A 95,835-nucleotide genomic window follows, 5' to 3' on the forward strand; every position below is an offset into this window, starting at 1 on the left:
ACCTTCCTTTTCCACCCAAAACACTTTGCACTAGCTTTTCGGCTTTATCAACCTTAGTCGACGACCACCGAAACAACGATTTCTCTAGAAGGAAAAAATCTAACTCAAAGAGGTCCAAATCAACGACCGCATTGTAATCAGAATAATATTCCGGATCTATGTCGTCCTTGGTCTTAGCCAAGTGCATATCGATATTTTTTTGAGCAAAAGGGCCATACGATACCCGATAATTTACGCTGTCTTCCGCCTTACCCTCGACAATAACGGCCGCATCCTTGATGTCACCCAGGATATCGCGAATCGATTTTGAAGCCCCTTCATCAAACATATGGTCGACACTTCCAAAGCGCAGCGGAAGCTTGGCACTCTTGATCAGCACGATAAAACGTATCCCAAACCGCTTAACCTTGGCTACTTCGGCTATGGCCATCAACTCGGATGCAACCTTATTGACGTTGCGGAATGCCGTGTGTTGCAAGACTCCAACGAGGGCGGTTCCGAATGGCCATTCGATAGCCCCGGAAATTGAATTTGGATCAATTGAAATGTTTATGGCTGGTGCACTGTCCTCTGTCTCTCCGCTAACCCGATTTTCAGCTCGAGCCTCTCCAACTTTGGTCAGAAAATCCGGAACTGTGTCTAGCAGAGTTCGAATGCACGCTCCCCTCTTATCGTAGACGGCATAACTTAGATCGTAGTCCAAGCGCCAAAGGATTTTTATCAGCTTCACGGATGTCTCGTCGGACATTATTAGCCCCTAAAAATCCAGCCACCCGGCCCGGCCGCCGTCGAACGAGCGCATAGTGCTTCAATTTCTGTCAAAGTCCATACTTGTGGGATGTGCCGAATGAGCACGGGCGGGGTGATCGCTTGAGCACCGGTCAAATGGTCAGTCGATGGGTTTCGGGGACGTCGACCACGAATCTGTGGGCGGAAAGCCGGCCCAAATCCATGCAAGAACACGGTTCCAGGCTAGCTGGCCCTCTTTAAGCGTTCGATCATCGCGGCGAACTCCCCGGCCGATTTCTTCGCCGGCGCATACGCCCTGCCCTCGTCGCTTGCCAGCCAGGCATCCACTGCGGCCTCAACCCTCCGGAGGCCAAAGCTGCCGCGGACAAGCGCGACACGCGATTTCTCAGCCGCATCGCAGCCACTCGCAAAATGCCTTTCTTACGACGTCATGCTGCCGTGCCGCTCGATGAAAGGCTCGATGGGGCCCGTGAGAAAAGCAGCCTCCTGCTTGATCTTCTCGTCGCTCCATTCCCACCACCGGATCGCCAGCAATTTCGCGATGACGTCCTGTGAAAAGCGATAGCGGATAAGCTTGGCCGGGACCCCGCCGACGATCGCGTATGGCGGCACATCCTTGGTGACAACGGCGCCGGCCGCAACGATGACGCCATCGGCAATGTGGACGCCCGGCATGATCATCGCATGGCGGCCGATCCAGACATCGTTGGCGATGGTAATGCCGACGGGTTTGCCGCTATTCTGAGTAAGATCGACTGAGTCCATCATGCGGCTGTAGATCGGGAATGTGGTTGCGGCCCAAGGGGAATGAGCCCCCCCGGAACACATAAAGCTGACGTTGCCGGCGATCGAACAAAACGCCCCGACGGTCAGCGGAGCGAGTTCGGAAGTTGCAAGGACTTTCTTTCGGCTCACGCCATAGGTATTGCGCCCAACGGTCACGCTTGATGGCAGCTTGGACCGAAACGGGCTTTTCACGCGTAGCCATTTGCCAACAGTCAAAATGATCACCTATGCTTCTGGTGCCAAAGACCCACGGGGTTTCGCCATAGACGATATCGAGCAGCCTTAGCAACCTGCTGCCCAGCCGTTAGCTCGAATCCGCCACTCCGACCAATCTAAAACATGGACTTGCCTCCAAATCTCCTCTTCTCAAGTCACCTCAACAGTTTACTGGCACACATCCACCCATTCGGCGTTGACGATCTCGGCCATGCGCTGCGGGCTGAGCCGTATGGCGGCGTTGGTGGCGCCGGCGGCGGGAAGGACTTCATCGAAGGCACGCAGCGAGACGTCGCAATAGACCGGCAGCGGCGCCGGCAGGCCGAACGGACAGACGCCGCCGACAGGATGACTTGTGGCGGCGACAACCTCATCCGCGTCAAGCATGCGCGGCTTGCCGCCGAAGCGGTCCTTGAATTTGCGGTTGTCGAGCCTCGATAGGCCGCCGGCCACGATCAGCATGGTCTGCTCGCCGACACGCAGGCAGATGGTCTTCGCGATCTGCGCCAGCTCCACGCCGTGCGCCGCCGCCGCCAGCGCTACTGTCGCAGAACTCGCTTCCGTCACCAGGACTTCGACATCGGGCGCATGGACAGCCAGGAAGGCGCGCACGGATTCAAGGCTCATCTCGGCATCGTCCCATTCGAAAATGCGGTTAGCGTTCACACTGGATAGCTTCACGCTCGATCGCCGGCAACCTCGCCACCCCTCGACGGCTCCAGCGATGCCAAGCCTGGCGGGTCGCGCCGCATGTCAGCAACGGAAGGCGCATCCCCCGTGCGGGAGATGTGTTCGGGCTGCTGCCTTGGTAGGTCGCAATGGATCAGGGCCGGCGCTGATGCTGAGCTCCTACGATCCACTGGAGAGATCATCATGCTCAAACTCGCCTCGGCTCTGGCGCTGCTGCTTATCGGAACGACGGCGGTGCTTGCCGACGATATGCCGATAAACGTGGGCGATATCAAATGGGGTCCCGCTCCCGCTGTCCTTCCTGCTGGCGCGGACCTGGCTGTCATCGCCGGAGATCCTTCAAAGAATGGCATTTACGTACTGCGGCTGAAGCTGCCGGCCGGCTACAAGATTGCCGCGCACAATCATCCCACCTCGGAATATGTGACGGTGATTTCCGGCAATTTTCATATCGGAATGGGTGACAAACTCGACGAGACCAAAGGCATCGAACTGACCTCCGGCGGCTTCGGCGTTGCCCCGCAGGGAATGAACCATTACGCTTGGACGACAAGCGATACGATTGTCCAGGTTCATGGCGAGGGGCCGTTCGCGATCACCTACGTCAACCCGGCGGACGATCCGAGCAAAAAGTGACATTTTGTCGTGCATAAAAAAGCTCGCCAGGGCAAACCATGGCGAGCTTGTCGAGAGACGCCTTGGCGTCGTTGTTATGAAACGGACCGATTCTCCACAGGCGTCGTCGGCGCCGGGGTATCGATCAGGGCCGTTTCCGGCAATTGCAATGCTGCGGCGATCCGGCGAAGTTTCGATGGATCGGTGTCCTTGCCGCTCTCTATGTCGGCAATCTCGCTGGTCGACAGACCGCAGGTCAGGGAAAGCTCTTCAATACTGTATCCCTTTGTTTCCCGGATGGCTTTAAGGCCGGGGTGCTCAAGCGCAACATCGGCCGCCAGCCTGGAGAAGGGTTCGTGTTTTGCATTTTGGGGCATTGGCAACTCCATGGGCTAAAGAGTTTTGGATCAAATGATAGGGTGTTGCCTGAGAGCCGGGACAATGCCCGCTCAAGGGCGATTTGCCAAGACCCAAACCGACCGTCACGGCATCGTGAACCGGCGTCAAAAACCGCCTGCCATCGGGCACGTCGCGATCAAGTTCTTTTGAAGGACCGCACGCCGAAGTGTTCAGCGGTTTCGGGCCGCTCGCGCGTTAGCCTGATGTCGCTGGCAACCGCATTAGGCCAGCTTTCCCCAAGAGGATCAGACCCATGACATTGAAGACATCAGCCATCGTGCTCGCAACGATCTCAGGCCTCGCCGGCGCCAGCCTGGTCGCGGCGCAAGCCGCCGACGCCGTGCGCATTCGCGGCACCGTGACCGCCTTTGCCGGATCGACGCTGACGGTGAAGACCCGCGAAGGCGCCACCGACGCCATCGCGCTGGGTCAGGGGTGGAAGATTTCCGGCGTCGCCAAGGCGGACGCCGGGGATATCAAGCAAGGCGATTTCCTCGGCATTGCCTCGGTTTCGAAGGCCGATGGCGGCAGCGGTGCGCTGGAGGTGGTGATCTTCCCGGCGGCGCTCAAAGGCGCCGGCGAAGGCGACCGCCCGTGGGATCTCGAGCCCAACAGCCGGATGACCAACGGCACGGTTGCCGATGTCACCGAGATTGCGGGCCGTACGGTGACGCTGACCTACGACAATGGCCAGAAAAAGCAGATCGCGATCCCGCAGACGACACCGGTGGTAACCTTCGCGCCGGCGACGCCGGCCGACCTCCGGCCTGGTGCTGTGGTGTTCGTCAACGCCGAGCGTGGCAGCGACAGCACGCTGACCGCCGGCCGGGTCGTGGTCGGCAACAACGGCGTCGTTCCGCCGATGTGAAAGCGGTTGCTGCGCCTGCGAAGGCGCCAGACACAATCCAGAAACAAAATTCTACAGTCGGGAAAAACTGTCGAAAAGTTCGGAGGCGATAGTCATGGCTGCGGGGTTCACGTCACCGATCTTGCTCGGTGGCGGTCAAATTCAGCCCGCGCAGAAAAGGAAACGAAGTCATGAAGAAGTCCCTCCTGTCGGCTCTCGGGCTGGCTTTCGCCCTTGCTGTCTCGCTGCCGATCATCGGCGCCAGCAGCGCGGACGCAGCTCCGATGGCGAAGAAGCATCACCACCACCATCATCATCACCACAAGCACCACAAGAAGCATCACCGCCATCACCACCACCATCACCACAAGAAGGTGGAAGCCAAGAAGGCCTGAGCCGGCTGACTTGCCCCGACGGGAAGGCTGGCCCTGGAGTCCTCGCCAGGGCCGCCTTCCCGTTGGTTTTTGCCAGGCGAGACGTGGTGAGATGAAGACAGGATTCGATGGCGCCCATGCGCCAGAAGGCGAGCAACCAACGAACGTATCAGGCGCAAGGCCGAGGCAGCACAGCGGTTGCGAGGCATGCTGCAGGACACCGCCAGTGTCTCAGTGTGTTGCCGAAAACCCGCTAGGATGGCGCCGCGAAGGCGAGCACTATCGCGATCAGAATCAACAGCGGTCCCATCCATTTGAAATGCTTCGCGACCTGCAACAACCACGGCTGCTGACCTGACCGAGCCTGAAAAGGACTTTGGAGCAGCCCAAAGCCAACGGCTGTCACCCACAGCCCAACGCAGAACATGATGAACTCGTCGATGTAATTTGCGACCACGCCCCGCCTCCTCCGCCGGTATCTTTGGATTGGCGTTATAGCCGCAGCCGGGCGGGGCAGAAAGCGCGGTGCCAAGATGGCGACAATGACTGCTGCCGCCACCTGACATGAGCCGGGGCGGACTCGGTCTTGGCCGGCTATTTTCGGCACACCACCGTGGACCTTCGCATGGCATGGCGCGCGTCTATGCCAGCGCGTTTCACGCCAAATGCATGATCGATGCCAGCCGTTCCCGCCAGGTGCCGGCTGTTGGCGGAGGCTAAAAATCGACGCCGCGAAAAAACGCGAAGAAAATTCGAACCACGCATGAACCTTTGTTCTGGGAGCCGCACTAACCCGGCATGGACGCCAAGAAGGCGATCCCAACCCAGAAGGACGCCATGACGGCGATCCCATCCAGAGAAGGAAATGCTCAAATGACCAACTTCAAGCGCATCACGCTGGCCGCGGCCTTCGTCGTCTCGGCTTTCGGTTCGGCCTCGGTTTCGACCTCGGCTTTCGCCAACGGCACGCATCCCACCGGCGACGGCGGCGCGGTTTGCAAGGGCTCCGGCCATTGCCTGGTGCTGTCGATCGAGTGCAAGGGCACCTATACCGACGCCACTGACAAGAATGGCACGGTCTATGGCAAGTGCAGCCAGACCGCGCAGGTTTCGCCGCAGGGCAAGATCAAGCTCGCCAAGTAATCGGCCCCTGATCAAGGAAATGGCGGCCGTCCACGGGGCGGCCGCCATTTCCTTTGCGCGAAGTCTCTTTGTTTTTACGCAATTCCCTAGGGAAAGCGCTACGGGCTTTTCCCGGGAAAACCGTTCACACTTTCCTGGAATTGCTCTAGCGCCGGCTGAGCAACAGGCTGGCGACGAGACCGACCACCACCAGGCCCACGGCAGCCGCCGTCGCCGGATGATCGCGCGCCGTCTTTTCAATCGCCCTGCCCTGCTTCCTGATTGCGGGCATGGCATCACTGATGCGGTCGGCAAGCTGCGCATAGTAGTCGGAGGCAGCATCGCGCCCGTCCTCGTAGTAAGGGCCGCTGCGTTTGGCCACGACTTTGCGCAAGGCGGCAAGCTCCTTGGAAAGGGTCGCGACCTGCTTTTCGAGATCGACATCGGAGAGGGTCGAAAACGATACCATGATTGTTTTCCTTCTTCACAGAGAAGGCCAAACGCATGGCCGCAGAACCGGTTCCGATTTTGCTGCCTAAGGCAGTGGTCGAAGATCTAGCGCACCTGGTCGAGCAGGCGCTTGCACTCCAAGAGGTCGAACAGCGCCTCCTGCAGCAAGGCGCGATTGTCGCGCGACAGTTTCGACGCGCCGGGCTGGACCGGACCTTCCTCCTCGGTCTTGCCCAGGCCGAAAAAGCGGCGGCTGGGTTTTACCTTGGGCTGGCCAACCAGCATCTCGTCATCCATGCCGCGCGGCTGGGCGGCCGGCGTCAGCGGCACCTGATCGGCCTGCTTGCGCTGCGAGATCGCCTCGACGGCCGCCATGTCGCCATTGCCGATGGCGACCAGGAAATGGTTGCCGTTCTCGCGCAGCAGTTTCTGCACGCCCTTGATCGTGTAACCCTGGTCGTAGAGCATGTGGCGGATGCCCTTGATCAGTTCGACATCCTGCGGCCGGTAGTAGCGGCGGCCGCCGCCGCGCTTCATCGGCTTGATCTGGTTAAAACGGGTTTCCCAGAAGCGCAGCACGTGCTGCGGCAGATCGAGATCCTCAGCAACCTCGCTGATGGTGCGGAAAGCGTCGGGGCTCTTGTCCATGGGCGAAATCCTCACGCTGGACGGAGATCCGGCCTAGTCTGCCGAATCGAGTATTATTTCAGCGGTTTATGAAACAACATTCAAGCCCGGCGTCAAACCGGCGGCCGTTTTCAACCGAAGCTTGTGTGTCCTTGACGCAATTCCCTAGGGAAGCGCTACGCGCTTTCCCGGGAAAACCGCTTCACACTTTTCCTGGAATTGCTGCAGAAGACTTATTTGCCGCCCTTGGCCTTGCTGTTCTGATGCGAGCGCAGGATGCGGCTCTTCAGCACGTTCGACGACTTGAAGGTCATCACCCGGCGCGGCAGGATCGGCACTTCCTCGCCGGTCTTGGGATTGCGGCCGATGCGCTCGTTCTTGGAACGGACATGGAAGGTGGCGAAGGATGACAGCTTCACCGTCTCGCCGCGTACGATGGCTTCGCAGATTTCGTCCAGCACCGCTTCGACGAGTTCCGCCGATTCAGTGCGCGACAGGCCGACCTTACGGTAAACAGCTTCGGCAAGGTCGGCGCGCGTAAGTGTCTTTCCCCCCATGCGACCGTCCCATCAGCTCTAAAAACATAAATCGATACAGGTAAAGGCAGAGCCTAAGTAATTGATCCGGCAAGGTCAAGGACCGAAACCGGACCGTTTGGCACTTACCAGCGAACGAGAACCGCGCCCCAGGTGAAGCCGCCGCCCATCGCTTCCAGGAGCACGAGGTCGCCCTTCTTGATACGGCCGTCGGCGACGGCCACCGAAAGCGCCAGCGGCACGGAAGCAGCCGAGGTGTTACCGTGCAAATCGACGGTGACCACCACCTTTTGTTCGGCAATCCCGAGCTTCTTGGCCGAAGCGTCAATAATCCGTTTATTGGCCTGATGCGGCACGAACCAGTCGAGGTCGTCGGCGGTGATACCGGCCTGCGAGAACGTCGCCTCGATGACGTCGGTGATCATACCGACGGCGTGCTTGAACACTTCGCGGCCTTCCATCCTGAGGTGCCCGACCGTGCCGGTGGTCGAGGGGCCGCCGTCGACGAAAAGCTTGTCCTTGTGGGCGCCGTCGGAGCGCAGGCTCATCGCCAGCACGCCACGGTCGGCAATGCCGCCGGCGCCCTCGTCCGCTTCCAGCACCAAGGCGCCGGCGCCGTCGCCGAACAAGACGCAGGTCGAGCGATCACTCCAGTCGAGGATGCGCGAAAAGGTTTCGGCGCCGATCACCAGCACGCGTTTGGCGAGACCGCCTCTGATGTAGAGGTCGGCGGTGGTCACCGCATAGACGAAGCCCGAGCACACCGCCTGCATGTCGAAGGCAAAGCCGTGATGCATGCCGAGCCGGTTCTGAATCTCGACGGCGGTCGCCGGAAAGGTGTTGTTGGGCGTCGAGGTCGCCAGCACGATAACGTCGATGTCGGCGGGCGTCAGGCCGGCGCTGTCGAGTGCCGCGCGCGCCGCGGCCTCGCCGAGCGATGCCGTCGTTTCGTCATCGGCGGCGATATGGCGCTGGCGGATGCCGGTGCGCTGGGCGATCCACTCGTCGGAGGTCTCGACCATGCCTTCGAAATCGGCATTCTTCATGATGCGGCGGGGCAGCGCGGCACCGGTGCCGCGCACGACTGATCTGATCAAGGTTCTTTCCCTATTCCTTTGCGTCGACGGCGGCGTCGGCTTTCCTGTTTGCCTGGGCATGCGGATTGCGCGCATGGAACAGATCGAGATCGGCTTCGATGCGGTCGATCAGATTGTTGCGCACCATATCGTAGCCAAGCTCGATCGCTGCCGCAAAACCGTCCGAATCGGCGCCGCCATGGCTTTTCACCACGATGCCGTTCAGACCCAGGAAGACACCGCCATTGGAGCGGCCCGGATCGAGCTTTTCACGCAAGCGGTCAAAGGCGCCCTTGGCAAAGACATAGCCAATCCTGGCCATCAGCGTGCGGTTCATCGCGGCACGCAGATAGCCTGAGATCTGGCGCACCGTGCCTTCCGCCGTCTTGAGCGCGATGTTGCCGGCAAATCCTTCAGTGACGACCACATCGACCGTACCCTTGCCGATGTCGTCACCCTCGACGAAGCCGTGATAATTCATCGAAGCCATATTGGCCTCGCGCAGCATGCGCCCGGCTTCCTTGACCTCTTCCTGGCCCTTGATCTCCTCGACGCCGACATTGAGCAGGCCGACTTTCGGCCGGTCGATGCCGAACACCGAACGCGCCATGCCGGTGCCGAGAATGGCGAAATCGATCAACTGGTGCGCATCGGCCCCGATCGTGGCGCCGACGTCCAGCACAACGCTCTCGCCGCGCATCGTCGGCCAGATCGCCGCGATCGCCGGGCGATCGATGGTGGCCATGGTGCGCAGGCAGAATTTCGACATCGCCATCAGCGCGCCGGTATTGCCGGCCGAAATACAGGCTTGCGCCGTGCCTGATTTGACCGCTTCGACCGCCTTCCACATCGACGACTTCCAGCGGCCATGGCGTAGCGCCTGGCTCGGCTTGTCGTCCATCCTGACCGCGATCTCGCAATGGTGGAACTCGCTGACCTCGGCCAGTTTGGGGAATTTGGCGAGCTCGGGGCGCACCATCTCCTCGCGGCCATAGATGATGAAGCGAATGTCGGGACGCCTGACAGCGACCGTCATGAGTGCCGGGATGACCACGTTTGGCCCGTGATCGCCACCCATGGCATCGATGGAAATCCTGATCACGCGGTCTTTATCTCACTAGCTTGGGCCAGGGCTCGTGGCCCGCGAAATACGAACTCGCGAAATTCGGGGGCTCGCGAAGGTTCGGCGAAAATAGCGGTTTTGGGCTGCCGCACAACCGACTTTTCTCCGATCGCGTCGTGTTTTAGGATTTTCTAAGCAAGGATCGCAGCTTTTGCTGGAATTCGTTCTCTACCGGCTCGTCCGGGCCAGCCGCCTCCAGCGAGGCGCCTGCCTTGCGTGGATAGGGATCGATCGCCAGCCCGAAGAACTGTTCGGCGAGCGCGCCGACATCGATCGTGTCGCCGGAGAATGTTTCAGGGCTGTCCGGCCCTTCGGCGTCGATCAGGATCTCGCCGCCGCCTTCAAAACCTTGCCGTCCGAGCTTGGATTGCTCCGGCAGGAACAGCGCCTCGACCTCCTCGTCGATATGGGCCGCGACCGGCTCAAGGGTGACGATGCAGGCCTGGGTGATATCGGCCTCGACGCGGCCGCTGACCTTGACGCCGTTGCGCTTCCACGGCGCCACCAGCAACTCGGCGCGGTAGTTTTCGACCGAGAGCAGCTCGTGCTCTGCGGCAAGGGCGGCGCGCTGCGCTGGGTCGGCATCGATCACCACCGGGAGGCCTTTTTGCGGCAGGCGACCGACATTGGCCTTGAATGACACCGGGCTCGGCGTGTCCGCATGTTTCATCTCAGCCTCCCTCTTGATTTCCTTCATTGCGCCTTGCCGTCATTGTATCTTGGCGACGGGAAACGCCACCGTGCCGGAGAGGATCGATTCGGACGGCTGTGCCTCAAGCTGCCTTGCGGCATCGATCACATAGGACGCCAGCGGCAGGGCCTGCGGCCAGGCGCCGGCGTCGGGCCTGACATTGCGCGCCAGGGCGGCAGCAAGCGCATCGCCGTCACGGCGTTCCAGCGCGTCGTCATAGGCGGCGGTACGGCCGTAGAACATTTTCGCCAGCCTCTTCATGCGCTTCGGCACGCCGACATCGCCAACGCCCAGCTCCCGCAGCGAATGCTCGACATCGAGAAAGAACTCGTCGATCAGCACCTGTGCGACCTCTTGCGCGACGCCCTCTTCGCCGCGCAGCCTGTGCTGAAACAGGAACATGTGCAGCGACAGCATCTCGAAACGGCCGAGCGGCGTGTCCGGCACATTCCAGTCGGAATAAAACACAGTCTGCCGCGCCGCTGCCACGATTTGTGCGTAAAGCGCCTCGGTGATAGCGCGGTTGGCGTTGCGTTCGCGGCCAAAAAGGCGCTGGAACATTGAGGGTGGTCTCCTGGGGACCTTTTGTTTGAATTGGCCTTGTTGCATCGGCAAGCAAGCTGGTTTACCGGTTTTGCCGCCCAGCGCAAGTTGCGGTCAGCTAATGGAGTTGTTGTTGCGCGCGCTGAAATTCAAGTCGACTTTGCTGCCCGGGGCTACCGCGGCGGTTTCGCTGGTGTTGGTGGCTTCCGCGCTGTCAGGCTGCAATTCGTCCAAAATGTTCGGCGACCTTACCCCGGGCGAGACGCTGACGCAGGGCTATGTCATCGACCAGCAGGCTGTTGACTCGGTGCCGGTAGGCTCCAGCCGCGAACAGGTGCTTCTGGCGCTCGGCACGCCGTCGACGACGGCAACTTTCGACAATGAAGCCTTCTATTACATCTCGCAGACGCGCAAGCGCTATGTCGCCTTCGACAAGCCGCACCTGGTCGACCAGAAAGTGCTGGCGGTCTATTTCGGCGAAGACGGGCGCGTCACCCAGATCGCCAATTACGGCCTGAAGGACGGCAAGATCTTCGACTTCGTCTCGCGCACCACGCCGACCGGCGGCAAGGACCAGAACTTCCTCAGCCAGATCATCAACGGCGCCAGCAAGCTCGCGCCCGGCATCCCCGGTGGTGGCGGCGCCTAAGAAGAAGCGGCCGCTTCCTCCAAGATTTTCTCGCTTTTTGCTTCCCTCGAAGCAACATCATCTCAGGCGACCAAAAGCCCGCGGGAGCGATCCTGCGGGCTTTTGTTTTGAGGTCACGTCGCCGCCTCGCCCGTCGCGCTTCGCCGCGCTTCCGATGGTGTCATGCCGAAATGCCTGCGAAAAGCATGGTTGAAGGTCGACAGATCGCCGAACCCTACATCGAAGGCGATGGCGCCGATGGTGCGATGGGCAAGGCGGGGGTCGCGCAGGACGCGGTGAACCAGCGCCAGCCGGCGGCCAAGCACGAACTGCGACAGTGAAGTCCCCTCACCCTCGAACAGCTTTCTGATATAGCGCGGGCTGACGCGGTGGCGCCCGGCCAGCGCGTCGGAGCCGACGTCGCCGGAAGCCAGATTGCTTTCGATATCGGCTTTGATGGCGCGCAGCCGCGCGGCACGTATACCGCGCCCTGCGGCGACCTCGGTGGCTTCCTGCGTTGCCCCGATGGTGACCGCAACGAGGTCCTGTATGTGATTGGCGGCAAGCCAGCACAGTTCGGATGCGGCAAGGTCCGGCTCCTGCATCAGCAGGCGCACATAGCTGGCCAGCAACCCGAACTTCTCGCCCACGCACGACATCGGCGTCATCAGGACGGCATCCGCGTTCGCAGCCATGGGCCCGAGGGCCGCCTTCGGAATGGTGATGAAGAGATGACGCGACATTGCCCTCTCGATCACATGCGGGTCGGAAGAGGACAGAAGGATGGCCTGGCCGGCCTCGATGCTGGCCTCGCGGCCTAGATGCGAGAAACTGGCAGCACCCTCGAGACACATGAAGAAAATGTAATCATCCGTCCCCTTGGCCATTGCCCGGGAACGGGTGGTGCGGAAGGCGGTGGTCCTGGAATCGGCGACGCCGACCCCCGGCAGCCGTAGGATGGTCGCGTCGACGGAGAGTTTTTCCTCGGTGACGTTGAAATCCATGTCGGTCACCATCCGACGCAACAGGTCGCAATAGACACCACGCCATTCAGTTCGCGGCCACATGGCTGTTGAAAAGCGTGCATAAGCAAACTCAGGTGGTCGAATGGTCATGGGGTACTCCCAAGCGATTGTCATCGTTTCACAGTCGTTCGTGGTCGAGGCTCGTTCCATGAACGGGCCTCTCATTCCGACGGCGGCAATCCGGGGGGCAGTGGATGGCTACAGTGATTTGCGCATCTGGACAAAAGACTATTTACGACGCTATGAATGAGGAATGCTCATCCATGCCCATGGAATGGATGGACGGATCGGGTCGCGCCAAATGACGAAACGACTTCCACAGCTGGAATCCATTCGGGCTTTCGAGGTCATCGCCCGGCTGGGCAGCTTCAAACGCGCCAGCGAGGAGTTGAATGTCACGGCGAGTGCGCTCAGCCATCGGATTGCCGACCTTGAGGCCGATCTCGGCGTGCTCCTGTTCACCCGCCATGTCCGCCGCGTCGAGTTGACGCTTGAAGGCGAAAGACTGGCGGCGGGGGTGCGGCGGGCTCTGCTCGAGATCCAGAGCACGATCGCCAGTGTGGCGCGCAGTGAACGCACGAGGCTGAGGGTCACCGCCATTCCTTCGCATGCTGTGCGCTGGCTGGCGCCGCGCCTGCACAGGTTTCGCAAAAAGCATCCCGAAACAGAGATCGACATCAACGCCGATCTTGCAGTTGTCGACCTTTCGCAGCGAACCGTCGACATCGCCTTGCGCTTCGGCGGTGGACACTATCCGGCCGTCGAGACCGAATGGCTGATGGGCGACGCGATCTTTCCAGTCGTCAGTCCCGACTATCTCGCCGCCAACGGCCCTGTCAGAGACCAGCACGATGTGCTGCCACTGTTTCGCATCCTCGACACAACAGCCGAAAATGACGAGAGCGGCGCCAATTGGCGCCACTGGTTCGAGAGAAACAATCTGCCGCTGGATACGGTTGGCGACGGCATGAATCTCAACGGCACTTTGCTGGCCGTCGAAGCGGCGGCAAGCGGACTGGGCGTCGCCATCGCGAGGAAATCACTGGTCGAGAACGATTTGCGCACCGGCCGGCTCGTCCGTCTCCTGACAACGGACATACCGACGAACTGGAACCACTATGTCGTCATCCACCCGTCCATCTCGGCCTGGGAGCCTGCCAGATCGTTCATCAACTGGCTGAAGGCGGAAGCCAGCGACAATTGATCTCAGAGACGGTTGGGAACTCTACTCTGGTGCGCATCTGAAGGTGTTTCTGAGCTTCCGGTGTTCACCGACTTATGGCGTCGGCCAGCTCATCCTTGCGACCCGACTGGCTCGCGGCTTTGGCCGCAAGGGCTGCCGCCATCTGGCTTTCCAACTCGCGCAGCTTGATGTTGAGGCTCGCCATGCCGCCCCAGCCGAATGTCGTGCGGTAGAGCGGTGCGATCTCGGGCGTCAGGAATTCGACAAGGGTTTCGTCCTCGACCCAGACCTTGAGCACCTTGAACAGGCGCGCGTCGACCAGCTCGCTGTGCCAACCCGTGCGGGCGGCAATGCCCTGGATGGTTTCGGTCGAATTGGGCGTGCTGAGCAGCACATGCGAGCCGGAGCGCAGGCGCATGTGCGGATCAAAGCCAATGCCGAGCGGCGCCTTCTGGTCCAGAACCGTGCCGCAAGGCAGGATTTCGATCAGCGAGCCGAAATCATCGCCAAGGCAGACGAACCATGCGCCCTGCGGGAATGGCGGCGACGGCGCGCGAACCGCTGTGGCGACAAGCATTTCGGCAAGAACGGTGGCGACGGCCTGGGGATCGCGGGCGTTGAATGAAGCGTGGTGCAGCATGGCAATAGTCCTGTCTTTCAATACGGCCCGTCACAGCCACCTTGTCAGTGAGGTGTTTTCTGGACCCGGGATGTAACCATCGCGTGGCGCCGCGGCGGAACTGCCAGGTTACCTGGCGGTCTCAGCAACTCGATCAGGCGGTAGCTGTTGATCGGCAGCAGGATCAATTCCATGACCATAATCGGCCCGGAAGAGGTCAGAACGGCATAGACAAGAAGCGCGACGCTGCTCAGCACCGCGGCCACGCGCAGCTGCAACATGCGCCTCATCAAATAGGCCATGATGGTGAAGCCGGTTCCGGCATAGCCGACCACGTCGCTCCAGCTGATGAGATCGATCCAGTTCACGGGTCTATTCGCCTCCCGCATCTGCCCGATCGATCGGCGACCGAGCTCTGTCGTTGGTTACCGCCGGTCTAGGGCCTGACCAGATTGTGCAACTGGTGGAACGAAATCTTCGGCCTGATGCCCTTGGGCAGGTTCGGTGCGACATGGGCGGAGAAGAAAAGGGTCGCGGCCTCCTTCGACTGCCAGATCTCGACCACGCGCCAGCCCTGCTCGGTGGGGTGGGAGGCGTGCAGGACAAAACCATGCGACTGCCTGACGGCATCGCCGACCTTGACCAGCACGCTCTCGTAACCCGCCTGGGTCTGTCCTTCGATCTCGGTAACCAGCAGAACCGGCATCGTCTGTTTCTCCTTCAAAAGCGGGCACGAGCGGCCAGCGCCGGCCCATGCCGCAGCGTTTCGCAAAAACGGAATCACCGGCTGAGCGTCAGGATGACCGCGGCAAACAGGCAGGCGTACTCAGCCAGCCCGAGTACAAGGCGCAGATTGTGGTTGGCCGCCCAGCGGTCGCGCGTTTGCGCCCAATCATCGGGAATGGTCACCGGCGTCCAGCTCTGGACCTGTTTGTTGAGCGGCACCTGGCGGCTGACGGTGAAGCCAATGTCGATCACCACCAGCGCCGCGGCGACGATGGTCAGGATGCGCGGCAGGCCGGTATCGACCGCAAACATCGCCATCGCCGCGATCAGCACCAGCGTCGTCAGCCTGACGACCGGCATCACCCGGGTAAACGTCCTGTCACGCATCTGATGCATGGCCATGTACTGGCCGGCGGTGAGATCATCGATGCGAAAGTCGTGGATTACGCCCGAGACGTAGATGCCGGCAATAATTCCAGCCAGCGCAAGCGAAGACGTCATCAAAAAAATGTCCATGTCTTTTCCCTGCCCGAAATGTCTTTTCCCTGCTCGTAGTCGCCGCGAGGGCCAGCCGGACACCGCGTCAATCGCAACGCCCTGGCCAATGGTCGGGTATTAAAGGAGGCTGATGGCTCGGGCTTGGGCAGGACGGAACGATGTTTTGGGCAATGCGGCCCTTCGGCCGTATCAGAAACATCAAGCGCAGCGAGGTCGAAACCCGTCTGCAGACGTTGAGGCATACTTGCCAGCGACCGGTCGAATTCGTATCAGACCGTGCTGGCCAATGGGGGCATCACGCTGAATTGGGAGCACCCGTGCAGGACAAAAACCAGACAAAACCGACCGGCTGGATGGCGACCGGAACGGCCGACGGCCAAGTGGTCACGCCTGACTGGATGCCCATCGAGCCGGTGGCGATCGATGGCGTGAGGGTCAAGGAGATCAGGCCGGTCGCAACCTCCACCGGCTATCTGACCGAGATTTTTCGCGAGGAGTGGGAGCTCGATGCGGAGCCAGTCGGTCAGGTCTTCCAACGCACCTTGTATCCCGGTGCGGTGACAGGCTGGCATGCCCATGCGGTGACAACCGATCGGCTGTTCTGCTGCGTCGGCAGCGTTCGCATTTCGCTGTTTGACGGACGCAAGGCCTCGCCGACTTTCGGCGCCGTCTGGCACAAGATTATCGGCCCGTTGCGCCCGGCGGTCATCATCATTCCGCCCGGCATATGGCACGGCGTCGTCTCAATTGGGCCGGAAACGGCAGTGCTGCTCAATCTCGTCGACAAGGCCTATGCCTATGACCAGCCCGATCACTGGCGCCTGCCGCCGGATACCGACCACATTCCCTACAAACTGGTGTAGCGTGGAAGCATCCGGGCAGCGCGATCAGGTCGGCGGCGAACCGCTGGTCTCGGTCGTGATCGCAACCCACAACCGCCCGGCGGCACTGCGGCAGGCGCTGACCAGCCTCATGCGCCAGACGCAGCAAGACTGGGAAGCCCTGGTCATCGGCGATGATTGCAGGTCGGATACGGCGGCCGTCGTCGCTGAATTTCGCGATGCCCGCATCGTCTACATCGATCTTCCAGTCAATTTCGGCGAACAGTCCGGCCCTAACAATATCGGCTTTGCCAGGGCGCGTGGCCGCTTCGTCGCCTTGCTCAACCACGACGATCTGTGGTTTCCCGACCATCTGGCGGCGATGACCGGCTGGATCGATGCGACGGGCGCCGACGTGGTGCTGGCGCGCGGCGCCGTCATTCAACCGCCATCGGCGGCCGGCGATCCCATCAATTCGATCTTCGGGTTCGGCAAGGACGGCTTTTACGACCCGGTCACGACGGAAGGATTTGGCTCGGCGCAAATGTTCCGCCGCGCTTCGTTCGGCCTGCTCGGACCCTGGCGGCCGGCTAGCCAATGCTTTTGCGAAAGTTCGCAGGACTGGCTGTTTCGGGCGTGGCGCAAGCGGGCGGTGATCGCGACGATGCCGCATCTTACGGTGATCAAACTGCATTCCGGAATCCGCAAAGGTTCTTATCTCGACGACAGTGCGCAGGAACAGATGGACCTTTTGAACGCTATGCAGGCGCCGGACGCCTTGCGCGTGAACATCCTTGGTCGCGCACGCGAACCCGCCCGCCTGGCGGCTTCAAGCTATCTCAGGCGCAGGTTGATGGCGGCTCTTGGCATCCATCCCCGCGCCCGCGCCTTCCGCCGCAAGTATGAGCGAGGTGCCTTCGTCGCCAAACTGCGCCGGCTGCGTGGCCTGGCACCGATGCCTGAGCGCGAGCCCGGCGTAAGCGAATTGCTCGATCGCTACAGCAAGCGCGGCGATGCCGGCACCGAGCCGGATGCGGTCTAAGAAAGCCTTCCCGCGTCCGTCCAGCACTCTCAAACAAAAACCCGCGGGATCGCTCCCGCGGGTTTTTTCCCGAAGCAGTGGCGTTGCCCTAGCCGTGCGCGAGCACGGCCAGCAGCAGGAGCGCGACGATGTTGGTGATCTTGATCGCCGGGTTGACCGCAGGACCTGCGGTGTCCTTGTAGGGATCACCGACCGTGTCGCCGGTCACCGAAGCCTTGTGCGCTTCGGAACCCTTGAGGTGCTTGACGCCGTCCTTGTCGACAAAACCGTCTTCGAACGACTTCTTGGCGTTGTCCCAGGCGCCGCCACCGGACGTCATCGAGATGGCGACGAACAGGCCGTTGACGATGACGCCGAGCAGCGAAGCGCCGAGGGCTGCAAAGGCGGACGCCTTCGAGCCCGAGATCAACAGCACGCCGAAATAGACGACGAGCGGCGCCAGAACCGGCAGCAGCGAGGGGATGATCATTTCCCGGATCGCAGCCTTGGTCAGAAGGTCGACGGCGCGCGCATAGTTCGGCTTGGAGGTGCCGGCCATGATGCCCGGATCCTCGCGGAACTGCTTGCGCACCTCCTCGACGATGGCGCCGGCCGCGCGGCCGACGGCCGTCATGGCGATGCCGCCGAACAGATACGGGATGAGGCCGCCAAAGATCAGACCGGCGACGACATAGGGGTTGGAGAGATCGAAGGAGACATCGCCCATGCCCTGGAAGTAAGGATATTTGTCGCCATTGGCGGCAAAGAACTTCAAATCGTTCGAATAGGCAGCAAACAGCACCAGCGCGCCGAGCCCGGCCGAACCGATGGCATAGCCCTTGGTCACCGCCTTGGTGGTGTTGCCGACCGCGTCGAGCGCGTCGGTGAAGTGGCGCACTTCCTTGGGCAGGCCGGCCATTTCGGCAATACCGCCGGCATTGTCGGTGACCGGGCCGAAGGCGTCGAGGGCGACGATCATGCCGGCAAGGCCGAGCATGGTGGTAACCGCGATCGCCGTCCCGAACAGGCCGGCAAGCTGGTAGGTCGAGATGATGCCGCCGACGATGACGATTGCCGGCAGTGCTGTCGATTCCAGCGAGACCGCAAGACCCTGGATGACGTTGGTGCCGTGACCGGTCACCGAAGCCTGGGCGATGGAGTTCACCGGGCGCTTGCCGGTACCGGTGTAGTATTCGGTGATCACCACGATGAGACCGGTCACCACGAGGCCGATCAGGCCGCAGATGAACAGGTTCTTGCCGATGATGGTCATGCCGGCAACGGTGCCGACCTCGCCCCAGCCGACGGTTGCCGAGGTGGCGACGCCGAGGCCGACGATCGACAACAAGCCAGTGACGATCAGACCTTTGTAGAGGGCGCCCATGATCGAGCCGTTGGAACCGAGCTTGACGAAGAAGGTGCCGACGATCGAGGTCAGGATGCAGGCGCCGCAGATGGCGAGCGGATAGAGCATCGCCGCACCCAGAGCGGCGGTGCCGCCGAAGAAGATGGCGGCCAGAACCATGGTGGCGACGACGGTCACCGCATAGGTTTCGAAGAGGTCGGCGGCCATGCCGGCGCAGTCGCCGACATTGTCGCCGACATTGTCGGCGATGGTGGCCGGGTTGCGCGGATCATCTTCGGGAATACCGGCTTCGACCTTGCCGACGAGGTCGCCGCCGACGTCGGCGCCCTTGGTAAAGATGCCGCCGCCGAGACGGGCGAAGATCGAGATCAGCGAAGCGCCGAAGCCGAGCGAAACCAGCGAGTCGATGACGATGCGGTCATTGGGCTGCAGGCCCATCGGGCCGGTCAGGATATAGTAGTAAATCGACACGCCGAGCAGCGCGAGGCCAGCCACCAGCATGCCGGTGATGGCGCCCGATTTGAAGGCGATGTCGAGGCCGGCGGCGAGGCTGTTCGACGCTGCCTGCGCGGTGCGCACATTGGCCCGCACCGAGACGTGCATGCCGATGAAGCCGGCGGCGCCCGAGAGCACGGCGCCGATCAGGAAGCCGACCGCGGCGGTGATCGAGAGCAGCCACCAGGCGAGAATGAGCACGACCACGCCGACAATGGCGATGGTGGTGTACTGGCGCGCCAGATAGGCCTGCGCGCCTTCGCGGATGGCGGCGGAGATTTCCTGCATGCGTGCATTGCCCTGATCGGCTGCAAGGACCGATCGTGTCGCCCAGATGGCGTAAAGGATTGAAAGCAAGCCGCAGGCGATGACGGCAGAAATGATGGTCATTGCCGAATTTTCCTCGATTGATGGCCCAAAAGAACCCCTCCCTGGGCCGTTGAGACGGGGAGCGGATGCCGGCAGGCGGAATCCGTCCTTCGCAGCGGTGTATGCGAAACAGGGCTCGGAACGTCAAGATATTGTTCGGTTTTTGCCCGGCTTTCAGCCAAAAGGTTTGGGCCAGAACATTTCCGTCGCCGATGCCTCGCTATTAGATCGATTGAAATGACGCGGCGTCAGTCAATCGTGGCGGCAGTCCAGCGGAAGATCAGTCGCCGGTCGCCTGCCCCATCCGGCGCGCGGTGTAGCGCTCAATGGCCGACAGGCCGTCATAGATCAGCACGGCAAGGGCAGCGACAATGAGGCCGCCTTGCAGGACGAAGGCAAGGTTGTTCGACAGCAGGCCAGCGATGATCACCTCGCCCAGCGTCTTGGCGGCAACCGTCGAGCCGATCGTTGCGGTGGCCAGGCTGATCACCACCGACAGCCTTATGCCGCCCAGAATGACCGGGGCGCTGAGCGGCAATTCGACCCTGATCAGCCTTTGCCACCCGGTCATGCCGGCACCGCGCGCGGCCTCCATGACATTGCCGGGCAGCGTCGTCAGCCCGGTCAGCGCGTTCTCGAAGATCGGCAGCAGGCCGTAGAGGAACAGCGCAATCAGCGTCGGCTTCTCGCCGAAACCGACGGCGGGCACCGCGAGCGCCAGCACCGCCACCGGCGGAAAGGTCTGGCCGATATTGACCAGGCTTCGCGACAGCGGCAGGAATTCGGCCCCCGCCGGCCGGGTGACGAGGATGGCGAGTGCCACGGCAACGATGGTGGCGGCCACGGTGGCGATCAACACGGTCCTGAGATGCAGCAGCGTCAGCGTCAGCAGGCTGCCCTGATTGTAGATCGCCGGCGCGTTGTTTTCGGTCAGCGGCTTCAACAGCGGCTCGAACCAGCCGGGATTGGTGACGAAGGCGACGAGCAACACCACCAAGGCCAGCCTGAGCAGCGAAGGCAGCCAGGCTTTCATGCCGGCCTCGCCGCGCGCTTCACCAGCCCGTCGACGGTGACGCGGCCGAGCGGCTTGCCGTCTTCGTCTTTGACCGGCAGCGCCGGCCGGCCTGACCACAGAAGCTCCGCCAATGCATCGCGCTGACTGGCATCGCCGGGAATCGCCTCGCCTTCGGCGGTGCCCTTTTCCACGGCGTCGCGCACGCGGCCGAGCGACAAAAGCCGGAACGGCTTTTCGCTGGCGCCGACCAGGGTTTCGACGAAGGCACTAGCAGGCCGCGCCAGGATCTCTTCCGGCTTGGCATATTGCACCAGCTTGCCAGAATCCATGACGGCGATCTTGTCGCCCATATGCACCGCCTCCTCCATGTCGTGGGTGACGAGGATGATGGTGGTGCCGAAGCGCTTCTGGATCGCCAGCAGATCCTCCTGCGCCTTGGTGCGGATGATCGGGTCGAGCGCGCCGAACGGCTCGTCCATCAGAAGCACGTTGGGCTCGGCGGCGAGCGCACGGGCGACGCCGACGCGCTGCTGCTGCCCCCCGGACAGTTCGTGCGGATAGCGCGGGCCATAGGCCTCGGGGTCGAGCTGATAGAGTGTCATCAGCTCTTCGACGCGGGACTTGATGCGGTCCTTGTCCCAGCCGAGCAGCACCGGCACGGTGGCGATGTTCTGCGCCACGGTGCGGTGTGGGAACAGGCCGTGGCCCTGGATGGCGTAGCCGATGCTGCGGCGCAGCTCGTAGCCCGGCAGCGATCGGTTGTCGTTGCCGTCGAGTTTGATCACACCAGCGGTCGGCTCGACCAACCGGTTGATCATCCGCAGCAGCGTCGTCTTGCCGGAACCGGAGGTGCCGACGATGACGCAGACCGTGCGGGGCTCGATGACCATCGACACGTCGTCGACCACGGTCGTCGCATCGTAGCGCTTGGTAATGCCTTCGATCTCGATCATGCCGTTTCAACCCTGCGCTTGGTGGCGGTCATTTCGATGACTGCGTCGAGGATGATGGCGGCGGCGAAGGCCAGTGCCACCGTCGGCACGGCGCCGAGCAACACCAGGTCCATCGCCGTCTGGCCGACGCCCTGGAACACGAACACGCCAAAGCCGCCGCCACCGATGAGTGCTGCGATGGTGGCCAGGCCGATGTTTTGCACCAGGACGATGCGGATGCCGGTGAGAATGACCGGAAAGGCCAGCGGAAACTCGACGCCAAACAGGCGCTGGCGATCGGTCATGCCCATGCCGCGCGCGGCATCGTTGGCCGCGCGGGGTACCCCGGCAAGCCCAACCACCGTGTTGGCCACCACAGGCAGCAGCGAATAGAGAAACAAAGCGACGAAGGCAGGCGCGGTGCCGATGCCACGGATACCGAGCGCTGCAGCACCCGGCACATGGGTTGCCACCCAGCCGAGCGGCGCGATCAACAGGCCGAACAGCGCGATCGAGGGAATGGTCTGGACGATGTTGAGCACATTGAGCACGCCGGCGCGCAACCGTTCGACGCGATGGCACAGAATGCCGAGCGGCAGGCCGACGATCACCGCCGCCGCCAGCGATCCCAGCGCCAGCGTGATGTGCTTGGAGCCTTCGGCCCAGAAGCTGTCGGCGCGGTTGGCATATTCCTTGAGGATCGACAGGCTGTCCCACTGACCCGATACCAACAGCAGGCCGATGGCAAGAGCAGCGACGACAAGCACGCCGACGCGGGCCAAAGGCGACAGGTTGAGCCTGGTCAGCACATCGGCGAGTAGCAGCGTGAAAGCGAAGATCAGCAGCCAGAAGCCGGAGGCCGGTGAGATGCGGGCGAAGGTGTTGCCCGCCGGCGTCAGGAAGGTGCCGGCGACACCGATCAAAATGGCAAGGGCTGCAAGCGCCACCACGCTTGCCACAAGGCGCAGGACCAGCGGGGTTTTCAGCAGGGCAATCATCGCGGCCACGACGACGATCGCCAGCAGCAGCGGCCCGACAGCCGCGGGCAACGCCTCTAGTATCGAACGCGCCTCACCGGGCACGATGCGGTTGGCGCGGAAGGTGGCGAACGAGGCGAAGAAAGCCGCATAGGCAACGATCGCCGCGATGACCACGCCGAGCTTGTCGAAACGCGGGGTCATGAGGCCCACTCGTGCGGAGCGGTGTGCTCTGAGCGGGATGCAGGAGGGAAAGCTCTGCGCGAGGCACCCCCCTCTGGCCTGCCAGCCATCTCCCCCTCAAGGGGGGAGATCAGATTTCGCGCCGGCTTTCGCCAATCTCCAACGCCGGAGACAGAAGCGGGACGCGGGAACTGCCAATCTCCCCCCTTGAGGGGGAGATGTCCGGCAGGACAGAGGGGGGTGTTTGGCACCAACGCCACCTTTCGGTGCGCTGACTACTTCAAAAACCCGTTCTTCTTCAGGAAGTCCTCGGCGACGCCCTTGACCGGCTCGCCGCCGACCTGGACGCGGCCGTTGAGTTCCTGCAGCGTGACGAGGTCGAGCTTGGCGAAGACCGGCTTCAACAGCGTCTCGATCTCGGGATGCTCCTTCAGCACCGCCTCGCGGATGATCGGCGCCGGCTGGTAGACCGGCTGCACGCCCTTGTCGTCGTCGAGCACGACCAGACCGGACGGCGCGATGCCGCCATCGGTGCCGTAGACCATGGCGGCGTTGGCGCCGTTGGTCTGGTTGGCGGCCGCGCCGATGGTCGCCGCGGTGTCGCCGCCCGAGAGCGTGATCAGCTGGTCCGGCTTCAACGTGAAGCCGTAAGTGGTCTGGAAGGCCGGCAGTGCCGCAGCCGAATTGACGAATTCGGCCGAGGCCGCGAGCACCACCTGGCCACCACCGGCGACGTATTTGCCGAAATCGGTCAACGTCGCCAGCTTGTTGGTCTCGGCAACCTCCTTGCGCAGCGCGATCGCCCAGGTGTTGTTGGCCGGCGACGGCGACAGCCAGACGATCTTGTTGGCGTCGTAGTCGAGCTTCTTGGCCGTCTCATAGGCCTTGGCGGCATCCTTCCAGACCGGATCGTCGGCCTTCTCGAAGAAGAAGGCGGCATTGCCGGTGTATTCGGGATAGATGTCGATCTCGCCGGCGGTGATCGCCTTGCGCACCACCGGCGTGCCGCCGAGCTGGATGCGGTCGGTGGTCTTGATGTTGTTGGCGTTCAGCACAAGCTGGATGATGTTGCCGAGCACGCCGCCCTCGGTGTCGATCTTCGAGGACACGACGACCTGGGCATTGGCGGAAGCCGCGGTGATGCCAAGCGCCAATGCCGCGCTGGCCAGAACCTTGACTGAAAACATTATGAAAACCTCTTGCTTTGAACCGGAATGCGGCGGCCGCATATGAGCATGGCTTCAACGCCCCGTCGGGGCACACGGTTTCATAACAATGGGCGCAGACGCAATAATTTTGTGCGGTCGCCGCGATTCCGGCCGGCGCCATGCTGACAGGCCGTGTCAAGCCAAAGATAGAATCGGATCAGGCGCGGGCTTTGCGCATACCCGTCATCTTGAGCGCGCCAAGCGCGACGAAGCAGAGGGCGACGACCGGGAAGACCAGCCAGTTCAGCATCTCCCAGCCCCAGGCATTGTAGATGGCACCCGACATCAGCGAGGCGAAGGCGACGGAGCCGAACAGGACGAAGTCGTGGAAACCCTGCACCTTGCTCTTTTCGGACGGGTGATAGCTGTCCGCGACCATGGCGGTGGCACCGATGAAGGCGAAATTCCAGCCGAGGCCAAGCAGGATCAGCGACGTCCAGAACTGCCAGAGATGCAGGCCAGACAACGCCACCGCGGCGCAGCCGATGAGCAGGACCAGGCCGGTGGCGACGATGCGTTCGGCACCGAAGCGATGGATCAGCGAACCGGTGAAGAAGCTCGGCGCAAACATCGCCATCACATGCCAGGAAATGCCAAGCGTGGCGTCGTCCGTCGACAGGCCGCAGCCGACCATGGCCAGCGGCGCGCCGGTCATGACGAAGCTCATCAGCGCATAGCTGCCGACGGCGCAAAACAGCGCAGCGACGAAACGCGGCCGGGTGACGATTTCTGCGAGTGGCCGGGCGTCGCTGGATACAGTTTCAGCATGGCCGGTGGCCTTGGCCGGGATGCGCAGCAACCAGAGAATGGCCGCCCCAATCGCCGCCAGCACCGGTATGGCCGCGAACGAGCCGGCAAACATAACCGGCGCCAGCAATTCGCGGGTGAAGATAACGATCTGCGGCCCGAGTATGGCGGTGATGATGCCGCCGGCCAGCACGAAGGAAATGGCGCGCGCCTTGAATTGCGGCGGCGCATTGTCGGCGGCGGCGAAGCGGAACTGCTGGACGAAGGCGCCACCGACACCGATCACCAGCAGTGCGAAAGCAAACAGCCAGAAGCTCGCCTGGAACAGTGCCAGCGTCGAGATAACGCCACCAAGCGCGGTGACGATGGTGCCGGTCATGAAGCCGCCGCGCTGGCCAAGCCAGCGGATGATAGCGGCAGCCGGCAATGCGCCGAGCGCCACGCCGATGTTGAAGCCGGTGATCGGCGCTGTCGCCAACGACTTGTCGGGACCGAGCAAATATTGCCCGGCCAGCCCGCCCATGGAAATGGCAATCGGCGCGGCCGAACCGATGATCGCTTGCGAGGCCGCCAGGATGATTGCCGTGCGGCGCGCCTCCCTCGCTGCTCCGGCGGCAACCGCGACCTTCACGACGCGTCCTTGCCGCGCCCTTCGCCGCGCACGCGACGCGACACGCGATCGAGCACGGCATTGGTCAGCTTCGGCTCGTCTTCCTCGTAGAAGGCCTTGGCGATGTCGACATATTCCGAAACGATGACAGCCACAGGCACGTCGTCGCGCTTCATCAGTTCGTAGACACCGGCGCGCAGGATGGCGCGCAGTGTCGAATCAAGCCTGGACAGCGGCCAGTCCTCGGTCAGCGCCTGGCGGATGATCGGATCGATGGTTTTCTGGTTCTCGACGACGCCAGTCAGGATGGCCCGGAACCATTGCGCGTCGGCCTCGCGGTAAAGCGCGCCGTCGACTTCCTTGCCGAGCCGGAAGGCCTCGTATTCGGCGGTGATCTCGAAGACGCCGCTGCCGGCCAAGTCCATCTGGTAAAGCGCCTGCACGGCGGCCAGACGGGCAGCGCCACGCTTGTTGGCGTGGCGCGGACCGGGCGAAGCGGGTTCGCTCACGATTGCGCTCCCAATTGCTCTTTGAGCGCGATCATGGTGAGTGCGGCGCGCGCGGCAAAGCCGCCCTTGTCGCCTTCCGAGCGCTTGGCGCGCGTCCAGGCCTGCGCATCGTTCTCGGTGGTCAGGATGCCGTTGCCGATCGCAATCGCCTCCTGCACCGACAGATCCATCAGCGCGCGGCTCGATTCATTGGCGACGATATCGAAGTGATAGGTATCGCCACGGATGATGGTGCCGAGCGCGACAAAACCATCGTAGTCCTTGCCGCCCTCGCCCATGCCGTCGAGCGCAAAAGTGATCACTGCAGGAATTTCCAGCGAACCGGGAACGGTAACGACGTCATAGGTCGCGCCGGCTTCGTCGAGTGCGTTTGTCGCGCCGTCGAGAAGCGCGTCGGCAAGATCGTCATGGAAACGTGCCTCGATGATCAGAAGGTGCGCCTTCTTCTTCGGGCGGATGAACGCTTTGCCGTGTTGGGATGTGCCAGCCATAAATGTCTCCGGGGGTCGCCGGTGACTTAGGCCGAAGCGGCCGCATTCGCAAGCTTTGTCCGAAGGGCCAGGCCAATTTCCGCGCTCTTACGACCTCGATCGGAAGCCGGCATTCCCGATCCGTGCCCGGCAATGAAATAGTTCAAGACCGATGTCGACTTTCGGCAGGCTTATTCGTCTTAACGATAGGAAGCCGAAGAAATTCGCCCAGGCAAGGAAACGGATACGATGACAATCACCATCACGGCCTTTGAACGATCGCCCGATGGCGGCAAGGGACTGGCGCGCGATACACGCGTTCGCTGGGCGCTCGAAGAGGTGGGGCAGCCTTATGAGGTTCGTCTTGTTTCCTTCGCAAAGATGAAGGCGCCTGACCATCTGGCCATCCATCCCTTCGGCCAGATCCCCACCTATGAGGAAGGGTCCCTGTCGCTGTTCGAGACCGGTTCGATCGTCTTTCATCTTGCCGAGCAGCATGTGGGTCTGCTGCCCAGGGATCGCGATGCGCGTGCGCGCGCCATCACGTGGATGTTTGCCGCCCTCAATACCGTCGAGCCGCCGATCCTCGAACTGACGACGGCAAGAATATTCGAAGCTGACAAGCCCTGGAGCGAGGAGCGCTTGCCGCTGGTAAAGGACCGTGTTCGCGCCCGGCTGGACATGCTTTCGGCTCATTTGGGCGCCGCCGACTGGCTCGATGGTGCGTTCAGCGCGGGCGATTTGTTGATGGTATCGGTGCTGCTGCGGCTGAGAATGTCAGGCATTCTGGACGAATATCAAAACCTGGCAGCCTACGTCGCTCGCGGGGAAGCGCGGCCCGCTTATATCAGGGGTTTCATGGCGCAACTTGCGGTGAACGCCCCAGCTGCGAGCTGAAGCAGTGGCTCCCAAGGCGACGATCAATTTGCCGCCTTGGGCTCGCGGAATATCGACTGTCGCTACAAACCCTCTTTCGCCGCCTCGACCAGCCGCGCTGCGTAGCGGGCCATGGTGTCGATCTCGAGATTGACGCGGTCGCCGACGTTGCGCTCGCCCCAGGTGGTCACGGTCAGCGAATGGTGGATCAACAGCACGTCGAAACGGGTGCCTTCGACTTTGTTGACGGTGAGCGAGGTGCCGTCGAGCGCAACGGAACCCTTCGGCGCGATGAACTTTGCCAGTTCGCGCGGTGCTTCGAGCGTGAAGCGCACGGCATCGCCCTCGTCCTTGCGCTCGACAATCTCGGCCATACCGTCGACGTGGCCTGAGACAATGTGGCCGCCGAGTTCGTCGCCGATCTTCAGCGCCCGCTCCAGATTGACCTTGGTGCCGGATTTCCAGCCTGACGCCGTGGTCAGCCTGAGCGCCTCTTCCCAGGCCTCGACCTCGAACCAGCGTGCGTTGGAGCCGCCGTCCGGCAGGGCCGTGACCGTCAGGCAGACGCCGCCGCAAGAGATCGATGCGCCAATGGCGATTGTCGCGGGGTCACAGGCGGTGTCGATGCGCAGGCCGACGCCTTCCTTAAGCGGCCTGACCGCGGCGACCGTACCGACATCCGTGACAATTCCGGTAAACATCAGAAATCCCTTATCCATTCGGCGTACCCGTCTTCGCCGAAGCGCATATCGCGCAGTTTGCGGAAGCCTGCCGGGATATGGTTGGCGTCGATGGGCGATGCAATGCCGTCCTCGCCGATCGCCTCCGGCCCTTGGAACAGCACGATGCGGTCGACAAGCCCCTCTGTCAGGAAGGCGCTCGCTACTTTGGCGCCGCCTTCAACCAGAACGCTGGCCATGCCGAGCGCGCCGAGATCCTCGAGCAGTTCCGGCAAGGCCACGCCCCCTTCATGGGTCTCGGTGCCGATGAAGCGCACGCCGGTGCGCTCAAGCACCGACCGCCGCAGCGGGTCGGCCTCCAGGCAGGCGGCGACGTAGAGCGGCACCCTGTCGATGCCGGAGACCAGTTTCGAGGCTTCCGGCAGCCTGATCTGGCGGTCGAGCACGATGCGCGCCGGCGAGCGGTTTTCCAGCCCCGGCAGCCGCACGGTGAGCGCCGGATCATCCTCCAGCGCGGTGCCGATGCCGACCAAAATCCCGTCGGCCTCGGCCCGCATCAGATAGACTTCGCGGCGGGCGATGTCGCCGGTGATCGTGACCTGGCCGGCGCCATGCCTGCCGATCTTGCCGTCGCTGGAAAGCGCAAGCTTCAGAATCACTTCCGGACGCTTTTTCAGCGATCGAATCAGATAGCCGGCCATCTGCTCGGCGGCTTCCGCGGCCAGCACCTTTTCGACCACCTCGATACCAGCGGCGCGCAGGATGGCGTAGCCTTTGCCGGAGACACGCGGATCGGGGTCGCTGGCGGCGCCGACGACGCGCACCACACCGGCATTGACCAGCGCATTGGCGCAAGGCGGCGTGCGACCATGATGGGCGCAAGGCTCCAGCGTGACGTAAGCCGTGGCGCCGCGCGCGAGCTCGCCCGCTTCAGCCAGCGCCTCGGTCTCGGCATGCGGCCGGCCGCCGACGGCGGTGACGCCGGTGCCGACGATCATCGGGCCAGCGCCCTCATCGCGCACAATGATCGTGCCGACCGACGGGTTGGTCGAGGTGCGGCCGGCATTTCTGCGCGACAGCCGCAACGCGGCAGCCATGAAGCGGCGATCGAGAGCTTCCTGCTCAGCTTTGCCAGGCGCTGCCATGCTCAGCCGGCGTCCTCTTCGCTCTTCAGCTCGTCGCCCTTGAGCTCGTCACCCTTGAGTTCTCCCAGCACGTCATGGAAATCCTTGGCCTCGCGGAAATTGCGATAGACCGAGGCGAAGCGGACATAGGCGACGTCGTCGAGCGACTTCAGCGCCTCCATGACGAGGCGGCCGACCTCGCCCGAGCCGATTTCCGTCTCGCCGGAGCTTTCGAGCTGGCGCACGATGCCGGTGACGGCGCGATCTATGCGCTCGGGATCGACATTGCGCTTGCGCACCGCGATCTCAACCGAACGCAAGAGCTTGTCACGGTCGAACGGCACTTTGCGGCCGGACTTCTTCACCACAACGAGGTCGCGCAGCTGGACGCGCTCGAAAGTGGTGAAACGCCCACCGCAATCCGGGCAGACGCGCCGCCGGCGGATCGCCGCGCCATCCTCCGCGGGGCGCGAATCCTTCACCTGCGTATCTTCGGATTGGCAATAGGGACAGCGCATGGAGAGCCTTCGGGTTGGCGATTCTGGCGGAACGAGAGGCTTAGAGGTTTTTGCCGGGACGGGCAAAGGTTCGGCAACGACCGCTCGTGCCCTCAGAGATAGCGAGGCGCGAGGAAAATTGCCAGCCGCGCCAGAGACGTCAGGGCGCGACGTCCTTGGTCGGGAAGCCGCAGGACGTTCCGAGGTTGCGGTAGGCCTTGGTGAAGCCATCCATCGGAATGCTGGCGACGGCTTGCTTGCCGAACGTCACATCGAGCGAGATGACCTGGCGCATGGCCCGCAGCAGCGCCAGGCTGGTCTTGGCCTGGTTGTCGACCGTCCAGCTCGGGCGGCCGGCGGCATCGTTGGAATAGACCGTCGCGGAAACCTTGACGCCGGGGTCGCCAAAGGTCGCCGCCACCTTCTTGCCGGTCGGCAGGTCCTTGTTGGCAACCGTGATCATGATCGCCGGATAGGCATCGGGCGGCAGGGCGTCGCCTGTCGAGATCGAAAGCGTCAGCGTACCGGCATTGCCATTACCGTCGACAAAGGCTGTGGAGGCGGCGCAGGTCTTGTGCGAATCCTGGCCGGTGTCGAGCGCATCGATAATGGTGGTCCACCTGCCAAAGGTGTTGGTGGCCGGCATATCCGTGCTCGGCTGCGTCTGCTCCTGGGCAACCGCGCCTGACACGGTGAAAGCGGCAAGCGAGCCGAGAAGAGCCAGAATGGCAGGACGGAACATGCGCATCTTCAAATCTCCAACAGGCCGCGCCGCCCGAACAGGAGCGGCGCAGAGCGCGGGATAAAAGACGAAGCGCCGCTGGCGGTCAACCGAGATAGGGATAGAGCGGGAAACGATCGGTGAGCGCCACGACCTTGGCCTTCACCGCCGCCTCGACAGCCGCATTGCCTTCGTCGGAATTGGCAACCTTCAGCCCATCCAGCACTTCGGCGATCAGCTTGCCGATCTCGCGGAACTCGGCCTGGCCGAAACCGCGCGTGGTGCCGGCCGGTGTGCCGAGACGAACGCCCGACGTGACGAAAGGCTTTTCCGGATCGAAGGGAATGCCGTTCTTGTTGCAGGTGATGTTGGCGCGGCCGAGCGCCGCCTCGGCGCGCTTGCCGGTGGCGTTCTTGGGTCTGAGGTCGACCAGCATCAGATGGTTGTCGGTGCCGCCGGAGACGATGTCGAGGCCGGTCTCCTTGAGGCTCGAAGCCAGCGCCTTGGCATTGGCGGCGACGCTCTCGGCATAGAGCTTGAAGCTCGGCTTCAACGCCTCGCCGAAGGCTACCGCCTTGGCGGCGATGACATGCATCAGCGGGCCGCCCTGCAGGCCAGGGAAGACGGCCGAGTTCATCTTCTTGGCGATGTCCTCGTCATTGCACAGGATCATGCCGCCGCGCGGACCGCGCAGCGACTTGTGCGTGGTTGTCGTGACGACATGGGCATGCGGCAATGGCGACGGGTGCACATCGCCGGCGACGAGGCCGGCGATGTGGGCCATGTCGACCATCAGATAGGCGCCGACCGCGTCGGCGATCTCGCGAAAGCGCTTCCAGTCCCAGACGCGCGAATAGGCGGTGCCGCCGGCCAGGATCAGCTTCGGCTTGGTCTCGTGCGCGGTCTTCTCGATGGCGTCCATGTCGAGCAGATGGTCTTCCTTGCGCACGCCATAGGAGACGACCTTGAACCATTTGCCGCTCATGTTGACGGGCGAACCGTGGGTCAAATGGCCGCCGGAATTCAGGTCGAGGCCCATGAAGGTGTCGCCTGGCTGCAGCAGCGCCAGGAACACGGCCTGGTTCATCTGGCTGCCGGAGTTCGGCTGGACGTTGGCGAAGTTGCAGCCGAACAGCTTTTTGGCGCGCTCGATGGCGAGTTCCTCGGCGACATCGACGAACTGGCAGCCGCCATAGTAGCGCTTGCCCGGATAGCCCTCGGCATATTTGTTGGTCATGATCGAGCCCTGCGCCTCGAGCACGGCGCGCGAAACGATGTTTTCCGAGGCGATCAGCTCGATCTCATGGCGCTGGCGGCCGAGTTCGTTGCGGATGGAGCCGAAGATTTCCGGATCGGCATCTTCCAGCGTGGTTTCGAAGAAGGATTCGAATTTGTTCGACGCTGCCGCTGCTGTTGCCATGGCCTGAAATCCTCCGGTTCGGGGTAATTTATCTATGCATATCGCTACCGCAAAACCGCTGCGCAGTTCCGGGCGACATGCATTGCCGCGCCATTAACACAGTTGTTTTGACCTCGCCACGTTTGCGGCGCGAAATTTGCTGGCCGGTTTGCGGCAGAGCGGCCCTGAACCCGCTATTTCCGCTCCTGCCGGCCTTGCAGCAAGGCTTCGGTGAGTGTGATCTCTGTAAACAGCGATCGCGCGGTGTGGTCGTTGATCGCGCCGCTGCGAAACATGTCGCGCACGGCCGTGCGTTCGGCCTCGATGCCGGCGAGCCGCATTTCGAGCTCCAGCCGCCCGGCCTCGCGGGCCTCGGCCCGGGCTTCATCGGCCTCGTCGGAGGTGGCGATGCGGCGCCGATAGCCGGCGACGATGTTTTCGGCGGCGGCAAGCCGAGCGCCGGGCACCTCGCCTTGGTCGTCGTCGCTGGCGCCCGCCATGCTCTCGATGCGGGCGATCGCCGCCTTGGCGGCGCCCACACGGGCCAGACGCTCCTCGATGGCGCCCTCATCCTCACCCGGTTCCACCAGCCCGCGCGCTATCTTCGGCAGCGCCACACTGGCGATCGCCAGCGAGCAGATAATGACGCCGGCGGCGAGGAAGATCACGAGGTCGCGCGCAGGAAAGGGTGAGCCATCCGGCATGGCAAGCGGCAGCGACAGGATGCCAGCCAGCGTGATCGCGCCGCGCACGCCGGCCACCGAGCCGGCAAGCCGCACGCGCATGCCGAACGGCTCGGCCTTGCGCTTGCCCAGCCGCGCCTTGATGCCCGCCGCGATATCGCCGACCCAGATCCAGAGGAAGCGCAGCGCAATCAGGCAGAGCGTCAGCGCAATCACCGTCGCGATCGGCTGGAGGATCGGGTAGTGGCCGGTAAGTTCGGGCGGTACGCGGCGAATGATGTCGGGCAGTTGCAGGCCGAGCACGATGAACAGCGCGCCGTTGTAGGTAAAGGACAAAGTGCTCCACAGCGATATCGTCTGTATGCGGGCCGAAACGCCGAGGAAGCGAAACACGCCGGAGCCGCCGGTCAAAAGCCCGGCGGTAACCGCCGCCAGAATGCCCGAGGCATGCAGATGCTCGGCGATGAGATAGGCAATGAACGGCAGCAACACCATGACCAAAACCTGCACCTCGGCCGGCACGCCGCCGATGCGGTTCAACAACTGCAGCAACCTGGCGGCGATGAACAAGGCCGCTACCCCGGCCAGAATGCCGATCGCGACGGCATAGAGGAACGACAGCGACGCATTGGCGAAGGAAAAGCTGCCGGTCAATGCAGCCGCGACGGCGAAGCGGAACATGACCAGGCCCGATGCGTCGTTGAGCAGCGCCTCGCCTTCCAGAATATGCATCAGCCGCGCCGGCACCAGGTTTTTGTCGACGATCGAGGAGACGGCCACCGCATCGGTCGGCGACAGGACAGCGGCAAGTGCAAAGGCGACGACCAGGGGAACGCTCGGCACCAGCCAGTGCAAGGCATAGCCGAAGCCGACAATGGTGAAGAAGACCAGCCCGATGGCAAGGTCGAGGATCGGTCCGCGCAGCGCTATCAGCTCACGCTTGGGCGCGCCGTAGGCGTCGCCGAACAACAGCGGCGGGATGAACACCAGCAGGAACAGTTCGGGGTCGATCTCGACATGAATGCCCTTCACCGGCCAGGCGAGGGCTGCACCGATGGCAATCTGCAGCACCGGCAGTGGCACTCGCACCAGCCGCACCAGTGCACCGGAAAGAGCGACGAAGACGAGCACGGTGAGGATGAAGACAGCGACCTGCATGGCACGATTCCGGCTGTTTTTCGGACCATGCGAAATTGCCGTCGATCCGTCCAGCCGCGGGCGGCGATCAGGCGCCCAAGCGGTGGCGAGGCTGGTGAACCAGCGGCTCATATAGGCGGAGACCAGTCAGGGCGGCGAAACAAAAAGGCCGCCTTACCGGCGGTCTTTCGTTAATTATATCAAGTACTTACAGCGAAGATGTGATCTGCAGTTCGCTGGCGCCATCGAGTGCGTAAACATCGTCGCGGAACTGCACAACGCCCGGACCCGTCGACCATGCCGACAGATAGAGGAAGTGGACCGGCACCGGGTTGACGACCTGCACAGGCGTGTTCTCGCCGGTCTTGATGGTCGCCTCGAAATGCTGGCGGTCCCAACCGGGGGTGTCGCGCAGGATCCAGGTGACGAGATCGCGCACGTTCTGGACGCGCACGCAGCCCGAGGAATCGAAGCGCATCATCTTGCCGAACAGGCTCTGCTGCGGCGTGTCGTGCATGTAGACGCCGTCCGGGCTCGGGAAATTGATCTTGACCGAGGCCATGGCATTGCCGGAGCCCGGATCCTGGCGGAAGCGGTACTTTTCGGCATCGTCCGTCGACCAGTCGACATTCATCGGGTCGACTTCGCTGCCATCAGGCGCGAACAGGCGAATATGGCTGTCCTTGAGATAGTCGGGGTTCTTCCGCATCAGCGGAATGATGTCCTTGCGCACGATCGAGACCGGAGCGTTCCAGTATGGATTGACGATGATCTCGTTGATCTTGGAATTGACCACCGGAGTCTGGCGGTCGATCTTGCCGACGATTGCGGTGTGGCGCAGCACGACGCGGTCGTTCTCGACCGCCTCGATCTGTGCCGCCGGGATGTCGACCAGCACATAGCGACTGCCGAGCGTGCCGGCCTTTTCGCGAAGACGCTGGAGATTGGTCTCCAACTGGCCAAGCCGAATCTGCGCCGAAACGTTCATCGCGGCGTAGGTGTATTTGCCCATGGCGCCGTCGGCCGGCAGGCCGTGACGCGCCTGGAAGCGCTTGACCGCAGCGTCGACATAGGAATCGAACGACGTCGAAATGCCGGCGCTCTGCGCCAGGTCGCCCGCAATCATCAGCCGCTTGCGCAGCGGCACGACATCTGGATCGTCGACGCCAAGCTGCAGCTTCTTGGTCGCGGGAACCTCGCCCCAGCCGCCCTGGGCGACAATGTTCTGATACTGCGCCACTGCCTGTTCGGTAAAGGCGACCGTCTGCAGGCTGAAGATCGGAAGCGTCGAGGCGACCTTGCCGCCCTCACTAGCGCGGGCGTCGAACTGGTCGTCCCAATTGCCGCGGGCCGAGGATTTCAGGATATCGTCGATGACGTCCTGCGCGCTGGCGGCATTGGCGACCATGGCGACGGCGAGCGCGGAGGCTCCGGAAAGGAAAAGGCGGCGGCTGGTTCTCATCGACGTTCCAGACATTCTTGTAGCACTTGGCTTGTAGCGTTTGGCGCGTAGCGTTCGGCTACTTGCACGATCATTGGACGATATCGCCCGCACTCTAAAGTTGGCACTGTTAACAATTAGCCAACCATGACCTGCATCACTTAGCCGTGAAAACGCGCGGGGGCGATGCGAGTTCGGGTGACCACTTGCCTTGTGAGGCTTTCACTGCAGCATCTCCCGCATCATCGCTTTCACCGGGAATATGGCGGCAACGTGGCTGTCGGTAGAATTTGGATTGGCCGGAGTGACGAAAAGGAAGGGCCGGTGCTTTTCGGCACCGGCATGTGGCTGGCTTGTTCCCGCATCCTTTGCCGTCGGTGAGTGATGGATAGTTGTACACCGCGACGATAGCCTTGCGGTCTGTTCTCTGGGGATGGGTATATGGAAAAGCTAATCACCGACCTTTTGGCCGACGCTTTCAAGCGCCTTGGCGAGATTGGCGTACCGGTCGCATGGTCAATCGGCGACATCGACGTGATGCCAGGGATCAACCAGAAAAGCTACACGCAAATCAGTACTCCGAATCTGCAAAGGGTTCTCTACAAGACCGAAGAGTTTCCACCCTTTGTCGCTTTCGCCAACGCTCTCCGGCAACAGGAAGCATATGCCGCCCTCTTTGCAGAGACGCCGGCGGATAACGAAAAAGCCTTACTCGATCCCATCTACATCGCTCACGAAGTCCTGCGCAGCCATATGGAAGCGCACCCCTTGCGAGCGATAAGTCCAGAGCTAACGACCCAAATCTCCGCTAATCTCGCTGACTGCATCAACCGCAAGGTCTTCATGGTACGAGGCTGGAGCCCGCTGGCTGGCTTTAACTCGACACAGCCCGAAATCGACTGCGGCAATGGCATGATTATACGCCGATACAGTGAAGTTGATGCCTATCGAATAGGCAAGGTTTTCGAAGACGGCGGCCCCTTCGACATGTTCAACATTTGGCCATATGCCCTTGAGTGGAACAAGGAGCATTCGTTCGTAGGTGAGAAACCCGATACAGGCTCTTGGCAAAACAAGATCTATCCAACCGTCCGGGCTTTGCGGGTTCTGGCTCCCGGAAAGGTAGCTATCCCTTTCACCAAGATAATCCGCGCTGGACCGGGTCGTTTATCGTCGCACGGTGGTGGAAGCTCGCCATGGTCCACCCCCTTCATTTCTGAGACTAACTACAACCTAGCTGAAGCCGACTACAGCGCATTGCGCGATCTTATCGAGGAGGTTGCTCGCACCGACCTGCCAAACCCCGTCAGAATCGCGCTCGACAGGGTTTACACGGCTGTCGAGCGCTCTGGATTGGAGGACGAGTTCATCGACCACATCGTCGCCCTCGAGGCGATGTACGGTGACAATTTGGGCGGATTGCCCGGCGGCCTGTCTCACAAGATCGGTGTGAGGCTGGCAATGTTCCTCTACAGCACGGCCGCCCAACGCCACACCGCCTTTCGACAGATGCTAGCCGCGTTAAGTGCGCGAGGCGGCATCGTTCACGGCTCAATGACCATCGCAAACTTGAAGCCCAAACCAAGAGCAGCAGTCGAATGGGCTGGCGATGCCGCACGAGCGTCAGTCCGCAAGGCCCTGCTGGAAGATGTTAAGTTCGAGAAGGATTACTTCGAGCACCTGATATTTTCTGCAAAGATACCAGCGCCGAGAACGAAGAAAGCCGCCAAGCCTAAGGTGGCGGCTTAAAAGCCATATCGAAAAAGGCCCCAGCGCAAGCCGGGGCCTTAAAATTGGTGTGGGGGGACGGACTTTAGCCGTCCTCGCGGCGCTCTCAGCCGACCTTTGGGCAGTTTCCAGATTCTTGTTGGATGGCGTGGTCGCTCACCTTTGCAGGCCCCACAGTACCGCGAGCGTCTCCATACCAGTTTTGAACGTTGCTTTCATGTAAGCCTCCGTGAGCAAATCGAGATTGAAAACCCAATCAACGCAGAGCCAAAAGGCGAACAACCACGCCCCAACATCTCCAATGGTAATACCCAGGGTCGTCATTGCTGAGCCCTGAATTCCCGTCAACCAAATATGGTAAGTTGCCATTCTTTACACAAGCACCACTATGGCCGCAAAGTGGTTTTGGGTTGAATTTGGACCCGCTGGCTTCATGCAAAGAAAAAGGACCGGTGCCCCTGGCGCCGGTCCTTGATTTCCTTCTTCCCCGGCCGCGCTTCTTTTTGGCGCGGCTCCGATTTTGCTGCCCGGGATGCCTTACATCCGATAGGCGATGGTGTCGTTCCAGAAGCGATCCAGGCGCTGCAGCGCGCGGTTCATCTGCTTGAACTCTTCGCTGTTGATGCCGCCGACCTGTTCGATCGAGCCGACATGGCGCTCATAGAGGCCGGCGACGACGTCGGCCACTTCATTGCCCTTGGGCGTCAGCGAAACACGGACCGAACGGCGGTCGATGCGCGAGCGCTGGTGGTTGATGAAGCCGAGATCGACCAGCTTCTTCAGATTGTAGGAGACGTTCGAGCCGAGATAGTAGCCACGCGAGCGCAGTTCGCCGGCGGTCAGCTCGGAGTTGCCGATGTTGAACAGAAGCAACGCCTGGATGGCGTTGATGTCGGAGCGGCCGTTGCGGTCGAACTCGTCCTTGATCACGTCAAGCAGACGGCGATGCAGACGCTCCACCAGCTGCAGCGATTCCATGTAAAGCGAACGGATTGCCTCGCGGCGATCGTCGGATACGTTGGCGGTCTTCGCCGCCGGACGCGAATTGATCATTGTCTTTGCCTCTCGTTTGTCGCCTGGTGATTTTTTGTTTTTCACCTTGATCGCGACACTATCGAATACTCATAAAATTCGACTTAAACGCTAGGGCTAACAAGAGCTTACCGGTAATAGGTTTCGGAAGACGCTTAACGAACGGTCACCCGAGCAAGGATAATTAACCTAAAGATTTAGCCAACGGCGGCGGGGCGCCGTTTCAGGCGCGCGCGGGGCGCTTCTGCATCCAGATCACGACGCGAAAGACGATGTAAAGCAGCGCCACGGCGGCATGCGAAAACAGGATCAACGGCCGGTGGCCGAACAGATCGGGAAAGCCGGCATACATGATGGTCTCGGTCACCGCGCAGATGAACCAGATCACCGGGCCCCAGGACGCCAGCATCCAGAGGCCCGCTGCGGCGAAGGGAAAGAACACGGCCAGCATCACCGCTGCGACCTGCCAGTGCACCGGCATCAGGTCGAAGCGCCAGAGCGCGCCGGGATAAAAGCCGATCAGCCGGATCCAGTACAGGATGCCGAACAACAGGCAGTAGCCGGCTATGACGCGCTGGAACCAGGCGAAGATAATTTCGACGCCCGAGGGCTGCAGCACGATGCGCCGCGACGTGACCTCGCTCACAGATCGAGCTCCCGTTCGAGCGGCGCGAAATAGGCGTCGACCGAGGCTGCGTCGACCTCAGCCAGGCTTGCCGGCCGCCATTGCGGCGTCGAGCCCTTGTCGACGATGACGGCGCGGATGCCTTCGTAGAAGTCGTGACCGGCCAGCATGCGGTTGAGGATGCGGAACTCCATCTTCATGCAGGCTTCCATCGACAAAGTCAGACCGGCACTGATCTGGCGCCAGGCGACATTGAGGCTGGTCGGCGAGCGGGTGCGGATGGTGGCCAGCGTCTTGGCGGCGAATTCGTCGGCGCCGGACGCCCGTTCCAGGCTGGCAATGATATCGGCAAGCGAGGGTTGGGCGAAATGGCGGGCTATGGCTTCCAGCACCGACTGGCCGGTCTCGCGCCTGGCCGGCACGAAAAAGCCGCGCAGCACCGATTCCGGATCGCCATTGGCGCAGAGCCGGTCGAGGATGGCTGCCTGGTCAGCAGCCTTGATGGTGTGCGTGGCCAGGCCCGACCACAGCGCGTCGCCATAGCGGACGCGGTTGCCGGTGAGCGCCAGATACATGCCAAAACTGCCGCCGAGGCCCGGCAGAAGATGGCTGCCGCCGACATCGGGGAAAAAGCCGATGCCGACTTCGGGCATTGCGAACTGCGCGTTCTCGGTCAGCACGCGCTGCGAGCCATGGAACGAGATGCCGACGCCGCCACCCATGACGATGCCGTCGATCAGCGCGACATAGGGTTTTTTATAACTGTTGATGCGGGCGTTGAGCCGGTATTCATCGGCGAAGAAGTCGACCGGCGGCTTTCCCGCCCGCGCCTCGTAGACGTGCATGATGTCGCCGCCGGCGGAAAACGCCCTGCCCTCGGCCTTGACGATGACAACATCGACGCCGGCATCGCGCTCAAAGGCGTCAAGCGCCTTCTCCAACGCCTTGATCATGCGATGCGTCAGCGCATTGAGCGCCTGCGGCCGCGTCAGCGTGACGACGCCTGCCTTGCCCAACCGTTCGAAGCGAATCTCGTCGCCGCCGCCAAAATCCATCGTCAGAGATTCCCTCCCCGCGCCTGCGGGACTGAAGTGCTAAAGGTGGCGCATGGGTGCGTCAACCGGAAGCGGTCGGTTTGGATTTTGCAGTGGAACGCGACCGTGCTTTGCCCCAGGCAAAAATGCGGGCAAAATTCCCGGCGAAACACCATCTCAGCACCCAGTCGGTGTTGTGATCCAAGGACAAACGCATGACGCTTGAAACCGCGGCGCCGGGCTGGGAGATGCCGAAAAAGTTCGACCCGGACGATGTGCTCCGCCGCCCGCTGATGGCCAATCTGGCGACCGTGGCCGCGGACGGCGCGCCGCGTAACGCGCCGATGTGGTTCATCTGGGACGATGATGCGATCTGGCTGCTCGGTTCAACCGAGGCCAGCGCCGTCAAACATCTCGAACGCAACCCGCGCTGTGCGGTGGAGATCGTCCATTTCGACAATGAGGCCGGCATTCTCCTACATCTCGGCCTGCGCGGCGCCGCCACCATCGAGCCGATGGATCCGGAACGGTTCAAACGGCTGCTGCACAAATATCTCGGTCCGGAGCCGAACTGGAACCGCTGGTTCATCGACACAGTGGCCGACATCGACCATCCGAACGGGCGCCTGATCCGGCTCGCACCGGAGAGCATTTTCACCAACAATGTATCATTCTTCAAAACCGGCCCCGAGCTGGCCTGGCCGCCGAAGGCGTAGACGGCGCTGGCACAATCGTGTCGCATTGGTCAGCGGCAGAAGCTCGTGGTAAAAGCCGCCTCAAATGGCGGCGGGGCTCGTGGTAAAAGCCGCGCGATCCGGAGTTATGGCGATGAACAAATTCACCCCCGCGACGAACAAGTTCGCGTCGGCAAAGCCCGCCGGCGCGCGCAGCGTCGACGAGATCACCGGCAGCCGCCGCTTGCGGCGCATGCGCAAAGCCGACTGGTCGCGCCGCCTGGTGCAGGAAAACCGGCTTTCGGTCGACGATCTGATCTGGCCGATCTTCGTCATCGACGGCAAGAACACGCGCGAGCCGATCGCGGCCATGCCCGGCGTCTTTCGCCTCTCGCTAGACCTCGCCGTCAAGGAGGCTGAGCGCGCGGCAAAGCTCGGCATTCCGGCGATCGCCACCTTCCCCAATGTCGAGCTTGCGCTGCGCGACCAGACGGGATCGCACATCCTCGACCCCGAAAACATCATCAACCGCGCCACCCGCGCCATCAAGGACGCGGTGCCGGAGATCGGCATCATCACCGATGCCGCGCTCGACCCGTTCACCTCGCACGGCCATGACGGCATCTTGCGCGACGGCATCATCGTCAATGACGAGACGGTGGAACAGGTGACAGCCGCGGCCGTCATCCAGGCGGCGGCCGGCGCCGACATCATCGCGCCGTCCGACATGATGGACGGCCGCATCGGCGCCATCCGCGACGCGCTCGACGCCAATGGTTTTTCCGATGTGGCGATCATGTCCTACGCGACGAAATTTGCCTCCGCCTTCTACGGCCCCTATCGCGAAGCGGTCGGCACCGCCGGCCTGCTCAAGGGCGACAAGAAGACCTACTATCTCGACCACGCCAATTCCGACGAAGCGGTGCGCGAGGCCGAGCAGGACATCGCCGAGGGCGCCGATATGCTGATGGTCAAGCCCGGCCTGCCCTATCTCGACATCATCCGCCGGCTGAAGGACGAGTTCCAGATGCCGACCTTCGCCTACCAGGTGTCGGGCGAATATTCGATGATCAAGGCGGCCGCCGCCAATGGCTGGATCGATGGCGAAAAGGCGATGCTTGAATCGCTGCTCGCCTTCAAGCGCGCCGGCTGCGACGGCATTCTGACTTACTTTGCGCCCGAAGTGGCGCAGATGCTGAAGGGATAGTTGGTTCGACCAATGCCCGGCCGGTGTCGCGCCAGCCGTCTCCGACTGCGCTTAGAATTCGACGTCCAGTTCGATGATATCCTCGGGTTCATTCAATGCGTCCTGCGTCCATTCCTGCATCAAGGACCAGGCAAAGACGGTTTCACAATAGGCGGCAAGTGGCGCTTCGAGCTCGACGGCATAGGTACGGAAACGGGTACAGACCGGCGCGTACATCGCATCGGCCACGGTTGGCGACGCACCGAACAGCCAGGGACCGCCATAGGTCTTCAGGCATTCAGACCAGATTGCCTTGATCCGCTCGACATCCGGCCGCGCGCCCGAAAAAATCTTGAAGCTCTTGTGCCTGGCCTTCAGGCTCATTGGCAGCGCCGAGCGCAAATTGTGAAATCCCGAATGCATCTCGCCAGACACCGCTCGGCAGTGTGCGCGCGCGACACGGTCTGCGGGTAACAGTCCCGCGCCTGGCATGGTCTCGGCCAGATATTCGGCGATCGCCAGCGTGTCCCACACCGTCACCTCGTCATGGGTTAGCCGAGGCACCAACACAGATGGCGACAAAAGGAGCAACTCCTGCCTTTGCTCCGGGTCATCGATATCTATGCGCTTTTCCTCGAACTCCAGTCCGGCCATGCGGCAAAGCAACCAGCCACGCAGGGACCAAGAGGAATAGTTCTTCGACGAGATCGTCAACGTTGCCTTGTTGGTCGGGGCCTTGTTGGTCAGGGCCTTGTTGGTCAGGCCTGCCTTCGTCGCGGCGGCCTTACTCATACGTGCTCGTCATGCCGTCGACCCTCCTTGCCCTTTGCCGGCAACAATCCTCTCGCAATGCACAAGAATTTGCACTAGTTATTTTGCACTGCCACATGGCCGCCTCGGAACGGGACGCATTCGATGCTGTACCAGGCCTATCAGCTTCAGGACGACCTGATCACGCCGACGCGCTTTTTCGCCGAGCTGATCCGTTCGACGATCGGTGGCATGCTTTCCGGTGACAGCGTGAAACAGCGCCTGGCCGCCGGCCTGGAAATGATCGGTCGTTTCAAGCTCACCCATGCGCGGCCGGATTTCGATATCGGTACCATCAAAGTGGGCAATCGTGACGTTCCGGTCAGCGTCGAAACGGCGCTTGACCTGCCCTTCGGCAAGCTTCTGCGCTTCGCCAAGGACATGGATACGCGCCAACCACGGGTGATGGTGATTGCCCCGCTGTCGGGCCATTTCTCGACACTGCTGCGCGGTACGGTGGAGACGCTCCTGGCAGACCACGAAGTTTACATCACGGATTGGGCCAATGCCCGCGACGTGCCGCTGGCCGCAGGCTGCTTCGGGGTCGACGACTACGTCGACTACATCATCCGCTTCCTGGAGGCGATCGGCCCGGGCGCACATATACTGGCGGTCTGCCAACCCTGCGTCCAGGCGCTCGCCGCGGTCGCCATCATGTCCGAGGACAGGCACCCAGCAACACCGCGCTCGATGACGCTGATGGCTGGGCCGATCGATCCTCGCGAGAGCCCGACCAAGGTCAACGAATTTGCCGTCAGCAAGTCGCTGTCCTGGTTTCAGAGTTCCGTTATTTCCCGCGTGCCGTGGCGCCACGCTGGCGGCGGGCGCCGTGTCTATCCGGGCTTTCTGCAGCTTGCCGCATTCATGGCTATGAACATGGACCGCCACACCAAGGCTCACCGCAAGCTCCATGACCATCTGGCGGCTGGAGAGATAGCCGAGGCCGAGAAAATAAAGACCTTCTACGACGAGTATCTGGCGGTGCTCGACCTCACCGAAGAATTCTATCTCGAAACCATCGACCGCGTGTTCCACAAAGCGGAAATGGCTACCGGTACTTTCACGTTCCGTGGCACCCGGGTCGATCCCGGCGAGATCCGCAACACGGCGCTGCTCACCGTGGAAGGAGGGCGTGACGATATCTGCGCACTTGGCCAGACGTCTGCCGCTCATGAGTTATGCCGGTCGCTGCGTCCGCATCTCAAGCGCCATCACCTGCAGGCCAATGTAGGCCACTACGGCGTCTTCAACGGCAAGCGCTGGGAGCGCGAAATCTATCCCGTCGTGCGCAACCTCATCCTGTCGATGGAATAGTCTTGCCGGCCGGGACAGGGTTTGCCCAAGGATAGCCGGAACCCGGGCATGCCGGGTTCCGGCTGTTCCTCATGCCTTGGGCAAATAAGGAATCGTTCCGGCCAGATCGGTATCGTCGATCAGCTGGAAGCGGCTGTCGCTGCCCTTCTGGCGCTCCGCCACAAACGGGGCGTATTGCGGATCGTTGGTGAAGGCCTCGGCTGCCTTTGCCGACGGAAACGCCATGATGGCGATCAGGCTGGTGTCGAGCGGCTTGCCCTCGAGGGTCTTCACGTTGCCGCTGCGTGCCAGGTACTTGCCACCGTGCTTGTGCACGAGGTCGTGCACCGAAGCGGCGTAAGCCGGCACCCATTTGTCGTCCTTCACCTTGATGTCTGCGATCACGTAAGCGGTCATTGTCTAACTCCTCATGGATCCGCGCCGGACTGCCCGGCGACGTGACCGCTGCCTCGCATGACGGCGCCGCACCGCTCCAGTCACCAAACTGTACCGGGCGGCCCAGTACAGCTTCTGTACTGGCTGATCTCAGGTTTTCTGAATAAGGTCCGGCAACATCTTTTGGAGATCACCACATGACACAAGCCGGATACAAGCAGTTCTGCCCGCTCTCCATGGCGGCGGAGCTGTTGTGCACACGCTGGACCATGGTGCTGCTGCGCGAACTGGTGGCGGGCTCGACCCGCTTCAACGACCTGCGCCGCGGCGTACCGAAAATGTCGCCAACCCTTCTGTCGCAACGACTGAAGGACCTCGAAGCCGGCGGTATCGTCGAGCGCACCGAGATCGAATCCGAAAGGGGCGTGTTCGAATACCGGCTGACCGAGGCTGGCCGGGATTTGCGCCCGGTGGTCGAGGCGATGGGCTTCTGGGGTCAGAAATGGGTCGAGGCCAGGCTGTCGCTCAAGAACCTCGATCCGTCCCTGCTGATGTGGGATATGCGGCGCAATCTGAACCCCAGTCCACTGCCCGACGGACGCACCGTGATACAGTTTCTGTATCACGACCTGCCGGCGTCGAAACGCTCGTGGTGGCTGATCGTCGAGAAGCACGGCGATGTCGATCTGTGCTGGTACGATCCGGGCTTTGACGTCGATCTCTATGTCTCGACGGACCTCTGCACCATGACCTCGATCTGGATGGGGCTGACGACGGTTCACAAGGAACGCGACAAGATCAGCCTGACCGGAGATCTTGACGTCGCCGGCAAGATGCAGACCTGGCTTGGCCTCAGCCCGTTTGCGGTGATGCCGAAGCGCGCCGCGGCTTGAGGCTAGTTTCCCGTCATAGGCGCCGCAAATTTGCTGATCTATCGCCCCAGCGCTCGATACTCGTAGATGCTGGGGCGACGCCGCGTGGGGACCTTGTCTGTCAGGTCAACCACGCGAATCCATTTGCAGGCGTCGCCTCGCAAGGTGACCTTCCGGCCGATCACCTTTTCGGCTGCCCCAAACGGTGTACTGGCGTGGGTCTCCTCGCTCTCCTGAACGACCTCCCCGTCCATCCTCTCGACGCGATATGCCTTCATCTCGTGCGCTCCCGACTCAGGGCCTCCCGAAAGGTACCGCGGCGGCTTTTTCCGTCAAGGATTAGAATATTCTAATCCTTCTTGATTTTAAAAACCACTTGCAATCCGCAATCGGTTTGCTACAAAACAACTACTTGCAAATCACAACCGGTTATCTCGGAGGCTTTCATGTCCAAGCTGCGTGTCAATGCATTCACCCTGTCGCTCGACGGCTTCGGCGCCGGTCCCGGCCAGACCCTGCAAAATCCGCTCGGGGTCGGTGGCGAAGATTTGCACAAATGGATGATCGGCACCCGAACCTTCCGCAAGATGGTGCTCGGCGCCGATGGCGGGACGACCGATGTGGACGACCGGTTCACCGTCAGCAGCTTCGACAATGTCGGCGCCTGGATCCTCGGCCGAAACATGTTCGGACCGGTCCGCGGCGAGTGGCCGGACGAGAACTGGAAAGGCTGGTGGGGCGACAACCCGCCCTACCACGTGCCGGTCTTCGTGCTGACGCACTACAAGCGCGACCCGATCGAAATGGAGGGCGGCACCACTTTCCACTTCGTCACCGGCGGCATCCATGATGCGCTCGACCAGGCGAAAGCCGCGGCCGGCGGCAAGGACGTCCGCGTCGGCGGCGGCGTCTCCACCATCCGGCAATATCTCCAGGAGAAGCTTATCGACGAGCTGCATCTGGCGGTGTCGCCGGTGCTGCTCGGGAGGGGTGAGAACCTGTTTGCCGGGTTGGATATGCTGAAGCTTGGCTATCAGTGCACCGAACAGGTCGCGACGGCGCTTGCCACGCATGTGACGATCAAGCGGGGGTAGTTCTCACTAGGGGGCAGCCTTCTGCGCCGTGATCCTTCGCGCCCCCCTCTGTCCTGCCGGACATCTCCCCCACAAGGGGGAGATTAGCAGCTTCGTCGATGGCGCCATTCCTGCAACGATGATGATTGGCGAAAGCCAGCGTGACATCCGATCTCCCCCCGTGTGCGGGAGATGTCCGGCAGGACAAAGGGGGGCGCGAAAGAGCGCCGCCCGTCCGGTCCTTAGCACTCCCGTGTCAATACTTCTCCGGCACATAAAGTTCGCGCGGCAGCACCTGCCGTTCATACTCCGGGTTGAACACCCGCTCGGGCAGCGTGATTTCTTCGTGCGGGACCTCCTCATAGGGCAACTGCTTGAGGAGGTGATCCATGCAGTTCAGCCGCGCCCGCTTCTTGTCGTTGCCCTCGACGATGTACCACGGCGCCTCAGGAATGTTGGTGCGGGCGAACGTTTCTTCCTTGGCCTTGGTGTACTGCTCCCAGCGCACGCGCGACTGCAGATCCATCGGCGACAGTTTCCACTGTTTCATCGGATCGTGGATACGCATCATGAAGCGCATTTGCTGCTCCTCGTCGGTGATCGAGAACCAGTATTTGACCAAAGTGACGCCGGAGCGCACCAGCATGCGCTCGAACTCCGGCACGTCGTGGAAGAATTCCTCGACCTGATCGGGCCCGGCGAAGCCCATCACCCGCTCGACACCGGAGCGATTGTACCAGGAGCGGTCGAACAGCACGATCTCGCCGCCGGCCGGCAGATGCGGCACGTAGCGCTGGAAATACCATTGCGATTTCTCGCGCTCGGTCGGCGCCGGCAGCGCGACGACGCGGCAGATACGCGGGTTGAGGCGCTGGGTGATGCGCTTGATGACGCCGCCCTTGCCGGCGGAATCGCGGCCCTCGAAAATCACCACCAGCTTCTTCTTGCGATAGGCGACCCAGGACTGCAGCTTGATCAGTTCCGACTGTAGGCCGATCAGGTCGCGAAAATACTGCATGCGATCGATCGATGGCGGATGCGCGTTCTTGTAGATCTTGGCGATCTCCAGCGATAGCGCCGGCTCCGACATTTCCAGCTCATAGTCTTCGTCGAGCGTGTCGGCGAGTTCGGCTTCAAGCCAATCCCTGGCTGGAGAATTCTGCTTTAACTCGGTCATTTCTGCTGCTCCGCTTGCCGGCTGACATGAAACCCTGAGCCGACTTGATATAGGCCGGCAATGACGGTTTTATTGCAAGCCGCCGGCCACTCGATCACAGCCCAAATCGGCGAGGCATGGCCGATCCATCGCTGTGGCATGGCGACAAGCCGTTCAAATTGTCCTACAAATGGCTGACCCCGTTCGGGCTGCCCGCCCTTCTCCCGTGAATCCCCCACCCACCAAAATTGCGAGGACCGACATGGAATACCGCACGCTTGGCCGTTCCGGCTTGAAAGTTTCGACGCTGACGCTGGGCACCATGACCTTCGGCGGCAGCGGACCGTTCGCCGCCGTCGGCAATTCCGACGTCGCGGAGGCCTCGCGCATCATCGACACCTGCATCGATGCCGGCATCAACCTCATCGACACCGCCAATGTCTATTCGAACGGCCTGTCGGAAGAGATCATCGGCGAGGCGCTCGGCGGCAAGCGCAAAAACGACGTGCTGATCGCCTCCAAAGCGCGCATGCGGATCGGCAAAGGGCCGAACGACGAAGGCCTGTCGCGCCATCATCTGATCCGCGAATGCGAGAAGAGCCTGAAGCGGCTCAGGACCGATGTCATCGACATCTATTTCCTGCACGAATGGGATGGTGTGACGCCGCTCGAGGAGACAATGGCGGCACTCGACACGCTGGTCGCCCAGGGCAAGATCCGCTATGTTGGCTGCTCCAATTATTCCGGCTGGCAGGTGATGAAGGCGCTGGGGATCAGCGACAGCCAGCACCAGCCGCGCTTCATCACCCAGCAGATCCACTACACGCTGGAAGCGCGCGAGGCTGAATATGAACTCTTGCCGATCTCGGTCGACCAGGGCCTTGGCGTGCTGGTGTGGAGCCCGCTTGCCGGCGGCCTGCTGTCGGGCAAATACCGTCGCGACAGTCCGACTGCGCGCCAGCTTGCCGGCTGGTCGGAACCGCCGATCCGCGACGAAGACCGGCTGTGGCGGATCGTCGATGTTCTCGTCGACATCGGTGCGGCGCGCGGCGTCTCGGCAGCGCAGGTGGCGCTAGCCTGGCTGCTTGGCCGGCCTGCCGTCAGCTCGCTGGTGATCGGCGCGCGCAACGAGACGCAGCTTACGGATAACCTCGCCGCCGCGGCACTCGCCCTCACCGCCGAGGAACGCGATCGTCTCGATGCCGTCAGCCGGCCGCCGGTGCTTTACCCCTACTGGCACCAGCAGTTCACGGCGAAGGACCGGTTCGGTCCGGCCGATCTGGTTCTCGACCGAAGCGTCATCTGAGGCCGACAGTTAGCCCGCGATAAACCGCCAGACCTCCGGATCGGGCTCGATCTGGCCGCTGAGCACGAAATATTTGTAGAGGACGAGCAGGCAGATCGCCTGCTCGGCCCGCTCGTCGGCGAACTTGCGGCAATAGGCGTTGGCCGCCGCGACGATGCGCTGGGCTTCGGCCGGGTGCTTCTCGAGATGATGCACGCGTTCGGCAAGATCGCTGAAGTCCGGCGCCAGCGGCACATAATGGACATCGGGCTCGAGTTGACCCTCGGCGAACCAGGTCTCATAGGTCGGCGGCGGCATCAGGCAGAGCGAATTCGAGCTCATGATCCATTTCAGGTTGGTCGCGACATCGTTGCCTTCGAGGGAAATGATGTAGCGGTAGCGCCGCTGCTGATCGATGGTGAGATAGGGTTTTCGATATTCCGCCGGTGCCGTTGCCCTTGGCGTGCCGACATCGCAGAAAGGCAGGTCGCGGACGGCCTCCAGCAGCAAGGTGCGAATCGGATTGTTGAGCTCGCCGCGCCAGACGACGAGCGGATGCTTGTCGGCGAAGGCGACATCGTCGGCCGGCATGTGGAAATGGCGGAACTTGTTCAGCTTGAACAGGACGCCGTTGCCGTTGTCGCCGATGATCGGCCGGTCCTTGACGATCGACGGCATCTTCGGCACTTCGATGACGTCACCGAATTCCAGGTCGACCCTCAGACCCGGATCGAAATAACGGGTGAATTCCTTCAGATCGTAATAGTACATGCTGCGGTCCGACGGCAGCCGATTGACCGGCACAGCCTCGGGGCTGGGTGTAAAAGGCTCCCGCAGCGTGTTGTAGTAGTTGAGCCGCTGGCGGACCGATGCATCGGAAAGCCTTGCCTGATCGAGCAGACGGCCGAGCCGGCGCCGGAAAAGGACCGGCGGCGCGATGTCGCGCATGGCGTTGCGCGCATAATAGATCAGCTTCTGTGCGTTTCTTTGAAGCGTGGCCATCGGTCGTTTTGATTCGAAATCGGTCGGCGGCGGCTCCAGTGACTGTCCCGCAGCCTTTTCTAAACCATTGTGTTAGCCATCACGCAAGTCCCGAACCGCTGGCATCTGCCCTCCCGGCGCTGTTGTGTTTGCCGGCCAATGCTTCTAGGCAGGGTCAGGCACAGCGAAAGGAAACGATATGGCGCGACCACCGAACTACGGTCAGGAACGCAAGGAGCGCGACCGGCAGAAGGCCGCCAAGAAGGCGGAGAAGCTGGCCGCCAAGGTCGCAGCCAAGGAGCGCTCCAAGCCCGAGGACGAGGCCGGTTCCGAAACCGATACAGAGACTGAGGAATAGCCATAGGAATGGCAGCGATCCGGCCCGGCAAACGGGCGGGCGTCGCTGCTATCAGGCCGCCTTGTCGCTGACGAAGACATTGACTTCGCGCGCCGCGGCAATGAAGGCACGCCTTGCAATCATCGCCGGCTTGTCGCCAGCCAGCGCATCATGACAGGCCTGCAGCGCTTCGCGATGCTTGGGACTGCGCTTGCCGGGCCAGCTGTTGAGCAGGTAATCGGAGGCCTCGCGGGCGGTGCGCAGGAGCTGGTTGGCTCCCCCCGCGGCTGCCTTGACGGTCACGGGTGTTTCAAATCGGTTGTTTTCCATGGCCGCTCCTTACGCCATCGGCGTCCATGAAGCGAGGCCGAAAGCGGATGGCGCCTGACATCTGTCACTTTCGTGACCGATATCAAGCGGCGACGACAGCAAATCCCCTCGCGCGCAGGCCACGCCGGTCATTGTGCAACGACGTCACCAGACGGTCGCGGCTGCCGACGATATGGGCGGAAAGCCGCGCTGCCGCCGCGTCGGCGTCACCGGCCCGCACCGCCGCCAGGATAGCGTGATGTTCGCTCCAGGCACGGCCGAGTGCGGCCTCGTCGCGGACCTCCAGCCAACGCGCCCGCGACAAGCGCGTCATGGCATCGCGCACCGCCCTGAACAGGAACTCGTTGCCGGAGAGCCGCGCCAGCTCGATGTGGAAATCCATGCCGACGCGGTGCCATTCCTCGCGCGGTGTGGCGGTGTCGCAGGAGTCCAGCATCGCCTCGATGACATCGACGGCGCTCCTGTCGGCTAACGCCGCGGTTAGCCTGACCGCCGCGACCTCGACCGCCTCGCGGTAGACCGCTATCTGTTCCAGCTCAGCGAGATTGATCGGCGACACCATCCAGCCGCGCCCGTCGCGGCAGATCAGCCCTTCCGTCTCGAGCCGCAGCAGTGCTGCCCTGACCGGCGTGCGCGAGGCGCCGAAGCGGCTCTCGATCCAACGCTCCGTCAGCCGCTCGCCGGGACCGACCTCGAGGCCGAGGATCATCTCGCGAAGCGCTTTTTCGACGTTCTGCATCTGCGACATTGTTGGTTCCGTGGCTGGCGATCGGCCTGGCACTGAGGTCTGGCCGATCACGTTTGGGAGTGCCGCATTGACAGCGGCCAGACTTTGCGTCCATGAGATACCAACTTGGTATCCCAAAATGGTATCCGCAGCAAGCGGACAGGACATGACATGCCGCTGGATAGTACAACGCAGGCGACGCAAGCGCCCTCCACCTACAATGTGCATTGGCGGCGCAACCTGTTCGTGTGCTTTGCCGGATCGTTCAGCACGCTTGTGGCGATGACGCTGCTGCTCCCCTTCCTGCCGCTCTATGTCGAGCAGTTGGGCGCCGTCGGCCACGCCGCGATCGTGCAATGGTCCGGCATCGCCTTCGGCGCCACCTTCTTTGCCGCGGCCCTCGTCGCGCCGCTGTGGGGACGGCTGGGCGACCGCTACGGCCGCAAGGTGATGCTGGTGCGCGCCAGCTTCGGCATGGCAATCTGCATGTCGCTGACCGGCATGGTGCAGACCGTCTGGCAATTGGTGCTGTTGCGTCTGCTGATCGGCTTTGCCGGCGGCTATTCCTCGGGTTCGACCATTTTGGTCGCCATGCAGACGCCGAAGGACCGCTCCGGCTGGGCGCTCGGCGTGCTGTCGGCTGGCATCACCGCAGGCTCCCTGGTCGGGCCGCTGCTCGGCGGCGCGCTGCCGCCGCTGATCGGCATCCGCGCCACCTTCCTCATCGCCGGCGGCGTCATTTTCCTGGCGGCATTGGCGACGACGTTCCTGATCAAGGAGATGCCTCGCCCGCCAGCACTGGCAAAACCCAAGGAGAGGCCGAAGGGCGGCTGGGCGCAAATCTCCGACAAGCGCCCTGTCGTCGCGATGCTGGCGACCGGCATGCTGTTCACCTTCGCCAACATGTCGATCGAGCCGATCATCACTGTCTATGTCCAGCAGCTGGTCGCGGAGGCAAGTCGGGTGACGCTGGTCTCCGGCGTCGTCATGTCGGCAGCCGCACTCGGCGCCATCCTGTCGGCGTCACGGCTGGGCAAGCTCGCCGACCGCATTGGCCACTGGAACGTCATCGTCGCATCGCTGGCCGTCTCGGCGCTGCTGTTGATACCGCAGGCTTTTGTCACCGAGAGCTGGCAGCTCGTCGGCTTGCGTTTCCTCATGGGTCTGGTGCTGGGCGGCCTTTTGCCCTGCATCACCAGCGTCATCCGCCACAATGTTCCCGATGGCGTCGGCGGCAATGTGCTTGGCCTGGCGATCTCGGCGCAATATGTCGGCCAGGTCGCGGGCCCGCTGCTTGGCGGCTTCGTCGGCGGCCATCTCGGCATGCGTGCGGTGTTTCTCGGCACCTCCGTGCTGATGGCCGGCGGTGCCGTGTACAATTGGCTGGTCCAGTCGCGCCGTACGCGCGACATGCTGGCGGTATCAGGCAAATCCTGACAGACAGGGCGCGCCACCTATCGTCAATCACGGAGCCCTAGACATGAGTATCGCCGAGTCCGCACCAGCAAGCAGCGCGCGCATCCTTGTTTTCGCAGCCGGCCTGTGCGGCGCGGCTGGTGTGGCGTTGTCGGCGGCGGCCGCGCATCTCGGCGGCGCCTTCGTTGGCACCGCCGCATCTTTCCTGATCATGCATGCGCCGGTGTTTCTGGCCGTCGGCCTCGCCGGCGCAAACCGGATCCTGCGGATCGGCAGCCTGGTGCTGCTCGTCGGGCTCGTTCTGTTCTGCGGCGATCTGCTGGCGCGGGATTTCGTGGGATCGCGGCTTTTCCCGATGTCGGCGCCGATTGGCGGCACCTTGCTGATTGCAGGCTGGTTGGCGATCGCGGCCTCGGCGCTGGTGCGTCAACGTCCCTGACGAGGCAAGAACCCTGCCCCATCAGATATTTCTCACACGAGGCTCAATCCTGCCGACGTTCCGGCAGCAGGTCGCGCTTACGCTTGGCCGGCTTGCCCAGGAGCTGCCGTTCCGGCCGCTCCGCAGCCGGCGAGATGCCCCAGTAGTTGCGGTAGATGTCTTCGAACAGATGCTTCACGGGATGCATGGTTCGTCTCCTTCTCGAGAATTGAATCGATCCAATCAGCCGGCACGAAAATGCCTTGCCGATCAGCTCCGCTTGCGTTCCACGACGAAATGCAGGTCGCGCTTCCACGGGCCGGTCTTGCCGCGGCGCTTGCGGGTGGCGGCATCGGAGGCGATGCCCCAGTCATTGCCGTAGACGTCTTCGAACAAATAATTCATGGGATGCATGGCACCCTCCTCTTGAACCGATCCAATGGATAGCTGGTAAATTTCCTTGGATCGATTCAAATATAGACCCTCCCCGCCCTCCGATCAAGGGAAAATTTGAACCGATCCAACGAAAGTGCTAGATGGAGGCTGGTTCAGGAGACGAAGATGACGGCATTGACCTCCGGGAAGACGAGACCAGTGCGGCTGGCCGATATTGCCAAGGCGGCGGGCGTCTCGCACGGCACCGCATCTAATGTCTTCGCTCGGCCCGAGATTGTCCGCGACGAGGTGCGCGAACGGGTCAAGGCGGCAGCCGAGGCAATGGGCTATGCCGGTCCCGACCCCAAGGGTCGGCTGTTGCGCGCCGGCAAGGTCAATGCCATCGGCGTCGCCACGGCCGAACCCCTCTCCTATTTCTTCGACGATCCTTTCGCCCGCGTCATGATGGCCAGCATCTCGCAGGCCTGCGACGCAACCGGCGCCGGGATTTCGCTGGTCTCGGCCGCCAACAACGAACAGCTCGCCTGGAACATCCAGAGCGCGCTGGTCGACGGTTTTATCGTGTTTTGCATCGAAGGCGGTTCGCGGCTGGTCGAACTGGCGCGCGAACGCAAACTGCCTTTCGTGGCGCTCGACCTCGATTCGGAGAATGAGGCGGTCGCGGCGATCGGCATCGACAACGTCGCCGGCGCCGGCCTTGCCGCGCGCCATCTGGCCGAGCTTGGCCATCGTCGCTTTGCCGTGCTCGCCCTGGAATCTGCCGACGCCGGCTTTGGTCCGGTCACGCAAGAGCAAGTCGAGACGTCGGCCCTCTATTCCGGCACGCGCGACCGTCTGCGTGGCTATTTCGCGGAACTCTCCCGCTTCGGCATCGACGTCTCGCTTGTGCCGATCTACGAAACCCTAAACGACGAAGAGAGCGTGCGCGCCGGCCTCGAGCATATTTTCGCGCTGCCGCAGCGGCCGACGGCAATCCTGGCCATGTCGGACAGGATGGCGCTGCATGCGCTCGACTGGCTGCGCGAACACGACATCGCCGTGCCGGGCGACGTGTCCATCGTCGGCTTCGACGGCGTGCCTGAAGGCGCAGACTCCAAGCCACCGCTGACCACGGTCGCCCAGCCGATTGCCGAGATGGGCCGGCTCGCCGTCAAGGCAATCCTGGAGAACGATGGCTCGCTCAACCGGCAGCTGCTGCCGGTCAATCTGGTGATCAGAGCCTCGTCAGGCCCCTCTCCTGCCTAAAGGCCTTCGCTTTCACCGGCTCAGCCTTGCCACCACCGGCGACATGCCGAAAGACTGGCGAGCGGCAGGGGCTTCGGTGCGTACCGGTTTCTTGCCCGACCAGCCGATCCCGGACAGCCATTCGAGATAGAAGGCGAGCGCGAACTGCATGGCGATGCCGGCCGATATCAGCAAGGCGTCATAGGCAAAGCCGCCCGGATTGATCAGCTTCATCACCTGCGCCACCATGGCGATCACCGTGCCGGCCAGGAACACCGGTAGCGAGCGCTTGCCGAGCAGAGCGAGTGGATGGTCCTGGCTGAGACGGAACAGGTTGGAGACCGCCGGGAGCGCTACGATCAGATAGCTCACCGACAATATGTGCAGCAGCCGGGGCAGCGACAGGAATGTCTTGTCAAAGCCGCCGATCACCACGGGCAGGTCGAACCACGTGATCTGGCCCCAGAGCGGGCTGTGCACCCAGACCGCTGCTGCCGCGACATAGGTTGCCGCGGCGCCCACCAGCCAGCGATTGACGGGAATTGTGCCGCCACGCCTGACATGCAGCATACCGGCGAGACCAATGTTGAACAGGAACTGCCAGGACAGCGGGTTGAGGAACCAGAAGCCGGGCTCCGGATAGTTCGGCGGCGCGATCTGCCATATGCCGGCGACCAGCCACAGGGCGCCGGAAAAGATCAGCGCCGGCAGCGGCCTGTAGCTGACGAAAAGCAGGAAAAGCGGCGCCATCAACAGCAGCGCTGCATAGACCGGCAGGATGTTGTTGTAGCCAAGCTGGTGGCCGAGCGTGACGATGCCGACAACCACCTCCGGCGTGTTCTTCATCAGCGGTTCGATGTTGATGAGTTTCAGCAGTTCAGGCCGGTGGGCGAACACCGCTGCTGCGCAAAACATCGCCATGACCACGATCGTCGTGACGATATGGGCGGTATAAAGCACACCGGCGCGGCGCCACATCTTCAACGCCGCCAGCAGCCGGCTGCCCGGCTGGAATTTGTTGCCATAAGCGAGTGCGACAGACATGCCGGAGATCAGCACGAAGGCTTCCGCCGCGTCCGAGAATCCGAAATTCTTGTAGGTCAGCGCTTCGAAGACGGTGCCCGGCACATGATCGATATAGATGGTCAGGAGGGCGAGCGCGCGGAACACGTCAATACGGGTGTCGCGTTCGGCGCGATCCGGCGGGAGTTGCGTAGTCATCGACAAAAGGCCTCAAAGCGAGAGCAAGTGTGCTCATGTTGTTCATGCCGGGATGCGACCATCGGCGCACACCGCTTCGATTCCTCCCGCAGGGAGCATATCGGCGCAGAAACGGTCTGAAATGAGCCAGGTTCAATCACATTTCGCGGAGCATGAAAATATTCCGTTTTGAAGCCGGCAAATGACCAATATATCCGCGAAATCAAAGAGATATGAGCGTGTCTGAATATAACGAAAAGAACGCCGGCCTGCACCGGGATCTGGCCTTTCCCTACCGCCTCCTCAAGCCGGAAAACGCTGGCGGGGAGTGCCTGTTTTTGCTGCACGGATCAGGTGTCGACGAAACGACGATGCTGCCGATTGCAAGGCAGATCGCCCCCGACGCCACGCTGGTTGCGGTACGGGGTCGCATCCCGCAGGAGGACGGCTTCCGCTGGTTCGAGCGCATCACGCCGACCAGTTTCGAGCAGGCGAGCATCCGTGCCGAAACATCAGCCTTTGCCGCCTTCGCAAGCGAGGCCGCAAAGCGCCATGGGCTCGACCTCGCCCGCACGACCTTCCTCGGCTATTCCAACGGCGCCAATCTGGTGCCCAGCCTGATGCTGCTCAACCCCGGCCTCGTGCGCAAAGCGGCGTTGCTGAGAGCGATGCCGGTGCTTGACGATGCGCCGGCAACCGACCTCACGGGGACGCGGGTTCTGATCATTGCCGGCGCCGCCGACGAGACCTACGGGCCGTTTGCGCCGACGCTGGCGACGCTGCTCACCAAGCGCGGCGCCGAGGTCGATGCGCGCATCGTGCCTTCAGGTCATGAAATCGGCGACCCTGACGCCGCAATCGTCACGCAGTGGCTGGCGGCGCTGGTTGCTACATAGCAAATCATCACTTGCCGGGTCGTGCCGGCAATCGTGGCCATCCGCTCCGCGTCAGCCGCCCAGGCGCGCGACAAAATAGGTGAGCGCCGCAATCGCCGCTGTGGCCGGCAAGGTGACAATCCAGGCGACGACGATGTTGCCGGCAATGCCCCAGCGCACGGCCGAGACGCGGCGGGCAGCGCCGACGCCGATGATGGCCCCGGTGATCGTGTGGGTGGTCGACACGGGAACGCCGAGCCACGTGGCCGCGAACAGAGTGATGGCGCCGCCGGTCTCGGCGCAGAAGCCCTGCATCGGGTTCAGCCGGGTTATTTTCGAGCCCATTGTGTGAACGATGCGCCAGCCACCGAGCAACGTGCCCAGAGCCAGCGCCGACTGACAGGTGAGGACGACCCACAGCGGCACATAGAAATTGGCGCCGAGCATGCCTTGCGAATAGAGCAGTACGGCGATGATGCCCATGGTTTTCTGGGCGTCGTTGCCGCCGTGTCCGAGCGAATAAAGCGAGGCCGAAAAGAACTGCATGACGCGGAAGGTGCTATCGACGGCGAACGGTGTCTGGCGCACGAACAGCCAGGAAACGGCCAGAATCAGGACCAGCGCCAGAACAAACCCGGTTGCCGGCGACACGACGATTGCGGCGACCGTCTTGCCAAGCCCCGTCCAGACGATGGCGCCGACCCCTGCCTTTGCAATGCCGGCGCCGACCAGCCCGCCGATCAGCGCATGCGAACTGCTGGAAGGGATGCCGGCAATCCAGGTGACAATGTTCCAGACGATGGCGCCGACGAGCGCTGCGAAGATCACCGCCGGCGTGACGATGCTAACATCGACGATGCCCTTTCCCACGGTCTCGGCGACATGGAGGCCGAAGAACATGAAGGCGATGAAATTGAAGAAGGCTGCCCATAGCACCGCATATTGAGGCCTCAGCACGCGGGTGGAAACGATGGTGGCGATGGAGTTGGCGGCGTCATGCAGGCCATTGAGAAAATCGAAAAACAGCGCGACGGCGACAAGGCCGGCCAGCACGGGAAAGGCGATGGTGGCTTCCATTGCCTAAACGTTCTCGATGACGATGCCGCTGATCTCGTTGGCGACGTCCTCGAAGCGGTCGACCACTTTCTCCAGCTGGCCATAGATCTCGCTGCCGATCAGGTAGGCCATCGGATCGCTGCGGCCATGCCGCTGGAATAGGTCCTTCAATCCTTGCTCATGCAGATCGTCGGCGCGGCTTTCGACGCGCATGACTTCTTCTGCGATGGCGTTGAGGCGCACCGTGTGCGTGCCGACTTTGCTGAGCAGCGGGATCGCTTCGGCAACCAGCCTGGCGGCGGCAACGATGACGCCACCCATTTCCTGCATCAGCGGGTCGAATTCCTTCTTTTCGAACAGCTTCACCGTCTTGACGGTCTTGTGCATCATGTCGATGGCATCATCCATCGACTGGATCAGGTCCTTGATGTCGCCGCGATCGAAGGGCGTGATGAAGGAGCGCCGCACCGCCAGCAGGACTTCGGCCGTGATATGATCGGCCTCGTCCTCGAGATCGATGATTTTCTGACACCAGCGGTCGATGTCCTTGCCCTGCAGAAGCTGCTCCAGCGCTTTGGCGCCGCCGACTACGGTGCGGGAATGCCGTTCGAACAGGTCGAAGAACCGATCTTCGCGCGGCAGCAGCTTGCGGAACCAGCCCAGCATGTCGATCTCCCGTCGCGCCCGTCCACGACCCACCAACTCACATAACGCCCCAGCGAGCCACTGAAAACAGTAAGCCGGCTGAAAGATGTGGATGCGGACGATCGCAGATGCGGCTAGACGGCTCGAGGCGCTCACCAGCCCGAAACGGCAGGAACTCGCCCTGGTTGAAACATGGTTTTTCGCCGGCCGCTTGTCACCGGCGTGCGGATACCGCGATCGCCGGCGTGCGCCCAGCCGAAATCGAAGCGGTGCTGCCGATGCCCTCGGCCGATGTCATGCTGTCGCTGCTCGCCCAGATGGAAGGCTGAGCAGATACCGCCTGCCTACCCCTGCCCCATCCGGTTCCAGGCATCGAGCCCGGCGATCTTGTAGGCTTCGGCCAGGGTCGGGTAGTTGAAGGTGTTGTTGACGAAGAAGTCGACGGTGCCGCCGAGATTGATCACCGCCTGGCCGATATGGATCAGTTCGGTGGCGCCCTCGCCGACGATGTGGGCGCCGAGCAGGCGGCGGGTTTCGACCGAGAACAGCAGCTTCAGGAAGCCGGTATTGACGCCCATGATGTGGCCACGCGAGGTTTCGCGGAACCGCGCCAGGCCAACCTCATAGGCAGCACCGCTTTCGCGCACCTGTTCCTCCGACTGGCCGACGGTGGAGATTTCCGGCACGGCGTAGATGCCATAGGGAAAGGTTTCCGGCGGCGGTGGCAACTGCACGCCGAAGGCGTGGCAGGCGGCCACCCTGCCCTGCTCCATCGAGGTCGAGGCAAGGCTGGGGAAACCGATGACATCGCCGGTGGCATAGATGTTGGGCACGCTGGTCTGGAAGGTTTGCGGATCGACCTTGATGCGGCCTCTGGAGTCGGCCTCGATGCCGACCACGTCGAGGCCGAGGCTGCCGAGATTGCCGCTGCGGCCGGCGGCATAAAGCACGATCTCGGAGCGGATGGTGCGGCCGTCGGCGAGCGTTACTTCGGCATAGTCGGGCTTGGAGACGATTTCCTTGACCGTGCTGCCGAGACGAATGGTCATGCCGCGGTCGCGCATCTGGTGGATGAAGTCGTCGACGATCTCGCGGTCGACGAAATCGAGGATGGTGTTGCGCGGCTCGACCAGCGTCACCGGCACGTCGAGGGCCGAAAAGATGGTGGCATATTCGACGCCGATGACGCCGGCGCCGATCACCGTCAGTGTGCGCGGCAGATGGTCGAGCTCCAGCATCTCGTCACTGTCGAAGACGCGGATCTTGTCGAAAGGCACGTCGCGCGGCCGGTGCGGCCTGGTGCCGACCGCGATCAGCGCATTGGCGAAACCGACCTCCGAGTAGTCGCCATTGTCGGCCGTCAGGCTGACCTTGTTGGGGCCAACGAATTTCGCCATGGCGCGCACGCTCTTGACCGCGTTGCGCATGAACTGGTGCTGCAGCACCTCGACCTCGTGGTCGAGCGTCTTGTGCAAGCGCTCAACCAGATCAGCGATGGAGATGTCCTGCTTGACCCGGTAGCCACGGCCGTAAAAGCCGCGCTCGCGCCAGCCGGAGAGGTTGAGCACCGTCTCGCGCAGCGTCTTGGACGGGATGGTGCCGGTGTGCACCGAGACGCCGCCGAGGCGCCGGCCCCTGTCCACCACCAGCACCGATTTGCCGAGCTTGGCCGATTGCACGGCGGCGCGGCGGCCGGAAGGGCCGCTGCCGATGACCAGCATGTCGTAATCCATATTTCCCCGTCCCCTCGGCGTCTTGTTGCGCCGCAGCAAGCTAAACTGGGAAGAGTGTCATGTTCAACTGCCCAGACCGCAAACTCGTGCGGTTCGGCCCAACTGTGGTGAATCTTCCGGCGTAATGTGACAAGTGCGCGAGAAAGCTTAACCCGACGGCAACGCTTGCGTGCAATGGTCGCTCTCGAGGGGACCGCCGGGTGACTGATTTGACCATTTTCAAGAGTGAGCCGCTGTCTGGCGCGGAAGCGGGTCTCTGGTCCGGCCTGCGCAGCCGCGAGATCCTCATCGATCTGCGAGAGGGACTGTTCCGTTTCATAGCGCTGGCTGTCGCCGCGCTCTTTGTCTATCGGGGCGTGCAGCATCTGCTCGTCGACCCAGCTCGTCTCAACCTGTTGCTGCTCATGGTCTCCGACTCGTTGACTTTCATCTGGTTGCTGACGGCGCGGCGACCCTTGGTGCGCGACTGGAACCCCCTCACCGTTTTCGTCGCGCTGGCAGCCGGCTTCGGCGGGGGCTTCGTCTCGATGGAGGCCGGCGTTCCCATCATTCCGCTCTATGTCGCGGCGCCGATCCAGTTCATCGGGCTTTGGATTGTCATTTGGGGCAAGGTTTCGCTTGGCCGCTCCTTCGCCATCCTGCCCGCCAATCGCGGCGTCGTGACCGGCGGCGCCTACCGGTTCGTGCGGCATCCGATCTACGCCGGCTATTTGATCGGACACATTCTATTCCTGCTGTCGAGCTTCTCGATCTACAATTTCACCGTCTATGCCATCATCACGCTTTTCCAGATCCACCGCATCCTGCGGGAGGAAGCCGTCCTAGCAAGGACGCAGGAATACAGCGAATACATGGACAGGGTCCGCTATCGCCTTGTGCCCGGCATCTTCTAGGAAGGGTCCGCCGAACGCCGGAGTGTCTGTTTCTTGAATTCGCCATCGCCCTCACCATTTGAAAGGGCGACGGGCATTCCCATTGGATGCCATCGCGAGGACATGACATGAACGCGCGCGTACTTGACGGCGAAATCATCACCAGCAGGCTCGACCACGTCAGGGCCTATGACGGTGTGCGCACGCGGCGCATCCTCGCCTTCATCATCGACTATTGCATCGTGGCGCTGCTCACCATTCCGTTCGCGATCCTGGTGGCCGTGCTTGGCCTTCTGACATTCGGTCTTGGCTGGGCGCTTTATTCCATCCTCGTGCCGGCGGTCGCCATTCTCTACATCTGGAACACGCTGGGTGGCCGCAATCAGGCCACTTCAGGCATGAGGATGATGGGCATCCGGCTCGATCGTCTCGACGGCACGCGCATCGACGGGCTGACCGCAGTGGTCCATTCGGTGCTGTTTTGGGCCAGCACCGTCATCCTGACGCCGCTCATTCTTCTGGTGACGCTGTTTTCCGATCGCAAGCGCACGCTGCACGACCTGCTGCTTGGCACGATTGTCAGCCGCAGCGACCGTTGAACCGGCGTTCAACCGACCCCAACAGGCATTTGTGCGCAAATGTGAAGGCGTCCATTCAACCCCGCCTTCACAATCCTGTTGAATTTTTCGCCAGCCAAGCCAAAGGTAGAGCGATTCGCAGGAGTGTTCCCAAGGTTCGATGACCCAGCATCCAACCCAGTCGCCGCAGTTCTTCCTAACCGCGCCATCGCCGTGCCCGTATCTTGAGGGCCAGTTCGAGCGCAAGGTGTTTACGCATCTGGTCGGCGACAAGGCGCCGGAGATGAACGACCTGTTGACGCAAGGCGGCTTCCGGCGATCGCAGAACATCGCCTACCGGCCTGCCTGCGAGACCTGCCGCGCCTGCGTCTCGGTGCGCATCCTGGCGCAGGAATTCACCGCCAGCCGCAACATGAAGCGGGTGATCCAGCGCAATTCCGATCTCGTCGGCGCCATGCACGACGCGCAGCCGTCGACCGAGCAGTACTCGCTGTTCCGCGGCTATCTCGACGCCCGCCACCGCCGCGGCGGCATGTCCGACATGACGGTGCTCGATTACGCCATGATGGTCGAGGACACCCATGTCGACACCAAGGTCATCGAATATCGGCGCCGCGGCCCCGACACGTTCATCACCGGCAAGGGCCAGGGCGAGCTGATCGCCGTCGCGCTGACCGACAAGATGGCCGACGGCCTGTCGATGGTCTATTCCTACTTCAATCCCGAATTCGAGGACCGTTCGCTCGGCACCTTCATGATCCTCGACCATATCGCCCGCGCCAGGGCCATGGGCCTGCCCCATGTCTATCTCGGCTACTGGGTCAACGGCTCGCGCAAGATGAACTATAAGATGCGCTTCATGCCGCAGGAGCATCTCGGCCCGAAGGGCTGGGAACGCTACGACCACGAAGCGGTCACGCGCTGAGTTCTCGTTCCCCAATCCAGGCCTAAACATTTTCAACCGAGACGATGCTGGTCTTTCCGCTGGTTGGCGGAGAGGGTGCGATTGCGCCGGCCGGCAATTCGCTCAAATCCATTGCGAAAGTACCGCTTCATGTCATCTCACGATGCTCATACCAAAGGGCTTCTGCTCACCGCGCTTGGCGGCCTGACGCTGACCGTCGACATTCCGCTGATCCGGCTCGCCCATGGCGAAGCTTGGACGATCCTGCTGCTGCGCACCGGCGCCACCTTCGTCACGGCAATGATCGTGTGGGCGGTCTGGCGCTCGTTCAGCAAGAATGCGCCCCAGCTGATACCGGGCTGGTCGGGGCTGATCGTCGCCGTGATCTACGGGCTCGGCGCGGTTGCCTTCATCACCGGCGTCTACAACACCTCGACCGCCAATCTGGTTTTCATCCTGGCCTTCACCACCATGTTCTCTGCGCTGCTGTCATGGCTGTTCCTGAAGGAGCGGCCGCGGCCAATGACACTGGTGGCGATGGCGCTGATGATCGTAGGCGTCGGCATCATTGTCGGCGATTCCGTCGGCACCGGACATCTGTTCGGCGACGTGATGGCACTATGTTCGGCCCTGGCGATCGCCTGCGCCATCACCATCTCCCGCGCCAGCGGTAAGGATATGGGTTTCACCGCGCTGACCGGCGTCCTGCTGCCTTTCGGGCTGGCGGCGATCATGGTCTCCAAGACCGGTTTTCAGGTGGAGGCGCCATGGTGGATCATTTTCAATGGCGCCGTCATCATGCCGTTCGCCTTCTTCTGCCTCGCCAACGGGCCGAAATACATTTCAGGCCCGGAAGTGGCGATGTTTTATCTGCTCGAGACGGTGCTGGCACCGGTCTGGGTGTGGATGATCTTTGCCGAGACGCCGTCGCGCAACAGCCTGATCGGTGGCGTGATCCTGATCGTCACGCTGGTCGCGCACTCGCTGTGGCAATTGCATGAAGGGCGCAAGCGGCGGGCAGCGCTCGCGGTCGCTTACCCAGCCTGACTTTTCTTCGCCGGGCCGGCGACAATCTCGATCTGTGGCGGCCCGCCTTCGATCTCGGCGACGGAATCGGGAACGGGGTCTTCGGCCAATTCCACCTCGCGCAACCATTCGCGCCAGATCGCCACCAGCAGCGCCATCAGAACGGGGCCGATGAAAAGGCCGAGAAAGCCCATTGTCTTGACGCCGCCGATCAGGCCGAAAAAGGTCGGCAGGAAAGGCAGCTTGATCGGTCCGCCGACCAGTTTCGGGCGCAAGGTCTTATCGACGATGAACAGCTCCACGGCGCCCCAGATGAACAGCGCCAGCCCCGCCATCGGCGAACCGCTGGCGGCGAGGTAGATCGACACCAGCGTGAACGACAGCGGCGCGCCGCCGGGGATCAGCGCCATCACGCCAGTGAGCGCGCCAAGCGTCACCGGCGACGGCACGCCGGCCAGCCAGTAGGCGATGCCCAGCACCAGCCCCTCGCCGATGGCGATCACGGTCATGCCGGTGACGGTCGAGGAAATGGTTGCCGGCACGACGCGCGAAATCCGCTCCCAGCGTGTCGGCAGGATGCGTTCGCCGAGGCGGTCGATCTGGCCGGCGAAATGTTCGCCGTCGCGGTAGGCGAAGAACAGCGCGATCATCATGAACAGCAGCGTCAGCAACAGGCCGAAGGCGCTGCCGCCGGCCGCCAGTACACCGCGATAGATGCTGCCGATATTGGCGCCGCTGACCAGCTGGATCAGTTCGCCGATGCCGCCGGGATGGCCGAAATTGTCCGCCCACTGTTCGTTCAACCACTCGCCGACGACAGGCAGCGTCGTGATCCACTGCGGTGTGACCGCGCCGTGCCGGTTGGTCTCGATCGCCCAGCCGACCCATTCGCGGACTTCGTTGATGGCATAGGTGCCGGCGAGCGCGATCGGCACAACCAGAAAGGTGAGGATGAACAGGATGGCGAGCGTCGCGGCAATGGTGCGATTGCCGCCGACGCCGGCAAGCAGCCGGCGGTAGAGCGGCCAGCTGGCGAAGGCGATGACGAGCGCAGCCAGCACCGGAAACAGGAAGCCGTGGAAGAAATAGACACCGGCGGCGACGATCAGCACCAAGAGCCAGCGCGCCGCCGACAGCGGCGGTATGACGGCGGCTCTCAGCGGCGTCGACAGGCCGAACAGGCGCTGCTGACGTTCCGGCTTCTGGATCTTGGATTCCTTCAAACGCCCATCTCTCCCCGGCCTACCCAGCGTTTATGCACTGTTATAGTGCCGCAATCGTGACGATAGTCCAAATGGTTGGTGAGACGTCTTTCCTTCTCCCCTTGTGGGGCCCGAAGGGCGGGCGAGGCCCGTGACTCGCCCCGGGTGGTGGATCGGCGCGCAGCGCCGAGACGGATGAGGGGTGTTCCAGCGGAGTGAGGCGTTGGCGTTCCCTGGAACACCCCTCATCCGACCTCGCTTCGCGAGGCCACCTTCCCCCACAAGGGGGGAAGGAAGAAGCACCTGCCCTACCCAAACTTCCCCGTCCGCGGGAATCCCTTCGGCACCATCCGCCCTGCCGAGGCCCTGGCGCCAATCCACTCCGCCAGCTCCTCGCGCGACCGGGTAAATGTGCGGTCGGCCGAATCCTGCCACGACAGGCCGCTCGCCAGCGTGAAGGGTTTCAGGTCGAGCAGACCGCCATCCTTGTATTTCTGCAGGCGAACACCCTTGCCGCGGCCCATTTCGGGGATTTCGGACAGCGCAAACACCAGCATCTTGCGGTTCTCGCCGACGATGGCGAGGTGGTCGCCTGAAAGCGGCACACAGGCCTTGGCCTCGTCGGGCGCCTTGACGTTCATCACCTGCTTGCCCTTGCGGGTGTTGGCGACGACTTCTTCCTCCGGCACGATGAAACCGTTGGCATCGTAGGAGACGAGCAGCAGCTTGCGCTTCGGGTCATGGACGAAAGCAGTGACGATGTCCTGGTCGTTGTCCATGTCGACGATGATGCGGATCGGTTCGCCATGGCCACGGCCGCCCGGCAGCCGGTCGGCGCCGATCGTGTAGAACTTGCCGCCGGTGGTGAAGACCAGGATCTTGTCGGTGGTCTGGGCGTGGAAGGCGAGCTTGAGGCTGTCGCCTTCCTTGAAGGTCAGCGTGGAATGATCGGCCAGATGGCCTTTCATCGCCCGCAACCAGCCCTTTTCCGAGACCACCACGGTGACCGGCTCGCGCTCGATCATGGCATGGGCAATGTCGGTCAAATCATGCTCGGGCGCATCGGCGAACTGGGTGCGGCGCTTGCCGAGTTCGGTCTCGGGGCCGAACTTGTCGCGGATGCTGGCGACTTCCCACTTGATCGTCGACCATTGCTTGGCATTCGACGCCAGCAGCGCCTCGATCTGCTTCTTCTCGGTGGTGAGGCCGTCGAACTCCTTGCGGATCTCGAACTCTTCCAGCTTGCGCAGAGCGCGCAGCCGCATGTTCAGGATGGCTTCGGCCTGGGTGTCGGTGAGCGACCAGCGGGCCATCATCACTTGCTTGGGCTCGTCCTCCTCGCGGATGATCCTGATCACCTCGTCGATGTTGAGGTAGGCGATCAGGTAGCCGGCGAGGATCTCGAGGCGCCTTTCGATCTCGCCCAGGCGATGCTTCGAGCGGCGGATCAGCACATCGCGCCGGTGCTCCAGCCACTCCTGCAGTACGCCTTTCAGCGACAGGACGTTGGGTACCTTGCCGCGCGACAGCACGTTCATGTTGAGCGGGAATCGGCTTTCGAGTTCGGTCAGCTTGAACAGCGATTCCATCAGGATGCCGGGATCGACCGAACGGCTCTTCGGCACCAGCACGACGCGGATGTCCTCGGCGCTTTCGTCCCTGATATCTTCGAGCAACGGCAATTTGCGCGCGATCAGAAGCTCGGCGATCTTCTCGATCAGCCGCGCCTTCTGCACGCCATAGGGGATTTCGGTGACGACGATGCTCCAGGTGCCCCTGCCCTGGTCCTCCTGGCCCCATTTGGCCCGGACGCGGAAACCGCCGCGACCCGTCTCGTAAGCTTCGAGGATCGAGGCGCGGCTGTCGACGATGATGCCGCCGGTCGGGAAATCCGGCCCCTGGACGAAGTCCATCAGCTTCGCCACCGGCGCGCTCGGATCTTCGATCAGGTGCAGGGCCGCATCACAAAGCTCGGCGGCGTTGTGCGGCGGGATCGAGGTCGCCATGCCGACCGCAATGCCGGACGAGCCGTTGGCAAGCAGGTTCGGGAAGGCGCCGGGCAGCACGACCGGCTCCTCGTCCTCCTCATTGTAGGTGGGCCGATAGTCGACCGCGTCCTCGGTGATGCCGGAAAGCAGTTCCGTCGCCACGTCGGTCATGCGCGCTTCGGTGTAGCGCATGGCGGCGGCGTTATCGCCGTCGATATTGCCGAAATTGCCCTGCCCGTCGACCAGGGGGTAGCGCATGGAAAAATCCTGCGCCAGGCGCACCAGCGCGTCATAGATCGACTGGTCGCCATGCGGGTGGAATTTGCCCATCACCTCGCCGACGATACGGGCGCATTTGGCAAAGCCCTGGTCGGGGTTGAGCCGAAGCAGCCGCATGGCATGCATGATGCGGCGATGCACGGGCTTAAGCCCGTCGCGCACATCCGGCAGCGCCCGGTGCATGATGGTCGACAGCGCATAGGCGAGATAGCGCTCTTCAAGCGCCTTCTTCAGATCGACCGGTTCGATGTGGTCACCGCCGCCATCTTCAGGCGGCAAAAGCCTTTTTCCCATGCGGCTGGACTAGCCGAGCGGGTGATTCGCGGCAAGGCGGGGCTGCGGAAATCCGCAATTTGCGGCCTCTGGGCTGCGAAGGCGGCTCAAGATCGGACGATGGATGTGACGGACTTCATGTTCCTACGTGCCGTCCCTATGCAACAGCACCGGTAGCAGTGCTGTTGCCAACCAACATCAATCTGTTACACGCCCTCTCTAAGGCAGGAGACGGTACGCAGGGGAGCCCGACCTTCATGACATATTCACCGCATCGAGCGAAGGCTCCCGCTCCGATTTGCCTTTCGCCATGATTTTCGACAAATCTGGGGGAAAGTGCCTTTTTCCCGTCCAGTTCGTCACGGAATGGTGACGGCGTAGAATTCAGAAAACACTTTTCAGGACTCTCTCAGGGAACTCGCGATGACAATCCAACGCTCGACACTCAAGACACTCGCTTTTTCGACTTTTTTGCTGACTCTGCCGCTGAATGCCGCCTTTGCGCAGGACACGGCTGTTGCCGACCGGCTGAAGGCCGCACTTGCCGTCCAGGGCGTCGATATCACCTGGACCGGGGTCTCCGGTGACAATTCCAGCATGGTGCTGCAGGGCGTGTCGGTTAAACCGGCCGCCGAAAAGGAAGCGCTGCCGATCGGCGACATCAAGCTTGAAGGCGTGACCGAAGCCAATGGCGGCTTTGACGTCGCGACCATCACGACTTCGGCCTTCGAGCACAGCAAGGACGGTGTAACGCTCAACCTCACCCCCTTCGTCATTCATGACGCCAACATCCCGGCCGAGGGCGCTACAGGCCCGCTCGGCTCGATGATGATCTACAAGTCGGCCGAACTCGAAAACCTGACGGTCAAGGTTGCCGACAAGACCGCCTTCTCGGTGGATGGGCTTGCTGTCCAGATCACGCCTCCGGCCGACGGCAAGGCGATGGAATTTTCCGCCACGACGGAAAAGTTCAACGCCGACCTGACGCTGGTCGACGATGCGAAGTCGAAGGAAGCCATCGAGGCCCTCGGCTACCAGAACATCTCGGGCAATATCGATATCGGCGGCACCTGGCAGCCGAGCGATGGCAAGATGGACCTGTCGAAATACGACATCTCGGTCGAGAATGCCGGCACGCTCGGCATGACCTTCGGCCTCGGCGGCTACACGGTCGATTTCGTCAAGTCGATGCAGGAGATGCAGAAGAAGCTGGCGGCGCAGCCCGAAGGCGCCGATAATTCGGCGCAAGGCATGGCCTTGCTCGGCCTGTTGCAGCAGCTTTCCTTCAACAGCGCCTCGGTCCGCTTCGACGACGATTCGCTGACCGGCAAGGTGCTTGAGTATGTCGGCAAGCAGCAGGGCATGTCGGGCAAGGACATCGCCAACCAGGCCAAGGCGATCGTGCCTTTCGGCATGGCGCAGCTCAACAATCCTGAACTGACGGCCGAAGTGACGGCCGCGGTGAGCAAATACCTCGACGATCCGAAGAGCCTCGAGATTTCGGCAGAGCCGCCGGCAGCAGTGCCGTTCGCGCTGATCATGGCGGGCGCGATGTCCAACCCGCTCGACCTGCCGAAGACGCTCGGCGTCCACGTCAAGGCCAACGAAGACTGATCGAGCGAAACGCTCAAACAAAAGCCCGGCAGCAATGCCGGGCTTCTACCTGCTGTCGCAAAAATCGATCGCACTCCGCCTTAGAGTCTCGATGAACGCGAAGCGTTTCAGTTTGCCTTCGGCCAGCCCTTCCAGACCATATATACGTTCGCCCGCTGATAGTGCGTATCGGCCCGCGCCGCCGGCTGATGCTCGAAGCCCGCGCTTTCGTACATGCGGATCGCCGGAGCAAGCTTGGTGTTGGTTTCGAGGAACAGCGTATCGCGGCCCAGCCGCTCGAATGCGCGGATCGCATGCTCAAGCAGCCGCCGCCCGATCCCTAGCCCTCGCGCCGCCGGATCGACGCCCATTTTGGTGAGTTCGACTTCATTTTCGCCAATCGGCAATAACGCACAGGTGCCCACAACCTCCTCACCATGCAACGCAAAGTAGATGCTGCCGCCATGTCTAAGGATATGCTTTTCAGGCGCGGAGAGCACAGCGTGGTCGCCTTCTTCAATATAGAAGTACCGGTTTAACCACTCCGCATTCAGCCGGTAGAAGTGGTCCCGCAGCGACGGCTCGAACGGAACGATCTCGATTGCATCCGCACCGAGCCTGCGCGCCCGCTCAGCGACGGCCGCGGCCATTGTTTCGTCGAGCATTCGCTCCAGCCCTCCGACGGCCGCCAACAAATCGATCCCGTCTACCTGACAACGCGCGTCCAGTTCGTCGCGCAGGGCACGCCACAACGGTTTGGCCTTACGCAGCGCAACCTCTGCCTTTTGCGTAAGCGCCAACTCGCGCACCCGGCGGTCATCCCCGCCTGGTATTGCGGTCAGCCAATCGTCCTTTGTTAGCCGAGAGGCCAGTTGACTGATCGACGAATGCGTGAGCCCCGCCGCCTTGGCCAACTCACCGACCGACTGCGGCCCTCGGTCGTGGATAGTCCTGAGCACCGGGAACCACCTGGCCTCGAGACCGATTCCATGGGCGGCGTAGACCTCATCGGCCATCGCGTAGAGTTGCTCGCTCACTGCTCGGAGCCTGCTCCCGAGCGCCAGAACACCGACCTCCGCCAGATAAGTCATCGCCATCTCCGTTGGCATTTACGTAATGCCTAACATATTCGATCAGGATGGAATTGGCAACGAACACCGGTCTAAACCGGACAGGACGACGGAATACCTATGCCGAAGATCGATTCATCGAGAGGAAAGAAAGGCTTGGGCCTGATACCTAGCCTTCCTTCTTCACCGCCGCGACGCGCAGCGACAGCTCGCGCAGCTGCTGCGGACTGGCTTCCGAAGGCGCACTCATCAACAGGTCGTAAGCCTGCTGGTTCATCGGGAACATGGTGATTTCGCGCAGGTTCTTGGCCCCGACCAGAAGCATGACGACACGGTCGACGCCGGCCGCCATGCCGCCATGCGGCGGGGCGCCATACTGGAAGGCGCGGTAGAGGCCGCCAAAGCGCTCCTCGACCGTGGCGCGATCCAGCCCGACCGTCTCGAACGCCTTGACCATGGTCTCGGGCAGATGGTTGCGGATACCGCCCGAGGCGATCTCGAAGCCGTTGCAGACCATGTCGTACTGGAAGGCCTTGATACCGAGCAGGTCGTCGCCACCGAGCGCCTCGATACCACCCTGCGGCATCGAGAACGGGTTGTGGGCGAAATCGGTCTTCTTTTCCTCCTCGTTCCATTCAAAGAACGGGAAGTCGACGATCCAGCACAGTTCGAAGCGCTCGCGGTCGACAAGGTTCAGCTCTTCGCCGGCGCGCGTGCGCGCGGCACCCGCGAAGGTGACGAATTTCTTCGGATCGCCGGCGACGAAGAAGGCGGCGTCGCCATCGGCAAGGCCAAGCTGCTGGCGGATCGCCTCGGTGCGCTCCTCGCCAATGTTCTTGGCCAGCGGACCGGCGCCTTCCAGCTTGTCGCCTTCCTTGCGCCAGAAGATGTAACCCAGCCCCGGCTGACCCTCGCCTTGCGCCCAGGAGTTCATACGATCGCAGAACGCGCGGCTGCCGCCGGTCTTGGCCGGAATGCCCCACACTTCGGCCTTCGGATCGTTGGCCAGGATGTTGGCGAAGACCTTGAAGCCGGAATCGCGGAAGTGATCCGAGACGGCCTGCATCTCGATCGGATTGCGCAGGTCCGGCTTGTCGGAACCGTATTTGCGCATCGCGACGTCATAGGGAATGCGCTGGAACTTCTGCGTCACCGGCTTGCCGTTGGCGAAAGTCTCGAAGACGCCGCGCATCACCGGTTCCATGGTCGACAGCACGTCGTCCTGCTCGACGAAGCTCATTTCGAGGTCGAGCTGGTAGAATTCACCAGGCAGACGGTCGGCGCGCGGATCCTCGTCGCGGAAACAGGGCGCGATCTGGAAATAGCGGTCGAAGCCGGAGACCATGATCAGCTGCTTGTACTGCTGCGGCGCCTGCGGCAGCGCGTAGAAGGTGCCGGGATGGATGCGCGACGGCACCAGGAAGTCGCGCGCGCCTTCCGGCGACGAGGCCGTCAGAATCGGCGTTGAGAATTCGGTGAAGCCGACATCGGTCATGCGCTTGCGCATCTCGGCGATGATCTTGGTGCGCGCCACGATGTTCCTGTGCAGCGTCTCGCGGCGCAGGTCGAGGAAGCGGTACTTCAGGCGGATGTCCTCGGGATAGTCCGGCTCGCCGAACACCGGCAGCGGCAATTCCTTGGCCGCCGACAGCACCTCGATCTCGCGGGCAAAGATTTCGATCTCGCCGGTCGGCAGGTTGGCATTTGTGGTGTCGGGCAGGCGCGCCTTGACCTCGCCGTCGACGCGGATCACCCATTCGCCACGCAGCGTCTCGGCGACCTTGAAGGCTGGCGAATCCGGATCGGCGACGATCTGGGTCAGGCCGTAATGGTCGCGCAGATCGATGAACAGCAGGCCGCCATGGTCGCGCACGCGATGCACCCAGCCCGACAGGCGAACCGAAGAGCCGACATCACTCTTTCTCAACTGGGCACAGGTGTGGCTGCGGTAACGATGCATTGTCATGTCAAAAGTCCGGGGTGCTGGGTTGTGGCCCGAGCGTCAAAGCCCGGTCCAAAATTTGCGCGAAAAGCGCATGGGAGGCCGGATTTGTCAAGGCGAGCCGGGCGATCGGGCGCAGGCCTGTTGTTCAGGCAAAGTGGATTTCGGCGCCCTGACGTTCGAAGTCGGCGAGGATCGCGCCCGGCGCGGTCTTTTCGACCACAAGATGGCGGATCGCTTCGGGCCTGGCGACCCGGTAGGGCGCGGCGGTGGCCAGCTTGTCATTGGTGACGGCGATGACGATGCCTGCGCTGTTCTTGGCCATGGCCCGCTTCACCTCGGCCTCAGCCGAATCGAAGGCCGTCACGCCCCGCGAGGCATCGAGACCGCAGGATCCCAGAACAAACAGGTCCGCGCCAAGCTGCGCCACGGCGGCAAGCGTGTCGGCGCCGATGCATGCACCGAGGTGGCGGTCGAACCGGCCTCCCAGTACAATCAGGTCGATCAGCGCGTGGTCCGACAGCACCGAGGCAATTTCGAGCGAGTTGGTGGCGACGGTCAGGTCGAGGTCGCGCGGGATGGCCCTGGCGATCGCGGCATTGGTCGAGCCGCTGTCGATGAACAGGGTCTGTCCGCGTGAGAGCAATGGCACGGTGGCGCGGGCCAGCCGCGTCTTTTCTTCGACTGCATGGCCGGCGCGCAGGCCGACCGGCGCGGCGGCGAAGGGTGCGGCCGCGACCGCGCCGCCATAGACACGGCGGCATTGTCCAGCCTTGGCGAGTTCCCTGAGGTCGCGGCGAACCGTGTCTTCCGAAACGCCGAAGCGGCTTGCCAGTTCGCCGGCCAGCACCCTGCCCTCGACGGCCAGGCGATCGCGGATGATTTGATGCCGCTCATCGGTCAGCATTGCATGATCCTGTTTTCGTCATGCATGTTCTTGCACGATTTGCATGTTTGTGCAAGATACAGGGCATACCAGGCGGCGACAACCGCCGGCTCTCTTCCTTGAAAGCATCGTCATGACCTTTGGCCTCAGCCTCGCTCCGCAACACCGGGTCTATGCCGGGTTTGCGATCTACTCGTTCGGCATGGGCAACATCTTTCCGCGGCTGCCCGACATCAAGCATGCCATGGGCATCGAGGACGGCACGCTCGGGCTCAGCCTGATCGGGACGCCGATCGGCACCTTGACCGCGCTGACGCTCGCGGCGCCGATCCTGGAGCGCGTCGGCTTCCGCCGCGCATTGCTCGGGCTGGTTCCGCTTTTGTCGGTTGCCTATGCCATTGCCGTGCACGCGCCTGGGCCGCTTGCGCTGTTCCTGATGCTGATTCCGGTCGGCCTGATGATCGGCAGCGTCGAGATCATCCTCAATGTCGAGGCCGACAGAACCGAATTCCTGCTCAAGCGCCGGATCATGAACCGGGCGCATTCGTTCTGGAGCATTGGCTTTTTCGGCGCCGGCCTGTTCGGCGCCGCACTTGGCCATCTCGGCATATCGCCGCAACTGCACCTGGCCATCGTCGTACCGATGGTGGCGACAGGAATAGCGCTGTTTCTTGGCGGCTACGAACCGGCGCCGAGCCGCTTCGCCGGCAATGACGAGACGGCGCCAAAGCTGGCGCGGCCGACGCTGCCGATCCTCGTCCTCGTCGCGGTGACACTGTCGGCGATGCTGATGGAAGGCGCCAGCATCGACTGGTCGGCGATCTATATGCGCACCGTGTTCGATGCAGGCCCGTTCGTCGCCGGCTTCACGGTGGCGCTGTTTGCATTCTCGCAAGCGAGCACCCGCTTCTTCGCCGACTCCTTTGTCGAACGCCACTCGCCGAGCGGCGTGGCGCGGGTGCTGCTGGCGACGATGGCGGTAGGCGTGCTGCTCGTCTTCTTCTCGCCTGCCCCGCTCCTGTCGATGCTGGGCTTTGCTCTGCTCGGCATCGGCAGCAGCGCGATCTTTCCGCTGGCGATCTCGGCGGCCGCCCAGCGGACGGACCGCTCCGCGGCAATCAATGTCGCGGCGCTGTCGCAGATCGCCTTCGTCGCCTTCCTGCTCGGCCCGCCGCTGCTCGGCTTCGTCTCCGACCATTGGGGCATCCGCTCGGCCTTCGGCATCGGCATCCCGTTCATCGTGCTCAGCCTGCTGACGGCCGGCTCGCTCGGCCGAAGGGCGGCCAGCCCCGTCGCGCCGGCGGCGGGCGAAGCGTTGGCGAGGGCTCACGAAGCTTGAACGGCAATCTTGTAGGGCACGCGCCTGTTGGCTAGCAGAATTGCCGCTGGCATTGACAGATACGATGGTTCAAGAAGGAAGCCGACCAAGCGATTTCCTTCATGTCCTCCATCCGCCCGCTGATCCCCCTCCTCATCGCCGCCGGCATCCTGCTTGGCGGCAATGGCCTGCAGGGCACGCTGATCGCGCTGCGCGGCGCGCAGGAAGGGTTTTCGGCCTCCGACATCGGCCTGATGGGCACGTTCTATTTCGCTGGCTTCCTGCTGGGATGCCTCGCCGTCACCCGCATCCTCAAGGCGGTCGGCCATGTCCGGACGTTTTCGGCGTTGGCCGCCACCGCCTCGGCCGGCACGCTGCTGCTGGTGCTGGTGATCGATCCAGTGATGTGGTGCGCGGTGCGCTTTGCCGGCGGCTTCTGCTTTGCCGGCCTGTTCACCGTCATGGAAGCCTGGCTGAATTCCGGCGTCGAAAACAAGGATCGCGCGCGGGTGCTGGCCATCTACCGCATGGTCGATATCGGCTCGGTGACCGGCGCGCAGTTCCTGATCCCGATCTTCGGCCCCGGCGGCTTTGCCATCTTCGCCATCATGTCGATGATGATCACGCTGTCGCTGGTGCCGGTGTCGCTTGGCGACCGCTCCAACCCGACGCCGCCGGAAGACGTCAAGCTCGATCTGGCGCGCGTCTGGCGGATCTCGCCGCTCGGCTGCTTCGGCTGCATCTGCGTCGGCGTCACCAACAGCGCCTTCCGCACGCTGTCACCGGTCTATGCCGAACAGATCGGCATGTCGGTCGCCGATGTCGTGACCTTCGTCAGCGTCGGCATTTTCGGCGGCGCCCTCATCCAGTATCCGGTGGGCTATCTCTCCGACCGCTGGGACCGGCGCGCGGTGCTTTTGGCAACGACATGCGGCGCCTTGCTGGCAGCGCTGGCGCTGGCCTTCATCGCCGGCTCCAATCCGACCCTCAACCTGATCATCGTCTTCATCTTCGGCAGCTTCGCCATGCCGCTTTATTCGCTGTCGGCGGCGCACTCCAACGACCGCGCCGACAAGGGCGAGTTCGTACTGATCAATGCCGCCTTGATGCTGTTCTATTCTTTCGGAGCTATCGGCGGCCCCTTCGCGGCGTCGACCGTGATGCAATATTTCGGACCGGGCGCCCTGTTTGTCTTCAGTGCTGTGGTCTACGCCATCCTCATCGCTGTCATTCTCTACCGCATGCAGGTGCGCGGCAGCGTGCCGGCAGGCAAGCGCAGCCGCTTCACGGCGCTGCTACGCACATCGACGGTGTTCGCGCGGCTGGCGCGCAGGAATGGCGATTCCGATGGATCGACGGATACTTGACCGAAGGGCGGCTTGACGAAAGCGCTCACGGCTGAAATTGAAAGAGAACCTTACCCGTTTGCTAAAAAGCGATTTGATGCACGTCATCACCACCCAAAATGAGCTCGAGTCCGTTCTCGCCGCTTTCGAAAAGTCGGATTTCGTCACCGTCGACACCGAATTCATCCGCGAAACGACGTTCTGGCCGATCCTGTGCCTGATCCAGATGGCGGCGCCCGGCGTCACCGCGCTGATCGATCCGCTGGCGCCCGACATCAACCTCGCCCCGTTCTTCAAGCTGATGGCCAATGAAGCGGTGGTCAAGGTCTTCCACGCCGCGCGCCAAGACATCGAAATCATCGTCCATCTCGGCGATCTGGTGCCGCATCCCGTCTTCGACACCCAGGTCGCGGCTATGGTCTGCGGCTTCGGCGACAGCGTCTCCTACGACCAGCTGGTGCAACGCATCACCGGCGCCCGGCTCGACAAATCCTCGCGTTTCACCGACTGGCGCCACCGGCCGCTTTCCGACAAGCAGCTCGACTATGCGCTGGCCGACGTTACCCATCTGATCGATGTCTACAAGCACCTCAGCGCCGAACTGGAGCGGGAAAACCGCGCCCATTGGCTGAACGAGGAGATGGAGGTGCTGACCTCGCGCGAGACCTACGATCCGCACCCCGAAGACGCCTGGAAGCGGCTGAAGATGCGGCTGCGCAAGCCGCAGGAGCTGGCGATCGTGCAGACGGTGGCGGCGTGGCGCGAGCGCGAGGCGCGCGAACGCGACGTGCCGCGCGGCCGGGTGCTCAAGGATGACGCCATATACGAGGTCGCCCAGCAGGCGCCGCGCGATGCGGCCGCGTTGGGCAAGCTGCGCACCACGCCGAAAGGCTGGGAACGTTCATCGACGGCAACCGCATTGCTCGGCGCGGTAAACACGGCGCTTGCCTTGCCCCGGGAAGAGATGCCGAAGCTGCCCAAGAGCTTTCAGCCGCCCGAGGGTTCGAACGCGGCTGCAGAGCTGCTGAAAGTGCTGTTGCGGATCGTCGCCGAGAAGGAAGGCGTCGCCTCGAAGGTGCTGGCCTCCAGCGACGACATCGACCGTATCGCCGCCGAAGGCGAAGCCGCCGACGTGCCCGCGCTGCAGGGCTGGCGCCGCGCCGTGTTCGGCGAGGCCGCACTGAAGCTGGTGCGCGGCGAAATCGGCATCAAGTTCGACAAGCGCAAGATCGCGGTGTTCGATCTATAACCTTCTTTGAGCCTATACGGCTCCGAGCAGGTGCAGCGCGAACCAGATCCATGCCAGCAAGAGAATGATCGCGCCCATGTAGAAGGCGCGGCTGCGAAACCGCAGATTGTTGCTGGTGAGGTGAACCCAGGCGTGGGCATAGCGGGAAATCACGAAAATCCACATCAAAGCCAAAGTCAGATAATTGACGCCACCGGTCGCGTGCAGCGCCAGGCACAACACGTAGAAAAGCACCGGCAGTTCGAACTGGTTGATGAGATTGTTGGCGACCGTCACGCTCGACGCAGGTTCGGTCGTGCGCATCTTGTATTGGCCAACCTTGGCCTCGCCTGATTTGACCGCACCGTAGCGGCGCCGGCCCATCACCACGTAGACGATATAGACCAGCAGCACCTGCGCCAGCATTGGCCAGAAGATCGCGGTCTGGCTCATGGCGTCGCCCCCGCCTCGTCGTTCATGCCGGCGGACGCCGCTGGGCGGCGAGGATCAAAACCGCGATGACGGCGACAGGTAGCGCCAGCATCGCGAATTTGGTGACGATCAGCGACGAGGCGAAGGACAGCGAATCCGGATTGGCGGATAGGAAATCGGACAAAAGCCGCGCCACCGCAATGTTCTGAGCGTAGTCGGCCAGTGTGTAGGGCAGCACCACGACCAGCGCGAACAGCGATTGAAGCTGCACCGGCAGGGCGCGAAAATTCTTCAACCGCCGCCCGGTGGCCAGGATCAGGCTGACCATGGTCAGTGACAGCAGCGCCGGGAACAGAAGGTCGAAGGTCAGATAGTGCCAGACAAGGATGATCTCGCTGCCGCGCCGGCCAAGCGCCGTCAGCCAGGCCATGCCCTCATCCGGCGTAAACCCTTCAAAGCGCACATCGAGCGACGACAGGCCGCCGCTCAACTGGCGGAAATAGAAGAATTCCAGCAGCGTCATGGCGATGAAAACCGCCGCGGAGGCAAAACACAGCGCGCCCGCATGGCGCGCCAGCCGCAGCACGATCGTCGCCTGATTGCGCCAGAGCACGTTCCGGTCTGGCTGCGGGTCAGGCTCCGCCAGGATAATTCGGGCTTTCGCGGGTAATCGTGACGTCATGGGCGTGGCTTTCACGAAGTCCGGCGTTGGATATGCGCACAAAGGTGGCGCGCTCGCGGAAATCGGCAAGATCGCGGCCACCGACATAACCCATAGCGGCTTTTAGCCCGCCTGCAAGCTGGTGCAGCACGCCAGACACAGGTCCTTTGTAGGGCACCTGCCCTTCAATGCCTTCCGGGACCAGTTTCAGCGTGTCGCGCACCTCGGCCTGGAAGTAGCGATCGGCCGAGCCACGCGCCATGGCGCCCACCGAACCCATGCCGCGGTAAGCCTTGAAGGAGCGGCCCTGGTGCAGATAGACCTCGCCCGGGCTTTCATCGGTGCCGGCGAGCAGCGAGCCGATCATCGCCGCGCTGGCGCCAGCGGCAAGCGCCTTGGCCAGATCGCCCGAATATTTGATGCCGCCGTCAGCGATGACCGACACACCGGATTTGTGCGCCGTCTCGACCGCCGACATGATCGCCGAAAGCTGCGGCACGCCGACGCCGGCGACGATGCGCGTGGTGCAGATCGAGCCTGGGCCGATGCCGACCTTGACGGCGTCGGCGCCGGCATCGATCAGCGCCTGCGTGCCTTCGGCGGTGGCGACATTGCCGGCCAGAATGCGCACGGAATTCGAAAGCTTCTTGGCCCGGGTCACGGCATCGAGCACACGCTGCGAATGGCCATGCGCGGTGTCGATGACCAGCAGGTCGACGCCGGCGTCGATCAGCCGCTCGGCGCGCTCGAAGCCGTCATCACCAACGCTGGTGGCGGCGGCCGCCCGCAGGCGGCCCTGCGCATCCTTGGTGGCGTGTGGGTTGAGCTGCGACTTCTCGATGTCCTTGACGGTGATCAGGCCGACGCAGTTGCCTTGCTTATCGACGACGACGAGCTTCTCGATGCGGTGCTGGTGCAGCAGCCGCTTGGCTTCGTCCTGGTCGACATTCTCCTTGACCGTGATCAGGTTCTCACGGGTCATCAATTCGTAGACTTTTTGCCCCGGGTCGGAGGCGAAGCGCACGTCGCGGTTGGTGAGGATGCCGACGAGGCGGCCGATCTTCTGGCCGCCGGTGCCGCCATTTTCGACCACGGGAATGCCCGAGATGGAATAGGTGCGCATCAGCGCCAGCGCGTCGGCCAGCGTCGCGTCGGGGCCGATGGTGACCGGGTTGATGACCATGCCCGATTCGAATTTCTTGACCTGGCGCACCTGCTCGGCCTGTTCGGCCGGCGAGAAATTGCGGTGGATGACGCCGATGCCACCGGCCTGCGCCATGGCTATGGCAAGCCTCGCTTCGGTGACGGTGTCCATGGCGGCCGACAGGATCGGCACGTTGAGGTCGATGTCGGTGGCGATCCGGGTGCGGATGTCGGTCTCACCGGGCATGACCTCGGAGTGACCGGGCTGCAACAGCACGTCGTCAAAGGTCAGCGCCAAAGCGCCGGTGGACGTTTCGATGATTTTTGCCATGGCCAGTCCCTCGAATACAAACGCGCTGGGGGAATACAAAAAAGCGCTGGACCGCAATGGACAGCGCCGACTCGTTTCTTCCCTTTCAGGATTGGCGCTGGCTGGTAACACGTCGCGACGTGGTTGAAAAGCGGGTCATGCCCTATTCGGCTGACTTGTATAGGAGAGCATCAAGCAAAGCATGGCGCGGTGACGCGAAAGGATTGACGACCGTTACCCCGCCCCAGGTGAAGCCATCCTGCAGGTCTTCCGACAGAAGCAGCCGGCAACCGGTTTGCGACGCCGCGGAAAGGATGGTCGCATCCCAGATGCCGAAATGGTGATCGGTCGCGAGATCAGCCGCCACCGTCATCACCTCGGGCGTCGTGCCGACAACCGGAAACGCGTCACGCCAGCTCAACATGGCGTCACGTGCTTGCGCCCGCGATCGTCCGGCCTTGCGTGTCAGCACCGCGAACAGCTCGCCGAGCACCTGGACCGGAATCACGGCTGCCTCTTGCTCGATATCGCGTAGCAGGTCGAAAATAATGTCGCGCTTCTCGGCTCCATTGATCCCCTCGGCATAGACAAGGATATTGGTATCGAGCGAGACCTTCACCGCTCGTCCTCGTAAAGCTCGTCCCGGCTCCAGCGCCCGGCCTCCACGACAGGCTGGCGCTTAAGGCGCGACAGCAGTGCTGTGCGCGAGCGAGAAGCCACGGCGTCGGGCTGCCCGGCGGGCACGATCCGCGCAACGGGGCGCCCATGGCTGGTCACGACATAGCTTTGTCCGTCGCGGACCCCGCGCAGGAGGAGAGAGAATTTGCGGTTGGCATCGGCTGCGGAAACGACTTCTTCCATGGCATTACCCATATAGTAGTTATATTCACTACAACATAGTGAATCCGGTCGATTTTCGCAAGTTTCATTCTTTGTGACGAAACTGCGGCAACGCCTCTGTCCCGCGGTCGCACAAAAGTGACAGCAAATTAATGCGACATACGGGTAAAGGCGTGATAACCGCCCTTTCGTGTCGGCTTGCCCCCGGTCGGCGTGCAATTTTTGACCAATTCGGACGCGTTCGTTGAACCGCATCATTCCGCTGATACTGGCGGTCGCTCTTTTCATGGAAAACATGGATTCGACCGTCATTGCGACATCGCTGCCGGCAATTGCCGTCGACATCCACACCAGCCCGATCGCGCTCAAGCTGGCGCTGACCGCCTATCTGGTGTCGCTGGCGATCTTCATTCCGATCAGTGGCTGGATGGCCGACCGGTTCGGCGCCAAGAACGTGTTTCGCGCCGCGATCGGCGTGTTCATCGTCGGTTCGGTCTGCTGCGCCATTTCCAATTCGCTGCCGGCCTTCGTCGTGTCGCGCTTCCTGCAAGGCATAGGCGGCGCCATGATGACGCCGGTCGGCCGCCTGGTGCTGGTGCGCGCGACCCCGAAAAGCGAGTTGGTCGCCGCCATGTCATGGCTGACCGTGCCGGCCCTGGTCGGGCCGCTCGTCGGCCCGCCGATCGGCGGTTTCATCACCACCTATTTCACCTGGCACTGGATTTTTCTGATCAACGTGCCGATCGGCCTGATCGGCATCTGGCTGGCGACGCGCTTCCTGCCGCAGACGGACTCGATGGAGACGCCGCCGCTTGATTTCGTCGGTTTCGTGCTGAGCGGGCTGGCTGCTTCCGGCGTTGTCTTCGGTCTGTCAGTGGTCAGCCTGCCCTATCTGCCGCCGGCGATCGGCTTCATTACCGTGGCAGTCGGCCTGCTTTCCGGCGTGCTCTATCTCCTGCATGCGCGGCGCGCCAAAAGCCCACTGCTGGCGCTGGAGCTGTTCCGCAACCAGGTGTTCCGCTCTTCCGTGCTCGGCGGCTCGCTGTTTCGTATCGGCATCGGCGCGGTGCCGTTCCTGCTGCCATTGATGTTCCAGATCGGTTTCGGGCTGACGCCGTTCCAGTCGGGCATGATCACCTTCGTCTCGGCCATCGGCGCCATCGGCATGAAGTTTGTCACGGCGCTGATCTTCCGGCTCGCCGGCTTCCGCCGGGTGCTGATCTGGGGCTCGCTGATCGCCGCCGCATCGATCGCCATCTACGGCCTGTTCACGCCCGAAACACCTTACGCGCTGATGCTGGCCATATTGCTGGTCGGCGGCTTCATCCGCTCGATGTTCTTCACCGGCGTCAACGCGCTTTCCTATGCCGAGGTGTCGGCCGAGGACACCAGCAAGGCGACGCCGATCACGGCGGTGTTCCAGCAACTGTCGATCGCGCTCGGCGTTGCGCTGGCCGGCGGCATCCTGGAGGTGTCGACGTCGATCCATGGCGGCCCGCTGATGCTCAGCGATTTCCACATCGCATTCTTTATCGTGGCGGCGGTCTCGTCGGCGGCCTCGATATCGTTCATGCGGCTTGCGCCCGACGCCGGCAATGCGGTGTCCGGACATGGCCGGCTAACGACGCCAAAGACGCTGGAGCCGTTGGGTACGGCTGGGAAGTAGCTCCCTCTGCCTTCTCCCCCTGTGGGAGAAGGTGGATCGGCGCGACAGCGCCGAGACGGATGAGGGGTGTTCCAGCGGAGTGAGACGTCGGCGTTCCCTGGAACACCCCTCATCCGTCGCCTTCGGCGACACCTTCTCCCACAAGGGGAGAAGGTAGGGCGCGCCCTTTGAAGTCTTTGGCCAACAAATAAAGCTCCACCGACTCATCGCGCGAGGCCGGCGGCTTCACATGGTGCACCGAGCGGAAATTCTTCTTGAGCATGGAGAGAAGCTCGTTTTCGGCGCCGCCCTGAAATGTCTTGGCCAGAAAGTGACCGCCCGGCTTCAGCACCGACAGCGCGAAATCGGCGGCCACTTCGCACAGATGCATGGTGCGGATGTGGTCGGTGCGCTTGTGGCCGGTGGTGGGTGCTGCCATGTCCGACAATACAACATCGGGGTCGCCGCCCAGCGCCTCGGCGAGCTTTTGCGGCGCATCGGGGTCGAGGAAATCCATCAGCAGCACCGGCGCGCCGGGTACCGCGTCCATTTCGAGATAGTCGATGCCGATGACATGCGGGTTTTCCGCGGTGGATTTCGTCCTCGCGGCCGCCACCTGGCACCAACCGCCAGGGGCCGCGCCGAGGTCGATGACCTTCATGCCGGGCTTGAGCAGATGATGCTTGTCGTCGATCTCGATCAACTTGTAGGCCGCGCGCGAGCGATAGCCGTCGGCTTTTGACCTCTGGACATAGGGGTCGTTGATGTGGCGCTGCAGCCAGCGGCGCGACGATTCCTTCAGGCCGCTCTTCTTCCTGATCCGCGTCTTCAGCACCCGAATGCTGGCAGAACCTGGTTTTTCCGGTTTCTTGGTCATGACTTGATTTCTTGTTTGAGCATGATCTTTTCCGAAAACCGCTCGGCACTTTTCGGGATCATGCTCGGCCACGCCCACTGTTGCGCCAGACGCCGTCATCGGCCATCAGCTCGCTCAAAATGCCTTCGCGTAAGCCCCGGTCGGCGACACGCAGACGCTCCGACGGCCACACCGCGCGGATCGCTTCGAGGATAGCACAGCCGGCCAGCACCAGGTCGGCGCGATCGGCGCCGATGCAAGGGTTGGCGCAGCGCTGCTGGAAATCCCAGCCGACCAGCTTTTCGACCATGCGGTCGACGCTGTCGCGATCCATCCACAATCCGTCGACGCGGCGGCGGTCGTAGCGCTCAAGGTCGAGATGGACGCCGGCCAGAGTCGTAACCGTGCCGGAGGTGCCAAGCAGATGGAACTTCGGGCTAGCAAGCACATGGCTCAGCCGGTCACGGCCATCGAAGGCGCGCAGCCGCACCGCGACGTCCTCGACCATGGCGGCAAAGATTTCGCGCGTCACCGTGCGGCCGCCAAAACGTTCGGCCAGCGAGACGACGCCGACCGGCAGCGATGTCCACGACACGATGTGGTTGGCAAGCCGCGGCGAGCGCTGGCCGGTGAGGTCGATCAGCGCGATTTCGGACGAGCCGCCGCCAATGTCGAACAGCACCACGCCTTGCGTGTCGCGCTCGACCAGCGAGCCGCAGCCCGACACCGCCAAGCGGGCCTCCGTCTGGCGGTCGATGATCTCGAGTTTCAGGCCGGCCTCGCGCTCGACCCGCTGCAGGAATTCGACGCCGTTATCGGCGGTGCGGCATGCCTCGGTGGCGATCAGCCGGGCCTTTTTGATCTTGCGGTTGCGCAATTTGTCGCCGCAGATTTTCAGCGCCTCGACGGCGCGGTCCATCGCTGCCTGGCTCAGGTGCCCATTGGCCGTCAGCCCCTCGCCCAGCCTGACGATGCGAGAGAAAGCGTCGATGACGCGGAACTGGCCGTGGCGCTGCGGCACCGCGACCAAAAGCCGGCAATTGTTGGTGCCGAGATCGAGCGCGGCAAACACCGGCAGTTCCTGCATCGGCGGCCGCTGTATGGGCTGTTCCGGCCTGGGCGGCGGGGGCGGCGATGCGGGCACGGGGCTTGGCGGGATGTTGACGGCCGGCGGGCCGGCCGCAACGAGATGCGCGGCCGCTGTGATCTCGTCGCGTGCAAAAACCTTGCGTCCGCGTCGGCGCTTGCGCCGCTTTCTCGCCTTGCCTCGCTGATGCTGGGCGTCGCCGGCCTGTCCGTTGCCGGACTGAGGCCCCGCCTGGCGGGGCCGCCCGGCGGATGGGCTTGCCTGGCCTGACGGCGGCGAAGCCCTGGACACGCCCACTTCCGGCGCGCCAGCGCCGGTGTCGTGGTCTTCCACTTCGGGTCCTTCCGGCGCCGCGCGAACCGGGAAACCGGACGCTGCAGGCACCTAAATGTTTTAAGTTGCCGCCAGAGTAGCAGTGCCGGACCCGATCACCAAGAGCAGTGGGGCAAATTTTGCCGGCATCATGCCGCGGCAATGCTTGCGGCGCTGAATAGCGGGGCTTGTCAGGTTGAATAGCCGGCTTCAATGAGGCATTTCTGAAATGAGGGGCAATATTGGTGAATCGCGGACGTTTTCACGCCCGCTTGGGCGATGGGCAGCAACGCATGACGAGAACTCCATGAGCTGGAGGCGCTATCTGTGGCCGGTCATCGGCATCGCGGCGGTGATCTTTTCGCTGCTGCTGCTGTGGCATGAGCTGCGCGGCATTTCGATCGACGATGTCTGGGACGGCATCGTCGCCATCCCGACGCGCGGCTGGGTGCTGGCGGCGCTGAGCTCGGTGGTCGCCTACGCCTCGCTCGCCGGCTACGACCATATTGCGCTGCTGCACATCGGCAAGAAGGTATCGTGGCTGTTCGTCACCTTCTGCTCCTTCACCACCTATGCGCTGTCGCACAACATTGGCGGCTCGGTGTTTTCGGGCGCCGTGATCCGCTACCGCGCCTATGGCACCAGGGGGCTGACCGGACAGGACGTCGGGATATTGGTGGCGATCTGCTGGATCACATTCGTGCTCTCCAGCCTGCTGGTCGGCGGCCTGGTGCTGGTGTTCGAGCCTGCAATCATCGACCGCTTTTCAGGCGCTCCCCACCACGGCCTGGCGATCGCCGCCGGCACCGCTTTGCTCATTCTGGTCGGCGCCTACATCTTCGGCAGCTGGCTGCACCTGAAGCCGCTGAAAATCGCCGGCTTCCAGCTGCACTACCCGGCGCTACCGATCGTTGCGCGGCAGTTGCTGATCGGCCCGATCGAACTTTTGGCGGCGGCGGCGATCATCTTCTTTGCCCTGCCCTTGGCCGGCAATCCAGGCTATTTCGTCATCCTCGGCGTGTTCCTGGTGTCGTTCTCGGTGGCGCAGATCTCGCATGCGCCGGGCGGGCTCGGCGTGTTCGAGGTGGTGTTCCTCGCCGGACTGTCACAGATGGATCCGGTTGGCGTGCTGGCGGCACTTCTGGTGTTCCGGCTGTTCTACCTCATCATCCCGCTGCTGATCGCGCTGGGCGTGGTGCTGTTCTTCGAGCATTCGCAATACAGCCGCGGCGAGACGTAGCGCCCCGCCCGCGCATCAACGGAACAAACCAAAAGCCCATGATTGAAACGCAACGCAGGCTTGACTATTTTCCGGCGGCGGCTACAAGGCACGCGCGGCTGCTTCGGCGGCCCACCAGCGCGACAGCGCCTGCTGGGGAATAGGTTAACGGTAGACCCACGGACTCTGACTCCGTTAGTCCTGGTTCGAATCCAGGTTCCCCAGCCAACCTTCTTTCTCGCAATAAAATCAATGACTTACCTAAACAAAAAACCACAACCGGAACACATTTCCGGGACACAAAACTGCCGCTTTGATCTTCAGGCTTTTTAGTTCTCTTGGTTGCAGGATTCTGCCACCATTCAATGTATGTGCGCGATGGTTCTAGCTTCAGCAAAATGGCTTACCTTTTTCGGCTTAGCTCTTGCTACGGTCGCGGCACTCTTACTCGCCTTCAAGGGGAGCGTGTTGTATGAGTGGTTGCAATGGGCGGAGTTCAACAATGTTTTCAAGAGCCTGGGCAAGGTGGCCGCTAAACATGAGCGCCTCTACGAGAGAACAAGAGTGTCACCTATGCTTGCTACCTCGGAAGTGGTCATTAAGGATTTGGACTCCAGACTGAAAGGCGGCCTGGTGGGACTGGCGATACAGAGAGTTTATTGGTTGCGAGCCCATGACAGGCTACGCAGAAATTTAAGCCTTACTCCAAAATCGGTCGAATCCCCCGCCAAAATAGTTCGGCAAAAATTTGTCGAAGCCAGCCGGGAGGAAGCCAGCAAGGCGCTAACGGATTCTATAGCAAACACGTCCCTGGCTGAAGGTCGATATATAAAATTTGCTGTTTGGGTGTTCCTTTTTGGGTCTACGATGCAGCTTTTTGCAAGCATCCCGTGGTGCTGAAAGCGAAGCCGTCAAATATTGACGATCAATGCTCTGTATCAGTGTACACCCAAGGCCCCTTCTCTTCTATGCGCTGCGCAGCGTGCTCTACGGCTTCTTCATCTGCATCTGGAAAATTATCACGAATCCACTCAGCCGCATCAATGTTGAAATCGTCCACCAAATCGCCGGCATAATTCTGGTTGTCGATCGCTAGGCCGACATTCTCCTGGCTAAGAAACTCTGCAACAATTTCGTTCGATACCGCGATATCCATTTCATTGCCTCCCAAGGCTCGAATTTGAGTCGAAGTTGTGATTCTATCCCTGATGCGATGGAGTGGCCAGGCCATAGTCCGGCCTGTCCTCCAGTCCAAGCAAGCCATCGTCGATCCGCTCCTGGCACAGCGAGCACTACCGCGCGCTTCGTGACGTCCACGAGCCGCTGTTGAAATCGATGGAGAAAATCATCGGTAGGAAGGCAGCGTTCATCCAGTGGACCACCACCGGGCCGGTTTGGCCGCCTGCCGCTGATAGTTAGGACAGAGCGAGCGCGTTTGTTGCTTTGCCGGTATCGGCTCAGCCCAGACCAAAGTCCGGCTTGTGGCTGGGCTCAAGCAAGCGCAATATCGCTGAAGAACCCGACGGCTGAGGGCCTGGATCGCAATAGAGGCGGCCCAGGCTCTTGGTTTTTCGGGGGCGATGTTTGAGGGAGCAGCGCATTGTTCGTCGATTACTACGAACTCTTGGAGATCAGCCCAAACGCCAACTCGGAGACGCTAGAGCGAATATTTCGCTATTTTGCGATGCGCTATCATCCCGACAATCAGCAAACCGGAAATGAAGCCCGCTTCAGTGAAATAGTAGAAGCACACAACGTCCTGAAAGATCCGGTCAAGCGCGCCCAATACGACATCTCCCATCGAGAGCATGCCGGTCTGCACCTTCAATTGGTGGAGGAAGCAAGCGACGCCAAGGGCGTTCAGAAGGACGCCGTGGTCCAGGCCAAACTGCTTTCCCTGCTCTACGTGAAGCGCCGCCAGGATGTCAGCAACCCCGGCATTGGCGACGTCGAGATCGAACGCTTGTTGGGCTGTCCGCGAGAGCATCTCGAGTTCCATCTCTGGTACATGAAGGCGAAGGGGTGGATCGCAAGAATTGAGAACGGGACAATCGCGATCACGGTTGAAGGCGTCGACCGCGCCGATTCCGAACTGCGTCGCGATACCAGCATTCGGCTGCTGGGATCATAGAACAGTGAACCGTTGACCCAGGCTGCTGGGCAGGTCCGTCGGCACCGCCGCGAGGCTGTGTTCAAACAGTGATTCACATCGACATCGGTTCGATCTAGAACCTGGTCATGGAAGCCCTATTCGATGACCTCTCGAACGCCATCAGGGAGCCCGCACCCTGCACAAGGCCAAGTGATGCCCACCGATAGCCAGTACATTCTCGAACGCACCAGGCAGGGATGCGTGACGCTTGCCGATGACGAGTTCGTCATCGACAGGCTGGTGAAGTATGTCGGCAATGGGCGGATCCGGTGGCACGTCGAATTGCGTGGGCATCGCATTGAGCTGACGACAGGCCAGATCAAGAAGCAGCCGACCTTCCGCAGGAAAATCCTCGAACAGGCTGGCGTGCTGCCGCCCCAGCGCGCCGGGGCCAATTACAGGCGATGGGCGCTCGACCTGAGGAGGAACGCCGTCGAGCTTCCCTGGCGCGACAGGCCGGTCGATGCCGGTTTCGCCATCGACAGGCTCACCAGCCACGGCGATGGGCGCTGGACGGTCGAATACCAGGGCAAGGCCATCAAGTTCACGACGACCAAACTGCGCAGGCAGCTCAGCTTCCGCAAACGTATGCTGGCCAAGGCCAAGGTGCTGCCGCCCGAGTTGACCCCGACCGCCTATCGCAAGTGGATGGACTGGCTCATTCAAAACGCCGCCGAGGCTGTGCCGCTGGCCGGCGAAGCGTCGATGACGGAGAAAAGCTGGCTTGATGACCTGCCAGAGCTGGCCGGCTGGCAAGATGAAGCGCCGCCCCAAGGGACCGACTAGGGCGGCGACATCCAATAAAGATTTATCCGCATTTTAACTAATGTAGGCAATCCTCACAGACAGACGTTCTCCCGACTGACGGGCAGAGTGAAATGACTGATCTTGTGGATGAGGATGAGCTTCCGGCACCCAGCCGATCCGGCCGCTGGCGCGCAATAGCCTTGGCGACACTCCAGATCGTCCCGCCGGTCATTTCGGTGGGATGCGCCATCATGGCCGGCTATTTCACCTATGTGGCTTCGCATTCGAACAACAAGCCGCCCCCAGACATGGCCGCTTTGGCCGTGTCGATCATGAAATCCGGCGATGCTTCTCCGGAACTGCGCGATTGGGCAGCGGACGTTCTGGGGATACAGACCGATATCGGAATGCCTGCCAAAACTGCCCAGCAATAACCGCCTGCCAGGTCTGATATTCCTGCGGCAGGAACTCGGTCGCCGCCCAAGCCGGCGGCCGGCGCCGCTCATCAAGAGATTGCCCGAGTAGGCGCCGGCCAGGCGGGCATTGGGTTACCCGCCGGCGCTACATTAGCATTGGCGCATTGACCTGAAATGGCGCGAACGCGGAAGGCCGGCAGCCGCGGCATCATAGCAATTTTTCCCAAGACCGGAACACGCAACGCCGCAATGGTTGTGGCGCCGATGTTCCAGCATTTTGGCGTGGCTTGCCCTGGAGACAGTCATGACGATTTCCACGTTTCTCGCAGCTCTCGCATCTGAAGGTCCCCCAGCCGACCGGGCGAAAGATATGGATCTGTACGGATGGTTGATTGGCAGTTGGGATATGGAGACGGACCACCACCGCGACGGCACAATTCAAAAGTGGGATGGCGAGTGTCACTTTGGCTGGGTGCTCGAAGGCCGCGCCATCCAGGACATCTGGATCAGGCCCAGGCGCCCTGCGCCGTCCACCATGTATGGCACCACCTTGCGCGTCTTCGATCCCGCGATCGGCGGCTGGCACATCATCTGGAGCGATCCGCTCAACCAGGATTATTCGCGCCAGATCGGGCGGGCCGAGGGCAAGGACATTGTCCAGATCGGCGACGACTCGCGCGGCCTGCAGGCCCGGTGGCGGTTCACCGAGATCACCGCCGACAGCTTTCATTGGATCGGCGACGAGAGACGCGCGGAGAGCGACCCCTGGCGCGTGACGTATGAACATTTCGCGCGGCGGACGGGGTTCTGAGGCACGTCTGCGCATTTGCTGCCAGCTTCCGGTATCAGCCGGGCATCCAGTATCCCGGTACCTTGGCCTTGCAAGCTGGCTAAGGTCGGCGACGTGCGAACATAGATTAGCGCGAGCTTAAGCAAGACCAGGCCAGTATCTCAAAATCCACCGGGACAAGCGCGCCAAATAATCTCATGTGTACCGAGCGCGAACGGAGGGTAGACAAGCGAAGATTCCAATAGCATTGTTGGCACTGGGACGGGGCTCGATCGGCAAGCGCTAACGATGCTTGTCGATGGTTGGCAGAAGCTAAACCGTACAGCCGTAATTGCCACGGTTGCGAGACAAGGAGTCCCAAGGATGCCGAACCAGACCAGCGATCAATGGTGGGTCAATGACCAGACGCCGGATAACCCATATGGCAAAAGCGAAGATTACGAGGCCTACCTCACCTACCTTGGAGCGCTGGACCGGTCGCTGACGCCGGCGATCGCGGCGGGTACGCTAAGGATCAATGTCACCGAGCTCAATGATCACCCCGAGTACAAGGCCGCCGCGATCGGCGCCTTGCAGATGTGGGCCCTTGTCACTCCTTTGAAGTTCGAAATCGTCGACGATGCGCCATACAACAGCGCAACCGACTGGATGCAGGTTGTCAGCCCCGAACTGGGCGAGGAAGACGACGGCAGCGCTTATTCCAACGACCGCTATGTCAGCATAGGTCAACGTTTCCACGACACGGAGAACAACAAGACCGATATTGGCGGCTATGTGTTCGATTCCTTCATCCATGAATTCGGTCATGAGTTCGGCCTGAACCACCCGGGCCTCTACAATTACAGCGGTCCCGGCGGCGTTCAGATCAACTATCTGAACAATGCGACCTGGACCTTCGACCGTCAGCAATACAGCGTGATGTCCTATTTCGATGGGATCGACGTCGGCGAAGCCACCCGCTGGTCGGCTTCAACGCCGATGATGGCCGACATAGAAGCCGTCATCCGCCGCTTTTTCGCGACCGTCGACGAGAATGGGGTGTTCACCTATCAGCATATCGACCTCAACACGGGCGACAATGTCTACGGCTTCGGCAGTACCGTGGATGGCTACCGGCTCAGCGCCTCGGGCATGCAGCACGATATCGGTTTTGTGATCCATGACACCGGCGGAACCGATACGATCGACTTCTCCGGCTCGACAGCGGGCACGATCCTGGACCTGCGCGCCGGTCAGTTCTCCAGCGTGAACGGCCATAGCAACAATGTGTCGATCTTTGCCGGGCACAACGCCGATACAACCGACTATTACATCGAGAACGGCATCGGCAGCAGCCACAACGACATCCTGATCGGCAATGACGGGGCCAACGTGCTGGATGGCCGCGGCGGCGGCGACCGCATGGCCGGCAATGGCGGCGACGACACCTATTTCGTCGACTCCCTCGACGACATCGTGCGCGAAGAAGCCAATGGCGGGAACGACACGGTCGTTCTGCTGTCCCGGAGCTTGAATATCCGGAAAATCGCCAACGTCGAACACATCATCTACGCCGATGAGTCGACACCCCAACCGGGAGATGGCGGCGGCGAAACGCCTCCCATCATCGGCGACAACACGATGACCAGCGTCATCTTTGGCGACAATGGGAACAACACGCTCGACGGCGGCGCCGGCAACGACACGATCTTCGGTCAGGGCGGCGATGACCTCATCATCGGTGGCCGCGACTCGCTCGCCAGCCGCGACATCAACAACACCATCGATGTCGCCGACCTTGAAGACCAGACCGAGAGCGACGACGGCAATGACACGCTCTATGGCGGCGGCGGCAACGATACGATCCTCGGCGGCCAGGGCGACGATATTCTCGACGGCGGCGCCGGCGACGATACGCTGAGCGGCCAGGATGGCGTCGATATATTCAGGGGCGGCGCGGGCGTCGACACGGTCGACTACAGCAAGGAAAGCCCCTTCCAGCTGCTCGTCAACCTCGAGACGAACGTTGCCAATGGCGGCACCGGCACGGGCGACACCTTCTACAGCATCGAGAACCTGATCGGGTCCGATGACCGCATCGACCGTTTCATCGGTACCTCGGCGGCAAATCATTTCTGGGGCCGGGGCGGCGGCGACTATTTCAATGGCGGCGGCGGCAACGACATACTGGATGGCGGCAACGATGGTGACATCCTCTACGGTGAAGCCGGCAACGACACGATCATCGGCGGCGCCGGCCAGGACTATCTGGATGGCGGCGCCGGTATCGATACGGTCGTCTACGAAGGCAGCTCCTCGGGGGTGACGATCGACCTCGCCAACGGCACAGCCAATGGCGGCGACGGCGATGGCCCGGTGCAGATCGTCGGGCGCGGCACCGTTATCCGGCACGACATCCTCGTCGGTTTCGAAAATGCCGTCGGCTCCTTCTTCGACGACCATCTCATCGGCAACGCCCAGGCCAACAAACTTTCCGGCGGCGCGGGCAACGACACGCTGACCGGCGGGGGCGGCGCCGACACATTGAATGGCGGCGCCGGCAGCGACACGGCGGACTATGCCGACGCCACCAGCGGGCTCAGCCTCACACTGGGTGGCGGCAAATCCGGCGGCGACACCTATATCTCCATCGAAAATCTGGCCGGTTCGGGCTTCAGCGATCACCTGACGGGCGATGGCTCGGCCAATGTGCTGACCGGCCAGGGCGGCGCCGACAAGATCGACGGCGGCGGCGGCGATGACACCCTGCTCGGCGATTTCGCCTATCAGGGCGATGCTCCGCCACGCCCGGGCATGGGCACCGGCTACGCCACGCTCGGACTAGATGCGACGAACAATTCGGTCTCAACCGCCTTCGATATCTCGAACAACTTCTCGCTGGCCGCCGACCCCGACATCTTCGATTCGACGACCACCCTTCACATCACCGTCAACGCCACTGGAAACGGCCTTGGCGGCTATTACAGCGTCAACCTGGCGGCCGGCACGATCATCACGATCGACATCGATGGAATTGCCGACCCCAATGTCCATGACAGCATCGTCAGGCTGCTGGACAGCGACGGCAATGTCGTCGCACAGAACGACGATGGCGGCGACGACCCCGGCTCCACCAACGGCCGGGATTCGAGCACGAGCTTCATCGTCGAGAAAACCGGAACCTACTACATTCTGGAAGGCGAATGGTCGGCCACCGCTCCTGGCGATGGCTGGGTGGAATCCGTGCCGGAGGGCTCGACCTACAAGCTGAACGTATCGGTCGAATTCCCGCCCGCGCCGGCTCAGCCGGGCGTCGCGGGCGCCGATACGCTCAACGGCGGCGGCGGTAGCGACCTTTTGGATGGCGGGCTGGCTGCCGACACGCTGACCGGCGGCGCGGGCCAGGACTATTTCCGCTTCTCGACAGAACTCGGGAACGGCAATATCGACTGGATCAAGGACTTCAAGGTCGCCGACGATACGATCCTGCTGGACAACCTCATCTTTGCCAGCGTTGGCGGCGACGGTGCCCTCGCCCTGGGCTCATTCTACAAGAGCGCAGCGGGTGTTGCTCATGATGCCGACGACCGCATCGTCTATGACACCGACAATGGAATATTGTCTTACGACGCCGATGGATCCGGACAGGGAGCAGCCATTCAATTTGCGCACCTGAACACAAATTTGGATCTTTCGGCTGCAGACTTCATTGTCATCTAACACGCTAACGGGAGGGGAGTCTTCAGGCTCCCCTCCCGAAACACGCCGCGTTGCAGAGGTATCGCAGCGAAAAAGGGAGGGTACGCGATGACCGATCGCCGCACAGTATTGATGGCCGCCGGAGCTGTGGCTGTCGCCGCGGCCACCGGGGCAGCGGCTGCGCAATCGACAGATATTCGAGGCTCAGTCACGTTCGTGGGCGGCAAGCCTATCCCGGAAGGTCATCTCGAGATCTATCTTGAGGACCCCGCCATTCAGGACAGTGCGCGACGTCGCGCCGCGAAAACGAGCCTCAAAAGCGAGGGCGGCTCAAAGACGATAGAATTTTCCTTGCCCCTGCCCGCAAGCGCGACTGCGTCACCAACGCTGCAGATCGTTGCGCGCCTGGAGCGTGCGGACGGCTGGCTGCTCGCGCGGGGCAGCGCACAGTTCGAGGCGGGCTTGCCCGTCCATGTCACACTCAAGGCAGTAACGTATTGAGGGGCGAAATGTCATATCCTGATTGCGAGCTCGCATGCAGCTGACGCCCGCGCCGCCGCTTACGCTGGTCGGAATTCTGGCGTCCTTTCGACGTGCTTTTTCGGGCATTGTCCTGATGAGCGGGGTCGTCAACGTGCTGACCCTGACCGGCTCGTTCTTTATGTTGCAAGTCTATGACCGGGTCGTTCCGGGTCGCAGCGTGCCGACGCTGGTCGGCCTGGCGGTTCTTGCGGCAACACTGTTCGTGTTTCAAGGCGTGCTGGAGTTGATCCGCTCTCGCCTCATGGTGCGGCTGGGACAGGGGTTGGATGCAAAGCTGAGCCCATCGGTCTATTCGGCGCTGATGCGCCTGCCGCTACGCGCCAAGCCTTCCGGTGACGGACTGCAGCCCTTGCGGGATCTGGATCAGGTTCGTGCCTTTATCGGCAGTCCCGGACCGACCGCGCTGTTCGACCTGCCATGGATGCCGCTCTATATCGGCATCTGTTTCATTTTTCATTTCTGGATCGGCGTTACCGCGCTTGCCGGCGCCGTTGTCTTGTTTGCACTGACGCTTCTGGCCGAACTCCGGACCCGCGGCCCGACGAGGATCGCCGGACAGCACGCAGCCGTCCGCAGCACGTTGGCCGAGGCGACAAGGCGCAATGCCGAAGCCATGCAGGCCATGGGTTTTGGCGGGCGTATCGCCGAGCGATGGCATGCCGTCAATACCGAGTACCTGAACGCCCATGCGGCAGCCAGCGATGTCCAGGGAACGCTTGGCACGATTTCCAAGATCCTGCGATTGATGCTGCAATCCGCCATGCTGGCGATCGGCGCTTATCTGGTCATCCAGCAAGAGGCGACCGGCGGCATCATGATCGCAAGCTCGATCATGATGGGCAGGGCGCTGGCTCCGATCGAACTGGCGATAGCGCATTGGAAGGGTTTCATTTCGGCGCGGCAAAGCTGGGCTCGCCTGAAGCAGCTGTTGGCTGCGCTGCCGGAAGGCGCATCCGGCGTAACCCTGCCCGCGCCCGTCAGCGCGTTGGCGGTCGAGAATGTAAGTGTCGCACCGCCGGGCGAACGGACGCCGGTGGTGTGGGATGCGAATTTTTCACTGGCCAAGGGATCGGGCCTGGGGGTCATCGGCCCGAGCGCTTCCGGTAAATCGTCGCTGGTGCGTGCGCTTGCGGGCGTCTGGCTGCCGGCGCGGGGCGCCGTGCGGCTGGACGGCGCGACACTTGACCAGTGGCCGCCCGACGAGCTCGGCAAACATATCGGCTATCTGCCGCAGGATGTGCAGCTGTTTGACGGAACGACTGCGCAGAACATCGCCCGCTTCGACCCGGATGCGTCATCCGATATGGTGCTTGCAGCGGCCAAAGCCGCCGGCGTGCATGATCTCGTCGTGCATCTGGCCGACGGTTACGACACAAAGGTTGGCGAAGCCGGCGCCTCGCTGTCGGCGGGCCAACGCCAGCGTATCGCCCTTGCGCGCTCTCTCTATGGCGATCCGTTCATGGTCATCCTGGACGAGCCGAATTCCAATCTCGACGCAGAGGGCGAAGTGGCCTTGTCCGCCGCCATCCAGGGCATCAGGGACCGCGGCGGCATCGTTATCGTCGTCGCGCACCGATCCACTGTCCTGGCCAATGTCGACACTGTGCTGGTGATGGCCAATGGGCATGTGCAGGCCTTCGGTCCGAAGGATGAAGTGCTGAACAAGGTTTTCCGATCGGCAGCACCGCTCAAGGTCGTTGCCGCCACGGAGAGAGGGGTTCCGGCATGAGCGAGGACAGAAGCGCTTTGCATCACAAGCAGGTCCGCCGCTATCTCGTGGCTGGGGTTGCTACCTGTCTGCTGCTTGTCGGAGGTGTTGGCGGCCTGGCGGCGGTGACCAAAATGTCGGGTGCGGTGATCGCAGCTGGCCGGCTGGTGGTCGATTCCAACGTAAAGAAGGTTCAGCATCCGACGGGCGGCGTGGTCGGTGAGATCAGGGTGCGTGAAGGCGACCGGGTCAAAGCGGGCGATATTCTGGTGCGCCTGGATGAGACGACAACGCGCGCCAACCTGGCGATCGTCTCAAAAGGCCTGGATGAGTTCTATGCACGTCTGGCGCGCCTGGAGGCAGAGCGTGACGGCAAGGACACGATCAGCTTTCCGGAGGTTTTGACATCGCGGCGCGACGAAGCCGGTGTCGCCGCATCGATGGCCGGAGAACAATCGCTGTTCGATTTCCGGCACCAGGCGCGATCTGGCCAGCGATCGCAATTGCGCGAACGGATCGCCCAGTTGACGCAGGAGACCGCCGGCCTGACCGAGCAGCTGCAGGCGAAACGCCGCGAGATCGAGCTGATCCAGATCGAGCTGGAAGGCGTGCGGTCCCTGTGGCATCGCAAGCTGATAGGGATCGACCGCATGACGTCGCTGGAACGGGACGCGGTGCGGCTCGAAGGCGAGCATGGGCAGTTGACCGCGGGAATAGCCCAGGTGAAAGGCAAGGCGGCCGAGATCGAACTGCAGATCATCCAGATCGACCAGGATCTTCGCAGCGAGGTCGCGAACGATTTACGCGAAACGCAAGGAAAGATCTCCGAGTTCGTCGAACGCAAGGTGGCGGCCGAGGACCAGTTGAAGCGCATCGATCTGCGCAGCCCGCAGGATGGCGTGGTGCTGCAGTTGGCCGTGCATACGATCGGCGGGGTTATCACGCCCGGCGAGCAGGTGATGCAGATCGTACCGGTGACGGACGATCTGACCGTTGAAGCGCATATTGCGCCGCAGGATATCGACCAGGTGACGATGGGCCAGAATGCGATTTTGCGCCTGTCGGCCTTCAATCGGCAAACCACGCCGGAACTGACCGGGACGCTGTCGCGAATCTCGGCGGATCTCACCATCGAAGAGCGCACCGGAGCAGCCTTCTATGTTGCGCGGGTGACGCTGCCGAAAACCGAGGTCGCCAAGCTGCGCGGGTTGGCGCTGGCGCCGGGCATGCCGGCCGAAGTGTTCTTCCCGACGGGCGACCGGACGATGCTTTCCTATCTGGTTAAGCCGCTGTCGGATCAAATCCAGAAAGCTTTCCGGGAAGAATGAAGCCGCACTTTTGAGAGCTAAGGCAATTCTAGAGTCTTTCACGTTTTGATGGAAGCGTACCCGGCGTTTGCGAAGTAGTTCTTGCATTCGCCGGGTTCGATTGTTTCGACGAGGTGGCCGATGTGGCGCCAAGTGTCCTCGACGGTTCGCTTCTGG

103 protein-coding genes, 1 tRNA gene and 1 pseudogene (1 of these 105 running past the window's edge) are annotated in these 95,835 nt (G+C 62.3%); 43 read left to right on the top strand and 62 right to left on the bottom strand.

Annotated elements, in window-relative coordinates; genetic code table 11:
- From H0241_RS26090 to H0241_RS26100, 3 genes are all read right to left on the bottom strand, one after another.
- Positions 1-748 carry the 5' portion of a hypothetical protein gene (locus H0241_RS26090; protein ID WP_181060710.1) on the bottom strand. The gene continues 2 nt to the left of window position 1, outside the view, so only the first 748 of its 750 coding nucleotides appear in the window; the start codon lies at positions 746-748; its stop codon straddles the left edge of the window (only 1 of its three bases is visible, at position 1).
- A gap of 422 nt (positions 749-1,170) precedes the next feature.
- Entirely contained in the window at positions 1,171-1,761 is a 591-nt protein-coding gene (locus H0241_RS26095) for a CatB-related O-acetyltransferase (RefSeq protein ID WP_328824829.1), read from the bottom strand.
- Between the two features lie 159 nt (positions 1,762-1,920).
- On the bottom strand, positions 1,921-2,379 hold the full coding sequence (locus tag H0241_RS26100; RefSeq protein ID WP_181060711.1) for a YbaK/EbsC family protein: 459 nt from the start codon (positions 2,377-2,379) through the stop codon (positions 1,921-1,923).
- Between the two features lie 246 nt (positions 2,380-2,625).
- On the opposite strand from H0241_RS26100, the gene H0241_RS26105 reads away from it, so the two are divergent.
- Entirely contained in the window at positions 2,626-3,078 is a 453-nt protein-coding gene (locus H0241_RS26105; protein ID WP_181060712.1) for a cupin domain-containing protein, read from the top strand.
- Between the two features lie 74 nt (positions 3,079-3,152).
- On the opposite strand, the gene H0241_RS26110 is transcribed toward H0241_RS26105, so the two are convergent.
- Positions 3,153-3,434, bottom strand: a complete 282-nt coding sequence (locus H0241_RS26110) for a helix-turn-helix domain-containing protein (RefSeq protein ID WP_181060713.1) — start codon at positions 3,432-3,434, stop codon at positions 3,153-3,155.
- A 275-nt stretch (positions 3,435-3,709) separates the two neighbouring features.
- Between H0241_RS26110 and H0241_RS26115 the strand changes: the two genes are divergently transcribed.
- Positions 3,710-4,324, top strand: a complete 615-nt coding sequence (locus H0241_RS26115) for a hypothetical protein (RefSeq protein WP_181060714.1) — start codon at positions 3,710-3,712, stop codon at positions 4,322-4,324.
- 170 nt (positions 4,325-4,494) lie between these two features.
- Complete coding sequence (locus tag H0241_RS26120) at positions 4,495-4,698, top strand: hypothetical protein (protein WP_181060715.1); 204 nt, start codon at positions 4,495-4,497, stop codon at positions 4,696-4,698.
- Between the two features lie 232 nt (positions 4,699-4,930).
- Here the strand turns inward: H0241_RS26120 and H0241_RS26125 are convergent, their stop codons facing one another.
- The gene (locus tag H0241_RS26125; protein ID WP_181060716.1) at positions 4,931-5,134 is read right to left on the bottom strand and encodes a hypothetical protein; all 204 of its coding nucleotides are present in this window, start codon (positions 5,132-5,134) and stop codon (positions 4,931-4,933) included.
- Between the two features lie 416 nt (positions 5,135-5,550).
- Here H0241_RS26125 and H0241_RS26130 point away from each other — a divergent pair, with 416 nt between their 5' ends.
- The gene (locus tag H0241_RS26130) at positions 5,551-5,820 is read left to right on the top strand and encodes a hypothetical protein (RefSeq protein ID WP_235984482.1); all 270 of its coding nucleotides are present in this window, start codon (positions 5,551-5,553) and stop codon (positions 5,818-5,820) included.
- A 145-nt stretch (positions 5,821-5,965) separates the two neighbouring features.
- Here the strand turns inward: H0241_RS26130 and H0241_RS26135 are convergent, their stop codons facing one another.
- From H0241_RS26135 to H0241_RS26165, 7 genes are all read right to left on the bottom strand, one after another.
- The gene (locus H0241_RS26135; RefSeq protein ID WP_181060717.1) at positions 5,966-6,268 is read right to left on the bottom strand and encodes a DUF883 family protein; all 303 of its coding nucleotides are present in this window, start codon (positions 6,266-6,268) and stop codon (positions 5,966-5,968) included.
- 86 nt (positions 6,269-6,354) lie between these two features.
- Positions 6,355-6,897 carry a MerR family transcriptional regulator gene (locus H0241_RS26140; protein ID WP_142868005.1) on the bottom strand — a complete coding sequence of 181 codons (543 nt, stop codon included), beginning with the start codon at positions 6,895-6,897 and terminating at the stop codon, positions 6,355-6,357.
- A 212-nt stretch (positions 6,898-7,109) separates the two neighbouring features.
- On the bottom strand, positions 7,110-7,433 hold the full coding sequence (locus H0241_RS26145; RefSeq protein ID WP_006201891.1) for an integration host factor subunit alpha: 324 nt from the start codon (positions 7,431-7,433) through the stop codon (positions 7,110-7,112).
- Positions 7,434-7,537: 104 nt separating this feature from the next.
- Positions 7,538-8,509 carry a beta-ketoacyl-ACP synthase III gene (locus H0241_RS26150; RefSeq protein WP_181060718.1) on the bottom strand — a complete coding sequence of 324 codons (972 nt, stop codon included), beginning with the start codon at positions 8,507-8,509 and terminating at the stop codon, positions 7,538-7,540.
- 10 nt (positions 8,510-8,519) lie between these two features.
- Entirely contained in the window at positions 8,520-9,590 is a 1,071-nt protein-coding gene (gene plsX / locus H0241_RS26155; RefSeq protein WP_181060719.1) for a phosphate acyltransferase PlsX, read from the bottom strand.
- Between the two features lie 142 nt (positions 9,591-9,732).
- Positions 9,733-10,281: a YceD family protein gene (locus H0241_RS26160; protein ID WP_181060720.1), complete on the bottom strand. Its 549-nt coding sequence runs from the start codon at positions 10,279-10,281 to the stop codon at positions 9,733-9,735.
- Between the two features lie 39 nt (positions 10,282-10,320).
- Positions 10,321-10,863 (bottom strand): ubiquinol-cytochrome C chaperone family protein, encoded by a 543-nt coding sequence (locus H0241_RS26165; protein ID WP_181060721.1) that lies wholly within the window; start codon positions 10,861-10,863, stop codon positions 10,321-10,323.
- 115 nt (positions 10,864-10,978) lie between these two features.
- On the opposite strand from H0241_RS26165, the gene H0241_RS26170 reads away from it, so the two are divergent.
- Positions 10,979-11,494, top strand: coding sequence for an outer membrane protein assembly factor BamE (locus tag H0241_RS26170; RefSeq protein WP_235984483.1), 516 nt, complete (start codon positions 10,979-10,981; stop codon positions 11,492-11,494).
- Between the two features lie 113 nt (positions 11,495-11,607).
- Here the strand turns inward: H0241_RS26170 and H0241_RS26175 are convergent, their stop codons facing one another.
- A complete protein-coding gene (locus H0241_RS26175) occupies positions 11,608-12,588 on the bottom strand; it encodes a helix-turn-helix domain-containing protein (protein WP_181060723.1) in 981 nt (326 codons plus the stop codon).
- A 211-nt stretch (positions 12,589-12,799) separates the two neighbouring features.
- Between H0241_RS26175 and H0241_RS26180 the strand changes: the two genes are divergently transcribed.
- Entirely contained in the window at positions 12,800-13,702 is a 903-nt protein-coding gene (locus H0241_RS26180; RefSeq protein WP_181060724.1) for a LysR substrate-binding domain-containing protein, read from the top strand.
- Between the two features lie 64 nt (positions 13,703-13,766).
- Here H0241_RS26180 and H0241_RS26185 read toward each other — a convergent pair whose 3' ends face one another.
- From H0241_RS26185 to H0241_RS26200, 4 genes are all read right to left on the bottom strand, one after another.
- Entirely contained in the window at positions 13,767-14,321 is a 555-nt protein-coding gene (locus H0241_RS26185; RefSeq protein ID WP_181060725.1) for a hypothetical protein, read from the bottom strand.
- A gap of 44 nt (positions 14,322-14,365) precedes the next feature.
- On the bottom strand, positions 14,366-14,668 hold the full coding sequence (locus H0241_RS26190; RefSeq protein WP_181060726.1) for a YgjV family protein: 303 nt from the start codon (positions 14,666-14,668) through the stop codon (positions 14,366-14,368).
- A gap of 68 nt (positions 14,669-14,736) precedes the next feature.
- The gene (locus tag H0241_RS26195; protein WP_181060727.1) at positions 14,737-15,006 is read right to left on the bottom strand and encodes a hypothetical protein; all 270 of its coding nucleotides are present in this window, start codon (positions 15,004-15,006) and stop codon (positions 14,737-14,739) included.
- A gap of 74 nt (positions 15,007-15,080) precedes the next feature.
- Positions 15,081-15,542 carry a DUF1772 domain-containing protein gene (locus H0241_RS26200; protein WP_181060728.1) on the bottom strand — a complete coding sequence of 154 codons (462 nt, stop codon included), beginning with the start codon at positions 15,540-15,542 and terminating at the stop codon, positions 15,081-15,083.
- Positions 15,543-15,841: 299 nt separating this feature from the next.
- Between H0241_RS26200 and H0241_RS26205 the strand changes: the two genes are divergently transcribed.
- Both H0241_RS26205 and H0241_RS26210 read left to right on the top strand, forming a co-directional pair.
- A complete protein-coding gene (locus H0241_RS26205; RefSeq protein ID WP_328824831.1) occupies positions 15,842-16,387 on the top strand; it encodes a dTDP-4-dehydrorhamnose 3,5-epimerase family protein in 546 nt (181 codons plus the stop codon).
- 1 nt (position 16,388) lies between these two features.
- Positions 16,389-17,387, top strand: coding sequence for a glycosyltransferase family 2 protein (locus H0241_RS26210; RefSeq protein ID WP_328824832.1), 999 nt, complete (start codon positions 16,389-16,391; stop codon positions 17,385-17,387).
- An 88-nt stretch (positions 17,388-17,475) separates the two neighbouring features.
- Here H0241_RS26210 and H0241_RS26215 read toward each other — a convergent pair whose 3' ends face one another.
- Positions 17,476-19,617: a sodium-translocating pyrophosphatase gene (locus H0241_RS26215; RefSeq protein ID WP_181060730.1), complete on the bottom strand. Its 2,142-nt coding sequence runs from the start codon at positions 19,615-19,617 to the stop codon at positions 17,476-17,478.
- On the opposite strand from H0241_RS26215, the gene H0241_RS26220 reads away from it, so the two are divergent.
- A complete protein-coding gene (locus tag H0241_RS26220) occupies positions 19,607-19,837 on the top strand; it encodes a hypothetical protein (protein ID WP_181060731.1) in 231 nt (76 codons plus the stop codon). The two genes, H0241_RS26215 and H0241_RS26220, sit on opposite strands and share 11 nt — an antisense overlap.
- A gap of 39 nt (positions 19,838-19,876) precedes the next feature.
- On the opposite strand, the gene H0241_RS26225 is transcribed toward H0241_RS26220, so the two are convergent.
- The 7 genes from H0241_RS26225 to ribH all read right to left on the bottom strand — a co-directional run bounded on the left by H0241_RS26225 (position 19,877) and on the right by ribH (position 26,268).
- Positions 19,877-20,629, bottom strand: a complete 753-nt coding sequence (locus tag H0241_RS26225) for an ABC transporter permease (protein WP_181060732.1) — start codon at positions 20,627-20,629, stop codon at positions 19,877-19,879.
- On the bottom strand, positions 20,626-21,564 hold the full coding sequence (locus H0241_RS26230; protein ID WP_181060733.1) for an ABC transporter ATP-binding protein: 939 nt from the start codon (positions 21,562-21,564) through the stop codon (positions 20,626-20,628). Before H0241_RS26230 ends, H0241_RS26225 begins: the two co-directional genes overlap by 4 nt.
- Complete coding sequence (locus tag H0241_RS26235) at positions 21,561-22,724, bottom strand: ABC transporter permease (RefSeq protein ID WP_181060734.1); 1,164 nt, start codon at positions 22,722-22,724, stop codon at positions 21,561-21,563. Before H0241_RS26235 ends, H0241_RS26230 begins: the two co-directional genes overlap by 4 nt.
- Before the next feature lie 254 nt (positions 22,725-22,978).
- Positions 22,979-23,890: a glycine betaine ABC transporter substrate-binding protein OsmF gene (osmF, locus tag H0241_RS26240; RefSeq protein ID WP_181060735.1), complete on the bottom strand. Its 912-nt coding sequence runs from the start codon at positions 23,888-23,890 to the stop codon at positions 22,979-22,981.
- 178 nt (positions 23,891-24,068) lie between these two features.
- Complete coding sequence (locus H0241_RS26245; protein ID WP_181060736.1) at positions 24,069-25,289, bottom strand: MFS transporter; 1,221 nt, start codon at positions 25,287-25,289, stop codon at positions 24,069-24,071.
- Complete coding sequence (gene nusB, locus H0241_RS26250; protein WP_181060737.1) at positions 25,286-25,777, bottom strand: transcription antitermination factor NusB; 492 nt, start codon at positions 25,775-25,777, stop codon at positions 25,286-25,288. Before nusB ends, H0241_RS26245 begins: the two co-directional genes overlap by 4 nt.
- Entirely contained in the window at positions 25,774-26,268 is a 495-nt protein-coding gene (gene ribH, locus H0241_RS26255) for a 6,7-dimethyl-8-ribityllumazine synthase (protein ID WP_181060738.1), read from the bottom strand. Before ribH ends, nusB begins: the two co-directional genes overlap by 4 nt.
- Positions 26,269-26,496: 228 nt before the next feature.
- Here ribH and H0241_RS26260 point away from each other — a divergent pair, with 228 nt between their 5' ends.
- Positions 26,497-27,144 carry a glutathione S-transferase family protein gene (locus H0241_RS26260; RefSeq protein WP_181060739.1) on the top strand — a complete coding sequence of 216 codons (648 nt, stop codon included), beginning with the start codon at positions 26,497-26,499 and terminating at the stop codon, positions 27,142-27,144.
- 62 nt (positions 27,145-27,206) lie between these two features.
- Here H0241_RS26260 and H0241_RS26265 read toward each other — a convergent pair whose 3' ends face one another.
- The 7 genes from H0241_RS26265 to H0241_RS26295 all read right to left on the bottom strand — a co-directional run bounded on the left by H0241_RS26265 (position 27,207) and on the right by H0241_RS26295 (position 34,826).
- Positions 27,207-27,824, bottom strand: coding sequence for a riboflavin synthase (locus H0241_RS26265; RefSeq protein ID WP_181060740.1), 618 nt, complete (start codon positions 27,822-27,824; stop codon positions 27,207-27,209).
- Complete coding sequence (ribD, locus tag H0241_RS26270; RefSeq protein ID WP_181060741.1) at positions 27,824-28,948, bottom strand: bifunctional diaminohydroxyphosphoribosylaminopyrimidine deaminase/5-amino-6-(5-phosphoribosylamino)uracil reductase RibD; 1,125 nt, start codon at positions 28,946-28,948, stop codon at positions 27,824-27,826. The genes H0241_RS26265 and ribD overlap by 1 nt, the downstream gene beginning before the upstream one ends.
- A gap of 2 nt (positions 28,949-28,950) precedes the next feature.
- A complete protein-coding gene (gene nrdR, locus H0241_RS26275; RefSeq protein WP_181060742.1) occupies positions 28,951-29,445 on the bottom strand; it encodes a transcriptional regulator NrdR in 495 nt (164 codons plus the stop codon).
- Positions 29,446-29,584: 139 nt separating this feature from the next.
- Positions 29,585-30,172 (bottom strand): invasion associated locus B family protein, encoded by a 588-nt coding sequence (locus H0241_RS26280; RefSeq protein ID WP_181060743.1) that lies wholly within the window; start codon positions 30,170-30,172, stop codon positions 29,585-29,587.
- Between the two features lie 79 nt (positions 30,173-30,251).
- Positions 30,252-31,565, bottom strand: coding sequence for a serine hydroxymethyltransferase (gene glyA / locus H0241_RS26285; protein WP_181060744.1), 1,314 nt, complete (start codon positions 31,563-31,565; stop codon positions 30,252-30,254).
- A 173-nt stretch (positions 31,566-31,738) separates the two neighbouring features.
- Positions 31,739-33,385, bottom strand: a complete 1,647-nt coding sequence (locus tag H0241_RS26290) for a Na+/H+ antiporter (RefSeq protein ID WP_181060745.1) — start codon at positions 33,383-33,385, stop codon at positions 31,739-31,741.
- Between the two features lie 187 nt (positions 33,386-33,572).
- Positions 33,573-34,826: a L,D-transpeptidase family protein gene (locus tag H0241_RS26295; RefSeq protein ID WP_181060746.1), complete on the bottom strand. Its 1,254-nt coding sequence runs from the start codon at positions 34,824-34,826 to the stop codon at positions 33,573-33,575.
- A 420-nt stretch (positions 34,827-35,246) separates the two neighbouring features.
- On the opposite strand from H0241_RS26295, the gene H0241_RS26300 reads away from it, so the two are divergent.
- On the top strand, positions 35,247-36,554 hold the full coding sequence (locus tag H0241_RS26300; protein ID WP_181060747.1) for a HEPN domain-containing protein: 1,308 nt from the start codon (positions 35,247-35,249) through the stop codon (positions 36,552-36,554).
- A 516-nt stretch (positions 36,555-37,070) separates the two neighbouring features.
- Here the strand turns inward: H0241_RS26300 and ldtR are convergent.
- The 3 genes from ldtR to H0241_RS26315 form a co-directional block, all read right to left on the bottom strand.
- The gene (ldtR, locus tag H0241_RS26305; RefSeq protein ID WP_142869475.1) at positions 37,071-37,586 is read right to left on the bottom strand and encodes a transcriptional regulator LdtR; all 516 of its coding nucleotides are present in this window, start codon (positions 37,584-37,586) and stop codon (positions 37,071-37,073) included.
- Between the two features lie 202 nt (positions 37,587-37,788).
- Positions 37,789-38,211: a DUF6163 family protein gene (locus tag H0241_RS26310; RefSeq protein ID WP_181060748.1), complete on the bottom strand. Its 423-nt coding sequence runs from the start codon at positions 38,209-38,211 to the stop codon at positions 37,789-37,791.
- Complete coding sequence (locus H0241_RS26315) at positions 38,208-39,245, bottom strand: enoyl-CoA hydratase/isomerase family protein (RefSeq protein ID WP_181060749.1); 1,038 nt, start codon at positions 39,243-39,245, stop codon at positions 38,208-38,210. The genes H0241_RS26310 and H0241_RS26315 overlap by 4 nt, the downstream gene beginning before the upstream one ends.
- Positions 39,246-39,439: 194 nt before the next feature.
- Between H0241_RS26315 and H0241_RS26320 the strand changes: the two genes are divergently transcribed.
- Both H0241_RS26320 and hemB read left to right on the top strand, forming a co-directional pair.
- Complete coding sequence (locus H0241_RS26320; protein WP_181060750.1) at positions 39,440-39,940, top strand: pyridoxamine 5'-phosphate oxidase family protein; 501 nt, start codon at positions 39,440-39,442, stop codon at positions 39,938-39,940.
- 112 nt (positions 39,941-40,052) lie between these two features.
- The gene (gene hemB, locus H0241_RS26325) at positions 40,053-41,105 is read left to right on the top strand and encodes a porphobilinogen synthase (RefSeq protein ID WP_181060751.1); all 1,053 of its coding nucleotides are present in this window, start codon (positions 40,053-40,055) and stop codon (positions 41,103-41,105) included.
- A 51-nt stretch (positions 41,106-41,156) separates the two neighbouring features.
- Here the strand turns inward: hemB and H0241_RS26330 are convergent, their stop codons facing one another.
- The gene (locus tag H0241_RS26330) at positions 41,157-41,876 is read right to left on the bottom strand and encodes a glutathione S-transferase family protein (RefSeq protein WP_181060752.1); all 720 of its coding nucleotides are present in this window, start codon (positions 41,874-41,876) and stop codon (positions 41,157-41,159) included.
- A gap of 123 nt (positions 41,877-41,999) precedes the next feature.
- On the opposite strand from H0241_RS26330, the gene H0241_RS26335 reads away from it, so the two are divergent.
- Entirely contained in the window at positions 42,000-43,208 is a 1,209-nt protein-coding gene (locus tag H0241_RS26335) for a polyhydroxyalkanoate depolymerase (RefSeq protein WP_181060753.1), read from the top strand.
- Positions 43,209-43,277: 69 nt separating this feature from the next.
- Here H0241_RS26335 and H0241_RS26340 read toward each other — a convergent pair whose 3' ends face one another.
- The gene (locus tag H0241_RS26340; protein ID WP_023693250.1) at positions 43,278-43,604 is read right to left on the bottom strand and encodes a DUF1330 domain-containing protein; all 327 of its coding nucleotides are present in this window, start codon (positions 43,602-43,604) and stop codon (positions 43,278-43,280) included.
- 176 nt (positions 43,605-43,780) lie between these two features.
- Here H0241_RS26340 and H0241_RS26345 point away from each other — a divergent pair, with 176 nt between their 5' ends.
- Positions 43,781-44,476 carry a winged helix-turn-helix transcriptional regulator gene (locus tag H0241_RS26345; RefSeq protein ID WP_181060754.1) on the top strand — a complete coding sequence of 232 codons (696 nt, stop codon included), beginning with the start codon at positions 43,781-43,783 and terminating at the stop codon, positions 44,474-44,476.
- Positions 44,477-44,514: 38 nt separating this feature from the next.
- On the opposite strand, the gene H0241_RS26350 is transcribed toward H0241_RS26345, so the two are convergent.
- On the bottom strand, positions 44,515-44,733 hold the full coding sequence (locus H0241_RS26350) for a hypothetical protein (RefSeq protein WP_181060755.1): 219 nt from the start codon (positions 44,731-44,733) through the stop codon (positions 44,515-44,517).
- A gap of 168 nt (positions 44,734-44,901) precedes the next feature.
- Here H0241_RS26350 and H0241_RS26355 point away from each other — a divergent pair, with 168 nt between their 5' ends.
- Positions 44,902-45,549: a dihydrofolate reductase family protein gene (locus H0241_RS26355; protein WP_181060756.1), complete on the top strand. Its 648-nt coding sequence runs from the start codon at positions 44,902-44,904 to the stop codon at positions 45,547-45,549.
- Between the two features lie 235 nt (positions 45,550-45,784).
- Here H0241_RS26355 and ppk2 read toward each other — a convergent pair whose 3' ends face one another.
- Positions 45,785-46,705: a polyphosphate kinase 2 gene (gene ppk2 / locus H0241_RS26360; protein WP_181060757.1), complete on the bottom strand. Its 921-nt coding sequence runs from the start codon at positions 46,703-46,705 to the stop codon at positions 45,785-45,787.
- A 241-nt stretch (positions 46,706-46,946) separates the two neighbouring features.
- Here ppk2 and H0241_RS26365 point away from each other — a divergent pair, with 241 nt between their 5' ends.
- Positions 46,947-47,990 (top strand): aldo/keto reductase, encoded by a 1,044-nt coding sequence (locus H0241_RS26365; protein ID WP_181060758.1) that lies wholly within the window; start codon positions 46,947-46,949, stop codon positions 47,988-47,990.
- A gap of 9 nt (positions 47,991-47,999) precedes the next feature.
- On the opposite strand, the gene H0241_RS26370 is transcribed toward H0241_RS26365, so the two are convergent.
- Positions 48,000-48,971 (bottom strand): glycosyl transferase family 90, encoded by a 972-nt coding sequence (locus H0241_RS26370; protein ID WP_181060759.1) that lies wholly within the window; start codon positions 48,969-48,971, stop codon positions 48,000-48,002.
- A 178-nt stretch (positions 48,972-49,149) separates the two neighbouring features.
- Between H0241_RS26370 and H0241_RS26375 the strand changes: the two genes are divergently transcribed.
- On the top strand, positions 49,150-49,308 hold the full coding sequence (locus H0241_RS26375) for a hypothetical protein (protein WP_181060760.1): 159 nt from the start codon (positions 49,150-49,152) through the stop codon (positions 49,306-49,308).
- A gap of 51 nt (positions 49,309-49,359) precedes the next feature.
- On the opposite strand, the gene H0241_RS26380 is transcribed toward H0241_RS26375, so the two are convergent.
- Complete coding sequence (locus H0241_RS26380; protein WP_181060761.1) at positions 49,360-49,617, bottom strand: DUF982 domain-containing protein; 258 nt, start codon at positions 49,615-49,617, stop codon at positions 49,360-49,362.
- A gap of 82 nt (positions 49,618-49,699) precedes the next feature.
- Positions 49,700-50,365, bottom strand: coding sequence for a GntR family transcriptional regulator (locus H0241_RS26385; RefSeq protein WP_181060762.1), 666 nt, complete (start codon positions 50,363-50,365; stop codon positions 49,700-49,702).
- 150 nt (positions 50,366-50,515) lie between these two features.
- Between H0241_RS26385 and H0241_RS26390 the strand changes: the two genes are divergently transcribed.
- Both H0241_RS26390 and H0241_RS26395 read left to right on the top strand, forming a co-directional pair.
- Positions 50,516-51,781, top strand: coding sequence for an MFS transporter (locus H0241_RS26390; RefSeq protein ID WP_181060763.1), 1,266 nt, complete (start codon positions 50,516-50,518; stop codon positions 51,779-51,781).
- Positions 51,782-51,824: 43 nt separating this feature from the next.
- Positions 51,825-52,199: a DUF423 domain-containing protein gene (locus tag H0241_RS26395; protein WP_181060764.1), complete on the top strand. Its 375-nt coding sequence runs from the start codon at positions 51,825-51,827 to the stop codon at positions 52,197-52,199.
- Positions 52,200-52,242: 43 nt separating this feature from the next.
- Here the strand turns inward: H0241_RS26395 and H0241_RS26400 are convergent, their stop codons facing one another.
- Both H0241_RS26400 and H0241_RS26405 read right to left on the bottom strand, forming a co-directional pair.
- Entirely contained in the window at positions 52,243-52,386 is a 144-nt protein-coding gene (locus H0241_RS26400; RefSeq protein ID WP_181060765.1) for a hypothetical protein, read from the bottom strand.
- Between the two features lie 62 nt (positions 52,387-52,448).
- A complete protein-coding gene (locus H0241_RS26405) occupies positions 52,449-52,592 on the bottom strand; it encodes a hypothetical protein (protein ID WP_181060766.1) in 144 nt (47 codons plus the stop codon).
- A gap of 147 nt (positions 52,593-52,739) precedes the next feature.
- On the opposite strand from H0241_RS26405, the gene H0241_RS26410 reads away from it, so the two are divergent.
- Positions 52,740-53,819 (top strand): LacI family DNA-binding transcriptional regulator, encoded by a 1,080-nt coding sequence (locus tag H0241_RS26410; protein ID WP_181060767.1) that lies wholly within the window; start codon positions 52,740-52,742, stop codon positions 53,817-53,819.
- 12 nt (positions 53,820-53,831) lie between these two features.
- Here the strand turns inward: H0241_RS26410 and H0241_RS26415 are convergent, their stop codons facing one another.
- Positions 53,832-55,019, bottom strand: coding sequence for an OpgC family protein (locus H0241_RS26415; protein ID WP_181060768.1), 1,188 nt, complete (start codon positions 55,017-55,019; stop codon positions 53,832-53,834).
- Between the two features lie 218 nt (positions 55,020-55,237).
- Here H0241_RS26415 and H0241_RS26420 point away from each other — a divergent pair, with 218 nt between their 5' ends.
- The gene (locus tag H0241_RS26420; RefSeq protein ID WP_328824834.1) at positions 55,238-55,894 is read left to right on the top strand and encodes an alpha/beta hydrolase; all 657 of its coding nucleotides are present in this window, start codon (positions 55,238-55,240) and stop codon (positions 55,892-55,894) included.
- Positions 55,895-55,945: 51 nt separating this feature from the next.
- On the opposite strand, the gene H0241_RS26425 is transcribed toward H0241_RS26420, so the two are convergent.
- Positions 55,946-56,950, bottom strand: a complete 1,005-nt coding sequence (locus H0241_RS26425) for an inorganic phosphate transporter (protein WP_181060770.1) — start codon at positions 56,948-56,950, stop codon at positions 55,946-55,948.
- A 3-nt stretch (positions 56,951-56,953) separates the two neighbouring features.
- Positions 56,954-57,595 (bottom strand): DUF47 domain-containing protein, encoded by a 642-nt coding sequence (locus H0241_RS26430; RefSeq protein WP_181060771.1) that lies wholly within the window; start codon positions 57,593-57,595, stop codon positions 56,954-56,956.
- 164 nt (positions 57,596-57,759) lie between these two features.
- On the opposite strand from H0241_RS26430, the gene H0241_RS26435 reads away from it, so the two are divergent.
- A complete protein-coding gene (locus tag H0241_RS26435; protein WP_181060772.1) occupies positions 57,760-57,903 on the top strand; it encodes a hypothetical protein in 144 nt (47 codons plus the stop codon).
- A 15-nt stretch (positions 57,904-57,918) separates the two neighbouring features.
- Here H0241_RS26435 and sthA read toward each other — a convergent pair whose 3' ends face one another.
- Positions 57,919-59,307: a Si-specific NAD(P)(+) transhydrogenase gene (gene sthA / locus H0241_RS26440; protein WP_181060773.1), complete on the bottom strand. Its 1,389-nt coding sequence runs from the start codon at positions 59,305-59,307 to the stop codon at positions 57,919-57,921.
- Positions 59,308-59,507: 200 nt separating this feature from the next.
- Here sthA and H0241_RS26445 point away from each other — a divergent pair, with 200 nt between their 5' ends.
- The 4 genes from H0241_RS26445 to H0241_RS26460 all read left to right on the top strand — a co-directional run bounded on the left by H0241_RS26445 (position 59,508) and on the right by H0241_RS26460 (position 62,708).
- Complete coding sequence (locus tag H0241_RS26445) at positions 59,508-60,200, top strand: methyltransferase family protein (protein WP_181060774.1); 693 nt, start codon at positions 59,508-59,510, stop codon at positions 60,198-60,200.
- A 107-nt stretch (positions 60,201-60,307) separates the two neighbouring features.
- The gene (locus H0241_RS26450) at positions 60,308-60,778 is read left to right on the top strand and encodes an RDD family protein (RefSeq protein ID WP_181060775.1); all 471 of its coding nucleotides are present in this window, start codon (positions 60,308-60,310) and stop codon (positions 60,776-60,778) included.
- Positions 60,779-60,917: 139 nt separating this feature from the next.
- On the top strand, positions 60,918-61,682 hold the full coding sequence (locus H0241_RS26455; protein WP_181060776.1) for an arginyltransferase: 765 nt from the start codon (positions 60,918-60,920) through the stop codon (positions 61,680-61,682).
- Positions 61,683-61,811: 129 nt separating this feature from the next.
- On the top strand, positions 61,812-62,708 hold the full coding sequence (locus tag H0241_RS26460; protein WP_181060777.1) for a DMT family transporter: 897 nt from the start codon (positions 61,812-61,814) through the stop codon (positions 62,706-62,708).
- On the opposite strand, the gene H0241_RS26465 is transcribed toward H0241_RS26460, so the two are convergent.
- Both H0241_RS26465 and parC read right to left on the bottom strand, forming a co-directional pair.
- Complete coding sequence (locus H0241_RS26465; RefSeq protein WP_181060778.1) at positions 62,696-63,910, bottom strand: AI-2E family transporter; 1,215 nt, start codon at positions 63,908-63,910, stop codon at positions 62,696-62,698. The two genes, H0241_RS26460 and H0241_RS26465, sit on opposite strands and share 13 nt — an antisense overlap.
- Positions 63,911-64,197: 287 nt before the next feature.
- A complete protein-coding gene (gene parC, locus H0241_RS26470; RefSeq protein ID WP_181060779.1) occupies positions 64,198-66,450 on the bottom strand; it encodes a DNA topoisomerase IV subunit A in 2,253 nt (750 codons plus the stop codon).
- A gap of 402 nt (positions 66,451-66,852) precedes the next feature.
- On the opposite strand from parC, the gene H0241_RS26475 reads away from it, so the two are divergent.
- Complete coding sequence (locus H0241_RS26475; RefSeq protein WP_181060780.1) at positions 66,853-68,043, top strand: hypothetical protein; 1,191 nt, start codon at positions 66,853-66,855, stop codon at positions 68,041-68,043.
- A gap of 107 nt (positions 68,044-68,150) precedes the next feature.
- Here the strand turns inward: H0241_RS26475 and H0241_RS26480 are convergent, their stop codons facing one another.
- The 3 genes from H0241_RS26480 to H0241_RS26490 all read right to left on the bottom strand — a co-directional run bounded on the left by H0241_RS26480 (position 68,151) and on the right by H0241_RS26490 (position 71,941).
- Positions 68,151-69,113, bottom strand: coding sequence for a bifunctional helix-turn-helix transcriptional regulator/GNAT family N-acetyltransferase (locus H0241_RS26480; RefSeq protein ID WP_181060781.1), 963 nt, complete (start codon positions 69,111-69,113; stop codon positions 68,151-68,153).
- Between the two features lie 148 nt (positions 69,114-69,261).
- Complete coding sequence (aspS, locus tag H0241_RS26485) at positions 69,262-71,052, bottom strand: aspartate--tRNA ligase (protein WP_181060810.1); 1,791 nt, start codon at positions 71,050-71,052, stop codon at positions 69,262-69,264.
- Between the two features lie 130 nt (positions 71,053-71,182).
- Entirely contained in the window at positions 71,183-71,941 is a 759-nt protein-coding gene (locus H0241_RS26490) for a DeoR/GlpR family DNA-binding transcription regulator (RefSeq protein WP_181060782.1), read from the bottom strand.
- 112 nt (positions 71,942-72,053) lie between these two features.
- Here H0241_RS26490 and H0241_RS26495 point away from each other — a divergent pair, with 112 nt between their 5' ends.
- The 3 genes from H0241_RS26495 to rnd all read left to right on the top strand — a co-directional run bounded on the left by H0241_RS26495 (position 72,054) and on the right by rnd (position 75,833).
- The gene (locus H0241_RS26495) at positions 72,054-73,259 is read left to right on the top strand and encodes an MFS transporter (protein ID WP_181060783.1); all 1,206 of its coding nucleotides are present in this window, start codon (positions 72,054-72,056) and stop codon (positions 73,257-73,259) included.
- Positions 73,260-73,360: 101 nt separating this feature from the next.
- Positions 73,361-74,605, top strand: coding sequence for an MFS transporter (locus H0241_RS26500; protein WP_181060784.1), 1,245 nt, complete (start codon positions 73,361-73,363; stop codon positions 74,603-74,605).
- Between the two features lie 76 nt (positions 74,606-74,681).
- Positions 74,682-75,833, top strand: coding sequence for a ribonuclease D (gene rnd / locus H0241_RS26505; RefSeq protein ID WP_181060785.1), 1,152 nt, complete (start codon positions 74,682-74,684; stop codon positions 75,831-75,833).
- A 12-nt stretch (positions 75,834-75,845) separates the two neighbouring features.
- On the opposite strand, the gene H0241_RS26510 is transcribed toward rnd, so the two are convergent.
- The 5 genes from H0241_RS26510 to H0241_RS26530 all read right to left on the bottom strand — a co-directional run bounded on the left by H0241_RS26510 (position 75,846) and on the right by H0241_RS26530 (position 79,219).
- Positions 75,846-76,265: an MAPEG family protein gene (locus H0241_RS26510; RefSeq protein ID WP_181060786.1), complete on the bottom strand. Its 420-nt coding sequence runs from the start codon at positions 76,263-76,265 to the stop codon at positions 75,846-75,848.
- 22 nt (positions 76,266-76,287) lie between these two features.
- A complete protein-coding gene (locus H0241_RS26515; protein WP_181060811.1) occupies positions 76,288-76,833 on the bottom strand; it encodes a hypothetical protein in 546 nt (181 codons plus the stop codon).
- A gap of 43 nt (positions 76,834-76,876) precedes the next feature.
- On the bottom strand, positions 76,877-78,379 hold the full coding sequence (guaB, locus tag H0241_RS26520) for an IMP dehydrogenase (RefSeq protein ID WP_181060787.1): 1,503 nt from the start codon (positions 78,377-78,379) through the stop codon (positions 76,877-76,879).
- 142 nt (positions 78,380-78,521) lie between these two features.
- Positions 78,522-78,977, bottom strand: a complete 456-nt coding sequence (locus H0241_RS26525; protein ID WP_181060788.1) for a PIN domain-containing protein — start codon at positions 78,975-78,977, stop codon at positions 78,522-78,524.
- A complete protein-coding gene (locus H0241_RS26530) occupies positions 78,974-79,219 on the bottom strand; it encodes a type II toxin-antitoxin system Phd/YefM family antitoxin (protein ID WP_181060789.1) in 246 nt (81 codons plus the stop codon). Before H0241_RS26530 ends, H0241_RS26525 begins: the two co-directional genes overlap by 4 nt.
- A gap of 223 nt (positions 79,220-79,442) precedes the next feature.
- Here H0241_RS26530 and H0241_RS26535 point away from each other — a divergent pair, with 223 nt between their 5' ends.
- Positions 79,443-80,864 carry an MFS transporter gene (locus H0241_RS26535; protein WP_181060790.1) on the top strand — a complete coding sequence of 474 codons (1,422 nt, stop codon included), beginning with the start codon at positions 79,443-79,445 and terminating at the stop codon, positions 80,862-80,864.
- Positions 80,865-80,973: 109 nt separating this feature from the next.
- On the opposite strand, the gene H0241_RS26540 is transcribed toward H0241_RS26535, so the two are convergent.
- The gene (locus tag H0241_RS26540) at positions 80,974-81,720 is read right to left on the bottom strand and encodes an RlmE family RNA methyltransferase (RefSeq protein WP_181060791.1); all 747 of its coding nucleotides are present in this window, start codon (positions 81,718-81,720) and stop codon (positions 80,974-80,976) included.
- Positions 81,721-81,778: 58 nt separating this feature from the next.
- Positions 81,779-83,119 carry a Ppx/GppA phosphatase family protein gene (locus tag H0241_RS26545; RefSeq protein ID WP_181060792.1) on the bottom strand — a complete coding sequence of 447 codons (1,341 nt, stop codon included), beginning with the start codon at positions 83,117-83,119 and terminating at the stop codon, positions 81,779-81,781.
- A 286-nt stretch (positions 83,120-83,405) separates the two neighbouring features.
- Here H0241_RS26545 and H0241_RS26550 point away from each other — a divergent pair, with 286 nt between their 5' ends.
- The 3 genes from H0241_RS26550 (at position 83,406) to H0241_RS26560 (ending at position 85,217) form a co-directional block, all read left to right on the top strand.
- Positions 83,406-84,338 (top strand): lysylphosphatidylglycerol synthase domain-containing protein, encoded by a 933-nt coding sequence (locus H0241_RS26550; RefSeq protein WP_181060793.1) that lies wholly within the window; start codon positions 83,406-83,408, stop codon positions 84,336-84,338.
- A gap of 133 nt (positions 84,339-84,471) precedes the next feature.
- Positions 84,472-84,545, top strand: a tRNA-Gln gene (locus H0241_RS26555).
- Positions 84,546-84,695: 150 nt separating this feature from the next.
- Positions 84,696-85,217, top strand: coding sequence for a hypothetical protein (locus H0241_RS26560; RefSeq protein WP_181060794.1), 522 nt, complete (start codon positions 84,696-84,698; stop codon positions 85,215-85,217).
- 25 nt (positions 85,218-85,242) lie between these two features.
- Here H0241_RS26560 and H0241_RS26565 read toward each other — a convergent pair whose 3' ends face one another.
- Entirely contained in the window at positions 85,243-85,473 is a 231-nt protein-coding gene (locus tag H0241_RS26565) for a hypothetical protein (RefSeq protein WP_181060795.1), read from the bottom strand.
- 444 nt (positions 85,474-85,917) lie between these two features.
- Here H0241_RS26565 and H0241_RS26570 point away from each other — a divergent pair, with 444 nt between their 5' ends.
- The 8 genes from H0241_RS26570 (at position 85,918) to H0241_RS26605 (ending at position 95,679) form a co-directional block, all read left to right on the top strand.
- The gene (locus H0241_RS26570; RefSeq protein WP_181060796.1) at positions 85,918-86,448 is read left to right on the top strand and encodes a DnaJ domain-containing protein; all 531 of its coding nucleotides are present in this window, start codon (positions 85,918-85,920) and stop codon (positions 86,446-86,448) included.
- A 174-nt stretch (positions 86,449-86,622) separates the two neighbouring features.
- Positions 86,623-87,255 (top strand): hypothetical protein, encoded by a 633-nt coding sequence (locus tag H0241_RS26575; RefSeq protein ID WP_181060797.1) that lies wholly within the window; start codon positions 86,623-86,625, stop codon positions 87,253-87,255.
- A 212-nt stretch (positions 87,256-87,467) separates the two neighbouring features.
- On the top strand, positions 87,468-87,650 hold the full coding sequence (locus H0241_RS26580; protein WP_181060798.1) for a hypothetical protein: 183 nt from the start codon (positions 87,468-87,470) through the stop codon (positions 87,648-87,650).
- A gap of 286 nt (positions 87,651-87,936) precedes the next feature.
- On the top strand, positions 87,937-88,443 hold the full coding sequence (locus H0241_RS26585) for a hypothetical protein (protein WP_181060799.1): 507 nt from the start codon (positions 87,937-87,939) through the stop codon (positions 88,441-88,443).
- 342 nt (positions 88,444-88,785) lie between these two features.
- Positions 88,786-92,121: a M10 family metallopeptidase C-terminal domain-containing protein gene (locus H0241_RS26590; RefSeq protein WP_181060800.1), complete on the top strand. Its 3,336-nt coding sequence runs from the start codon at positions 88,786-88,788 to the stop codon at positions 92,119-92,121.
- An 87-nt stretch (positions 92,122-92,208) separates the two neighbouring features.
- A complete protein-coding gene (locus H0241_RS26595) occupies positions 92,209-92,601 on the top strand; it encodes a hypothetical protein (protein WP_181060801.1) in 393 nt (130 codons plus the stop codon).
- A 34-nt stretch (positions 92,602-92,635) separates the two neighbouring features.
- Positions 92,636-94,372: a type I secretion system permease/ATPase gene (locus H0241_RS26600; protein ID WP_181060802.1), complete on the top strand. Its 1,737-nt coding sequence runs from the start codon at positions 92,636-92,638 to the stop codon at positions 94,370-94,372.
- Positions 94,369-95,679: an HlyD family type I secretion periplasmic adaptor subunit gene (locus tag H0241_RS26605; RefSeq protein ID WP_181060803.1), complete on the top strand. Its 1,311-nt coding sequence runs from the start codon at positions 94,369-94,371 to the stop codon at positions 95,677-95,679. Before H0241_RS26600 ends, H0241_RS26605 begins: the two co-directional genes overlap by 4 nt.
- Positions 95,680-95,717: 38 nt before the next feature.
- On the opposite strand, the pseudogene H0241_RS26610 reads toward H0241_RS26605, so the two are convergent.
- Positions 95,718-95,835: pseudogene (locus tag H0241_RS26610) on the bottom strand (IS630 family transposase); the annotation flags it as partial.

It is taken from the genome of Mesorhizobium neociceri (assembly GCF_013520985.1).
GTDB classification, from domain to species: Bacteria; Pseudomonadota; Alphaproteobacteria; order Rhizobiales; family Rhizobiaceae; genus Mesorhizobium; species Mesorhizobium neociceri.

Bases quoted from the DNA above. Each gene is read 5' to 3' on its own strand.
- H0241_RS26100 (WP_181060711.1), bottom strand. From the start codon at position 2,379: ATGAGCCTTGAATCCGTGCGCGCCTTCCTGGCTGTCCATGCGCCCGAT.
- H0241_RS26450 (WP_181060775.1), top strand. From the start codon at position 60,308: ATGAACGCGCGCGTACTTGACGGCGAAATCATCACCAGCAGGCTCGAC.
- H0241_RS26510 (WP_181060786.1), bottom strand. From the start codon at position 76,265: ATGAGCCAGACCGCGATCTTCTGGCCAATGCTGGCGCAGGTGCTGCTG.
- H0241_RS26380 (WP_181060761.1), bottom strand. From the start codon at position 49,617: ATGGAAAACAACCGATTTGAAACACCCGTGACCGTCAAGGCAGCCGCG.
- H0241_RS26110 (WP_181060713.1), bottom strand. From the start codon at position 3,434: ATGCCCCAAAATGCAAAACACGAACCCTTCTCCAGGCTGGCGGCCGAT.
- H0241_RS26490 (WP_181060782.1), bottom strand. From the start codon at position 71,941: ATGCTGACCGATGAGCGGCATCAAATCATCCGCGATCGCCTGGCCGTC.
- H0241_RS26425 (WP_181060770.1), bottom strand. From the start codon at position 56,950: ATGGAAGCCACCATCGCCTTTCCCGTGCTGGCCGGCCTTGTCGCCGTC.
- H0241_RS26455 (WP_181060776.1), top strand. From the start codon at position 60,918: ATGACCCAGCATCCAACCCAGTCGCCGCAGTTCTTCCTAACCGCGCCA.
- H0241_RS26300 (WP_181060747.1), top strand. From the start codon at position 35,247: ATGGAAAAGCTAATCACCGACCTTTTGGCCGACGCTTTCAAGCGCCTT.
- H0241_RS26575 (WP_181060797.1), top strand. From the start codon at position 86,623: ATGCCCACCGATAGCCAGTACATTCTCGAACGCACCAGGCAGGGATGC.
- ribH (WP_181060738.1), bottom strand. From the start codon at position 26,268: ATGGCTGGCACATCCCAACACGGCAAAGCGTTCATCCGCCCGAAGAAG.
- H0241_RS26225 (WP_181060732.1), bottom strand. From the start codon at position 20,629: ATGAAAGCCTGGCTGCCTTCGCTGCTCAGGCTGGCCTTGGTGGTGTTG.
- H0241_RS26475 (WP_181060780.1), top strand. From the start codon at position 66,853: ATGACAATCCAACGCTCGACACTCAAGACACTCGCTTTTTCGACTTTT.
- H0241_RS26315 (WP_181060749.1), bottom strand. From the start codon at position 39,245: ATGGATTTTGGCGGCGGCGACGAGATTCGCTTCGAACGGTTGGGCAAG.
- H0241_RS26200 (WP_181060728.1), bottom strand. From the start codon at position 15,542: ATGGACATTTTTTTGATGACGTCTTCGCTTGCGCTGGCTGGAATTATT.
- H0241_RS26320 (WP_181060750.1), top strand. From the start codon at position 39,440: ATGACGCTTGAAACCGCGGCGCCGGGCTGGGAGATGCCGAAAAAGTTC.
- H0241_RS26230 (WP_181060733.1), bottom strand. From the start codon at position 21,564: ATGATCGAGATCGAAGGCATTACCAAGCGCTACGATGCGACGACCGTG.
- H0241_RS26600 (WP_181060802.1), top strand. From the start codon at position 92,636: ATGCAGCTGACGCCCGCGCCGCCGCTTACGCTGGTCGGAATTCTGGCG.
- H0241_RS26480 (WP_181060781.1), bottom strand. From the start codon at position 69,113: ATGACTTATCTGGCGGAGGTCGGTGTTCTGGCGCTCGGGAGCAGGCTC.
- glyA (WP_181060744.1), bottom strand. From the start codon at position 31,565: ATGGCAACAGCAGCGGCAGCGTCGAACAAATTCGAATCCTTCTTCGAA.
- H0241_RS26195 (WP_181060727.1), bottom strand. From the start codon at position 15,006: ATGCCGGTTCTGCTGGTTACCGAGATCGAAGGACAGACCCAGGCGGGT.
- hemB (WP_181060751.1), top strand. From the start codon at position 40,053: ATGAACAAATTCACCCCCGCGACGAACAAGTTCGCGTCGGCAAAGCCC.
- H0241_RS26120 (WP_181060715.1), top strand. From the start codon at position 4,495: ATGAAGAAGTCCCTCCTGTCGGCTCTCGGGCTGGCTTTCGCCCTTGCT.
- H0241_RS26460 (WP_181060777.1), top strand. From the start codon at position 61,812: ATGTCATCTCACGATGCTCATACCAAAGGGCTTCTGCTCACCGCGCTT.
- H0241_RS26530 (WP_181060789.1), bottom strand. From the start codon at position 79,219: ATGGAAGAAGTCGTTTCCGCAGCCGATGCCAACCGCAAATTCTCTCTC.
- H0241_RS26220 (WP_181060731.1), top strand. From the start codon at position 19,607: ATGATGGTCATTGCCGAATTTTCCTCGATTGATGGCCCAAAAGAACCC.
- H0241_RS26290 (WP_181060745.1), bottom strand. From the start codon at position 33,385: ATGCAGGTCGCTGTCTTCATCCTCACCGTGCTCGTCTTCGTCGCTCTT.
- H0241_RS26295 (WP_181060746.1), bottom strand. From the start codon at position 34,826: ATGAGAACCAGCCGCCGCCTTTTCCTTTCCGGAGCCTCCGCGCTCGCC.
- H0241_RS26350 (WP_181060755.1), bottom strand. From the start codon at position 44,733: ATGAAGGCATATCGCGTCGAGAGGATGGACGGGGAGGTCGTTCAGGAG.
- guaB (WP_181060787.1), bottom strand. From the start codon at position 78,379: ATGGCAAAAATCATCGAAACGTCCACCGGCGCTTTGGCGCTGACCTTT.
- H0241_RS26370 (WP_181060759.1), bottom strand. From the start codon at position 48,971: ATGGCCACGCTTCAAAGAAACGCACAGAAGCTGATCTATTATGCGCGC.
- ldtR (WP_142869475.1), bottom strand. From the start codon at position 37,586: ATGATCAATTCGCGTCCGGCGGCGAAGACCGCCAACGTATCCGACGAT.
- sthA (WP_181060773.1), bottom strand. From the start codon at position 59,307: ATGGATTACGACATGCTGGTCATCGGCAGCGGCCCTTCCGGCCGCCGC.
- H0241_RS26375 (WP_181060760.1), top strand. From the start codon at position 49,150: ATGGCGCGACCACCGAACTACGGTCAGGAACGCAAGGAGCGCGACCGG.
- H0241_RS26400 (WP_181060765.1), bottom strand. From the start codon at position 52,386: ATGCATCCCGTGAAGCATCTGTTCGAAGACATCTACCGCAACTACTGG.
- H0241_RS26135 (WP_181060717.1), bottom strand. From the start codon at position 6,268: ATGGTATCGTTTTCGACCCTCTCCGATGTCGATCTCGAAAAGCAGGTC.
- H0241_RS26160 (WP_181060720.1), bottom strand. From the start codon at position 10,281: ATGAAACATGCGGACACGCCGAGCCCGGTGTCATTCAAGGCCAATGTC.
- H0241_RS26265 (WP_181060740.1), bottom strand. From the start codon at position 27,824: ATGTTTACCGGAATTGTCACGGATGTCGGTACGGTCGCCGCGGTCAGG.
- H0241_RS26165 (WP_181060721.1), bottom strand. From the start codon at position 10,863: ATGTTCCAGCGCCTTTTTGGCCGCGAACGCAACGCCAACCGCGCTATC.
- H0241_RS26430 (WP_181060771.1), bottom strand. From the start codon at position 57,595: ATGCTGGGCTGGTTCCGCAAGCTGCTGCCGCGCGAAGATCGGTTCTTC.
- H0241_RS26405 (WP_181060766.1), bottom strand. From the start codon at position 52,592: ATGCATCCCATGAATTATTTGTTCGAAGACGTCTACGGCAATGACTGG.
- H0241_RS26365 (WP_181060758.1), top strand. From the start codon at position 46,947: ATGGAATACCGCACGCTTGGCCGTTCCGGCTTGAAAGTTTCGACGCTG.
- rnd (WP_181060785.1), top strand. From the start codon at position 74,682: ATGCACGTCATCACCACCCAAAATGAGCTCGAGTCCGTTCTCGCCGCT.
- H0241_RS26145 (WP_006201891.1), bottom strand. From the start codon at position 7,433: ATGGGGGGAAAGACACTTACGCGCGCCGACCTTGCCGAAGCTGTTTAC.
- H0241_RS26355 (WP_181060756.1), top strand. From the start codon at position 44,902: ATGTCCAAGCTGCGTGTCAATGCATTCACCCTGTCGCTCGACGGCTTC.
- H0241_RS26105 (WP_181060712.1), top strand. From the start codon at position 2,626: ATGCTCAAACTCGCCTCGGCTCTGGCGCTGCTGCTTATCGGAACGACG.
- H0241_RS26340 (WP_023693250.1), bottom strand. From the start codon at position 43,604: ATGACCGCTTACGTGATCGCAGACATCAAGGTGAAGGACGACAAATGG.
- H0241_RS26140 (WP_142868005.1), bottom strand. From the start codon at position 6,897: ATGGACAAGAGCCCCGACGCTTTCCGCACCATCAGCGAGGTTGCTGAG.
- H0241_RS26335 (WP_181060753.1), top strand. From the start codon at position 42,000: ATGCTGTACCAGGCCTATCAGCTTCAGGACGACCTGATCACGCCGACG.
- aspS (WP_181060810.1), bottom strand. From the start codon at position 71,052: ATGCATCGTTACCGCAGCCACACCTGTGCCCAGTTGAGAAAGAGTGAT.
- osmF (WP_181060735.1), bottom strand. From the start codon at position 23,890: ATGTTTTCAGTCAAGGTTCTGGCCAGCGCGGCATTGGCGCTTGGCATC.
- parC (WP_181060779.1), bottom strand. From the start codon at position 66,450: ATGGGAAAAAGGCTTTTGCCGCCTGAAGATGGCGGCGGTGACCACATC.
- H0241_RS26280 (WP_181060743.1), bottom strand. From the start codon at position 30,172: ATGCGCATGTTCCGTCCTGCCATTCTGGCTCTTCTCGGCTCGCTTGCC.
- ribD (WP_181060741.1), bottom strand. From the start codon at position 28,948: ATGGCAGCGCCTGGCAAAGCTGAGCAGGAAGCTCTCGATCGCCGCTTC.
- H0241_RS26495 (WP_181060783.1), top strand. From the start codon at position 72,054: ATGACCTTTGGCCTCAGCCTCGCTCCGCAACACCGGGTCTATGCCGGG.
- H0241_RS26415 (WP_181060768.1), bottom strand. From the start codon at position 55,019: ATGACTACGCAACTCCCGCCGGATCGCGCCGAACGCGACACCCGTATT.
- H0241_RS26180 (WP_181060724.1), top strand. From the start codon at position 12,800: ATGACGAAACGACTTCCACAGCTGGAATCCATTCGGGCTTTCGAGGTC.
- nrdR (WP_181060742.1), bottom strand. From the start codon at position 29,445: ATGCGCTGTCCCTATTGCCAATCCGAAGATACGCAGGTGAAGGATTCG.
- H0241_RS26260 (WP_181060739.1), top strand. From the start codon at position 26,497: ATGACAATCACCATCACGGCCTTTGAACGATCGCCCGATGGCGGCAAG.
- H0241_RS26130 (WP_235984482.1), top strand. From the start codon at position 5,551: ATGACCAACTTCAAGCGCATCACGCTGGCCGCGGCCTTCGTCGTCTCG.
- ppk2 (WP_181060757.1), bottom strand. From the start codon at position 46,705: ATGACCGAGTTAAAGCAGAATTCTCCAGCCAGGGATTGGCTTGAAGCC.
- H0241_RS26345 (WP_181060754.1), top strand. From the start codon at position 43,781: ATGACACAAGCCGGATACAAGCAGTTCTGCCCGCTCTCCATGGCGGCG.
- H0241_RS26550 (WP_181060793.1), top strand. From the start codon at position 83,406: ATGAGCTGGAGGCGCTATCTGTGGCCGGTCATCGGCATCGCGGCGGTG.
- H0241_RS26390 (WP_181060763.1), top strand. From the start codon at position 50,516: ATGCCGCTGGATAGTACAACGCAGGCGACGCAAGCGCCCTCCACCTAC.
- H0241_RS26410 (WP_181060767.1), top strand. From the start codon at position 52,740: ATGACGGCATTGACCTCCGGGAAGACGAGACCAGTGCGGCTGGCCGAT.
- H0241_RS26595 (WP_181060801.1), top strand. From the start codon at position 92,209: ATGACCGATCGCCGCACAGTATTGATGGCCGCCGGAGCTGTGGCTGTC.
- H0241_RS26585 (WP_181060799.1), top strand. From the start codon at position 87,937: ATGACGATTTCCACGTTTCTCGCAGCTCTCGCATCTGAAGGTCCCCCA.
- H0241_RS26185 (WP_181060725.1), bottom strand. From the start codon at position 14,321: ATGCTGCACCACGCTTCATTCAACGCCCGCGATCCCCAGGCCGTCGCC.
- H0241_RS26395 (WP_181060764.1), top strand. From the start codon at position 51,825: ATGAGTATCGCCGAGTCCGCACCAGCAAGCAGCGCGCGCATCCTTGTT.
- H0241_RS26580 (WP_181060798.1), top strand. From the start codon at position 87,468: ATGGCCGGCTATTTCACCTATGTGGCTTCGCATTCGAACAACAAGCCG.
- H0241_RS26330 (WP_181060752.1), bottom strand. From the start codon at position 41,876: ATGAGTAAGGCCGCCGCGACGAAGGCAGGCCTGACCAACAAGGCCCTG.
- H0241_RS26605 (WP_181060803.1), top strand. From the start codon at position 94,369: ATGAGCGAGGACAGAAGCGCTTTGCATCACAAGCAGGTCCGCCGCTAT.
- H0241_RS26385 (WP_181060762.1), bottom strand. From the start codon at position 50,365: ATGTCGCAGATGCAGAACGTCGAAAAAGCGCTTCGCGAGATGATCCTC.
- H0241_RS26175 (WP_181060723.1), bottom strand. From the start codon at position 12,588: ATGACCATTCGACCACCTGAGTTTGCTTATGCACGCTTTTCAACAGCC.
- H0241_RS26590 (WP_181060800.1), top strand. From the start codon at position 88,786: ATGCCGAACCAGACCAGCGATCAATGGTGGGTCAATGACCAGACGCCG.
- H0241_RS26115 (WP_181060714.1), top strand. From the start codon at position 3,710: ATGACATTGAAGACATCAGCCATCGTGCTCGCAACGATCTCAGGCCTC.
- H0241_RS26565 (WP_181060795.1), bottom strand. From the start codon at position 85,473: ATGGATATCGCGGTATCGAACGAAATTGTTGCAGAGTTTCTTAGCCAG.
- H0241_RS26560 (WP_181060794.1), top strand. From the start codon at position 84,696: ATGGTTCTAGCTTCAGCAAAATGGCTTACCTTTTTCGGCTTAGCTCTT.
- H0241_RS26540 (WP_181060791.1), bottom strand. From the start codon at position 81,720: ATGACCAAGAAACCGGAAAAACCAGGTTCTGCCAGCATTCGGGTGCTG.
- H0241_RS26500 (WP_181060784.1), top strand. From the start codon at position 73,361: ATGTCCTCCATCCGCCCGCTGATCCCCCTCCTCATCGCCGCCGGCATC.
- H0241_RS26215 (WP_181060730.1), bottom strand. From the start codon at position 19,617: ATGACCATCATTTCTGCCGTCATCGCCTGCGGCTTGCTTTCAATCCTT.
- H0241_RS26235 (WP_181060734.1), bottom strand. From the start codon at position 22,724: ATGACCCCGCGTTTCGACAAGCTCGGCGTGGTCATCGCGGCGATCGTT.